Annotated in this window: 124 protein-coding genes and 2 pseudogenes (2 of these 126 only partly in view); 82 read left to right on the top strand and 44 right to left on the bottom strand. The window is 37.4% G+C overall.

Features of this window, described 5'->3' with window-relative positions; genetic code table 11:
* Positions 1-768: the 5' portion of a site-specific integrase gene (locus MHI60_RS18065; RefSeq protein WP_342502662.1), read on the bottom strand. It extends 387 nt beyond the left edge of the window; only the first 768 of its 1155 coding nucleotides appear in the window; the start codon lies at positions 766-768; the stop codon falls past the left edge of the window.
* 141 nt (positions 769-909) lie between these two features.
* Positions 910-1620 (bottom strand): helix-turn-helix transcriptional regulator, encoded by a 711-nt coding sequence (locus MHI60_RS18060; protein WP_342502661.1) that lies wholly within the window; start codon positions 1618-1620, stop codon positions 910-912.
* 493 nt (positions 1621-2113) lie between these two features.
* On the opposite strand from MHI60_RS18060, the gene MHI60_RS18055 reads away from it, so the two are divergent.
* From MHI60_RS18055 to MHI60_RS17990, 14 genes are all read left to right on the top strand, one after another.
* Positions 2114-3274: an AimR family lysis-lysogeny pheromone receptor gene (locus MHI60_RS18055; RefSeq protein ID WP_342502660.1), complete on the top strand. Its 1161-nt coding sequence runs from the start codon at positions 2114-2116 to the stop codon at positions 3272-3274.
* 30 nt (positions 3275-3304) lie between these two features.
* Positions 3305-3427, top strand: a complete 123-nt coding sequence (locus MHI60_RS18050) for a hypothetical protein (protein ID WP_268412795.1) — start codon at positions 3305-3307, stop codon at positions 3425-3427.
* Between the two features lie 356 nt (positions 3428-3783).
* Positions 3784-4287 (top strand): hypothetical protein, encoded by a 504-nt coding sequence (locus MHI60_RS18045; RefSeq protein ID WP_342502659.1) that lies wholly within the window; start codon positions 3784-3786, stop codon positions 4285-4287.
* The gene (locus MHI60_RS18040; RefSeq protein ID WP_342502658.1) at positions 4277-4591 is read left to right on the top strand and encodes a hypothetical protein; all 315 of its coding nucleotides are present in this window, start codon (positions 4277-4279) and stop codon (positions 4589-4591) included. Before MHI60_RS18045 ends, MHI60_RS18040 begins: the two co-directional genes overlap by 11 nt.
* Positions 4566-5627, top strand: a complete 1062-nt coding sequence (locus tag MHI60_RS18035; RefSeq protein WP_342502657.1) for a hypothetical protein — start codon at positions 4566-4568, stop codon at positions 5625-5627. Before MHI60_RS18040 ends, MHI60_RS18035 begins: the two co-directional genes overlap by 26 nt.
* A gap of 328 nt (positions 5628-5955) precedes the next feature.
* Positions 5956-9012: a hypothetical protein gene (locus MHI60_RS18030; RefSeq protein ID WP_342502656.1), complete on the top strand. Its 3057-nt coding sequence runs from the start codon at positions 5956-5958 to the stop codon at positions 9010-9012.
* Positions 9013-9195: 183 nt separating this feature from the next.
* Entirely contained in the window at positions 9196-9396 is a 201-nt protein-coding gene (locus tag MHI60_RS18025) for a helix-turn-helix transcriptional regulator (protein ID WP_008343997.1), read from the top strand.
* Positions 9397-9875: 479 nt separating this feature from the next.
* Complete coding sequence (locus MHI60_RS18020; protein WP_342502655.1) at positions 9876-10343, top strand: hypothetical protein; 468 nt, start codon at positions 9876-9878, stop codon at positions 10341-10343.
* Entirely contained in the window at positions 10340-11053 is a 714-nt protein-coding gene (locus MHI60_RS18015) for a hypothetical protein (RefSeq protein WP_342502654.1), read from the top strand. The genes MHI60_RS18020 and MHI60_RS18015 overlap by 4 nt, the downstream gene beginning before the upstream one ends.
* Positions 11054-11096: 43 nt before the next feature.
* Positions 11097-11897, top strand: coding sequence for a hypothetical protein (locus MHI60_RS18010; protein WP_342502653.1), 801 nt, complete (start codon positions 11097-11099; stop codon positions 11895-11897).
* A 69-nt stretch (positions 11898-11966) separates the two neighbouring features.
* A complete protein-coding gene (locus MHI60_RS18005; RefSeq protein WP_342502652.1) occupies positions 11967-12140 on the top strand; it encodes a hypothetical protein in 174 nt (57 codons plus the stop codon).
* Positions 12137-12601 carry a hypothetical protein gene (locus MHI60_RS18000; protein ID WP_342502651.1) on the top strand — a complete coding sequence of 155 codons (465 nt, stop codon included), beginning with the start codon at positions 12137-12139 and terminating at the stop codon, positions 12599-12601. The genes MHI60_RS18005 and MHI60_RS18000 overlap by 4 nt, the downstream gene beginning before the upstream one ends.
* Before the next feature lie 48 nt (positions 12602-12649).
* Entirely contained in the window at positions 12650-12949 is a 300-nt protein-coding gene (locus MHI60_RS17995) for a hypothetical protein (protein WP_342502650.1), read from the top strand.
* The gene (locus MHI60_RS17990; RefSeq protein WP_342502649.1) at positions 12942-13310 is read left to right on the top strand and encodes a hypothetical protein; all 369 of its coding nucleotides are present in this window, start codon (positions 12942-12944) and stop codon (positions 13308-13310) included. The genes MHI60_RS17995 and MHI60_RS17990 overlap by 8 nt, the downstream gene beginning before the upstream one ends.
* 63 nt (positions 13311-13373) lie before the next feature.
* On the opposite strand, the gene MHI60_RS17985 is transcribed toward MHI60_RS17990, so the two are convergent.
* Positions 13374-14015 carry a hypothetical protein gene (locus tag MHI60_RS17985; protein WP_342502648.1) on the bottom strand — a complete coding sequence of 214 codons (642 nt, stop codon included), beginning with the start codon at positions 14013-14015 and terminating at the stop codon, positions 13374-13376.
* 74 nt (positions 14016-14089) lie between these two features.
* Here MHI60_RS17985 and MHI60_RS17980 point away from each other — a divergent pair, with 74 nt between their 5' ends.
* Positions 14090-14497 carry a phBC6A51 family helix-turn-helix protein gene (locus MHI60_RS17980; protein ID WP_342502647.1) on the top strand — a complete coding sequence of 136 codons (408 nt, stop codon included), beginning with the start codon at positions 14090-14092 and terminating at the stop codon, positions 14495-14497.
* A gap of 15 nt (positions 14498-14512) precedes the next feature.
* On the opposite strand, the gene MHI60_RS17975 is transcribed toward MHI60_RS17980, so the two are convergent.
* Entirely contained in the window at positions 14513-15088 is a 576-nt protein-coding gene (locus tag MHI60_RS17975; protein WP_342502646.1) for a recombinase family protein, read from the bottom strand.
* A 434-nt stretch (positions 15089-15522) separates the two neighbouring features.
* On the opposite strand from MHI60_RS17975, the gene MHI60_RS17970 reads away from it, so the two are divergent.
* The 11 genes from MHI60_RS17970 to MHI60_RS17920 all read left to right on the top strand — a co-directional run bounded on the left by MHI60_RS17970 (position 15523) and on the right by MHI60_RS17920 (position 31592).
* On the top strand, positions 15523-17184 hold the full coding sequence (locus MHI60_RS17970; RefSeq protein ID WP_342502645.1) for a hypothetical protein: 1662 nt from the start codon (positions 15523-15525) through the stop codon (positions 17182-17184).
* Between the two features lie 8 nt (positions 17185-17192).
* Positions 17193-18518 (top strand): phage portal protein, encoded by a 1326-nt coding sequence (locus tag MHI60_RS17965; protein WP_342502644.1) that lies wholly within the window; start codon positions 17193-17195, stop codon positions 18516-18518.
* A gap of 123 nt (positions 18519-18641) precedes the next feature.
* Entirely contained in the window at positions 18642-19232 is a 591-nt protein-coding gene (locus tag MHI60_RS17960) for a DUF4355 domain-containing protein (RefSeq protein WP_342502643.1), read from the top strand.
* A 34-nt stretch (positions 19233-19266) separates the two neighbouring features.
* The gene (locus tag MHI60_RS17955; RefSeq protein ID WP_342502642.1) at positions 19267-20097 is read left to right on the top strand and encodes a P22 coat protein - protein 5 domain protein; all 831 of its coding nucleotides are present in this window, start codon (positions 19267-19269) and stop codon (positions 20095-20097) included.
* 62 nt (positions 20098-20159) lie between these two features.
* Positions 20160-20333 (top strand): hypothetical protein, encoded by a 174-nt coding sequence (locus MHI60_RS17950; RefSeq protein ID WP_189282566.1) that lies wholly within the window; start codon positions 20160-20162, stop codon positions 20331-20333.
* The gene (locus tag MHI60_RS17945) at positions 20320-20625 is read left to right on the top strand and encodes a head-tail connector protein (RefSeq protein WP_342502641.1); all 306 of its coding nucleotides are present in this window, start codon (positions 20320-20322) and stop codon (positions 20623-20625) included. Before MHI60_RS17950 ends, MHI60_RS17945 begins: the two co-directional genes overlap by 14 nt.
* Before the next feature lie 11 nt (positions 20626-20636).
* Positions 20637-20957 (top strand): hypothetical protein, encoded by a 321-nt coding sequence (locus MHI60_RS17940; protein WP_008359184.1) that lies wholly within the window; start codon positions 20637-20639, stop codon positions 20955-20957.
* Positions 20958-21038: 81 nt separating this feature from the next.
* Complete coding sequence (locus tag MHI60_RS17935) at positions 21039-27743, top strand: phage tail tape measure protein (protein ID WP_342502640.1); 6705 nt, start codon at positions 21039-21041, stop codon at positions 27741-27743.
* 57 nt (positions 27744-27800) lie between these two features.
* On the top strand, positions 27801-30419 hold the full coding sequence (locus MHI60_RS17930) for a hypothetical protein (RefSeq protein ID WP_342502639.1): 2619 nt from the start codon (positions 27801-27803) through the stop codon (positions 30417-30419).
* Between the two features lie 143 nt (positions 30420-30562).
* On the top strand, positions 30563-31075 hold the full coding sequence (locus MHI60_RS17925; protein ID WP_106065041.1) for a hypothetical protein: 513 nt from the start codon (positions 30563-30565) through the stop codon (positions 31073-31075).
* On the top strand, positions 31062-31592 hold the full coding sequence (locus MHI60_RS17920) for a hypothetical protein (protein WP_342502638.1): 531 nt from the start codon (positions 31062-31064) through the stop codon (positions 31590-31592). The genes MHI60_RS17925 and MHI60_RS17920 overlap by 14 nt, the downstream gene beginning before the upstream one ends.
* 213 nt (positions 31593-31805) lie before the next feature.
* On the opposite strand, the gene MHI60_RS17915 is transcribed toward MHI60_RS17920, so the two are convergent.
* A complete protein-coding gene (locus MHI60_RS17915; RefSeq protein ID WP_342502637.1) occupies positions 31806-32069 on the bottom strand; it encodes a hypothetical protein in 264 nt (87 codons plus the stop codon).
* A 150-nt stretch (positions 32070-32219) separates the two neighbouring features.
* Entirely contained in the window at positions 32220-32390 is a 171-nt protein-coding gene (locus tag MHI60_RS17910) for a hypothetical protein (RefSeq protein WP_342502636.1), read from the bottom strand.
* 94 nt (positions 32391-32484) lie between these two features.
* Here MHI60_RS17910 and MHI60_RS17905 point away from each other — a divergent pair, with 94 nt between their 5' ends.
* A complete protein-coding gene (locus MHI60_RS17905) occupies positions 32485-33093 on the top strand; it encodes a hypothetical protein (protein ID WP_008359176.1) in 609 nt (202 codons plus the stop codon).
* Positions 33094-33266: 173 nt separating this feature from the next.
* Here MHI60_RS17905 and MHI60_RS17900 read toward each other — a convergent pair whose 3' ends face one another.
* Both MHI60_RS17900 and MHI60_RS17895 read right to left on the bottom strand, forming a co-directional pair.
* Positions 33267-33407 (bottom strand): hypothetical protein, encoded by a 141-nt coding sequence (locus tag MHI60_RS17900; protein ID WP_342502635.1) that lies wholly within the window; start codon positions 33405-33407, stop codon positions 33267-33269.
* A gap of 83 nt (positions 33408-33490) precedes the next feature.
* A complete protein-coding gene (locus tag MHI60_RS17895) occupies positions 33491-33706 on the bottom strand; it encodes a helix-turn-helix transcriptional regulator (RefSeq protein WP_073979944.1) in 216 nt (71 codons plus the stop codon).
* Between the two features lie 174 nt (positions 33707-33880).
* On the opposite strand from MHI60_RS17895, the gene MHI60_RS17890 reads away from it, so the two are divergent.
* The 5 genes from MHI60_RS17890 (at position 33881) to MHI60_RS17870 (ending at position 37698) form a co-directional block, all read left to right on the top strand.
* The gene (locus tag MHI60_RS17890; RefSeq protein ID WP_342502634.1) at positions 33881-34237 is read left to right on the top strand and encodes a hypothetical protein; all 357 of its coding nucleotides are present in this window, start codon (positions 33881-33883) and stop codon (positions 34235-34237) included.
* Positions 34234-34419: a hypothetical protein gene (locus tag MHI60_RS17885; RefSeq protein ID WP_342502633.1), complete on the top strand. Its 186-nt coding sequence runs from the start codon at positions 34234-34236 to the stop codon at positions 34417-34419. The genes MHI60_RS17890 and MHI60_RS17885 overlap by 4 nt, the downstream gene beginning before the upstream one ends.
* A 1071-nt stretch (positions 34420-35490) precedes the next feature.
* Positions 35491-35991, top strand: coding sequence for a hypothetical protein (locus MHI60_RS17880; protein WP_342502632.1), 501 nt, complete (start codon positions 35491-35493; stop codon positions 35989-35991).
* A 158-nt stretch (positions 35992-36149) separates the two neighbouring features.
* Positions 36150-37238 carry an ATP-binding protein gene (locus MHI60_RS17875; RefSeq protein ID WP_342502631.1) on the top strand — a complete coding sequence of 363 codons (1089 nt, stop codon included), beginning with the start codon at positions 36150-36152 and terminating at the stop codon, positions 37236-37238.
* Positions 37239-37437: 199 nt separating this feature from the next.
* Positions 37438-37698 carry a hypothetical protein gene (locus MHI60_RS17870; protein ID WP_008343967.1) on the top strand — a complete coding sequence of 87 codons (261 nt, stop codon included), beginning with the start codon at positions 37438-37440 and terminating at the stop codon, positions 37696-37698.
* 329 nt (positions 37699-38027) lie between these two features.
* Here MHI60_RS17870 and MHI60_RS17865 read toward each other — a convergent pair.
* A pseudogene (locus tag MHI60_RS17865) lies at positions 38028-38285 on the bottom strand (tyrosine-type recombinase/integrase); the annotation flags it as partial.
* Between the two features lie 584 nt (positions 38286-38869).
* Positions 38870-39082, bottom strand: coding sequence for a hypothetical protein (locus MHI60_RS17860; protein ID WP_260856434.1), 213 nt, complete (start codon positions 39080-39082; stop codon positions 38870-38872).
* Positions 39083-39357: 275 nt separating this feature from the next.
* Here MHI60_RS17860 and MHI60_RS17855 point away from each other — a divergent pair, with 275 nt between their 5' ends.
* From MHI60_RS17855 to MHI60_RS17830, 6 genes are all read left to right on the top strand, one after another.
* The gene (locus tag MHI60_RS17855) at positions 39358-39975 is read left to right on the top strand and encodes a hypothetical protein (RefSeq protein ID WP_144470590.1); all 618 of its coding nucleotides are present in this window, start codon (positions 39358-39360) and stop codon (positions 39973-39975) included.
* A gap of 340 nt (positions 39976-40315) precedes the next feature.
* Positions 40316-41161: an SMI1/KNR4 family protein gene (locus tag MHI60_RS17850; protein WP_144470592.1), complete on the top strand. Its 846-nt coding sequence runs from the start codon at positions 40316-40318 to the stop codon at positions 41159-41161.
* Between the two features lie 549 nt (positions 41162-41710).
* A complete protein-coding gene (locus MHI60_RS17845) occupies positions 41711-42802 on the top strand; it encodes a Rap family tetratricopeptide repeat protein (RefSeq protein ID WP_144470594.1) in 1092 nt (363 codons plus the stop codon).
* Between the two features lie 2 nt (positions 42803-42804).
* Positions 42805-42939, top strand: a complete 135-nt coding sequence (locus MHI60_RS17840; RefSeq protein ID WP_257787571.1) for a hypothetical protein — start codon at positions 42805-42807, stop codon at positions 42937-42939.
* Positions 42940-43064: 125 nt separating this feature from the next.
* Positions 43065-44987, top strand: coding sequence for a T7SS effector LXG polymorphic toxin (locus MHI60_RS17835; protein WP_144485283.1), 1923 nt, complete (start codon positions 43065-43067; stop codon positions 44985-44987).
* On the top strand, positions 44987-45460 hold the full coding sequence (locus tag MHI60_RS17830; RefSeq protein ID WP_144485285.1) for an antitoxin YezG family protein: 474 nt from the start codon (positions 44987-44989) through the stop codon (positions 45458-45460). The genes MHI60_RS17835 and MHI60_RS17830 overlap by 1 nt, the downstream gene beginning before the upstream one ends.
* A 258-nt stretch (positions 45461-45718) precedes the next feature.
* On the opposite strand, the gene MHI60_RS17825 is transcribed toward MHI60_RS17830, so the two are convergent.
* Entirely contained in the window at positions 45719-46180 is a 462-nt protein-coding gene (locus tag MHI60_RS17825; RefSeq protein WP_144485287.1) for a macro domain-containing protein, read from the bottom strand.
* Between the two features lie 203 nt (positions 46181-46383).
* Here MHI60_RS17825 and MHI60_RS17820 point away from each other — a divergent pair, with 203 nt between their 5' ends.
* Together MHI60_RS17820 and MHI60_RS17815 are read left to right on the top strand one after the other, a co-directional pair.
* Complete coding sequence (locus tag MHI60_RS17820) at positions 46384-46926, top strand: GNAT family N-acetyltransferase (RefSeq protein ID WP_144485289.1); 543 nt, start codon at positions 46384-46386, stop codon at positions 46924-46926.
* Between the two features lie 142 nt (positions 46927-47068).
* Entirely contained in the window at positions 47069-47650 is a 582-nt protein-coding gene (locus MHI60_RS17815) for an undecaprenyl-diphosphatase (protein ID WP_144485291.1), read from the top strand.
* A gap of 52 nt (positions 47651-47702) precedes the next feature.
* Here the strand turns inward: MHI60_RS17815 and MHI60_RS17810 are convergent, their stop codons facing one another.
* Positions 47703-48074: an iron chaperone gene (locus MHI60_RS17810; RefSeq protein ID WP_144485293.1), complete on the bottom strand. Its 372-nt coding sequence runs from the start codon at positions 48072-48074 to the stop codon at positions 47703-47705.
* A gap of 572 nt (positions 48075-48646) precedes the next feature.
* Between MHI60_RS17810 and MHI60_RS17805 the strand changes: the two genes are divergently transcribed.
* Both MHI60_RS17805 and MHI60_RS17800 read left to right on the top strand, forming a co-directional pair.
* Complete coding sequence (locus MHI60_RS17805; RefSeq protein ID WP_144470606.1) at positions 48647-49759, top strand: tetratricopeptide repeat protein; 1113 nt, start codon at positions 48647-48649, stop codon at positions 49757-49759.
* Positions 49760-50215: 456 nt separating this feature from the next.
* Positions 50216-50437 (top strand): hypothetical protein, encoded by a 222-nt coding sequence (locus MHI60_RS17800; RefSeq protein ID WP_058015686.1) that lies wholly within the window; start codon positions 50216-50218, stop codon positions 50435-50437.
* 40 nt (positions 50438-50477) lie between these two features.
* On the opposite strand, the gene MHI60_RS17795 is transcribed toward MHI60_RS17800, so the two are convergent.
* Together MHI60_RS17795 and MHI60_RS17790 are read right to left on the bottom strand one after the other, a co-directional pair.
* Positions 50478-51173, bottom strand: a complete 696-nt coding sequence (locus MHI60_RS17795; protein ID WP_144485295.1) for a YoaK family protein — start codon at positions 51171-51173, stop codon at positions 50478-50480.
* Positions 51174-51240: 67 nt separating this feature from the next.
* Positions 51241-53073 carry a DNA ligase D gene (locus MHI60_RS17790; protein ID WP_144485297.1) on the bottom strand — a complete coding sequence of 611 codons (1833 nt, stop codon included), beginning with the start codon at positions 53071-53073 and terminating at the stop codon, positions 51241-51243.
* Positions 53074-53188: 115 nt separating this feature from the next.
* Between MHI60_RS17790 and MHI60_RS17785 the strand changes: the two genes are divergently transcribed.
* On the top strand, positions 53189-54037 hold the full coding sequence (locus MHI60_RS17785) for a Ku protein (RefSeq protein WP_048240214.1): 849 nt from the start codon (positions 53189-53191) through the stop codon (positions 54035-54037).
* Between the two features lie 22 nt (positions 54038-54059).
* Here the strand turns inward: MHI60_RS17785 and MHI60_RS17780 are convergent, their stop codons facing one another.
* Positions 54060-54503 carry a DUF2188 domain-containing protein gene (locus MHI60_RS17780; protein ID WP_144485299.1) on the bottom strand — a complete coding sequence of 148 codons (444 nt, stop codon included), beginning with the start codon at positions 54501-54503 and terminating at the stop codon, positions 54060-54062.
* Between the two features lie 160 nt (positions 54504-54663).
* Between MHI60_RS17780 and MHI60_RS17775 the strand changes: the two genes are divergently transcribed.
* The 7 genes from MHI60_RS17775 (at position 54664) to MHI60_RS17745 (ending at position 60878) form a co-directional block, all read left to right on the top strand.
* Positions 54664-55137 (top strand): VOC family protein, encoded by a 474-nt coding sequence (locus tag MHI60_RS17775; protein ID WP_144485301.1) that lies wholly within the window; start codon positions 54664-54666, stop codon positions 55135-55137.
* Positions 55138-55185: 48 nt separating this feature from the next.
* On the top strand, positions 55186-55599 hold the full coding sequence (locus MHI60_RS17770) for an Rrf2 family transcriptional regulator (RefSeq protein ID WP_144485303.1): 414 nt from the start codon (positions 55186-55188) through the stop codon (positions 55597-55599).
* A gap of 100 nt (positions 55600-55699) precedes the next feature.
* Positions 55700-56551: an SDR family oxidoreductase gene (locus MHI60_RS17765; RefSeq protein WP_144485305.1), complete on the top strand. Its 852-nt coding sequence runs from the start codon at positions 55700-55702 to the stop codon at positions 56549-56551.
* Between the two features lie 191 nt (positions 56552-56742).
* Positions 56743-57465, top strand: coding sequence for a (Fe-S)-binding protein (locus tag MHI60_RS17760; RefSeq protein WP_144485307.1), 723 nt, complete (start codon positions 56743-56745; stop codon positions 57463-57465).
* Positions 57466-57480: 15 nt separating this feature from the next.
* Positions 57481-58902, top strand: a complete 1422-nt coding sequence (locus MHI60_RS17755; RefSeq protein WP_144485309.1) for a LutB/LldF family L-lactate oxidation iron-sulfur protein — start codon at positions 57481-57483, stop codon at positions 58900-58902.
* Positions 58902-59624: a lactate utilization protein C gene (locus MHI60_RS17750; RefSeq protein ID WP_144485311.1), complete on the top strand. Its 723-nt coding sequence runs from the start codon at positions 58902-58904 to the stop codon at positions 59622-59624. Before MHI60_RS17755 ends, MHI60_RS17750 begins: the two co-directional genes overlap by 1 nt.
* 345 nt (positions 59625-59969) lie before the next feature.
* Positions 59970-60878 (top strand): DMT family transporter, encoded by a 909-nt coding sequence (locus MHI60_RS17745; protein WP_144485313.1) that lies wholly within the window; start codon positions 59970-59972, stop codon positions 60876-60878.
* Positions 60879-60890: 12 nt separating this feature from the next.
* On the opposite strand, the gene MHI60_RS17740 is transcribed toward MHI60_RS17745, so the two are convergent.
* A complete protein-coding gene (locus tag MHI60_RS17740) occupies positions 60891-61082 on the bottom strand; it encodes a hypothetical protein (RefSeq protein WP_095408601.1) in 192 nt (63 codons plus the stop codon).
* Positions 61083-61192: 110 nt separating this feature from the next.
* Between MHI60_RS17740 and MHI60_RS17735 the strand changes: the two genes are divergently transcribed.
* The 7 genes from MHI60_RS17735 to MHI60_RS17705 all read left to right on the top strand — a co-directional run bounded on the left by MHI60_RS17735 (position 61193) and on the right by MHI60_RS17705 (position 70869).
* Positions 61193-63409: an RNA ligase gene (locus MHI60_RS17735; RefSeq protein ID WP_144485315.1), complete on the top strand. Its 2217-nt coding sequence runs from the start codon at positions 61193-61195 to the stop codon at positions 63407-63409.
* A gap of 64 nt (positions 63410-63473) precedes the next feature.
* Positions 63474-64184, top strand: coding sequence for a DUF421 domain-containing protein (locus MHI60_RS17730; RefSeq protein ID WP_144485316.1), 711 nt, complete (start codon positions 63474-63476; stop codon positions 64182-64184).
* Between the two features lie 228 nt (positions 64185-64412).
* Positions 64413-64994: a TetR/AcrR family transcriptional regulator gene (locus MHI60_RS17725; protein WP_095408604.1), complete on the top strand. Its 582-nt coding sequence runs from the start codon at positions 64413-64415 to the stop codon at positions 64992-64994.
* 18 nt (positions 64995-65012) lie between these two features.
* Positions 65013-68156, top strand: coding sequence for a cytochrome P450 (locus MHI60_RS17720; RefSeq protein ID WP_144485318.1), 3144 nt, complete (start codon positions 65013-65015; stop codon positions 68154-68156).
* 194 nt (positions 68157-68350) lie between these two features.
* Positions 68351-69259, top strand: coding sequence for a trypsin-like serine protease (locus MHI60_RS17715; RefSeq protein WP_039178896.1), 909 nt, complete (start codon positions 68351-68353; stop codon positions 69257-69259).
* Positions 69260-69493: 234 nt separating this feature from the next.
* Complete coding sequence (locus tag MHI60_RS17710; RefSeq protein ID WP_223250982.1) at positions 69494-69874, top strand: NucA/NucB deoxyribonuclease domain-containing protein; 381 nt, start codon at positions 69494-69496, stop codon at positions 69872-69874.
* Between the two features lie 146 nt (positions 69875-70020).
* On the top strand, positions 70021-70869 hold the full coding sequence (locus tag MHI60_RS17705; RefSeq protein ID WP_111292992.1) for an STAS domain-containing protein: 849 nt from the start codon (positions 70021-70023) through the stop codon (positions 70867-70869).
* 31 nt (positions 70870-70900) lie between these two features.
* Here the strand turns inward: MHI60_RS17705 and MHI60_RS17700 are convergent, their stop codons facing one another.
* Complete coding sequence (locus tag MHI60_RS17700) at positions 70901-71443, bottom strand: IseA DL-endopeptidase inhibitor family protein (protein ID WP_095408609.1); 543 nt, start codon at positions 71441-71443, stop codon at positions 70901-70903.
* A 298-nt stretch (positions 71444-71741) separates the two neighbouring features.
* Here MHI60_RS17700 and MHI60_RS17695 point away from each other — a divergent pair, with 298 nt between their 5' ends.
* The gene (locus MHI60_RS17695) at positions 71742-72191 is read left to right on the top strand and encodes a hypothetical protein (protein WP_095408610.1); all 450 of its coding nucleotides are present in this window, start codon (positions 71742-71744) and stop codon (positions 72189-72191) included.
* A 47-nt stretch (positions 72192-72238) separates the two neighbouring features.
* Here the strand turns inward: MHI60_RS17695 and lexA are convergent, their stop codons facing one another.
* Positions 72239-72859, bottom strand: coding sequence for a transcriptional repressor LexA (gene lexA / locus MHI60_RS17690; protein ID WP_034283422.1), 621 nt, complete (start codon positions 72857-72859; stop codon positions 72239-72241).
* Positions 72860-73018: 159 nt separating this feature from the next.
* Between lexA and yneA the strand changes: the two genes are divergently transcribed.
* The 6 genes from yneA (at position 73019) to MHI60_RS17660 (ending at position 77434) form a co-directional block, all read left to right on the top strand.
* Positions 73019-73330, top strand: a complete 312-nt coding sequence (gene yneA, locus MHI60_RS17685; protein ID WP_024425130.1) for a cell division suppressor protein YneA — start codon at positions 73019-73021, stop codon at positions 73328-73330.
* A gap of 17 nt (positions 73331-73347) precedes the next feature.
* Positions 73348-73995, top strand: coding sequence for a recombinase family protein (locus MHI60_RS17680; protein ID WP_073979991.1), 648 nt, complete (start codon positions 73348-73350; stop codon positions 73993-73995).
* A gap of 69 nt (positions 73996-74064) precedes the next feature.
* Positions 74065-74295, top strand: coding sequence for a DUF896 domain-containing protein (locus MHI60_RS17675; RefSeq protein ID WP_048240230.1), 231 nt, complete (start codon positions 74065-74067; stop codon positions 74293-74295).
* Between the two features lie 187 nt (positions 74296-74482).
* Entirely contained in the window at positions 74483-76486 is a 2004-nt protein-coding gene (tkt, locus tag MHI60_RS17670) for a transketolase (RefSeq protein WP_095408611.1), read from the top strand.
* A gap of 198 nt (positions 76487-76684) precedes the next feature.
* Positions 76685-77131, top strand: a complete 447-nt coding sequence (sirA, locus tag MHI60_RS17665; protein WP_144485323.1) for a sporulation inhibitor of replication protein SirA — start codon at positions 76685-76687, stop codon at positions 77129-77131.
* Positions 77132-77215: 84 nt separating this feature from the next.
* The gene (locus MHI60_RS17660; RefSeq protein WP_003212379.1) at positions 77216-77434 is read left to right on the top strand and encodes a YneF family protein; all 219 of its coding nucleotides are present in this window, start codon (positions 77216-77218) and stop codon (positions 77432-77434) included.
* Positions 77435-77696: 262 nt separating this feature from the next.
* On the opposite strand, the gene MHI60_RS17655 is transcribed toward MHI60_RS17660, so the two are convergent.
* Complete coding sequence (locus MHI60_RS17655) at positions 77697-77864, bottom strand: aspartyl-phosphate phosphatase Spo0E family protein (protein WP_008343814.1); 168 nt, start codon at positions 77862-77864, stop codon at positions 77697-77699.
* A gap of 214 nt (positions 77865-78078) precedes the next feature.
* On the opposite strand from MHI60_RS17655, the gene MHI60_RS17650 reads away from it, so the two are divergent.
* Positions 78079-78786: a cytochrome c biogenesis protein CcdA gene (locus MHI60_RS17650; RefSeq protein WP_144485325.1), complete on the top strand. Its 708-nt coding sequence runs from the start codon at positions 78079-78081 to the stop codon at positions 78784-78786.
* A 94-nt stretch (positions 78787-78880) separates the two neighbouring features.
* Entirely contained in the window at positions 78881-79363 is a 483-nt protein-coding gene (locus MHI60_RS17645) for a CcdC protein domain-containing protein (RefSeq protein ID WP_047203110.1), read from the top strand.
* Between the two features lie 22 nt (positions 79364-79385).
* Here MHI60_RS17645 and MHI60_RS17640 read toward each other — a convergent pair whose 3' ends face one another.
* The 4 genes from MHI60_RS17640 to sspO all read right to left on the bottom strand — a co-directional run bounded on the left by MHI60_RS17640 (position 79386) and on the right by sspO (position 80889).
* Positions 79386-79814 (bottom strand): DUF2621 domain-containing protein, encoded by a 429-nt coding sequence (locus tag MHI60_RS17640; protein WP_024427086.1) that lies wholly within the window; start codon positions 79812-79814, stop codon positions 79386-79388.
* A 261-nt stretch (positions 79815-80075) separates the two neighbouring features.
* Positions 80076-80477 carry an Hsp20/alpha crystallin family protein gene (locus MHI60_RS17635; protein WP_144470636.1) on the bottom strand — a complete coding sequence of 134 codons (402 nt, stop codon included), beginning with the start codon at positions 80475-80477 and terminating at the stop codon, positions 80076-80078.
* A gap of 102 nt (positions 80478-80579) precedes the next feature.
* The gene (locus MHI60_RS17630; protein WP_003211331.1) at positions 80580-80726 is read right to left on the bottom strand and encodes a small acid-soluble spore protein P; all 147 of its coding nucleotides are present in this window, start codon (positions 80724-80726) and stop codon (positions 80580-80582) included.
* 16 nt (positions 80727-80742) lie between these two features.
* On the bottom strand, positions 80743-80889 hold the full coding sequence (gene sspO / locus MHI60_RS17625) for a small acid-soluble spore protein O (protein ID WP_034283440.1): 147 nt from the start codon (positions 80887-80889) through the stop codon (positions 80743-80745).
* 220 nt (positions 80890-81109) lie between these two features.
* Between sspO and acnA the strand changes: the two genes are divergently transcribed.
* The 7 genes from acnA to MHI60_RS17590 all read left to right on the top strand — a co-directional run bounded on the left by acnA (position 81110) and on the right by MHI60_RS17590 (position 85903).
* Positions 81110-83839, top strand: a complete 2730-nt coding sequence (gene acnA / locus MHI60_RS17620) for an aconitate hydratase AcnA (RefSeq protein ID WP_095408614.1) — start codon at positions 81110-81112, stop codon at positions 83837-83839.
* A 66-nt stretch (positions 83840-83905) separates the two neighbouring features.
* On the top strand, positions 83906-84409 hold the full coding sequence (locus MHI60_RS17615; RefSeq protein ID WP_111291030.1) for a TlpA disulfide reductase family protein: 504 nt from the start codon (positions 83906-83908) through the stop codon (positions 84407-84409).
* A 73-nt stretch (positions 84410-84482) separates the two neighbouring features.
* Positions 84483-84608, top strand: coding sequence for an FbpB family small basic protein (locus tag MHI60_RS17610; protein ID WP_003211002.1), 126 nt, complete (start codon positions 84483-84485; stop codon positions 84606-84608).
* A gap of 51 nt (positions 84609-84659) precedes the next feature.
* Complete coding sequence (locus tag MHI60_RS17605; RefSeq protein ID WP_008357830.1) at positions 84660-84803, top strand: acid-soluble spore protein N; 144 nt, start codon at positions 84660-84662, stop codon at positions 84801-84803.
* A 13-nt stretch (positions 84804-84816) separates the two neighbouring features.
* Positions 84817-85059 (top strand): small acid-soluble spore protein Tlp, encoded by a 243-nt coding sequence (tlp, locus tag MHI60_RS17600; protein ID WP_144470638.1) that lies wholly within the window; start codon positions 84817-84819, stop codon positions 85057-85059.
* Between the two features lie 106 nt (positions 85060-85165).
* Positions 85166-85588, top strand: coding sequence for a thioesterase family protein (locus MHI60_RS17595; RefSeq protein ID WP_144470640.1), 423 nt, complete (start codon positions 85166-85168; stop codon positions 85586-85588).
* A gap of 3 nt (positions 85589-85591) precedes the next feature.
* On the top strand, positions 85592-85903 hold the full coding sequence (locus MHI60_RS17590; protein WP_111291034.1) for a hypothetical protein: 312 nt from the start codon (positions 85592-85594) through the stop codon (positions 85901-85903).
* A gap of 39 nt (positions 85904-85942) precedes the next feature.
* Here the strand turns inward: MHI60_RS17590 and MHI60_RS17585 are convergent, their stop codons facing one another.
* Both MHI60_RS17585 and plsY read right to left on the bottom strand, forming a co-directional pair.
* Complete coding sequence (locus tag MHI60_RS17585; protein ID WP_024425145.1) at positions 85943-86230, bottom strand: HesB/YadR/YfhF family protein; 288 nt, start codon at positions 86228-86230, stop codon at positions 85943-85945.
* 98 nt (positions 86231-86328) lie between these two features.
* Positions 86329-86910, bottom strand: coding sequence for a glycerol-3-phosphate 1-O-acyltransferase PlsY (plsY, locus tag MHI60_RS17580; RefSeq protein ID WP_024425146.1), 582 nt, complete (start codon positions 86908-86910; stop codon positions 86329-86331).
* Positions 86911-86985: 75 nt separating this feature from the next.
* On the opposite strand from plsY, the gene MHI60_RS17575 reads away from it, so the two are divergent.
* The 4 genes from MHI60_RS17575 to parC all read left to right on the top strand — a co-directional run bounded on the left by MHI60_RS17575 (position 86986) and on the right by parC (position 92304).
* Positions 86986-87114, top strand: a complete 129-nt coding sequence (locus MHI60_RS17575) for a hypothetical protein (protein ID WP_257995200.1) — start codon at positions 86986-86988, stop codon at positions 87112-87114.
* Positions 87065-87478 carry a CoA-binding protein gene (locus MHI60_RS17570; protein ID WP_095408619.1) on the top strand — a complete coding sequence of 138 codons (414 nt, stop codon included), beginning with the start codon at positions 87065-87067 and terminating at the stop codon, positions 87476-87478. Before MHI60_RS17575 ends, MHI60_RS17570 begins: the two co-directional genes overlap by 50 nt.
* A 417-nt stretch (positions 87479-87895) precedes the next feature.
* Positions 87896-89863, top strand: coding sequence for a DNA topoisomerase IV subunit B (parE, locus tag MHI60_RS17565; protein ID WP_095408620.1), 1968 nt, complete (start codon positions 87896-87898; stop codon positions 89861-89863).
* A 2-nt stretch (positions 89864-89865) separates the two neighbouring features.
* The gene (gene parC, locus MHI60_RS17560; RefSeq protein ID WP_144485327.1) at positions 89866-92304 is read left to right on the top strand and encodes a DNA topoisomerase IV subunit A; all 2439 of its coding nucleotides are present in this window, start codon (positions 89866-89868) and stop codon (positions 92302-92304) included.
* Between the two features lie 53 nt (positions 92305-92357).
* Here parC and MHI60_RS17555 read toward each other — a convergent pair whose 3' ends face one another.
* From MHI60_RS17555 to MHI60_RS17525, 7 genes are all read right to left on the bottom strand, one after another.
* A complete protein-coding gene (locus tag MHI60_RS17555) occupies positions 92358-92483 on the bottom strand; it encodes a hypothetical protein (protein WP_254966705.1) in 126 nt (41 codons plus the stop codon).
* A 43-nt stretch (positions 92484-92526) separates the two neighbouring features.
* Positions 92527-92862 (bottom strand): hypothetical protein, encoded by a 336-nt coding sequence (locus MHI60_RS17550; protein WP_142944916.1) that lies wholly within the window; start codon positions 92860-92862, stop codon positions 92527-92529.
* A 194-nt stretch (positions 92863-93056) separates the two neighbouring features.
* Positions 93057-94229 carry an MFS transporter gene (locus MHI60_RS17545; RefSeq protein ID WP_144485329.1) on the bottom strand — a complete coding sequence of 391 codons (1173 nt, stop codon included), beginning with the start codon at positions 94227-94229 and terminating at the stop codon, positions 93057-93059.
* Positions 94230-94989: 760 nt separating this feature from the next.
* Positions 94990-96543, bottom strand: coding sequence for an MFS transporter (locus tag MHI60_RS17540; RefSeq protein WP_144485331.1), 1554 nt, complete (start codon positions 96541-96543; stop codon positions 94990-94992).
* A gap of 84 nt (positions 96544-96627) precedes the next feature.
* Positions 96628-97482: an SDR family oxidoreductase gene (locus tag MHI60_RS17535; protein ID WP_144485333.1), complete on the bottom strand. Its 855-nt coding sequence runs from the start codon at positions 97480-97482 to the stop codon at positions 96628-96630.
* The gene (uxuA, locus tag MHI60_RS17530) at positions 97476-98558 is read right to left on the bottom strand and encodes a mannonate dehydratase (RefSeq protein WP_144485335.1); all 1083 of its coding nucleotides are present in this window, start codon (positions 98556-98558) and stop codon (positions 97476-97478) included. The genes MHI60_RS17535 and uxuA overlap by 7 nt, the downstream gene beginning before the upstream one ends.
* A gap of 38 nt (positions 98559-98596) precedes the next feature.
* Positions 98597-99274 (bottom strand): GntR family transcriptional regulator, encoded by a 678-nt coding sequence (locus MHI60_RS17525; RefSeq protein WP_095408627.1) that lies wholly within the window; start codon positions 99272-99274, stop codon positions 98597-98599.
* 347 nt (positions 99275-99621) lie between these two features.
* Here MHI60_RS17525 and MHI60_RS17520 point away from each other — a divergent pair, with 347 nt between their 5' ends.
* The 3 genes from MHI60_RS17520 to uxaC all read left to right on the top strand — a co-directional run bounded on the left by MHI60_RS17520 (position 99622) and on the right by uxaC (position 103491).
* Positions 99622-100788: a Gfo/Idh/MocA family oxidoreductase gene (locus tag MHI60_RS17520; RefSeq protein WP_095408628.1), complete on the top strand. Its 1167-nt coding sequence runs from the start codon at positions 99622-99624 to the stop codon at positions 100786-100788.
* A 64-nt stretch (positions 100789-100852) separates the two neighbouring features.
* Positions 100853-101950, top strand: a complete 1098-nt coding sequence (locus MHI60_RS17515; RefSeq protein ID WP_144485337.1) for a Gfo/Idh/MocA family oxidoreductase — start codon at positions 100853-100855, stop codon at positions 101948-101950.
* A gap of 107 nt (positions 101951-102057) precedes the next feature.
* Positions 102058-103491 (top strand): glucuronate isomerase, encoded by a 1434-nt coding sequence (gene uxaC / locus MHI60_RS17510; protein WP_144485339.1) that lies wholly within the window; start codon positions 102058-102060, stop codon positions 103489-103491.
* Positions 103492-103726: 235 nt separating this feature from the next.
* Here uxaC and MHI60_RS17505 read toward each other — a convergent pair whose 3' ends face one another.
* Positions 103727-104308: an NAD(P)H-dependent oxidoreductase gene (locus MHI60_RS17505; RefSeq protein WP_144485341.1), complete on the bottom strand. Its 582-nt coding sequence runs from the start codon at positions 104306-104308 to the stop codon at positions 103727-103729.
* Between the two features lie 122 nt (positions 104309-104430).
* Between MHI60_RS17505 and MHI60_RS17500 the strand changes: the two genes are divergently transcribed.
* Positions 104431-104775, top strand: coding sequence for a helix-turn-helix domain-containing protein (locus MHI60_RS17500; protein ID WP_144485343.1), 345 nt, complete (start codon positions 104431-104433; stop codon positions 104773-104775).
* A 252-nt stretch (positions 104776-105027) separates the two neighbouring features.
* Here the strand turns inward: MHI60_RS17500 and MHI60_RS17495 are convergent.
* From MHI60_RS17495 to MHI60_RS17455, 9 genes and pseudogenes are all read right to left on the bottom strand, one after another.
* Positions 105028-105353: pseudogene (locus MHI60_RS17495) on the bottom strand (TIM barrel protein); the annotation flags it as partial.
* Between the two features lie 114 nt (positions 105354-105467).
* Positions 105468-106118, bottom strand: a complete 651-nt coding sequence (locus MHI60_RS17490; RefSeq protein ID WP_144485345.1) for a response regulator transcription factor — start codon at positions 106116-106118, stop codon at positions 105468-105470.
* 5 nt (positions 106119-106123) lie between these two features.
* Positions 106124-107308: a sensor histidine kinase gene (locus MHI60_RS17485; protein WP_144485347.1), complete on the bottom strand. Its 1185-nt coding sequence runs from the start codon at positions 107306-107308 to the stop codon at positions 106124-106126.
* 100 nt (positions 107309-107408) lie between these two features.
* Positions 107409-109571 (bottom strand): MMPL family transporter, encoded by a 2163-nt coding sequence (locus MHI60_RS17480; protein WP_144485349.1) that lies wholly within the window; start codon positions 109569-109571, stop codon positions 107409-107411.
* A gap of 216 nt (positions 109572-109787) precedes the next feature.
* Positions 109788-110891, bottom strand: coding sequence for a threonine synthase (locus tag MHI60_RS17475; RefSeq protein ID WP_144485351.1), 1104 nt, complete (start codon positions 110889-110891; stop codon positions 109788-109790).
* A gap of 72 nt (positions 110892-110963) precedes the next feature.
* Positions 110964-111338 (bottom strand): RidA family protein, encoded by a 375-nt coding sequence (locus tag MHI60_RS17470; protein WP_144485353.1) that lies wholly within the window; start codon positions 111336-111338, stop codon positions 110964-110966.
* Complete coding sequence (locus MHI60_RS17465; RefSeq protein WP_095408638.1) at positions 111335-112000, bottom strand: helix-turn-helix transcriptional regulator; 666 nt, start codon at positions 111998-112000, stop codon at positions 111335-111337. The genes MHI60_RS17470 and MHI60_RS17465 overlap by 4 nt, the downstream gene beginning before the upstream one ends.
* 132 nt (positions 112001-112132) lie before the next feature.
* Positions 112133-112813 (bottom strand): TetR/AcrR family transcriptional regulator, encoded by a 681-nt coding sequence (locus tag MHI60_RS17460; protein WP_186318642.1) that lies wholly within the window; start codon positions 112811-112813, stop codon positions 112133-112135.
* A 42-nt stretch (positions 112814-112855) separates the two neighbouring features.
* Entirely contained in the window at positions 112856-114025 is a 1170-nt protein-coding gene (locus tag MHI60_RS17455; protein ID WP_144485355.1) for an NAD(P)/FAD-dependent oxidoreductase, read from the bottom strand.
* Between the two features lie 251 nt (positions 114026-114276).
* On the opposite strand from MHI60_RS17455, the gene MHI60_RS17450 reads away from it, so the two are divergent.
* On the top strand, positions 114277-114465 hold the full coding sequence (locus MHI60_RS17450) for a hypothetical protein (protein WP_144485357.1): 189 nt from the start codon (positions 114277-114279) through the stop codon (positions 114463-114465).
* Between the two features lie 69 nt (positions 114466-114534).
* Here MHI60_RS17450 and MHI60_RS17445 read toward each other — a convergent pair whose 3' ends face one another.
* Both MHI60_RS17445 and MHI60_RS17440 read right to left on the bottom strand, forming a co-directional pair.
* Positions 114535-114927, bottom strand: a complete 393-nt coding sequence (locus MHI60_RS17445) for a DoxX family protein (RefSeq protein WP_144485359.1) — start codon at positions 114925-114927, stop codon at positions 114535-114537.
* A 111-nt stretch (positions 114928-115038) separates the two neighbouring features.
* A protein-coding gene (locus MHI60_RS17440; RefSeq protein WP_095408642.1) for a MarR family transcriptional regulator crosses the window boundary here: on the bottom strand, positions 115039-115343 show its 3' portion. The gene runs 121 nt beyond the window's last position; 305 of the gene's 426 nt are visible here — the last part of the coding sequence; its start codon lies off the right edge, out of view; the stop codon is at positions 115039-115041.

Raw genomic sequence — 115343 nt, 5'->3', positions numbered from 1 at the left:
GATTGTTCGTTCGGAGTGATATGTTTTTGTATTTCCGAATACTTCTTCACCAGGATCTCTTTGGAAATCCAGTGATTTGTTTATAGTTATTGTTCGATTCTTTAGATCGATATCTTTTCGTTGAAGCGCAGCAGCTTCACCTTTTCTCATTCCAGTTTCAATTAAAGTCTTAAAGAAAATGTAATAGATATAGTTGTCTTGACGGGCTACTTTTAGGAACTTTCCAATATCCTCAGAGTTGATATATTCCAAACTGTGTTTAGACTTGGATCGATCTTTTTTTGGCAAAACTACTCCATCACATGGATTTGAAGAAATCTTCTTAAGTGGTTTAACAGCCATTGATAATGCATGATACATAGTACCGTGAATGATTTCAATAGTTCTTGCGCTATATTTACCTGATTCTCCGAGCGTGTTAATGAATTTTTGGTATCTAATTGGTGTTATGTCTTTTAGTTTAATCTCTTTGAAGTAGGGGAGGATTTTATTCTCAATATTTCTTTTGTGAATGTTATACGTGTTTTTTGCAACCTTTCCTTTTTTATAAATTTCTAACCATTCAATAAGAAAATGTTTTAAAGATGTTTCTCCACCTCCAACCTCTATATCACTTCTAAGTAATTCCTCATGTTTTGAAGCAGCAATTTGTGCTTCTTTTTTTGTACTAAATCCACCTTTAGAAAGCTCTGTTACTTCTTGTGTTACAGGATCCTTATATTTAATTCTATACTGCCATGTCGTACCTCTTTTACGGAAACTTGCCAATAAAATGCCACCTTTCGATTTTAATTATGATAGAGAGCCCTGAGTGAACTCTCTTATGTAATTTACTATAATAAATTCGATTGTAATGAGATCAATTGGTTAGAATATGTCATCTATTCACCTCCTTTAAAAACATTAAATTTAGGTCCAAATATCATCTGATGTATCTAATGAACGAATTTTTTCTCTTAAGCGTGGTTTGCCAAAGGCAATCATTTCTTCATTAATTCGATTTTCCTCTTCGATTAAAGTGTTGAGGACTCTCAATAATGCTTTCTCATCTAAATTGTACGGACTGATGTCTTTAAAGAAATGAGCAAAGAATAAAAAGAACTCTTTTTTGCTTTTCATGGCCTCGGTACAATTGTATAAACCCTCAGCGATATTAAATCCGTAGTAGCCCAAATCTAAAGCCGATTTTAAGTTGTCGGATATACGATCTATTTTATCAATGACAATTTCTTCATGGTTTTTTTGTTCTTCTATATAGTCTAAAACTTTCTGAGGCACATAGTCAGGATTGTTTTGAGCCTCTTGATTTTCCTCTTCAATTTTTCTTTCTTGTTCTTCTTCCCAATGCATTTCAGATTTTTCTTTTCGAGAATTCGGTATCACGTTGAAGTAAGAAAGATAAGCATTCACATCTTTTTCATTTATTCCGATTTTAAGGAAAATTTTTTTTATGGTGTTGTAATCAGGCCTTTTAGTGCGATTATTTTCAATATGATTTACATAAGCTCTTGATTTACCGACTTCTTTTGAAAGTGTTAGCGAACTAATCTTTTTATTTCTTCTATGGAATCTTACAAATTCACCAAGAGTGCCTTCGAATTCAATTTTTGATTTATTCATATTTTCACCTCTGTACAATGTATATTACCATAAAAAACACAAAGTATACAATAAATAAAAATGTATAGTTTATATCTCTTGTGTATAGCGAAAATCGAAAAAGTATAGAGAATTCCTTGATATAATGTATATTATGTGTTATTATTTGTTTATCTGTTAAATATAGTATACAAAAATGTTCTTTGACAACTGAATAACCCACAATTAAAAATTTACATCTAATTGGAAGCGAGGTGATTTATAATGAGAGATATGCAAAACTTCTCATCTTGGCAACTAGCGCAAAACATAATGATGCATGAGTTCATAGCGCAGAATGAAGATCTATTAGACCGATTTCCATTATGGCTTCAGCACAACAGGCATATCAAAGAATTTGACTTGCTCCCAAAGAGTGAAATCAACAAGATGATCAAGCTATTTGATCCTGCATCTGATGTTGAGGTAGATAGAACATTGCAATTCATATAGAGATAACTAGGGGGATATTGGATTGAGCAAATTAAAAGCATTCATCAAAAGCAAGTGTGAAGACGATTCTTCAATGGCTATGAAATTGGCAAAGATAGCAGGATATACAGACAGAAGTGGTTTTTACCGATTTCTGAACGAACCTAGTAAGGAAACATCTGATATTCAAAGCATCATAGATATTGTTAAAGAAATTGATCCAGGCAGAGAAATGGAACTGATGAGTGAATACATACCAACGCTCGATCCAGGAAAGCAATGCTCAAGACAAGCGTTAGAATACTTTTCTGTTAACGCTGAAATTGAAAAGCTTGATACTCACATCGAAAATATCCTTAACAACACAGCTAACATTAAAAGTCTAGAGTGGGCTAAGACTTACAAAGCACAAAGGGATGCTGAAAAAGGTCTTGTAAATTCTGAAGATTTGGTCAGATTATTAGGTAGTTTCAAATTAAAAACTGACGAGATGAAGGTTTACAGTCGAATTATTCCAATGTACTTTGCTCTATGGAATAACCAATTCAACAGACTTGATTCATTATCAGAAGACGTTGTAATCGAAAGTTTAGAAGAGTCATACGTTAAGCAATCGTTCCACAGCCGATTGATGTTACTTTTAGCTAACTGTTCACTAAGGCAGAATAAGCTGGAAAGAGTGCGCTATTATTCAAGCTATGGGATACTCAACTCCAATGTAAGAAGAATTACAGCCTATTCGTATTTAGCGCAAGGTAACTCTCAAATGTTTACAGACTACGATTCAAGTAAGAAATGTTTTCTCTTTGCATTAGAACATTCAACTGAGAACAGAGAGAGATCAATCCAAGCTTTAAGAAGTTTGTGCTTCCTTGAAAATTTATGGGGAAAAGAAAACAAATGGTTACATCATGACTCAGAGGAAATTAGTGACCGACAAGAGGTTGCTCACAGCTACATTCGCAAAGGTGAAATGTCAATCGCTAAATCAATTCTAGAAGCCCTAGAAGCCGAGGAACACGATGACAACCAGTTAGGTATGCATATGTATCTAAAAGGGCTTGCGTATGGCTCAGACGGATATTTCTATAAGTCTATTAAGCACTTTAAATTAAGTGGGGATAAATTCTCTGCTAACTTGCCACTACTTGAACTTGAAAAGTTAGGCACAGATAAACTCATTCTTGAAGTATTGGCAGTTTAAGATGAATTACGCTTGAAGGGAGGTGAAAAAATGAAAAAAGTATTCGCACTTACTATTGTAGCAGCTGCAATTTTCTTTGGAGGTGTAGTTGCAGGTACACAAATTGATACGGCTTCTGATTTCAACACAGCAGGATTTGGGCATGGTGCTTAATTAAATGCTTTACATATTAGAAAGGTGGGGAGATTGAATCCCTGCCTTTTTGATATATCAAGAAATGATCTGAAAAGGAGAACTTGAAATGATTTTAAATCTAACTTGTACGTGTGGAAACGAAGTGGAGTTTAATCAAGAACAGATGTTTCATAGTGAAATTTCTGATAATGACTTTGGTCACCACGAGATACACCTGTCATTCGATTCTGAGATTTACGGTACTGATGAAATAGGTGGAGAGCATTTCGCAGTTAGTGATCTTTATGTGAATGAAGAAAGTTTGGTCTTAACTTGTAACCGATGCAATTCATCTTTAACTATCAAGAAATCTTAATACAGGAAGGAGGGAGCGATTGGGTAAATTCAGAAGCATGGCTATCGCAAGCATGGCAGAGGATCTTGGATTCACAACTGAATTAAAAAACAACGGTACATATTATAACCCTAAATTGAATGCACTGCTGATCACTAATGGGTATGTCGCTGATCTAGTGAAATTAGACCACATCGAGTCAGCGATCATTAAAATGCCTTATAGGATGAATAAAGGTGTGTGTAAAAAAATTCTCTATCGAGAGTCAACGACTAATCTAAGAAAAGACATAGGTGTAATGATCAGAAGTATGAACTCATTCACTTCTGATGGGTATCACAGAATGAACATAATCAAATGGAATGAAGAAGGCGATTCATTAATCGTTGCAAGTGAATACTGTCCTGAAGCGACAATACATATTGATTTAATTGAAAGCAGAAAGTTGAAATACATAAGGGAATTAGAGGTGGGAAAAACAACTCTTTTATGCAAATTAGATTGTGATGAAGAAAGGAGAGTTGTTGTTCTTCATGCTAAATAATTACCATTATTACACTGATCAAGTATTTGAGGACGAGAAGGACGCTGAAATACAGTTCCTTCAAAACAATCAATATGCCCTTGAAATTGGTTTGAGTAAATCTGACGAGGCGTTAAAACACTTTGAGAATCAAATTGCAATGCTCACGGATTTTATAGCGGAGTTAGGGTTAGATGAGAAATACATAAAGTACATGTACGAAATTGCAACAGATGAACATAGCGATAGCAGCTGCAGAGAGACAGCGAGATATTACATAGATATTATTACTGAAAAACATGGGAGCGATAATTATAAAAATTGAAATTTTAAAACCAGGAAAACAATTCAAAAATTATAAAGTTATGTGCCAAGAATTAGGCATCGAAGTGAAAAAATCATCGGATACGAAGAAAGCGCAGTTTAGAGAGTTGGAAAGGTACTGTACATATAACAAAGTTGGACATCTAATTACCATTGATCAAGTTTATGAAACTCCACTTGAAAAGAGCAAGCGGAAAGGGAATAACACTGTTTATGGCGACATCATGCAAATTTTAATTCTTGATCTGTTAGCTCAGAAAAGGAATAGTGGAAACCTGATAATCAGCAAAAGTAAATTTCTAAGGGAACTCAATCTGGTGAATCTAAACTACAGTCATTGTTTTAAAAGGAAAAAAGCTTTATCTATATTTTGCAAAGTAGATAGGCAGGTGGTAAGTGACTTTTACTATACTACAAATGACTCTTTTAAAAGAGCGATTGAGTTGGCTTTAAAAACCCTTCAAAATAAAAGGCTGATTATTTGTAATACTGTAACAAAGGTAAGTAAAAATGGGATGCATAGTTTAGCTTCGCCGGACGAAAAGCGTCTAATTTTATTTTCTGAGAGAAGCACGATGCTATCGCTCGGTTATACAAACCTCAAAAATCTTAGAATCTCAAAAGACTGGAAGGAGTTTTGTAAAAAGTCAAAAAAACTCTTAAAAGAACTTGGAGGTATTGATTTTTATTATTCTGCATATGAAATCACACCGAATGATAAATACTTGAAAGAAGAGTCTGATAAATTATTGGATTTTCTGTTGAACAAATTAGACAGGCAACGACATCAAAATGAGCTTAATAAAAAAGCATGTAAAAAATTAGCTGTCAATGGTTCTAAAAGACACGAAACTGAAAGTGAATTGCCACAACAAAAGGAATTTAGACTTGAACAGTCATATTCTGAGGATATTAAGAAATTAATAGATATTGTGATTAAAGATAATGCAAAGATTATCTCACAAGAGATTTTGGAACTTGAAGAAATTAATGAGCTGGATTTTGAGATTGAATACAGCTTGCCTGACGGACTATAAAATTGACGGTTTAGACTTCCTATAGAAATATAAGAGCAAAACGTTTCAATCCGTTATTTTTTTCAATGTACATATTAGAGAAAAACATTCTTTAAAAGGAAAAACAAAATCCCAATCACAGTCTGAAGGGGGTATGGGGGATGGTTGGCTGCACGATAGATAATTTGGAACGCAGTGGAAAATTGTCTGTCTAAAGCATCCCCCATGTATTACATAAACACTCACATGCAAAAGAGCAGTTGCACAAAGCAAGCTTTGTACACCTTCTCATCATGATTAACAAGTTAATCATTCTTCGTGATAGAAATAACAATTTGGAGGAGATTCATTGAAATCAAACTTATCAAAGCAAGTATACATTTACTCATTAGACACATCAGCATTTTTTACACCAGAGGAACAGGTCATAAATAATGAAAATCTTAGCTTGTCTTACTTCGTTGAATTTTTGAAAGAAGTCAAAAGTAGCAATGCTAGTCTAAGCGTAATGGATCCAATTGAACTAACAGAGAAGCAAGAAGGAGAAATGAAAAAACATCGGCCTGCCAAAAAAATAATTACTGATTATGTTGATTCCTTGAAGATAGTTGCCAAAAAGGATCTGGAAGGTTCAGAAAAAAAGCAGCTGAAGAATATAGAAGTGTTGCAGGATGAAGGTCTTACTAGAAGAAAGATTGTTAAATTGTGTGGGATTGCTAATCTTATTAAAAACCAGAATAAGAAGAAAATAAAAGAATTGATGTCGGACTTTAAAAAGACAAGGGAACTCAATCTCGATGCAATCAGATACAAGAATACTGGAGATATCAATATTAACAAGGTTATTGGTGTTTTTGAATCAACCTTAACTAGAACATTAGGGATTGCAACAGAAAACGAACAACCTTCAGATGAAATTATTATTGTTGAAAGTTTTTATGAAGAAGTTTTCGGCAGTCTGATCAAAAAAGGATTTAAGTTCAATAAAAAGCAATACGACTATTATGCTTCATCTGCTGGACAGATTCGTGATAAGAAAGGTGTTTTCATCAAGAAGTCATCGCTAAAAAAGCACAAAACAACCTTAATGTGCGGACTCGATGAAAAGTTGATCAACTCTAAAGGCGGCATGAATATCAATAAATGGAATGCTTATCTTGCTTTATCCAATAGTGCAAGTTCTGTGTGGGAAGGCTTCGATATTGATAAAGCTATAGTTATTCCAGACTTTGAGAATGAAATTGAAGGAAGCTTTGACTATATTGATCGTAATACATATGAAATAACTCGTAAGAAGATGACTATTCCAGTCGATCAGACTGATGGCTGCGGAATGATATTGCCAACTGTTGCAGATAAACCATTTCAATTCAGAGCACCATTTATGAAGGGAATGCTAGTACCTTTCGATTTCAAACAGTTTGCAAAAGAGCATGGTAAATCAATTATAAAAGACATTGATGGTCGTGAATGGGATGTGCTGGTAGACGATATTCACATGATCCTTACGAGGTCTCAATTTAAAATGTGGAGCTATTATGGCAACGAAAGTGAAAGTAAGTGGGATCACTACAAACGCTGTTTCAAGGAATATAATTGTGAAGCATCCAAACTAAATGAGGAAGAGGAAAGTTTAAAGACAAGTAAGCTTAACTATCAAATGCTTCAAACCTTAACGGACATCACAGACAGCGAAATGACAAGATTAACAAAACTTACGATTAATGAGATCAAAACACTTTATCAGAGCACTGATGCCATGTTAGATGTCATGGGAGCCGTTGAAGAAAATGAGAAAAGAAGCAATCTCCAGGAAGCTCTGTTTGTATATCCTGGCTTATTAAAAGATAATCATGTGAAAGAAACGATCAAAGAAATTAAAGCGAGGATGATCAAGGAAGCTAAAGCAGGAAAAATAAAGTTAAAAGGATCACATCATACTTTCTTAATACCCGACCTGTACGCAGCTTGTGAATTTTGGTTCAATGGTGAGAAAAATCCAAACGGATTAATTGAAGATGGAGAGGTTAGCTGTAAATTATATGAAGACAGCTTAGAAATTGACGTGCTTCGTTCTCCTCACCTTTATAGAGAGCATGGCATCAGATCCAATGTGATAAACGAAAAAACGAAGAAATGGTTCATCACAAAAGGAATCTATACATCAAACAAAGACTCTCTATTTAGGTTATTGCAGTTTGATTTTGATGGTGATAAGGCTCTTGTTGTAAGCGATAAGGAATTTGTCAGTATTGCTAAAAGAAATATGAAGGTTGGCCAACATGATGAAATTCTTCCTCTTTATTATGAAATGGAATCTGCTCAGAAAGATATCATTGAAAATGGCAAAATATATGACAATCTGAGAAGTTCTTTCAAGGTCAACATCGGAGAGTTTTCTAATAACATATCAAAAGTTTGGAATAGCAAAGATGTAAACCTTGACGTAATCAAATGGTTAACGATGGAGAACAACTTTGGAATAGACTACGCAAAAACGCTATACCAGCCAACGAGGGCTACACATGCTAGTAATGAGATTGAAAAGTTCTTGAAAGTTGAAGAAGGTGATAAAACAAGAAAGCGAAAGCTGCCATACTTCTTCAAATATGCGAAAGACAAGGACGAGAAAAACGTTGAAATGCCTAATGGTTCTATGACTGTTGATAAGATAGATATAATTATGCCGACTGCAAGAGAAACGAAAAGAAGTTTTGATAAGGCGATGAATACATTAGAGTTAAATTACAGACTGTTCTTGAGTCCGAAATTACATAAGAAAAAACCATTAACAAAAGAAAATATTGATAAATTAGACCAACTCCTTAAAGAGTATAAAGAATTATACAAAGCGAAATATTATGAGAGTTTAAGCGCACCTGATCGTAGCCCTAGATTGCTAGAAAGGATTAGAAGATTAAACGAATGTGTAATGCGTGAATTGAAGATAAATCATGGGGATTCAGATTTATTAAAGATGGTTGAAGTGATCAAAGTGTACAAAATGATGGATACGAATAAATACAGGTTAAGCAATCAAGAGAAAAAGGAAGAAAAGAGATCTGATAAAAAATGGTTTGTGTATAAGGTATTCACTAACGAACTATTGAATCTAAATGTGACAAAAACTGAAGTGCTTGATATCTTAGTTGAATATCTATTCTTCATTAAGAAGACAAAATTCAAGGATACATTATGGGGATGCTTTGGAAATGATCTCCTGTGGAATCTGAAGACAAATTTAAATGTGATTGCTGAATGTAAAAACCATCATTGTGAAAACAAGTTGAGTGATCTGAATGCCAGAAGACATTACTTATGTGAGGATTGTTATAAAGATCATCGGAAACAGTTGGATGCGGATAGAAAAGCGATTGCGAGAAAAAACAGAAAAATGTCCGCTTGAATTTGATAACTGATTAATGGATACACGAAGAACCCTTGATACAACAAGGGTTTTTTATGTTCATATGAATTTCTATAACCGTATACTAGGGAATAAATAATTTCCCATTTAAAACATAACATAAAAATGAATGATTACGCAATGATTAAATAAATCTTGCGAAAGGAGTCGGGACTAGAATAAATGAATATCGAACGATTTGAACTAAGACAAGCTATGCAAAAAAGAAGAATAACCCAAGTGGAAGCAGCCAAGCATTGTGGTTGTACTCAGTCTCATTTAAGTAAATACTTCACTTTCGAGTGCGAAATTTCAAAAGAAAAATTAAATCGACTTGTCGAATTTGTTTATTCTCGCCCTGAACTCGTATGGAAGAAAAAGTAGCAGTTTTTTGGTCGTCACTACAATACCGTTTGTTGCGGAAACAGCGAATAAGGGTTGTACCTAGCAATTTCAGCGACCTTACCAAAAACAAATGAATTTGCGTTCACGTTTTGTAGTTTTGTAATCATTTCATTTCGCCTCCAGAAAAACGAATGATTAGGTGTGGTTTGTAAGATACAGCCCACTGCCCCCGAAAGTTACAAACATTTTTATTTCTCCTTTTTGTATGAGTGTTGGGGCGCTATATGCGCTCCTGTATTCGTACAACTAAAAAAATTCAAACGATAATATTTCATATAAATGGATGGTGTAAGCCATGTTTAAACCAAAATGGGGAAACACAAATCCCAATACAGATTTTCAAAAAATCTATAGCAAAATTGATCCTGCCATACTGGAACGAGTTGAACAGAATATAAAAAAAGAGATTTATATGACAAGTTTAGTCCCTCATTGGATAAAGGAGGTGACACGTTTAAATGAGTAACATTGAGAAAAACTTTTTGGATATTTACAGACTGATTTCATCTAATGAAAAGAATAATAGGTTCTTATTCTATAAAGAATCCCCACTATCTTCAGATCATCCAGATGTAACAAATGATGATCAAATCCCCTTGTTAATCTACAGATCACCCAAAACAGATGATCTGGAACATGAAAAACCGATTGCTAGAATGTGTATGTATTTAGCTAACGGTACTCCCACAAATAACTTACAAATTCAATCCCAAGATATCATGATTGACATCTATACCAGTATTGATGAAGTGGAACAAATTGAATTAAGAAACTTAAAGATTCAAGACAACCTTGCGCAGCTGCTTTTTGAAAGCAGGGTAACTGGCTTCGGAAAAATTGTGAATTATAAGCGAATGCTAATTCCTAATTCCCCAAATGGATATATCGGTTATAAGCTTATTTTCACTTTTGGTACAAGTAAATGAAATCAAATGATTTTATGCAGCTTTTCGGCACTGGGCAGCCTGTAAAAACACCAATAGGGGATTGTCACTTCATCAAGATTAAAGAGTATGTTGATTTCTCAAGTGATCTTCAATTGATGGCAGATCACAAAGATAAAATAGCTGAATCTATGCGACAGGTCTTGAAAGATAAACTTGATGCCCAGGACATTGAAGAGATGGTTAGTGGTCGTAATTTATTTCAACTAATTTTGATGCATCCGCTGTATTTAGATGCTTATCAATCTATATTTATCAAGGTTTTCAATGATAAAGAGATCATGTTAAAGGTATCGAATGAAAACTTCATGGAGTTGAGAAGTCTTGTCTTGAAGATGCATCTAATTAACGAGGACAAGAAATCACCAAATTCAGAGATAGAAGAGCTTAATCAGATTTCTAAGGAATTAAAATCAAGTGATGACGGTGCTGATCTATCAGACATGATTAGTGCGGTTGTAGCAACGACAGGCATAGATTATTCCGCTATTAATGAGTGGTCACTTTACCAGCTTTACCTTACATATCATCGCATACAAAAAAAAGTAAATCATGATGCGTCTGTTATTTTTGCTACTGTCAGTTCAGAAGTGAAGATTGATAGATGGGACGATCATATTGATTTATACGCTGAGGAGAAACACCACTTGTCACACAAAGATTCAGAATCAATTAAAAATTTACTAGGCTGATAAATTCAGTCTTTTTATTATTTAAGGAGTTGTTTATTTAGAAATGGCAAAGCAGACAGTTATTCACGAAGTCGCTAAAGTGACAATGAAACAAATTAGTACAGGGAAAGTGATTGGATCGGCCGTAACACAATTAACATCCCTCGCACAGCAAGTTCAACAGGACTTTTTAAAAGGCGGCTGGGGAAACAAAGATTTATATGTAATTAACTCAAGCAAAGAGGTTTCGGGTAACATTAGAAACGCTTTCTTCGACCTTGATTTCATGGCAATGCAGCAAGGAGTTTCCATTGAGAACGAATCTATTTCAGTTTACGAAGATGAAGTTCTAACAGTTGATGATTCAAACGGTGTTACTTTGACGAAAACACCTTTGGAAGATTCAGAAGTTACATTCACAAATAAAGCCAATGGGGAGGTTTATCAGACTGCTGTTTCTGGAATGAGTTACAAACTTTCAAACACTTTTGCTAAAAAAGGTGAACAAATTACAGTTCATTACTTAATTGAAGTTGATGCTGAAACTGTTGAAATCAATGGGAATAAATTCTCGGAAAACTATTACCTAGAACTTCATACCCTAGAGTATGATCCAGTCACTAACAAAACTTACAGCGACCTTTATATCCAGTTGCCTAAAGTTAACTTCTCGGGAGAGTTTGATATGTCTTTGGAAGCTGGACAACCATTTACTCCAGAATTGGGGTATAGAGCTCTTGCAGATGACAATGGAAAGATCGGACGTTTTGCAAGAGTTAAGCGTAATGAAGATGGCTCAAAAGGAGCAGCGCCTTCTACACCTGGCAACTCAACGCCTGACGATGATGGAGATTTAGGAGATTAATTTATTTGGGTGTGTGATAAATAATTGCACACCCTTAATATATTCACACAAAAAGGAGAATGGAAAATGATGAAAAATGAAATTAAAAACAACGAGAATATGAGATTTATCAATATTAAATTTGAAATTAAGGCTTTGTTAGAGAATGAAGCGATGTTTGATATGGTGGTTGAGGATTTTAAACGTACATTGCGCCATGCTATAAATGAGGAAAAGGCTAAGTTAGCGGGTAAATCTAAATGAAAACAAAAGCAGTTAATTTAACGACATTAGGTGAACTTACCAAGAAATATGATGAGAAAAAGAAGGTTCAACTGAATGATGAGTTCCACCTTTATATTTATCCAGAGTTTGCGCCCAGTAAAATTGCGGAAGTGTTAAAAGAGTTAAATACCGATTACTTCAATGGAGATAAAAATGGTTTGAAGATTAATGAAATTGCTATGACAGATTGGTTGTATTTCTTGATTATCAAAAAATTTACAAACCTTAAAATCCCAAACAACCTGAAATCTAAAATGAGTGTGTATATCAACTTAATCGATAGTGGATTGATGGGACAGATTATGATGTCATTTCCTGAAGAAAGCATTCAGAAGGTGCTAGATCATATCAAGAGTGTCGAGGATGCTGTAGATCAGCTTGTTGACAGCGATTTGGATAATAAGACTGAACAAGTTATTAAAGCGTTAGAAGAGCTGTAAGGCACGTAAAACAGAATGGAATTAAAATTAGAGAGGATTGATTATAAAATGGAAAAGAAAAGTGACATTAATGTTCAAGAAATTGCTAATGGTATCGTAAGAAAGGTAAATAAAGTGAAGTGTGAAATCCGTCAACTAGATAGAGAGAGAAAGTGGAAATTCGATGAATTAACAACAGATTTAAATGCTTTAAAATCATTAGATGGATTCTATGACATTGAAATTTCTGTTTTTGCTGAAAAAAATCGTTTGTCAGTAGATGAATATATTGAAGATGTACACAAAGCACTTATTATTGACGTACCACCAGGGAGTATTATTCTACCGGGGGTGAGCAAAAATGTTTAAAAAGAATAAAAATAAAGAAACAATTCTTATGGATTGTGATAAATGTTTAGTGGAGCGATGTAGTACACCAGAAGGAATCTTGGAGACAGTATCTCATCTATGTCGTATTCTAGGTGGGAAATATACGTTCCAACGGTGTGATTCCTGTAAAAAAAACAACGAGAAATTAGTTGATATCGATGGATTCAAAAGGGTTACCAAAGAAATGTTAGATCATATTGCTAAGCTAGAGTTTGAGAATGATCAATTGGCCAACCATAGGTTAGACCCTTTTTATGAACCAAGTGAAGAAGTAAAAGAAACAGTTGATCACATTGTTGAGGAATATAAAGATGAGATTAAAGAAGTTTTGTCGATGTAGAGGGGGGTGAAATAGCCGTTAGCAATTAGTCGATAATGTTACTAACAGCTATTTCAGCAGAGTTTAATTAAGTTTATCTAGAAATGCATCAATTGTTTCAATGAATGTAGGAACAAAGTTTTTGTCTAAAGTAAAAGAAAAACCATTTGAGAATGTGTGCTCTGTATTCAAACCATTTAATCTTTTAATACTGTGGTCATCTAGTCTTGTAACTTTGGACTGATGATGTGCAATTACATTTCTTGTTCTATTATATAGCAAGATTTGATTCCAAGCTGCACTATTAAAAGGTTCATTCATTGAGAAATGTTTTGATAAGAATTGCTGAGCTTTAGTAATTCCTTGAGCTTTAAAGTTTATATTTAAATTATTTAGTTCTTTATAAAGCTCACATTTGATGTTCATAAAATTTTCAAATGAAAAGTAAATTTCTAAAAAAGTTGTCCTTCTCAAGAATTGAGAGTGGCTATTGTAATAATCTAATTTATTCTCATAGTAATTTTTTAAGGTAAGGCATGAATCTGCATCTAAATCATCATCGTTTTTTTGAATGATTTCTGAGATTTTCTCTTTATATTTCTCTTGATTAACTAGATTGTGAGATTCCATTTCTTTATAATAGTCGTTTATTTGGGATACTTGAAGCGTTTGGAAAATGATATTGTCGATAGCAGGACGTAATTGAAATGTTGTTATATTAATCACCCTATTCATTTTGTTAGAGAAAGTATAACAAGAAAATGAAATATTTGTAAATAAAAAGGAGTGTAAAGCAAAATATGTTAGATGAAAGAAAGATTAAATCGATCTCATTATTAGCTGAAGGAAGGAAGACAGTGCAAGCTATTGCTGATGAAATTGGAGTCAGTCGTAATGCATTATACTTGTGGAGAAAAGATAAAGAATACTCACAGGAGCTGGACAATGAGATACAAAACTTCAAACTTTTAGCACAGCAAGAAAGAAGCGCAAGAGCTAAAAATTGGTTTAAAAAATTGGAGAATATCGGCATGGATGATAGTCAAAAGACTAAGGATCAGCTAGACGCACTCAAAACGCTGCTGGCATATTCAGAAGGTACTCCAACATCTAAGGTTGAAATCACTGAAACAAAGTCTAATGAAGTAGATAAAGAAACAATCGAAGATGAGATTAAGAAGTGGAAGAAATCTAAGGAAAAGCAATAAAAACCCTCATCTATATTATACCATAGAGAGGGTTTGTTGTTTCTTTTTAGCTCTAATTAATGTGCTCTTGCTTATGCCTGTCAGCTGTTCAACTTGTTTATACGAATGATCATTTAATAACTCAAGAGCGTGCTGTATTTGCTTCTTTGAGAACTTATTCGGTCTTCCTTCCCTAAAGTCCTCGCTTTGCTTCGCACGTGCTTTTCCTTCTTGTGTACGTTCTACAATCATATCCCTTTCAAACTGAGCAAAAGAGCTCAAGATATTAAATATCAAGCGGCCTGTAGGCGTATCCTCAACGAGTCCCATATTCAAAACGTGAACTTTAATTCCTTTATCAAACAAATCTTCAATTACATCAATTGCATCTTTAGCTGATCTTGCAAACCGATCAAGTTTAGTTACTACTAAGGTGTCTCCTTTGTGTAATTGTGATAGTAAGGCATTAAATTGGGGGCGTTCAATTTCCTTTTGGCGTGTCCCTGTGAATTTCTCCTGATAAATCTTTTCGCAACCTTCCTCTTTCAATTGTTCGATTTGACCTGTTAAGTCTTGACCTTGTGTACTTACTCGAGCATAACCATATTTCATATTGAGCACCTCTTTTTAAGTATGTATTTATGACACTAAGTTATGACACCTTTTGATACCTTAATTATACTGGGTGTGTTAAGCGGTGTCAATACTTAAAAGTTATGACACCGATATTACTTGAATTCATTATGGAATCACATAATTGTAGGCAGATTATAAGAGTGTTTAAAGCTCGATATAGAAGCGATAAAACAGTTGATACAAATATATATCGAAGTAGATAACGTGGCTTAGGAAGGAAGCTAACAGGCTTTAACCCCCACCTTTCTGTTTTAGAAAATGCCCTTTTAAACGATAGCAGGGTATAAATTTTTTGCAGTATTTTTCAAAGTTTCGAGGTGATAAAAATAACCAAATCAATCAACATAAACACATCTGAAAATAGGATGTTTTTATATGAATATTTAGTCAAACAGGCAATCAGAGAGAGTATGACTGAAACAGAAGCAGAAGACTTCGCATCTCATATGATGGTGAAGCGTTCAGAAGATTTATTCACTTATCATGGATTGGCTTGGGAATTAGGTCAGAAAAATCTTGAATTCTTCTGTTTATTTTTCCTGCAAGATACATTTAGAGCACCTGATACGTCTGAAATAGCTCCTATTCATAGAGAGATATGGGAAGACATTGAAGGAATGCTTTTGCGTAATACACATGATAAGCAATCGTATATTCTTCCGAGGGGAACAGGTAAAAGCGCCTTCGCAAACTTGCCAGCTGTTTCTTTTTCTGTTGCAAATAAGCTTAGAATTTTCACATTAGTATGCTCATCGACCGGTGACCTTGCTGAAAAGTTTATTAAGCAAATCAAAGAAGTTTTTGTAGGCAACGTTTATATTGAGTCTTGCTATGGCAAGCTTTTAGATCCCACAAACAAAAAATATATCTGTAATTCATCTCAACTTGAGTTTACAAATGGAACGATGGTTGAAAGTATCAGTAGTAAAACAGATATGAGGGGTAGGAAGTATGGAAACACTCGAATTGAGTTAGCCATTTTAGATGATTACCAAAACAATGACGACTGTGCTACTGATGCAAACAGAGAGAAAAAATGGAGTCGTTTTTCTTCAGATGTTAACTTTGCGTTCCAAAAACCACAATTTGATGAAAATGGGGAAATGGTTAGACAAGGCGGCATTATGATTGGATGTGGAACAATTCAGCATCCAGAGTGTTTTTACAGTAGACTTCAAAAGTTACCTACCTGGAAGGTTCGTAAAGAAAAAGGGATTCTTGTAGATGATATTGATGAATTGTTTAATTCTGGTCTATGGGCTGAATTTAAAGACATTCTTTCAGATTCTAAAAACGAGAACAGGCTGCAACATGCAAAAGAGTTTTATTATCAAAATGAAAAGGAAATGAGATTTCCGATTCTGTGGGAAAGTTACTGGAACCCATTAGAAATGGCTCTTGCTTACTATGAAAACCCAGTTGCATATAACCAGGAAGTCCAAGGTGTTATCACCTCTACTGGACAAAAGAAATTCAAAACTATTATTACTGAATCTGCTGAGAAAATTGAAAGTCATGACTTTGTTAAAACCATGCTTTCTATTGATCCAGCAGGAACACGAAACAAACAAAAGAAGAAAAAAGACTATTACGCTTTTGTTGTAGGTAGTATATCAGATATGAATATCAAATACGTTCGTAAAGGTACTGTCTTTAAGGGTGAATATGAGGATTATATGGCTTGTACATTAAAGCTACTCAAACAATATCCTGACATTACTTTTGTCAACATTGAGAAAAACGTGTACAACGGAGCAGATGTAATTCAACTTCAAGAACTAGTTAAAAAAGATCCTGTATTATCTGGTAGAAATATTGAGTGGTTGAATAATGCTGTTACTAAAAACAAGGATGACAGAATCAACACTATTGTCGGTGATGTAAATATGGGAAGAATCATTTTTAATGAAGAGGATGAAGAGGCCATTCAACAACTCAAGGATTTCGCTGGAGCGGATTTCTCTGCTTATGACGACTTTCCTGATGCAGTTGCAGAATGGTCTAAAAGAATAAATGAAGTAGAAGACATAGGATATGTTCAATCAATACCTAAGAACTGGCTCTTCTTCTAAAGAGGTGTATGAGTATTTTTGATAAAGAAGAAATTATAAATAAGCTGCTCGATGAATTGAAATTGACTAAACCCAATTACGATAAAAAGTGGCGTTACTATAGTGGGGATCATGACATTCTTCATAAACGTATTGTAAATGACCCGATGAAAAATGATATGAGGGTTTACTTTAACTATTGCAGGAAAATGGTTCAAAACAGTGTAGGATACTTGCTAGGTAAACCAGTAAGTTACAATTCTAAAACAGACAACAAAGAGTTTTTAAGTTTGATTGATTACAACTTTAATACATGGGAACACAACCATAATATTAAATTGAAAATTATATCTTCGATCAATGGTCATGCATATGAGGTTAGCTTCATTAATAGCGAAGGGGATTTTCAGTGCGCTGTATATCATCCGTCTGAAATGATTGTGCTTCACGATAATTCTGTTGAAAATAGGATTACTTTAGCTGTTCGTAAATATAAAGTTAAATTTGATAAAAGTGAGTATATTGATGTTTGGGATGATACCCATTTCCGAAATTATAAAATTAATGGTGGAACTTTTGAACTTTTAGATGAGAAAAAGCATAGATTTTCTCGATGTCCAGTTAGAGAACTTAGAAACAATGATTCTAAGAAATCAACCTTTGAAGACATTATGAGGATTGTAGACATTTACAATTCTATTCATTCCGCAAATGCTCAAGAGATCATGGATCACCGCAATGCTTATCTTGTACTTCAAAACTGTAAAATTGATCTGGAAGAAGCTAAAAAGATGAGAGATAACGGTATCCTCATGTTACCTAATCCTCAGGCTAAGGCATACTGGCTGACAAAGGACATTAATGCTAATTTTGTTAAAGACGAGCTTCAAATGCTTCAGGATGAAATTTATGCTCAAAGTCATCAAGTTAACTTAAACGAGAATTTCCAAAGTAATACTTCAGGAGTAACAATTCGTTTAAAGCTCCAAGAACTTGAAAACCAATCAGCTATCAGTGAATCAGATTTTGATCAGTTGTTGAAATCGAGGCTTAAGCTTTTCTGTGAATATTTAAAAGTGTCCGAAAACAAAGAGTTTGATTATAAAGATATTGCTATCTCCTTCACACGAAATGTACCAGTTGATGATGTTGCCAACGCTCAAATGGTAGCTGCATTGAATGGTATAGTTCCACATGAAGATCTCCTCGGAAAGCTATCTTTTATCTCAAATCCTTCAGCAGCGTTAGAAAAGCTCCAAAAACAATTAGAAAATAGTAAAGATACGACATCTGGTAACTCAGATTTAATAGTAATTCCATCACATGAAGACCCTGTTGATCCGACAGGGTCTTAATTATGCTTTATATTCGGGAATCCTGTATACGGTTAGGGCAGGAATGTATGAATGTGGGTTAGACATACAACAAAACGGACTTTATGGCGAGTACATAAAGGCAAATTAGGTGGAGTGATATATATGAATTTAGAAGAAGTAAAGCAGTTTCTAGAACAACAAAAAGAAACGCCAGAAGTGAAATCATATTTAAATGAGCTTTCTGCTTTATCAGAGGATAAAGTCAGACAGTTTTTAGACACTGATGGTGGAAAAAAGGTTCTTCAACCACGTTTAGATCAGCATTTCACAAAAAGTTTAGAAACGTGGAAAACTAACCATTTGGATGGGTTAGTTGACAAAAAGGTTAAGGAACTTAATCCAACCAAAAATCCACTTGAAGTCCAAGTTGAAAGATTGGAAAAAACTCTCAAGATGAAGGAGATCAAAGAAAAGGCTTTAGAGAAAGCTCACCAAGATGGTCTGCCTATTCAATTGATTGACTTTTTTCTAGATGAAGATTCTGAGAAAACAGTAACAAATCTAGACACTTTTAAATCTGTTTTCGATCAGCATTTACAGAGTAAGACAAAAGAAAGACTTAAAGAAGGTGGGATTGACCCTAAAGGCAGTCTACAACCACCAAAAACATTTACTATGGAGCAAATTAGAAACATGTCTCCAGAAGAGTATAAAGCAAATCAAGAAGCTGTTGATCAGTTTCTATCATTGTAAGAAAAAACTATAAAAGGTTAAGGTGAATTAAATAATGGCATATGAAAAGTTTATTCCTGTTGTATGGTCAACTAAATTAAACGAAGCTTATAGAAAATCTCTTGTTTTCGGAAATCTTGTCAATACAGATTATCAAGGTGATGTTAAATACGGAAACACAGTTAAAATTAATAGTTTTGGCGAAGTAACTATTGGTGACTACGGTAAAAATGGGGTAGGCGATCCAGAACAAATTGATGGAAGCCAAACAGAACTCAAAATTGACCAAGCAAAATACTTTAATTTTAAAGTTGAAGATATTGATGCAGCTCAAGCTAATGTCAACCTTCTAAGTGGACAATTAAAAGAGGCTGCTTACCAACTCGCTGATGTAACTGACCAATTTATCGCAAATCTATACACTGGTGTGGATTCTAAAAACACTATGGGAACAGATGAAGATCCTATGAGAATTGATTCTCAAAATCTATACAATAGACTGGTTAGTCTTAATGTGAAACTTTCTGAAGCTGACGTTCCTAAGCAAGGGAGATGGGTTGTTCTTCCTGAAGCAGGTCATGGTCTATTACAAAAAGATCCTCGCTTTAGTAAATTCCCTGAAGTTTTATACGACGGTTATATTGGTAACGTAGGTTCATTGAAAGTTTTCACTTCAAACAACTGTCCTATGGTAGATGGGAAATATAAAATTATCGCTGGCCATAGTTCAGCAATCTCATTTGCTTCTCAAATTGATTCTCTTGAAGCTTATCGCCCTGAAAGATTTTTTGCAGATGCAATTAAAGGTCTGCAAGTTTATGGAGCTAAACTTGTTAAACCTAAGGGTATTGCTGTTCTAACAGCTTCATTCATGAGCGAAGTATAAAAAACACAAGAGGGGGATTCCCCCCCCTTTTTTTAATAAATAATAAAAGGAGCATGAATTATTTGTGGATTAAAAATAAAGTTACAGGATTAGTTTGGAATGTAACGGAAGAACATTATACATATTTGATTAAGCAGTCTGATTATGAAAAATACACTGAAAAGAAGAGCAAGAAAACCAAAGCCAAAGTCGAAGACAATGAAACGGAAGGTGTCGAAGGCAATGAATCGCCTTAAAGATTTTAAGACTTTAATTGATGAAGAAGTTGATGATACAGTTTTGCAGCTTTATATTAATGATGCAGAAAACTTTATCCTAAATCATTGTAATTTAGATGAAATCCCTAATCGATTATATTCAGCCCTTCTAAATATCGCAGTTTTCAAATTTAGACTGAGAGGATACGAAGGAGTCAAAAGAGAATCAATGGGAGCTGTCAACGAAACGTTTCATGAAACGATCCCTGCCTATATTATTAATGAGTTGGATGACTATAATAATAACAATCAAACAGTTAAGTTGCTGTAAAAGGCCATATCATGAATTTTAAAAAAATCTTCTACAAAATAGATATTGAAACTGTCCCAAGTGGAAAGATTAACGAGATCACTGGGAAACCAATCATGGAAAAGGTAGAGAAATATACTCCATACAAATGTGAATTCCAGCCTTTAGACGAAAAGATGTATCAGTCTGCTTTAGGTAGATTTCCAGATGTCACAGACTTGCTAATTTGTCGGCCTTTGAAGTTTCTGCAAACAGGAGCAGAGATAGTGTACAAAGATATTAAATATGAAGTTCTTTACCGTCCCAGGGATTGGGGAAAGCATATTGAGGTATTTGTAAAACCGAAAAAATAATGAAAAGAAACGCTTCGACTACATTTTCGAGGTGTTTCTTTTTTTTATTTTTTCGGTTTTATTACAAAAGGAGATGTAAAAATGAGTGAGCAATTAAAAATTATTGTTACACCAATGGCTGACACCTCGAAAAAATCAGTCGATCAAATAAACAGTCAAATTAAACAGTTACAAGGCAAAGTAAATGGTCTTAAATTAGACATCAATCTTGGTAAAGATGTCTTGAAGAGTCTTGAAAATATTTCAAAGCGTTTTTCAGAGAATCAACGTAACTTAAGAGATTTCAATTCAACAATTAAAGAGTTCGAGACTGTTTTTAAAAATGCAGATGGATCAATTAAAACAGTCAATCAGAAAATAAAGCAAAATGGAGAAATCCACGAAAAAACCCGAAAAGTCATTGATAATACAACAAAGAGCTTAAAAGAAGAAGCAAAAGAAGTAGCGAAGCTTACTCAACTTACGGAGCGACTTGGACAAAAACAAAAAGAAGTAAACAAAACTGATGGCTCTGGCAGAAGGACTGGAAAAGTCGAAAAGTATAAAAACGGCTTTGATGATGTTACATACGCTTCTGATAAAAATGGCTTAAAATCTGTAAAAACAGTAACTAATTACGACCAGCAACGAAAAGCTATTGATGCGTTACACGATGCATTGGAGAAATTGCGCCAAAAAGGAATAGTATCAGATGTTACTTTGACATCTTTAGGTAAGAAACTGAATCTGGCTCAAAGTGCAAATGAGATTGAAGCGCTTCGTGGGAAAATAAAGCTTTTAGATGATAAGTCAGCAGCAGTAGCCAAGACGCAAGAAATACAGCGTCAAATTCAGTTATATCAACGGCTTGCTGCAGTTAAAGCTAGTAAATTAACATCCCAATATGGCTCATCTATAAGTGATACAAACTCACAAGCAATTCAGCAATATCTCTCATCAGTAAATGCTTTAACTAGTCGCACACCTAAGCTTCAAAGTCAGATGCAGAGTTTAAATGTTCAGTTCAGAGAGCTTTCGGCAAATGTAACTAACTCAGCTCAGAACATTAACACATTTGGCGGTAGGTTAGGCGAAGCATTTGCAAGGATGCCAGCCTATTTAATTACTGGATCGATATTCTTTGGTGCAGTTAGCGGTCTAAAAGCTATGGTCGATAATGCTATCATGCTTGACTCAAAAATGACTGAAATTCGAAGAGTAATGGATGCTCCTGATTATAAGTTTAATGAGTTATTACAACGTTCAATCGATCTAAGTAATGAACTGTCTAACAAAGTCGCTGATGTCCTTACAATGACATCTGAATTCGCCAGACAAGGTTATAAAGGTGACGAACTCCTCTACCTAACTAAAACCTCTCAAGTCCTTCAAAATATCTCACAACTTCAACCTGAAGATACCGTTAAGGCTCTCACATCAGCAATGGTCAACTTCGGTATAGCTTCAAAAGATTCCCTCAAAATTTCTGATGCTCTAAATGAAGTCGATAACAACTTCCAGACATCTTCATTAGATTTAGCTCAGTCAATGCGTAAATCCGCAGCTGCAGCAAAAGTTTATGGTGTAAGTATGGAACAGTTACTTGGTTATACAGCAAGTATTCAATCAAGTACAAAAGAGTCGGGTAACGTTACAGGGAACGCACTAAAAACCATTTTTGCTAGAATTCAAACGAACAAACAAGCAGTTTCAGCTTTAGAAGGAATAGGAATAGCTGTTAAAGATGCAGGTGGAGAAGCTATACCTGTTGCAGATATCTTAGAGAAATTAGCAGGAAGATGGAAAACGCTGTCTCAAGCTCAGAAGCAACAATTGGGTATCACAATCGCTTCTCAATTCCAAAATACAAGATTCTTAGCGTTAATGGAGAACTGGGAAACAGCTACTAAAGCAACTTCAATGGCCATAAACAGTCAAGGAAGCTCGATGAGGGAGCAAGAGAAATACTCTCAGTCATTAGAAGCTAGGCTAAACAATCTATCTAATAAGTTTGTAGAGCTTTCTGAAGCTGCAAGCAGGGCTTTTATTAGTGATGGGTTAATTGCTGCTACTGATGTATTAGGCGACTTGTTAGCTGTAATATCAGGAGTAGTCAATTCCATTGGTTTTCTTCCTACGGCTTTCCTAACAGCTAATGCAGCGGTATTTGCGTTTAGTAAGACGGCTAGAGCAATGCAGACGGCCTTAGTGTTTGGCGTAGGTGCTTTGAATGCAAGTCAAACAGCTTTATTAGGCGTTGAAGCAGGGATGTCTAGAGCGGCACTAGCTACAAAGGCTATGACTGTAGCATGGAGAGGGTTAATGTCTGCAACAGTAGTTGGAGCAGGTTTAATTTTGATTGGGGTAGCCCTAGAAAAGATTGTAGGAGCTTACTCAGACGCTAAAAAAGCTAGAGAAGAATTTGAACAAACTCAAAATACAAATATTGAAGCACTTACAGTCAATAAAGATCAAACAGAAGAATTAATTAAGAGATATAAGGAATTAGATAAATCTAGGCGTGATGGCGGTCTCACAACAACAAATGAGCAAGAATATCTTAAGATAACCCAAGAGTTAGCTAATCTGTTTCCTGCTCTGGTGGAAGGTGTAGATTCAACAGGGAAAGCACACTTAGTTTCTGCTGAACGAATTGATAAAGAGACTGAAGCGGTTAGAAATTTAATCAAAGCAAAAAAAGAAGAAACTAAAGTTCAAGCTTCTGACACTGCTCAAGATTCGATTAACAAAATCAAAGATTTAAATAAAGAATTAGAGAAGAAGCAAAAAGACTTAGACAATCCGTTTGTATCTGATAATGCCTTCATTAATGCAAAAGCACCTATATCTAAGACAGATGTTGATAAAGCTAAAATCAAAACGGAAATGGAGTCCATTCGTCAGCAAGTAGTAAGCGCTTCTTATGAAATGAAAGATAAGATCATTGAAACTGCTGAAGCGTTTAGTAAATTAACAATTAGCACGAGTTTAAAAGACCAAATTAAGCAGGTTGTTGATGCACTTAATCTTGATGAATTGACTGATCCTAAAGATGTTGAGGAATTTGAAAAGAATTTAGGTAGAATACAGGATGCGTTACAAAGAGCATTAGACGATAGTGACTCAGGTGGGTTTGAAAAAGCCAAAGAAGATTTAGAGGCATACCTGTCTAAATACCAGGTATCAGGTTCAAGCATTGATATCATGAGTATCAGCATGGACAAGTTAAAAGGTGTAGTTAATGACACTGCTGTTACCTATGACGAATTTGGGGATGCTGTTGACGAAACAGGCAATAAAGTAGCTGATTTAAGCAGTCGCCTTAAAGAAGTTAAAGGCGATATTGAAGCTACGGCTGATGTGCTGAATCAATTAATTAAATCTGGTCAAACAACAGCAGCAATGGAAGCTTTGCAAGGTGAAGTATATGATGACTTAGCAGACCAGATGTCTCCTCTCAATGATCTGTTAGAGAAAATGGCTGAAGGTAAAGCTATTTCAGCTTCAGAAGCAATGAAGCTCATCCAGAAAGAAAAAGGTTTATCAGAAGCTATCTCCGTTGAAAATGGTGTAGTGAAAATAAATCGTGATGCAGTTGTAAAGTTAAGAAACGTTAAGCTTAAAGCATACAACGACATGCAACAATCGGTTAAACAAGACCTGCTTAATCAAGCTAATGCAACTGCTAAAAAGATTAAAAACTATGGTTTAGAAGTAAAAACAATTCAAACTGTAGCAGATGCCCAATCTAATTTAGCTGCATTAAAGAAAAAGATTGATGATGGCGGAGCTAGAAATCCTACTGAACTGTTAGAGATGGATAAGGAATATGGTGAAATGTCAGATATCACAAGTCAGCTCGAAGACTTGGATAAGATGTCTGAGTTGGTAAACTCCTCATTAACCGAAGTGGGTACATCTTATGAAACAATGTCGGATTCAGCTGACAAGGCTTCAAAATCAAAGAAAGATTCAATCTATGTTGCAGACAAATATAAAGAAGCATTAGAACGAGTCAATAAGCAGATTGAAGAGCAAAACAGAAAAACAAATGATTATCCTAAATGGTCACAGAAATATCGTGATTCAATTAAGAAGGAAATCAAAGCTTTAGAACGAAAAGAAAAACTTCTCAAGAGTCAGATTAAGCTTCTTAAAGAACAGATTAAATCTGGCTACATCGCTCAAACGGGAATTGTCGACTCTTCTTCATCCTACTCCCCTTCTAGCTCTTCATATTCTGCTTCAGGCGGTTCTTACTCAGGGAAATACTCAAACATTATCAATCAAGCTGCATCGAAATACAATGTTCCAGCTGCGTTAATTGCTGCGGTTATTAAGCAAGAATCTAACTTCAACCCTAATGCTCGTTCATCGGTTGGAGCGACTGGTTTAATGCAACTTATGCCTGCTACTGCAAGGGGACTTGGAGTTAAAAACTCAAAAGATCCTTATCAAAACGTAATGGGCGGCACTAAGTATCTTAAGCAAATGCTTGATAAGTTTGGATCGATTGAAAAAGCATTAGCTGCATACAATGCGGGGCCTGGTAATGTAACCAAGTATGGTGGCATTCCTTCATTTAAGGAAACGCAAAATTACGTTAAGAAAGTAAACAACTACTTTAAACAAATGGGCGGTTCACTATCCTCTAGTGGTGGATCGGCTGCTGGTTACTATGACTCAATGAGAAGAACATCTCATTTCGGTCAGCAAGAAAAAGGTTTGCGCTCTGCTCCTCATAAAGGTTTAGATTTAGCTGCTAAATCTGGTACTCCTATCAAGTCTCTAAAATCAGGTAAAGTCCTTACTGCAGCATACTCTAAATCTGCTGGGTATTGGGTTGTTGTCCAACAAGATGACGGCACCGTAGCGAAGTATATGCATATGCAAAAAGGTCTCAATGTTAAGGCTGGCCAAAAGGTTCAAGCTGGTCAAACTCTCGGCAAGATGGGAAGCACTGGTCGTTCTACTGGTACTCATCTTCATATGCAGATTGAGAAAAACGGTAAAGCGATTGATCCAGAAGCATATATGCAACAAATCGGCTCAGATTTATCTAGCTCTGAAGCTGAACGTCAACAAGCTATTTCACAAGCTAAATCAGATTTATTGGGACTTGAAGGTGATCTATCTTCTGTCAAAGACCAAATTCAAGACCTGCAATATGAAATCGTTCAGTCAAAACTTGATGAATTCGAGAAGCGTAAATCTGACTTAGAATTGAAAGTTGCTCAAAATCAATCTAAGGCAAGTCGTTATCTTAATGACAGTGCTCAGTTTAGAAAATATACAAATGAGCAACGTAAAGCAGTTGAAGCGCAACAAAAGATACAAACTCAAAAGGTTAGTTGGATAAACAAAGAGCTAAAGCAAAATAAGCAATTGAATGCTGCTCAGCGTGATCAATTACGTGAAGAATTAAAGCAGGCTAAACTCGACCTCATCAGCATCAAAGATCAGGTTTATGAGTTACAGGCTACTATTGTTCAATCTAAAACCGATCAAATTCTTAATAACATTGATAAGTCTGTCAAAAAGACTGAATCTAAGCTTAAGAACGTCGATATCAAGATCCAGACAACCGAAGAAGACAAAGATAAAGTTAAGTACTATAGTCAGCAAATCAAGCTGATTCAGCAACAACAAAAAGAAGCTGCTAAATACATATCCCAGCTTGAAAAACAGAAAAAAGCAGCTAAGGGTTTCCCTGAAATCCAAAAGCAAATATCGGATGAAATCTCATCTTGGAAAGATAAACAAAAGGATTTCAACTTAGAGCTATATCAAACCAAGAAAAGTATTAAAGATATTTACAAATCGCTTGCTGATGAAGTCGTCTCTATCTATAAAGAGATGTACGAAAAAATGCGTGATATTGAGCTTGAAGCTCATCGTAAAGCTACCCAAGACATCATTGATGGCATCGATAAGGAAGACGATGAAGCTAAGTTCCAAAAAGATTTAAAAGATCGTCAGGAAAGCATTCAAAAGCTTTTAGATCAGATAAATCAATATGCGTTAGACGATTCTGAGTTTGGTAAGTCGAAGGTAAAAGAACTTACTGAGCAGATGCAAAAAGAACAGCTTGATTTAGATCAATTCCTCAAAGATCGGGAAAACTCAAAGCGTAAAGAAGCGCTACAAGATCAACTTGAAAAAGATGAGAAATCAATCAACACAAAATATGATGATCTTGTAAACGATGAGCGTGGGTTCAAAGATTTAGAAGGAAAACTGATGAACGGTAAGATTAGTGATATCAATAAACAGCTTTCTGAGTTCACTAAATTCATCAATTCAAATATGGAGTCAATTGGCAAGTCTATCTCTAACAATTTGATTGATAAGCTTAAAGAGGCTTCAAATGCTCTCGGTGTAGTAGTAAAGGGAAATACAACTGGACAAAAAATCGCTCGCTTTAAGACTGGTGGATCAGTTGGTAAAGTACCAGCCCAAGGAGCTTTAGCTGTAGTAGATGATGGAGAAATTGTCCTCAATAAACAAGACTCAGTTAACATGCTTAAAGCTGTAGAGCTGCTTAGAGAAACAAAGATAGAAGAACGAAGTATGGGTGCAATAGCGAAGAGCTACGAGTCAATCCGTAGTATGTTTAACAACGTTGCTTCTTCAGTAGCTATCCCGAAACTTCCAGTTCCAGAATTTGAAGTGTCTGAGTCCAAGAGTGTTACCAACAATTATTCAGTGAATATGCACATCGATAAAATGGTCGCTGATGAAAAAGGGGCTAATAATGCACTGCAAGCAATTCGCCAGGGATTAAAGCAAATGAAAGGTAAAGTATAAGAGTCTGTTAATCAGGCTCTTTTTTTTACAATCTAAAGGAGTTGTAATAGATAAAAGATGAATCTAGGTGAATTCACTTTCAAGCCAGGTACGCTTAAATTAGAGCTATGTAGAACAAATAAAAAGAAGATCGCAAATATTGTTGATTTCTCGAATGCTTCAGCCAACCTAAATCATGCTGCCATTAATGATCTAACATTTAATATCCCTCTAAAAACTAGATATGGTGATGAAATTAAACCAAACCATGTTGCTCAACTTATCAGGGAATGGTACTTGATTAAGGCCACTTTCTTGAACCGTACAGAATTCTATGTAATTGACAGTATTACAGATTCCAGTAGCCAAGAGAAATCTGAGATTCAGGTAAGTTGTCAACTCTCTCCTTATATGCTAAACAAACCAAAAATCAGGCAATATGAAGGTATATCAAAGAACTTGAAAGAAATCGGTGAAGTTTGCCTTAAGGGAACTGGTTGGGCTATTGGAGAAATTGAAAGTACGCTTAATGAAAAAAGAAGGTCTTTCACCATTGGATCAATTACATCAAGATTCGATTTTCTCAGGAATATTTGTGAAACATTTGACGCTGTACCTGTATATGACACTATTAATGATAGAGTATCCTTCTTTGAAAAGAACAACATATCTAAATTCAAAGGTGTTAAGATTTCATCTCACAACTTCATGATTGATATGACGGATACTAGAAGCATGGACGAAGTAGTGACAAGATTACATGTCACAGGAAAAGACGGTATTGTTATCAACTCTATAAATCCAACAGGGCAAGGGTATCTTGATGATTTCAGCTTCTTTTTGAGACCATTCCAACGTGACGATAAAAGAAATGTATTGAAGAAAAGTGCTTATATGAGCAATGAACTTTGTCATGCTTTATTAGATTACAATGAACTTGTCGACAAAGAATCCAAAAAGTTCAAAACAATGTTGGATGACAAAAAGAAAATCGAAGCCAAAAAGACTGCTCAAGAGAATGAGCTATTCGTTCTTAAAAACCTTGAGTTGCAGCAAATTTTAGATCGAATTGAAGTGGTTAAAGAGACTGATGGAGACACTAAAGATTTAATAAAGCAACGAGATGCAAAGCAAAAAGAAGTTGATACAAAAAAGAATGAAATCGATAAAACCGTTTCTGAGATTTCCACGTTAAACAGTCAAATTGAGCAGCTTAGAAAACGACTAGATATGAGCAACTTTCTTGGCGAAGATATGTCCAATGAGCTGTCCAAATTTATACTTGAAGATGAGTGGACTAACGACAACATTTTTGATGAAACGGAGCTATATGAAAAAAGTTATGAAGAGTTAGAGAAGCGTAAATCACCACCTATCGATATTAAGACAAACATAGTCAACCTCTACAATGCTGTTAGTGAAAAAGATTATTGGGATAGAATTTCATTAGGTGACATAGTAAGAATTCAAAATAAAAAGTTCGGAACTGAATATAGAGCAACTTTGGCAGGTATGAGCTTGAATTTTGATGATTCATCTATATCAATTACTATCACAAATGGAAAAAAGGCTAAAGAAGAGGATGACTTCATTCAATTGTTTTATAAGGCTGATAAAGCATCTACTGAATTCAACACAAGGAAAATTGATTATGATAAGTTGGCCACGAATTACAACGCACGCAATGACCGCATTTCAATTCCTCCTTCTCCTCCTACAATCGGAGTGAAATCCGTATCACACAAAGTAAATGAAAATGGCTCCGTAGATATTTCAGTCTCTTGGAATTATCCAACCTCTGATGAGGATAAATACAATATAGACGGTTTCATCGTGCATTGTTATCCTGATACATCTTCAGACACCTACTTGTTTGGTGCTTCGTTAGCCAAGGAGCAACGAATTTCTGTTAGATATGATAAGCGAATAGCTACCTTTACTTCACAAGTTCCAACAAAATATTTCACTTTTGGGGTACAGGCTTACAGAAACGTTGAAACATCTATTAGTTCAAGTGGTGTTTTGTTATCAGATATTGTTCAACCGCAAACACCAAGTGAGAATCCGTATAGGCCTTCCAGTACCGTTGAGGTTAAAGGAAAAGTAAATGGATTGTATCAGATTTCTACGAATGAAAAGCCTTCTAATCCTGACGTTGGTACTCTTTGGATTGATCCTGCAACTAATAAATCTGAACTATATGATGGTGAACAATGGATTGTCCAAACTGCAGGTAGTGCAGACTCATTGAATGGAATAACCACTGCTGCACATGAAGCACCTAATACCATCCCTGTTAGAGATGACAACGGTGTGATTTCTGCATCTATTTCAGGTAATGCAATGAAGCTTGGTGGCTTAGAAGCAGTTGAATATGCGTTAAAAAGCGATGTCTTAAACATAGTTAATTACATGAGTGGAGAATACATAGGAGATGGAACAGTAGGGAGACAGATTAATTTAAGTTTTACTCCTAAAACGGTTAAAATCTATTCCACTTCAATTGAGGATAGCAGCTTACATGTAACCTTAAATTCTTTCGGCTATATAAATCAATTAACAAATGGCAGCTTGATTCTGGCGGGCGGTACAGATGCATATGGAAGCATAGGTATAAACCTGTTTAAAACGGGATCTGATAGTCTTTTACGAGGCAATAAATTAAACGTGAAGTATTTATGGGAAGCATGGGGATAGGGATGAATCAAGTAAACAGATAGTCCTTGTCTTACGATTGCCACCAATTGGGAGAAGGGAGATAGTTTAGAAAAAATTTATTTTATTGACATTACGTGGAAACATTCCTAGACTTAAGACATAAACTATTAGGAGTGTAAGACATGGCATATGAAAATGGTTATGATATATTGGAATATTTCGGGCGAAGTGTTGAAAAATACAAAGAAGATCCTATGATTTTTTCTAAAGCATTATCAATAATTAACACATTTCAAAATAGAAGTGAATGGCCACACTGTATAGATGATCTAGATGGAGTTTTAGAACCTATATTGGGCGATTCTTTTGTTTCGCTAGGATTTCAAGGGTTTTATTTAGAAGACGAGCGTATGGAATGGGCAGAAGATATTCCTAAAAATTATAAAAAAGATGCTATATCTTTTTGTAAGACAATCCAGGTAATAGTAATGCAATTTTATTTTAATAGGACAGAGCCAATAAAACTGTTTAGCGTGGTTTCTTCTGAGGATTCACATAGTGAAAAAAAAGTTGTGAAATTTTCAAGAAACGATGGGGAATCAATGGAAATTGAGATGGATGATTATAGTATCAAAGAAGTGATAAGTGTATTAAGTAATTTATTGGGGAATACAGATAATGATGAGTGTGATTGATAGAGATGGAGTTCGTAACAATATAGTTCGTAACAATATAGTTAGTTTAAGTTCTTATATAAATAAGAAACACCCTCAATCAAAAGTGAAAATAGTCCATCAAGACAGATCTAATGTCGAAAAAAGTCAAAATAAATTTGTGAAAGTTTATGACTTTGAAAGTAAGATGAGCGATTTTATAGTACAATTAAATACAATAGCACACGAACTAACACAAACTTCATTACAATTTGCCCCCGGTAAGGAGAGTGGTGACGATATGGAAAAGTTAACTGAAAAAGTGAACAATATCGAAAGAGATGTAGCTATTCTTATCGAAAGAACAAAAAACATTGATAATTTACCTTCTAGAGAAGAAGTTAAGAACATAGCAACTACAGCAATTGAGAATAAGAGCAAAGACTTGGCAAGTAAATCAGATGTAGATCTTGCAGTTACGAAAGCACGTAATGTTCAAATCATTTGGACTTTAGGAGCTTTTGTTGGTATTGCTGGATTAATCATTAGATTAGTTTGAATGATAAACAAGTGTGAAAGTGAACTTAAATTGAATATTAAATAAACCAGTCCTTTCGAGTAATCCAAAATAGGACTGGTTTATTTATTTTAGACTAGATTATATTTAAACATAATGCTTTCGAAAACTTTGTAGAATTCCTCCGACTTCACTATTTCATCAACGTGTTCTTTAATTTCCTCTTCAGTTAAATCTGTAACAATCTTATAGTTCTCAATCGATTCTTTTTTCTTCTTTGACTTGTTTGTCTCCTGTTCGTTCATATTCATCACCCTCTTTTAACTCATATTCCATACGGGCTTCTTTTATGATTATATTTGCTAATTCTTGATAGAATTGATCTTCTGTCAGTGTTCCATAAACTTGGGGAAATATTGCTATGGAGTAGGGCTTTCCTGGAAAAGTTAATGTCTCTGTAGTATTCTTCTTGGCATCCTCAAAGATTTCCTTCCAATTCCCTCTATTAGTTTTGACCAAAATAAAACTCCTCTAATTGAATTTCTTAAATTAATAATAAGAAGAATAGAGGAGGAGGTCTATATGTAAATGATGGTAATAAAAAACCACCTACACATGAATGTAAGTGGTCATTTGTACAACTACCTAATAGTATTCACTTCAATCCCATTAAGTAGAGTCATTGTTTGCTCGTTTTCTAGAAACGATGTTTAAAACAAGCAACAATATAAATAATATGCCTCCAATTATACCTGTGATTACTTCATCTTTTGTAGTGAAGTTTACAATAGTGATGATTAAAATGGCTAATACGCCGAGTAAGGATAAATTATTTTTCATAAAAAAATCCCCTTTCTAAAACATATTGTACTATAGAAATATTTTTACATAAATGGTAAAATTATATCAATCTTGATTTATTAGGAGGAATAGAATGAGAAAACTAAGAAATTACATCTACATAATGGTGTCCGTCTTTTTATTTTCAATGGTTGCTCCAAGTTTTGCAAGTGCCATTGATACTAGTGATGCAGCTCCCACTAAAAATGAGCGTTTAGCTGACAGTGAGATGTTTGATCAAACTGAGAGTGTCCTTAAATCAATTGAGAATATCCCCAATGCAGTTTTAGATAAGGGAATAGAAGCTACTGCAGAATGGTTTGAGAAAGAAACAGGTTTGTTCGTGTCTATTTATTACAGAGATGGGGAAGGATTTTTGAAGTTTGGAGAACAAGACCCTAATGTTATTAGAACTTCTAATGTTTTAGGATGTATTACTGCTGTAGGTGTTGCACTTGTAAGTAATGCATTTTCTTTCTCTAAGATTACAAAAATAAAATCTGCGTTAAAAGCTTTGGGCGGTACATCAAAAGCAGTGAAAGATATCAAAAAGTGGTATGACAAATATCGCTATGGTGGCTTTTCTCGATATAAAGCTATGGATAAAGCTTTGGATAAAGTTTCAAAAAATTTAAACAAGGATGTTAAAAATGCTCTTCTAGACTTTTTCAGTTTAACAGGAGTTGCTGCAAACTGTTTTTAACTTTTAAAAATAAAAACAAGCGAGATATTTATCGCTTGTTTTTTTATTTTGCTTTATCTTCAATTCGTGTAAAAGAATTTTCAATCTTGTCTATGTGTGTATAGACATTTTCAAAGCCTTCATGCAACTCATTGATCATCTCATTAAGTATATTAAGAATTTGTTCGGTCATTTCAATTCACCTCTGAGCAATTATAATACTGCTCATTTTCTTCCAACTTGGTGACTGTGGATTTAATTTCTTTCACATCTTGTTTAATGGTTGATACGTCCGCAGCCAATTGTTCAATCAACTTGAATAATTTTTCTTCCATTTTGCTTACCTCTAATTTATTTGTATCACCATTGCAATTGTTTTGTTTAACAAAATTCAAAAAATAAAAAGCAATACTTTTGCTTAAGAGTCTTCCTTTACAAATTCAACAACTTCTTGAATGGGACAATCCAGGTACTCGCAAATTTTATGGATTACAGATAATGCAACGTATTCATTTTTATTAAGTTTAGCTACTGTAGCTGGTGCTATGCCTAAATCATTTTTCAGATCAGCAGTTGTTTTGTCTCTAACTACAAGTGATATTTTCAAAGGCTTATAACTAACTTTTGTATTCATTTTATTACACCTCGTATTCGCTTTCGTGAATTAATTATATCACATGTCATATGAAAGATGAAAAAACATTAAAAATAATTCAAGAAAATGCATTGACTTATAATTCGAGATGATTTATTCTTAATTCAAGAAAGCGAACCATGATTCACAAAAACGAATGATGAGGTTGATTAAATGAATCATATTACAATCGTGCAAACCGAATTCAACACACAAGAAATCAACAATCTTTACTCAGCAATCATCGTTAAAGAAGGTTATGCAGTAGGGGAGTGTGATGGCCATATTTTTTTAGCTGAAATCACTCAACGAACTGACGGTAACTACGATGAGGGAACGATCTGGTATATAGGAAGAAACGTTCCATATGCAGACTTAGAAACGCTTGCTGAGGTCGTTACACATCTATTGAAGCAAATCACGCTTTGGGGAGTCTTAACCGATTTGAAGATATTAGAACCGAAGAATCAAGAAACAGAATTTGATTGTATAATCCTTGATCCGAATAAACCAATTACAAAGGGGAAATGAACATGTTAAACAATGTGAATCCAAACTGGAAGCTATCTGTAGGTCAAAGAGTACAAACGTTATACGGACTAGGAACGATTGAAGAAGTACATAGCAATGATCAATATGGAGTCGCTGATGATGAGTACAACATGCTTGATACTTATAGTCGTGATGAGTTAGCTGTAGTGGGGTTAAATTAATGGGGAAGCTGTTTAGAAGGTTCATAGATGAGTTACTGTTTGTAACAATCATGAGCATAACAGGACTATTCCTACTGCTCATGATCGTCATTTCTAGCTGATTAGAAAAGTGTTGGCGCACTATCTAATCTGATGGGTTGGTACAAATCCCATGATACCAGCCCATTCTAACTTATTTTTAATCTGTATTCAATAGTTCACATTACGGCCTCATTTAAACATAGGTCGTGCATTTCTTGAGGTAAGTAAAGTTTACCTCATCTAACTGAATAGAATCAGTCTATACTCCTGGATCAAGGTGTTGTCTTTAGTGATGCCATTTTTAAGGATAAGACTGTCGTGGAATGCGCTAACACACGTTAAACTTGAAAGGGTAGTGACTCAGCCGATGCGATAAATGAGGATAGGATACCACTGTGCTCCCCTATTTGCACATGTATCTGAAAGGAGAAAGCTGCCATTAAGTGCTGTACGAAGGATGGGTGTATCGTTTCTGACGATGCAGGACAAGCCACAGGTAGGAGAGTCCATATATGGGCTTTCTGAAACTGTTAGGGACACTTGATACAGTAGGCTTGTTTGGGGAATAACCAACGGCAAATAGGGTGACACATACGGATACCATAAGCTTGATACACTATCAAGAAGATCAGTCGCCTGTCTGAGTTTGTTTATTTTTTTACAAGCAAATTCAGGCAGACAACTTGTCCAACCGTTGTCCATTGCTTTCAACCTATCAAGCCAAAAAGCAAACGACAAGTCAAGACTAATAGTGCAGGAAAATCATGTGACTTCACGTAATTTTGGATTAAAGGGAGTAGCCCTAACCGACACCCTATCTGTATAACACTATGACGGTATCAGACTCTTATTTAGGGATAAACAAAGGAAAATAAAAGAAAAAATTGGTGAGTAAAAACCAACTGTATGATAAAATAGTCCTTATTATAAGCGGTGTAGTTTTATTTGAACGCCAAAGCCAAAAGGGGATGCGTAGTTGATTTTTACATATTGGGCTGTGCTTATCAATTTAAATATTTTAAGAATAGGGTATACAGGAGATGACTATGAATGAGTTGGGACTATACTACGTCTAAAGAAGGACCATGTGAATGTGGGCGGGGATTTAAGTATTGTACCTTTGGTACAAATGATTGGTTACAGACAAGTATAAGCTACCATGATGATTGTGATTATTGTAATCCTAAAATTGTTCTTAGCGAAAAAATACGAGAGCAAATAGATTCGTATAAACATAGGGCTTCGGCTTCGTGGAATCAGGGTGTGGACATAGGCAGAGAAATGGATAAAGAATACGAACAAGCAAGGATTGTATCGGGTGAACGGAAATTTAAAACTCGGGAAGCAAGTATGAAGCAGAGAGGTAGGTTATTAACCAATCCTCTAGTCAACAAAAAACTAGTTGCTTTACATGAAAAACTGATAGAACTGAAAAAAGAGTCATCCATGTACAGCAATAAAGCTAATAAATTGGAACAAGAGTATACGAACAAAGCAATAGAGAAAGCAAGGGATGAAATAGTGAAACGGGAAGCTCAAAATAAAGAATAGACAGAAAGATCCCACCAAAGATATCTATTACACTTTAATTGAAATTTATGACATGCCACTAAGAAATGAAATTATAGCTTCATTGGAAAAAAAGAAATAGATGTTATTAAAATTTTTGAATAAAATTATTCTTTTATATGAAAGAGAGAGTTGAGACTATGCCACGAGTTTTAGAAGAAGAAATTAAGAGTTTGATTAAACTTGGCTATGAAGGAGAGTATTGGGATTATAAAGAAAAATGGCATAAAGACAATGGAAAACTAGTACATGATGTTCTTTGTTTTGCTAATACTTCTCATGACAAAGATTGCTTTATTATTGTTGGAGTTTCAGACTCTGGTGAGATAAAAGGTTTGGAAAAAGATGAAATGAAAAAGCAGGCGGATTTAATTGATTTATTTAGTTCACTAAAATTTGCTGGTGAAACCCCAAAACTTAACCTGTTTTCTTTTATTGTCGATGGGAAGTATATTGATGTATTGGTTATTAAAAATTCATTGGCTGTCCCTTATTTTTTAAATAGTCGTTATAAAGGGATTAATCAAGGGTTGATTTATAGCAGAGAGGGAGATAGAAATACACCGATAGTTGAAAATTCATCCTTAGAGATAATTGAATCATTGTGGAAGAAAAGATTTAGTATAGATAAAACAGGCATAGAAAGATTTAATATTCTCTTAGATAGCCCATCAGAATGGGAAGAAACTGACACGGGTTTCTATAACCTTTTTAATCCTGAATACACACTTGAATATGGAGAATTGCGAGACGGTAAACCAGCTTTTTATTCATACACCATGGATAATGAAAGCACGGTTTATCAAGATATTAATTTAAAATTTAACGGAACAGTATTAAAAACCTTTGATACTGCGATATTAGATGGAGGACGTTATACAGCAGTACCACCTGAAAGAGATGTGATAAATTTTAATTATAAAGAAAGATATTTTTTTAGATATTATACGAAAGATAGTTTAGTGTATAAACTAAATAAATTTCTTTATGATGAAAATAATGATGAAGAGAGAATAGCCAAGAGTAATTTATTTGAAGTTGTATTACTATTTGAATCAAGAGAAGAAAAGGATGCTTTTGTGGTGTACATTAAAGAAAATCAAGAAATTTTTGATGCGAAATTTTCTAAAACGCCTACATCCTATTTCAATCCAAATGATGAAGGTATGCGGAACCTTCTAATTACTGGTAAGGTGCTAAAAGAGTTGCAAAGAAGCTTTATTAAATAAGATAAAAAAATTAAATAAAAGAAGTACTTGAAGGTGATCAAGTTTAATTGGCAGACAGGGAGATGTTATCCTGTCTGCTTGTTTTAATTAAACACTAATGAAGTTTGTTAAAAACAAAGGGTGGGGCATGATGCCAACACCTTATTCGTCGTTCTTTAATTTATAAATTTTTAAAATGAAAAATGAAAGTAGGAATTAAATGTTAAACATCAAAATTGATGAAGAAGAAGTTAGAAAACTTTACATAGATGAATTGGAGAAACACTTAAATAAGCTCGACAATGAAAAACTGTTTTGGAATACTAAGGAGCTAGAATATCAGACAAGTATGTGTATGAACACTATGCAAAAAGAGTTTTTCTTTGATAAAGATTTCCCCAAAAGAAAGATAGGCAACAAGTGGTATTATCCTGTAGCCCAAACTAAAGAATTCTTATTAAAATGGATTAATAATCAGTAAATCAATGGGGCTAATTTCAATGTGATTTTGACCACCAAATTGACCACCATTTGACCACCGATGGATAATTTAAGATAAGTTAAGATGAGGGTTCTATCTGTCAAAACGTTGATTTAATAGGGTTAAGAAGCCGCAAATTACATATATTAAGCAATAAATTATGTTTAGAACCCAAGTACACCCATGGGAACGCGATCAGTATATGTCTCAGTATTAATAATAAAAACCCCTTGGAACCAATGGTTTCAAGGGGGTTTTTATTTTGGTCAAAAAATGAACGGAACAATATTTTTGGTCCTTGACCAAAATATGACCAAAAAAATTTGAAGTTATGAATTTAACTCCACAATTGATGAGACGTAATTCTCGTAATCCTTAATTCGATTTTGGTCAAGTTTCTTACTAATGTGTGAATAAACATCTGCTGTCACCATCATGCTTTTGTGACCTAATCGTTCTTGGATGTATTTCATGTCAGCTCCTGACTCTAAAAGGAGAACAGCATGTGTATGGCGTAAAGCATGAATTGGCATTTTATCAATATTAGATCTTTTTAAGATACGATTAAAAGCATTAAAAAGAGTAGCGATCTTGTATGGTAGATTAGTAAACTGAGGATGATCTGTTTCGGGAATTTCTCCTATTTCTTCGATTTTTTGAAATGGTATCATGTCTCCATTTTTTTAAGTAAACGGCTACCTGAATGTGTTCCTACGGGCTCGACTGTTACTAAAGTTTATAAGAAGTCCCTTATAGATTTCAGATGTAAAATAGTGGATATATGAAAATGAACACCAAGAAGAGCCATTCTATTTAGTAGAATGGCTTGTCTTTATTGGTTAAGTGTTTAAGTAGGTTTCTCTGCTGTTTTTGTAATAAGGTTATTTCAACGAAGCGTTTTTAGCTGAAGTACCAATTTATAGGAAAATAGAAATCGTTACACATGACGGCCAATTCACTAACTTAAATTACTAGAGTTCACATAGAATAAAATACCAGGAGCTTCCTCCTGCGGGGAGGCAGTCAAAAATATAATGATACTGAAATCACAAAACAGTCATAGTGATGGCAGCTATATATTTTACAGTTAGCTAATTAAAAGTGAGATAGGGAAGTCACCCTCCTATCTCATTTTTAATACCAACCTTGATATTTGGCTGTCCAAGTACCATCACCCTCTTTTGCATCTTTTAGTAAAGAGACACATGAGAGATTCTTTTTGTGTATTAGTTTTTAGATGAATAGTTTTTAGCTTAGCTTGAGGAGTTATTACCTTTTGACTCATGTTGTTGTCTGCATTAGAAGTTGAAGCGAATGCAGAAGATGCAGAAACAAGTAAAGCAAAGGATAATGCGGAACAAGTTAAAACTTTTTTTAGTCTCATTTAAAACACTCCCTAGTTTATTTTGACATTCCTAATTATTCTATATTTTATAAAAAATCAAGGTTATTTTTGTAAAAATATGAACGGTTTTCAGAGTTAGATAAATCTGTAAATAGATAACAAATATTTGGGCAAGTAAAATAGTACTTCATTATAAGTACAAATACTGGTAGAATTGAGCAAGCAAACCATAAAATGCAACTGAGTTAGAGCAGTATAGCCAGTATCCAAAAATAATTACAATATGAGGGAGAAATTTAATGGAGTATGTATTAATGGAACCACCAATTATAATGGAATCCTTTGAAACTTTATCAAAAAAAGAGGCTAAAATTCTGTTTGATTGGTTTGTTAATCAGATACCACTACGGATTGAAGTTTTGAAAAATGTTACTAATGGAGAGGTGGACTTTAATTTCACTCCCGAATCACTTATAGATATCTATAGTTGGTTTTTATCTCAGGTAGAGATTTATGAACTATCAGAAGAAGAGATTGGTAAAGAATTAGAAGAATTAAGGCAATATCCTGATTTTATTTATGAAGATGAAAAAAAGAGCTTGTTGGCTAATCCAATTGAAATTGGAAAAGTGGACTATGCAATAGCAATGGATATTGGTATATATTATGGGGAAACCATTAGGAGAAACTATCCGCAAGTGAAGTGGACATACTTTACTAAGCCTAAATCACATTCCTTTTTAAACAAGCCAGTATTATATTTTAATGATGCAGATGATGACATGATATCTTATGAAAGAGAACCAATCGATATGATGTTTGTTCTTAATCAAAGAATAAAAAGAGGCGAGATTACAAATCACAGTCTGTATGAACTTTATCAGTACGATGTGAATGAAATTCTCGGTATCTTTGAGGCCCCTGAAGACTAGGATAAAGGGCAACTTCTGGCTTGTAGATTGTCTTGTAGTAATTTGATAAAAAACGAACGGCTAACTTAAAGTTAAAAATGCCATTCTCTTTTCTCTTTTTTCCTTTTCAATTCTTCTTTTGCCAGGAGGTTTTTGACTGCTTGCCTAACAGTCATCTCATCTTGACCAGTTTTTCTTTTCAGATCATCGATTGGTTAATTCTTACGGAAGCGACTCATATTATCAATAATTCGATAAATCTTTCTCTTAAGATCACACATACAATCACTATCAAAAACAGTTTGATAGAATATAATTTCGCAATGGAGTTTAGTTAAATGGAACTAGGAGGAAATAAACTTTGAAATCTTTTTGGGAAATAGACGAGGAAAGTTACTATACGTTAAAAAAGATCAGCGAAGCAGAAATATCTAAGGCTGAAAAGAAACTAGGAGTCACGTTGCCAGATACATATAAAAAGCTCATATTAGAACAGAATGGTGGTTATACCATTCATAATGCTTTTCCAACCACTCATTCTAATTCATGGGCTGAGGATCACATTCAATTTAATCACCTGCTGGGAATTGCTGAAGATGAAGGGATTATGGATAGTGCCTACTTAATTAAAGAGTGGGAGCTGCCAGAAGGGCTTGTTTTGATTAACGGGGATGGCCATACTTGGGTAGCGATGGATTATCGAAAAACGAAAAAGAATCCTGCAATTCATTATTTTGATGTTGAGATGGAAGAAGACTTTAAATTAGCTGATTCCTTTGATGAATTCGTTGAGAGGCTTTATACAGTTGAGTACACTGTTGATGAAGAAGCAACAGAGGTTGAATATGAGCTTCCTGAAGTTTATTTGAGTAAAGAGGAATTCGAAGCCATTTTAAAAATGGATGAGCCTCATACGTATGACATTTATAAACTTGAATGTTATCCAATGTTAGAAATAAAAGATATTGAGTGGTTTTTCAAAAAGCTAAGGGACTATATTCCAAGTGTTAAAGATGAACTTATTCTATATGAAATAGCTTCTAGTATTGATTCTCTTCTTTTGCAAAACCAAAAACGAATGCCAAAAAGTGAAGAGCTAATAGAAATTTTACAACAAATTATTAAATTTTTAGGAAACCATGAAATGCCCGAAGTTGTGAATGTTTCGGAGCATCTGGCTATGAAAGTAGAGGATCTGAGTTCCTGAATTCAAATGTAAGTGTGGAATTAGTGAATATCTAGGGTATATAAAGACAGGCCATACTTGTGGAAGATTTAGAAGGGCATCAAAAAATATTGAACGGAAAATACCTGTGGGAACGCGATCAGTATATGTCTCAGTAATAACAAAGAAACCCCCTTGGGGCCATTGGTTTCAGGGGGGGATTTTGGTCAAATTATATTCACAAAAGAAGAAAATGAGATGTAAATCTATGTTCAAAAAGAGAATTAGTGTTTCTAAAGAAAATGTTTTAAATTTGTTTCTACGCTACTAACTTCAATAACATTTCTTCTTTGTATTATATCCTTTAGTATACTCTGTTACTTCTTGTGTTACAGGATACCTATGTTTAATTCTCTACTGCCATGTCGTTCCTCCTAATGCACTCTACATATAAAACATACCTTTTATAGATAAGTATTTTTGCATTTTGCGGGATACCGAAAATTTTTAAAATGAACGCCTTGACTTTACATATATTGTAAATATCATGTTAAAATTATACAAAGGAAATGATGGCAAGGGGGTAATAGGATGTCGAATTTGATTTCTTCAGTAGATGTAGCAAACACTCTCAACAAATGGTATCTACATATTAAAAAGAGGGAAGTCTCACAAGCAGTAGAGTTGAGGGATGAGATTCAAGAAATGTTAGGCGAAATGGAAGAAAATCAAGATGTTTTACTCTATTTCAATATTCTTGATTACAGATTTAAGGTACTTATGGAGGATTTAGTGGGGCAACCAACAATAACAGAAAGTGAAAGAGTCAAAACAGATGACATGCTAAGGTTTTACTTTTATCTTTTCAAAGGTATGTATGAGAGTGCAAAGAATAACTATTCAGAAGCTCTAGTCCTATTCAGAGTAGCTGAGAGACAATTAGACAAGGTACATGATGAAATTGAGAAGGCGGAGTTCCATTATAAAATTGGTACACTCTACTATTTTAATAAGGTCACACTCCTTTCTCACCATCATCTACAAACAGCAAAGGATATCTACAAAGGTCATGAAGGCTACAGCATACAGACCATAAACTGTAATATGTTGTTGGCACTGAATTTGATTGATGACGGTAGACTAGACAAAGCTGAACGAATGCTTTTGGATTGTGTCGATAGACTGATTGAAAAAAATGATAAGAGATTGTTAGCGTTGGCTTATTATGATTTGGGATTTCTCAAAATTCAGGATGACCACCATATAGAAGCAATTGAATATTTCAATAAAGCAATTTCCGCAGATGATCTAAAACAGTCAGCTCCTGTTTCATACTTACAATGTGCGTATGAATTTGCAAGATCAAGCTACAAATCAAATCAGTTGGATCAGGCAATAAGTTGGGTTGCTGAGGGGAAAAGCTTCTCTAAAGAACAGCAAAACACAAACTTTATTTTGAAATTCAATATCCTTGAGAAATGTTATTCAACACCACGGGAAAGTTATGAGGACATCAAGAAAGGGCTATGTCTTTTGGAAGAAAGAAAAGCATATGTTGATATAGAGGCTCTAGCTCCTGATGTTGCCTCCATATATAAAAAGTTAAATCTTTATGAAGAAAGTAACTACTTCTTGGAATTGGCTTTGAAATCTTGTACGCTTATAGGAAAGGAGGTCATATGATCATGAAAAAGATAATGATGATGATTACTACCGCTTTGCTATTAGGTGCAATTCTTGGAATGCCTACTGGACAACAAACTCAGGCAGATGCTAAAAATGAGGTAGTGCTGCTTTTCTCTAGAGGTGCAGGGTCATAAAAAGGATAAGATTTAATCCACCACTACGGAGGATAATTGGTTAAAAAACGATAAAGTGGATTAAAGTGTAAGACTCCTTATGGTATTCTAGTTAAAGAATACGCTATAAAAGGAGTCTTTTTTATATGAAGATATTAGATGCTCCCTCCCTTATATCAGATGTTGAGAAAAGGTCAAAGGCATATGAACAGCTTCGGGAAGAAATAACAGATTTGAAAAAGGCATTAGAAAGTGTGTCGGGATTAGGTGATGAGTTCACAGGTAAAGGTGCAGATAACATCAAAGCCTTTTATGCTGATCTTGCACTTTATGCCGATACTTATCTTGATTTTATTGATATGCAAAAAGCTTTTTTAGATGGGGTAAAAGGAAAGCTTGATGACGAATCATTAGGCGGAACTACATTTATTGATGAGCACTTTTTAGACGCTCAACTGAAACAAGGCATTCAGAATAATAAAGATATGGTCAAGGAACAAAAAGAAGCCCTATCCACTATTTTTGATGACATCAGTGATCTCATAGAACTGAATGTATTTTCAAGTAAAGAGGTCAATGAACATTTAGACGATGCGAACAAAAAAAGAAAAGAGGCAATTGATGCTGTACATAAATTAGATCATGCCCTAAAAACAGAGTACGAAAAATCAGAAGCGATTGAGAAACATCTTGCAACCTTTTATGCAAAAATGATGGCTGCTACAGGAAAAGGGAAAAATGCGCAGCCCATGTATTACGATGCAAAAGCATTTCATGAGACAGATGTGTACAAGAATCATGATAAAATCGATGCACAGGTGAAAGCATATTTAAAGGTGAAAAAAGAAGAAAAAGAGAAACGCAGAATCAAAGAATTGAAAGAAAAACTCAACGATCCTTCGTGTATATCAGAAGAGAAATACTTTGAGATTGTAGACGAAATTGGATATGAAAATCTTTCTTACGATCAAAAAATGTATTACAGCCAGCTTCTCCAGATCAAAGCCCAGGAAGAAGCATCAGAGGGGTTCGTTGATGTTGTAAAAGGTGCAGCAGTTGGTCTATATGATGTGGCCAAAGATACAGTAGTTGGCATCTATGATCTTGTGACAGATCCTGGAGGTGCCGTTGAATCGGTCGTAACGGCTGTTTCACATCCAATTGAAACGTCGAAAGCGATTGGAAAGTCGATTTCAGACTCATTCCAAAAAGAAGTCATCGATGGTGATGCATATTCTCGATCACACTGGTTTGCCTATGCGACCGGATCTCTAGCAGAAATCGTCTTTGGTTCTAAAGGGGCAGGAGCCATTACAAAAACGGGGACAACTGCAGCTAAAACGACGGTGAAGAAAGGGCTTGAACAAGGAGCAAGATCATTAGACAGAGTCTCTATTCCGAATCTATTGCCATACTCACCAAAGTTTCAAATGGCTGGTGGCCCTAAGCTGCCGTATAACGTGTTTGACGGAGAAAATCTCAAAAATAAACTTCTCTCTATGGCAAAGCGTCTAGACAACAATTCAGAATACGGCATCTCTAAGACAGGCAGACGATTACCAGCACCTAAATCACCACCGACTGTTGTCAGTTACGGAGATCACTATGTGAGGTGGAAACGTAAAAAAGTGTTAAAACCAAATGTTGTTTATTCAACAAAGCAAGGCTACACCTACACAACCGATCACTACGGACGTATTGTCAAAGTCGAAGCAAGTGATTTAAAATACGGAGAGGTCAAAAGAAACCAATACGCTCAGTCCAATTCAGGGAAGCCGGATCGATTACTAGATGATGACGGAGGTCACTTGATTGCAACTATTTTTAAAGGTTCAGGGGATATTGATAATCTTGTGCCAATGAATGGAAATTTAAATAAAGGTGAATGGAAAAAACTTGAGAATGCATGGGCTGATGCTCTTCAAAATGGTGATCAGGTTAAAGTAAAGATAACACCTAACTATAAAGCTGATTCTCTACGTCCAGAAACTTTTGATATTAAGTATAAAATTGGTGATGATGAATGGGAAATCAGACGATTCGATAATGTGTATGGAGGGAAAAAATAATGAATGAAGAAGAACTAGAATATGTATACAAACAGATAGTTGATATTGTAGTTAAGACAATACCTGTCAATTGGATAAAGGTGTATTTATATGGTGAAGTAGTTGAAGGTTCACAGACTGCTTACTTTTATTTTTTACCTAAGGAAAATGGTGATCAGCCGATCTATAGTCATGAGATCACTGAATTGTTTGAAGTGAGTGAACATGAATACAGAGAAAGATGGCATCAATTAGTTGACTGTATCCAAGAACTTAGGAGAGCGTTTGAACAAAGTGGTCAAGAGCCCTGGACAAATTTCACAATGATATTTAATGAAACGGGACATTTTAATATAGAATTTAATTATGATGATCTTTCGAATACAAACCCTCATGAAAGAAAAACCATTTGGAAATATAATCATCTAGGTATTATACCTAAAAGTAATTCTGGTAAAAAACATTTAGAAAAATATCTTTCTACATTGGAGTAACTTTTGAATTTTTTAAGACGTTATAAATTTCATTTTGATAGATTATAGAAATAAAAAATAGAGAACTATTGAGAGCACCATTCCATGCAGAAATGGTGCTCTTATTCAATAACAGAACAGACACATGTAACGACAAAATAAAAATATTGATTGTGATTTGAATCAATTGTTATTGATTAGCATGTCAAAGAAACCGATCAACGAAAGCAAAAAGATCGAAAAACAAATTTCCCTTCTAATTACATTTTTCATTACCCTCTATTTAAACCGATAAACCGTCACTTCACAATCACCCAGCACCTCTTCAATCATCTCTTCAACAATCGCCCAATCGCCGCCAGCCAATCCGCAGCCGATCCCGTATGGAATGGCGATGGACGTTTGGTTTTTCTCTTCAGGTGATTGTGTCACTGTATCCTTTAGGTGTTGAAAGCAGCTGCGTAAGGCATCGTAGTCTGTTTGCTGTCTTGTTCTTCCGTATCCAGCTTGGGCAAATAAGTTGGCAATTGTTTTTCCGTCTTTTGTTGTGATGAGTTGAACGGAGCTTAGCAAGTCATCTCCTTGTTCTGTACATAACTGTTTATAATCTTTGTACACATTCGGATATTTGCTTTTGATCTGTTTCGCTAATCCAGCGCCCATGACTCCTTTACAGTTCACCTGATGACAGATAATGTCTTCGCTTGCTTCTAAAATGTTGCCATCCACCGTTTTGATCATATGATGTAACCCCTTTTTGATAAAATACAAACTTATGTTCTATTATAACAGTTGTCATCATGTTATTTAATAGCCAAAATGCTTTTGATGGGTTTATTTGAAGACAATTCAATATGAATCTGATTGTCAAAGTTGATACATGTCATCTAGAATACGGAGAGACTACAAACACGAAATCAAGCAGAAACAGTGAGGGGTAACATATGAATCTATTAGAAACGAACCGGTTAATGATTAGACCGTTTTGCGATGAAGATGCGGCAGGAATGCTTGAGTACTTGGCTCATCCAAGAGTCAATTGTTTTCTCGATGATCGAATCTCTACTTTGGAGGAAGCGGCCGCTAAGGTGCAAGAGAGAAAAGAAAATCACTCATATGTAGGGGTTTGTTTAAAAGAAAGTGGGCAGGTTATTGGTGAATTGTTTCATTTAAAAGAGGAGACTGATACGTATTCAATTGGCTGGAATTTTAATGCAGCCTATGAAGGGAAGGGATATGCGCGTGAGAGTGCTGAAGCATTCTTATCCTATTTATTTTTAGAAAAGAGAGCAAGGCGTCTTTATGCCTATGTAGAGGATGATAATGTCCGTTCACAGGTATTATGTGAGCGATTAGGCATGCGGAAAGAAGGCCTTTTTCTTGAGTTTATTTCATTTACGAACCATGAAGACGGCACACCTAAATATGAAAACACATATCAATATGCTTTGCTAAAAAAAGAATGGGCGCAACATCACTCTCGTTAAACAAGTTGGTACATGATGTTCTAGTGACAGTAAAGTGACAAACATGTCATATGATTCCATGGTTTGTTCGTTCGATCGGTGGAGGCAGATATCTCATTTCAATTATCCTTATCATAAATCAAGTAAAAAGGGATGAAATGAGATGCGGGAATTTAATGAAGATTTATTTAGGTGGGTGAATCAGCTTAGTATCGATTATGGTTACTTGAATCCGATATTTATTGGACTAGCTGAATATACAGTGCTGTTAGCAGCGCTCATGTGTCTGTTCATATGGTTTCAAAATCGCAGCAGGTACAATAGGGCGATGGTCGTTTCTGCCGGACTGACCTTCATATTGGCAGAGTTACTTGGGAAAATCGCAGGGATCTTTTATTTTAATCAGCAGCCCTTTGCAGAAATGAGCCACGTCAATCTTTTGATTCAAAAGGAAGTGAATAACTCGTTTCCAAGTGATCATACCATCTTTATTTTTTCGATTTGCCTGATCTTTTGGCTGTTTCACAAACGCCATATGTATTGGCTGATCATTGCGTGTGCTGTTGGTTTTTCAAGGATTTGGGTAGGTGTTCATTATCCATTTGATGTATTAGCAGGAGCTGCTATAGCGTGTTTAACAGCCGTCGCCGTTGTATATTTGCCGATATGCCAAAAGAGCGTTGATGCCCTCTTGTCATGTTATGAATGGCTTGAACAGAAATTGTTAGGGAAGAGAACAAAATAATATTGTTGCAGCAAAATACCCCGATCTGTTAACGCTGAGATCGGGGTACTGTTTATTTTCGCCAAAACGTTGAATAATCCGCTTTGTCTTCGATATTAAATTCGATGATTTTTTTCAGGAGAGGATAATCAACTGGCAAGCTTTCTTTCATGCGAAACATATTTTTTCCATGATCGTACCCAGCTTGTACAATGTCAGCTGAAAATTGATCAATGCCTTTTGCTTCTGGTGCGACAGAAATGTGATGTTTTGCCACGCTAAACCCAATAATAAATGTGCCGTGATCTGTGAACATGGGCTGATTCCAAGCAATTCTTGGCTCTAATTGAGGGAATGTGTCTTCTATCCATTGTAGGATGTCTTGAGTGCGCTGCTTCAGCTCGGGGTTACCGATTTTGCTGACATATTCTTCAAAAACGTGCATGATATTTTATCCTCCCAATCCATCTACCTCATAAGCCTCAGACGGGATTCGAACCCGCACTCCTTTCGTAAGCATAGGCTAGGGGCAACACGCTTCCCTACGGAATTTCACCGACAGGAATTTCACCTGTCTCAGCTCGTGTGCTTTTCGGTGCTTCTGAAACCCTTGCCTTGCGACCCGCCAGCTACAATTTGTTTTACGGCGCTCTTCCCTTCTAGAGCTACTGAGGCGCGAAGTTATTGATTATATTATATAAAGAAATATAGGAAATGAAAAGCTGTGCTGATGATCTTTAGACAAATCGCACGGTATGAACCATCATAAGATTAGAAAGCCCTAACATTAGGCTTTTTTCATTTCATCTCGAGATGTTTATTTTTTTAAAAAAAGCGGAATTTTTTCGCAAATATCATTGACTAGGAGAAAGAAACGCACTTTCAATGGAAACGGTTATTGAAGATTCAAGTGATTCATATTAAAATGATGTCAAATGGACTAATTAGCAATTGCTAATAGAAGTTCCATATTTAGTGAAATCATGTGTTGCAGCTGAAGGTGATTGGGGGTGTAGAATGAGCAAAGTTCCTGTTGCGGAATTGGCATCACTATTAAATGACTGGAACATGGAAATCAAAAAAGATCATGCAGATGAGGCGGAACGGTTATTTGCCAAAGCGAAACAAGCGGTAGAGGAAATTGACGATGCGGATATCCTCATATACTATTCTCTTCTTGAGAAGAGGCATCACATTCTTATGTACAATTTAAGAGGGCAAAAAGGCAATGTTTCAACGAAAAGTATAGAGAGTCATTATGGAAAAAAAGAAGATGACCTGTCTAACCGTCTTGCCTATTATTTCGATTTTTATGAGGGTGTGTATGAGCAGCATCAAGGTAATTATGAGGTTGCATTGCAAATGTATCAAAGTGCTGAAAAGCTCTTAGATAAAATTCCAAGTGAGATAGAACGTGCTGATTTCGATTTTAAAGTGGCATGGCTTTATTACCGGCTCAGTCATATCATGCTCTCATTAAGCTATATCCGCAGAGCGCTGCACGTTTATAAGCGGCATAAGCAGTATGAAAGAAGAACGGCCCTTTCATACTCTCTCATCGCAGCGAATCTAACAGAGATCGGCAGGTATGAAGAGGCGCTTGAGAATTATCGTCTGGCAGAAGAGGTTTTGACAAGCGAGCAGGATGATTTTATGCTGGCTCAGCACCACCACAATGTGGCCATTTTATATTCATTTTGGAACAAGCCGAAGGAATCGATACGCCATCTTGAAAAAGCACTGTCCCATCAAGAGTATTATGATTCAGATTTCTTTTTCCATTCTACGTATCTGATCAGCCGGGAACTCTGTGTGATTGGTGAAAAGCAGCGTGCAAGCCAATATATAGAGGCTGCATATGCCAGAATAAAAGATGCTTCTCATGAAGTGTTTCAGCTAAAAATAGGCATCGTACATGATCTTTACTTAACGCATGCACCACAAAGATTTCAGCAAATTGATGAGAAATTAAGAAAGTTAGAAGAGAAGAATGAATATCATGAAGTAAAAGAGCTATCACAATTTGCAGCAAAATATTGTGAAAAGCAAGCACTTTATGAGCAGTCTGTTTTTTACTTGAACAAAAGTTTAGAAGCGGATTTACATATGAAAAGAATGGGGTTGATTTAAGATGAAAACAGGATTAAAAGTATTATTCGTTGTTGGTTTAGCGGTTGCTGCGACTGTTTTGACGCAAAACGTTGCGGGTTCATTCGAAGTTGCAGAAAAAATCATTGGTGGTTAATACCATTTATCTCTCGCCCTTGTTGATGATCGTCAGCAAGGGTTTTTTGTGTTTTAATAGGCTCTTCTTATTAAACGCTGCAAGAACGTTTAATAAGAAGAATTCGCAACAAAGGGGGTGTGCAAATTTATTACCTGCTCCATTATTCTAAATAAACATAGGGCAGAGCAACAAGTTAAAAAGGTCACTTTTCTTTGCTTAATTTAATTTTTTGCAGGACTTTTCATTCAAATTTTATCAAATTGGTCTAATGTACATAGAAGGAAGAGAAAAAGCAGGAGCACCGCCCCATTTGTCATGCATATGATGAGTTAAGGTCTGATTCGAAGGCAGGTGATTGTATGTATCCACGTGTTTATGGAGGTTTTCATGGAGGCGGTTTTAGCGGAGGAGCAGTGGGCCCTCATATTGGCTTTGGCGGGTATTATGTGAGCCCTGGAGTGTTCTCTGGTTTAGGCGGTTACCCCGGATATGGGGGATTTGGGACGTTTTCAGGATATTCTCCATATGGCTCCACGTTCATCATGGGGCGTCCTCCTGGTTTTTATGTAAGAAGTTATTAGTGTTTCACCACAGTGATTGAAATAGCCATTTAGAGATTGGCTATTTCAATTGGTGAAAGTGCTTAAATGTAGCCGTGATCACAATGACCCCTAGAATGCAGATAGGCAGCCAAATGATGATAAACGGATCGTAACGATCTGTATATGCTGCTAAAGCCGCTCCTAGGCAGTAGAAGACAATAGAGCCTATTCGCATCAAGCTGACAAGCTGGATAGGGGCCTTTCTTTTTTCCTGGTATGATATACGCTGGGCTGCATCTTCAAATAGGTTCGCAAGTGTACTCGTAAGAACGGTTGTGGAAATGCCAGCAACATTCAATTTACGAGCGGCCGCCGTTTGCATGCCCATAGCCATACTTAAAAGGATGATCAGCATAAAATAAGCACCTTGTGTATAAGGGAAAATGGTCATGAGAGCAAATAGAAGCAAAATCATTACCTCTATGATAAAAATGCGTGTAACGGCTTTTGGCCAAAACGTTTTTTCATGCTTTCCACCTATTACAACTGCAAGTAAAACCCCTAAAACGAATCCACTTAGCGCAGTGATGGAATGAAGGGCTGTTAGCTGCAAGGAGCTTCCTGCTGCAATGCCAAGCAGCACAATATTACCTGTCATATTGGCTGTAAACACATGTCCTAGGCTTAAATAGCCAATCACATCCACAATTCCTGCGGAAAGACATAAGAAAATCAAAGCTGTATTTCGAAATGAATGTGCGGTCAAGATAGTCATCCCTTTCTTCCTCTCTAATGAATAAGTGTAACGCTTCATGACCGCGGATGTCCATCTAATGAGATGGTCACCTGTCTGCAAGCCGATGTAAAACTTGTCTAAAAGCATCATCATTCACAAGATGTCTCATGCGGCGGAACGGATCGCCTTTTTCCTTTAAACGCTCTATGACAGCTGGCATCGTAAATAGAGAAGGATGAAGCTCCCCATGTTGGAGTTCGTCCCATTCAAGCGGTGTCGCAACAAGTCCAAGCTTATTTCCTCTTGGAGAATATGGAGCGATAATTGTTTTTCCAGCATCGTGCTGAATGTAGTCTAGATACAAGCGATTGCCGCGTTTTTTCTTAAGACGTTCCAGAGTAAAAAGATCCGGTGCTTGTTCACATAAAAATTGGCATATAAACGCGGTGAATCGTCTTGTTTCTTCATATGTGAAGGCGTTTTTCTTTAATGGGATATAGACTTGAAGCCCTTTTCCTCCGCTTGTTTTAATAAAGGCTGTGAGAAAAAGCCCGTCTAAAATCGCTTTGATTCGTTTAGCAGCTTCTATGGCTAGATGAAATTCATTTACAGATGGCGGGTCCAGATCAAAGACGATTTCTGTCGGCCGATTCGTATCTCTTGTTTCAAAAGGGATATGAAATTCCATTGCCAGCTGGTTGCCAAGCCAAAGAAGCGTACGAGGATCATTACAGACCGTATAAGAAATATCATCAACTTCATCTGTTAAAACAAAATCCGGCGCATAATCAGGTGTCGATTTTTGATAAAAGAATTCGTCTCCAGTTCCATGAGGATACCGAATTAAAGTAAGACGCCTTTCGTGTAAAAAGGGCAAAAGATAGGGAGCCACTTGTCTCAAATAAAGTAAATAATCTGCCTTGTTTAGTTGAAGAGCCGGGACAATCGGTTTCTCAGGGTGAGTGACGTCTATAACAGCAGGGAGTGGATACAGCTGTTTGAGCATTTGCTGAAATGTACATGCTGCTGGATCAGCATCTAGTAAAAAGGAAGAAAAACGCGGCTCTCTTAACGCCGATCCATCAAAGGATATACAAGCAATGCTGGCAACGATAGAAGGAGGGATTTCGTATAATGATCCTCCTGTTAACTGGCCTTTTGTCTGAAATAGCGTACGCAGCGTTTGTTCTTCTTCTTTAGAAAATCCATGCTTGAATTGGACAACCTCGATGAGAGCCGAATCTTGATAAATGGAACCTTGGAAATAGCCATTATCTTTGTCAAAACGGGTCACAATGACAGAGACATACAGCCAGTTTTTCATTTTCAGCCATTCTTTTGAACGAATATTATCATGCCATTTACTCGTCTTTTTTTTCGCTACTAGTCCTTCTGCTAAATACGTCGTCATCACGTTTTTCATGTATTCAGAGTCTGGGTCTGTATGAATGACCTGCAAAAGGGAAGGATGCTCCAGCTGAACTGATGAGGAGAGCTTTGCTTCTTGGAATACTTGCTGCAGCTGATTTTTTCTTTCCATCAACTGTGAATCAACAAGAGGTTTCCCTTTACAGCTTAATAGATCAAACGCAATGAAATGACATGGAAATCGTTCAGCCTGTCTTTTGATGGCTTCTTTGTTTTTCAGCCTGCCTCTTTGCTGAACCTTTGCAAACTCGCTTTGCTGTTCACTCAGTAAAAAGACCAATTCTCCGTCAAGCGTCAGCGGTAAAAAGGGAGCAAATTCGTCTCTTAATTGTTCGCACTGCTCTATCACTTCAGGAAATTGCTCATTTAGCCGTTTTCCGGTCCTGCTTTCTAAACGAATCTCGTCTTCTTCCCATACAAGAATAGCCCGAAAGCCATCATATTTTAATTCATACACCCAGTCTACACCAGCAGGAATATCATGTGCAGGTGTTAATCGCATAGGTTTCATTGTGCATGTCACTTCCTTATATCATGTGTTCTTAGAGTGGGATGAAATTTTCAATCACATACATAAGTCTGATGAAAACATTACATAGTAAGGAGAAAAGAACGGAGGAAGCACAATGCATACAGTATGGAAAGGCGGCATTAGTTTCGGATTGGTCAATATTCCAGTCAAGCTGTTTACCGCTACAGAGAACAAAGACATTAAATTAAGGCAGCTGCATAAAGAGTGTCACACGCCCATTAACTACAAGAAAGTATGTGCCAATTGCGGTGAAGAGGTAGCGCCAGAACAAATTGTGAAGGCGTATGAATATGCGAAAAATAAATTTATTGAATTGGACGATGAAGAGCTAGAAAAACTGCGAAAAGAAAATGAAGAAAAAGCCGTTGAAATCATTGATTTTGTGAAGATTGAAGAAATTGATCCCATCTATTACGAAAGAAGTTACTTTTTATCACCGGATACCGGCGGAGCAAAGGCTTATTCATTATTAAGAAAAGCTCTAGAGGAATCGGGGAAAATTGGTGTGGCAAAAATTATGATCCGCTCAAAGGAACAATTAGCGATCGTTAGGTGCTATGAACATATTTTGCTGATGGAAACCATTCATTTCCCTGACGAAATTAGACAAGTATCAGATGTACCGAATATTCCCCAAGAGGAGAACATTGTCAAAAAAGAGTTAGATACAGCCCTCCTTTTAATCGAGCAGCTGACCACGACATTCGATCCAGCAGCATATCAGGATGAATACAGAGAACAGCTGATGAATTTAATCGGCGATAAAATATCCGGAGAGCATACTGTTCAACCAGAAACGACAGGCAAAAAAGATCCTGCATCCAATGTGACTGATTTAATGGCCGCACTACAGGCTTCGATCGACCGATCAAAACCAGCCAAAGCGAAAAAAGCAGCGCCTAAGAAAAGAAAAACACCAGCCAAAAAAGAAAAGAATGCATAAAAAAGACCGCTGACGAGCGGTCTTATTGCGGCTTTAACACATCCTGAATCGTCCCATCTTTTCGGTGAATGACAACGGATGTTCCTTTATTAGCTGAAATCTCCTTTGCCCGCTTAATTGCTTCTTGTTTTGTTTCTTTGACCTCACTTGCTCGTTTCGCTTTCTCAGTTTGAACCGCCCAGCCTTCCTCGTGCTTTATTACATGCTGCGCATGATCCATGAGTTCTGGTCTTGCGGAGCTGCTGCCCTCAGAAGGTTTGACAGAACCATGAGATGAGAAATTCTCTACCTCTTTCTCCGCTGCGTTCTTTTTCCACTCTTTCGCTTGACTGATTGCAATGGGAATGGCTCTATTTTCCTCATAGCCTTCCTGAATCATTTTATTGGCAATCTCAAGCGCTTTTTTTCGAATGACGTTGTCTAATGATTGAAATGAAGCTGGATAATCGTTCATCGTCCAAGGCATAAGAAACGCTCCTTTCTTTTATTTGAACACCTTCCCCCATCTGTAATGGATCAAACATACAAGTTCTCTCAAACCAATGTTGGAGATAAAATACATCGTTTTGCTGAGGCAGAATATCATCAACTCCTGCAGAATAGAAGGTAGAAAAGGAGTGATTTTGATGATGATAAAAGGACTGTATGAAGCACATTTACCTGTGAGTGACTTAAAGACATCTATTGCGTTTTATGAAAAATTGGGATTGACACTTGCTCATGAGAATGAAAGAGTAGCCTTTTTATGGATTCAGAAAGGAAAGAGCTGGCTTGGCATATGGAAGGCAGATATGTCCACTATTCCATATCACGTAGCAACTCGACATGTCGCCTTCCAAATTAAAACATCCAGTATCGAACAGATCAAGAGTTGGCTGATTGAAAGAGACATCAGCATTCACCCAATGTTTGGTTTTTCAGAAGAGGAACAGCCTTTAGTTCTCGATAATCCGCCGCAATTTCATGCAGCGATCTATTTTCTTGACCCAGATGAGAATCTGCTTGAATGCATGGCCCCGCTTGAACTTGATACAGCAGAAAACTACGATATCATGGCATATGAGGACTGGGACCGAAAGAAAAATCCGTTTATTGATTGACAAAACCACTCATTGTAACTATATTGATTACAACGGTGGTGAAAGATTGTGAAACAAATTAGTAGCAGGTATCCGATTGCTGTTCATATTGTGTCATTTATTGCAGGTGTTCCAAAAGAGTGTACAGGTGATTTTATTGCAGAGAGCGTGAATTCAAATCCAGCCATTGTTCGAAAAATGATGGCAATGCTCAAACGGTCGGGTCTCATTGAAATTCGCCGCGGAGTAGGCGGTGCTTATTTAAAAAGACCGGCTGAAGACATCACGCTGTTAGATGTGTACCGTGCTGTCGATGTAAGCGAGGATGAAGAATTATTTAACTTTCATCAGCCCGTCATCGCATGCCCGATTGGTCAAGTGATGGATACGAGACTGCGGCATGAACTAAAAGAAGCACAAGCTGCACTTGAGAATCACCTCAAGCAAGTGACAATTCAGCAATTATTAACAGAGGCGGAATAAAAAAGCTCGTACATTAGAGCTTTTTTTACACCTTTGTTGTAACCATTTCGATTATAACGAATGCACATCACCGTTGAACGAAAAATGAGGAGGTCAACAAATGAAATTATTAGTAACAGGCGCAACAGGACAACTTGGATCGCTCGTCGTTAAGCATTTGCTTACAAAAGTACCGGCTGAACAAATTGCAGTCAGTGTTCGAAATCCGCAAAAAGCAGCACATTTGAAGGATGATGGGGTGGATGTACGCCATGGAGACTTTACTCAGCCAGACACCTTGACATCAGCATTTGAGGGCATTGACCGTCTGTTGATCATTTCAACAGCGGATGGAGACCGCGTGCAGCAGCATAAAGCAGCAATCGAAGCGGCAAAAGCAGCAAATGTGTCGTTTATTGCTTATACAAGTGTTGTCAATGCAAGAGAGAGTCAGCTTGTCCTTGCAAATGACCATGCCAAAACAGAAGAAGCCATTTTGGCCTCTGGCATTCCTCATGTATTTTTAAGAAACAACTGGTATGTTGAAAATGAAAAAGATACGATTCTGGCGTCAGTCAGCGGCGCACCATTTTTAAGCCCTATCGGCGAAGGAAAGGTTGGCTGGGCGACAAGAAATGACTACGCAGAAGCGGCAGCAAATGCGTTAACACTTCCGGTTCTTGATCAGGAGATATATGAACTGTCAGGACCGCTTCGGACGCACACTGAACTTGCACAAATTGTTAGTAAGGTGAGCGGAAAAGAAATCAAAGTAGAAAAAATAGATGTGGACACATTTGGAGAATTTTTAGCTTCAAATGGTGTACCGAAAGAAGCAGTGCCATTTGTCAAAGCCATTCAAAGCGGCATTCGCGATGGTGCTTTAGCCGTCGAAAGCCAAGATTTCGAAACATTACTAGGCCGTCCGTTAGCACCTATTGAAGAAAAAATTCGTGAATTGATTTCAAAATAAACATCAAAAACGCCCTATGAAAAGGGCGTTTTTTTTCATTTAGTCACACGGGCCATAAGTACAAATTTTAGACAAATCACTTCGTTGAAATTTCAGAAATTTGGGATTAAAATGAAATTAAGGCCTGTTATTTAGTCATCAGATGACCAGAATGATGAATCAAAATGCAGCAATAGAAGGGAAGTTCGCCGATGAAAGTCCATTTATTCGTTACTTGTTTAATTGACACGATGCAGCCAAATGTAGGAAAGGCGACAGTGGAAGTATTGGAAAGACTCGGTGTTGAAGTGGAATTTCCAGAAACACAAGTGTGCTGCGGGCAGCCAGCCTTTAACAGCGGCTATACAAAAGAGACAATCAAAGCAGCGAAAAACATGATCAAAGCCTTTGAATCAGCTGAATATGTTGTGACACCATCAGGTTCGTGTAAGGCGATGTTTTTAGAATATCCTCATCTTTTAAAAGAAGAACGAGTGTGGTCGACCAAGGCTGAGGCACTTGCCGCAAAAACATATGAATTAACAGAGTTTATTGTTGATATATTACACGTGACAGATGTAGGGGCGAGCCTGAAAGGAAACGCAACCTATCACACCTCTTGTCATATGACGAGACTGCTGCGCATTAAGGACGCGCCTTTTATACTGTTGTCAAATGTCAAAGATTTGACGATGAAACCATTGCCTCGCGCAGAAAATTGCTGCGGGTTTGGAGGAACCTTTTCAGTGAAAATGACCCCTATTTCTGAGCAGATGGTCGATGAAAAAGTACAAAGCATAGAGGAGACAGGCGCTGAATATATCATCGGTGCTGACTGCGGATGTCTGCTGAACATTGGCGGGAGACTGAACCGTCTTGATAAACCCATCCAGGTCATGCACATCGCAGAAGTATTAAACAGCCGCGGACTTTAAGAGGAGGAACGGCACATGAGTATGAAAATTGGAGAAAAGGCCTTTAAAGAACGGATCGGGGAAGGTTTAGAAGACGCTGTCATGAGAGGTGCTGTCTCCTCAGCACAGGAACGTCTGTATAAAAGGCGGCTGACTGCAAGCGAGGAGCTTGGCAATTGGGAAAAGTGGCGTGAGCTTGGCGAGGAAATCCGGCAGCATACGCTGACGCATCTTGATGACTACTTATATCAATTAAGTGAAAGTGTAAGTGCACGCGGAGGCCATGTCTTTTTTGCGAAAACAAAGGAAGAGGCATCAGCATATATTCAAGGCGTGGCACAGAAAAAAGCAGCCAAAAAAGTCGTCAAATCAAAATCAATGGTCACAGAAGAAATTGAAATGAATCAAGCGCTTGAAGAGATCGGCTGTGAGCTGGTCGAAAGCGATCTTGGCGAATATATTCTGCAAGTGGATGACCATGAACCGCCTTCACATATTGTGGCACCTGCCCTTCATATGACGAAAGAACAAATACGGGAAGTATTTCATGAGAAGCTAGGGTATGAGATGTCAGAAACACCTGAAGAAATGACGAATTTTGTGAGAGCCATCTTGCGTGAAAAATTCCTCGAAGCTGATATTGGTGTGACCGGCTGTAATTTTGCAGTGGCCAACACAGGGTCGATCTGCCTTGTGACAAATGAAGGGAATGCGGATCTTGTCACGGCTATACCGAAGACGCATATTGCCGTTATGGGAATGGAACGGCTTGTTCCAACGATGGAGGAACTGGATGTCCTTGTGGGTCTTTTGTGCAGAAGCGCAGTCGGTCAAAAATTAACTAGTTATATTTCTGTTGTGGGACCAAAAGGAAAAGGAGAAGTGGATGGACCAGAAGAATTTCACTTGGTCATTGTGGACAATGGGCGGTCAAATATATTAGGAACGGACTTTCAGCCTGTTCTCCAATGTATCCGGTGCGCAGCCTGCATCAATGTATGCCCGGTTTACCGGCATGTTGGCGGACATTCGTACGGTTCGATTTATCCGGGGCCAATCGGTGCTGTTCTTTCACCGCTTCTTGGCGGCTATGATGACTACAAGGAGCTCCCCTTTGCATCAAGTCTGTGCGCAGCCTGCACGGATGCTTGTCCAGTGAAAATTCCACTTCATGAGTTATTGATTAAACATAGACAGGTGATCGTAGAAAAAGAGGGCAGAGCGCCTAAAGCTGAAATGATGGCGATGAAAATGTTTGGCATGGGGGCATCGTCTCCCGGGATGTATCAATTTGGAACAAAAGCAGCCCCTGCGCTCTTGAATCGTATGGCTTCAAACGGACAAATTTCAAAAGGAATAGGCCCTTTAAAGAATTGGACAGATATTCGTGACCTGCCAGTTCCAAGTAAAGAAAGATTCAGGGATTGGTTTAAAAAGAGACAAAAGGAGGAGAAGTGATGAAGGGGACCATTTTTCACCGAGAGTCGTTTTTATCTCATATCCAGCATCAATTAGGTAAAAGCTCCTCCCCATCTGCATCAATTCAGCGTCCGAAATGGAGGAATCAAGTCCAGTGGGAAACAAACGGATGTTTGTCTAAAGATGAATTGGTCGAGCAATTGAAAAAGCAATGTCAGCAAATTCACACAAGAGTGGTCGAAACAACACCAGAGGAAGCGCCCACTGTATTACGATTATTGATGACAGAATATGGTGAGGGTTCTGTAGTAACATCGCATGATCATCGTTTTGAACAATATGGATTCCGCCCTATGTTTGACAGCTTGCAACAAGACGGAATGTCCGTCACCTGCTGGAATACAGACGCATCAAGAGAAGAAAACTTAAGGCAGGCAGAACAAGCGAAATATGCTGTTGTGTTCAGTGATTATACCCTTGCAGAATCAGGTACAGTTGTTCTTTCATCCCACCAAGGTCAAGGAAGAGCGCTGCATTTTTTACCGACGATGTATATCGTGTGTATAGAGAAAAGCTCGATTGTTCCGCGAATGATTCAGGCTGTTTCGGCTCTCAATCGCTCAGTAGAAGAGGGGGAGCAGGCGAAAAGTGCCATCCATTTCATATCAGGTCCAAGTAATTCTGCCGATATTGAAATGAATTTAGTAGTAGGGGTTCATGGTCCAGTTCAGGCCGTTTATCTGTTAATAGATGATGAATGAAGGCTTTCGTGATGAAAGCCTTTCAGCGTGTAGACAAACCCTCGCATTCTTTGTCAGCCCTGCGCGCCTGTGCTCACGAATGTTCAATTCGCTCCGCGCCAATGCTCGTCCTTCCTAGACTTCAAAGGTTTTCTATCACGCTGAAAAGAAGACAAAGGGCTAAAATAAAAATCATTTTAGCCCTTTGTCAACAATCTGGAAGGCTTTCGTGATGAAAGCTTTTTTTCATCCAAAAAGCTCACGCCAGTTTTAAAAAATCATCTTGCCACTAGGTGAATGGACATAGTAAGATGACGACATACAAGATGAACTGCTCATCTACTGCTGATGTAAAGGAAGCTGCTAATGGAAATGAAGACAACTGCTCAAACGAAATCAATTGCACTGCCGCTTGTGATTTCAATTATTGCCATTTCGTTTTCTGCAATCATTGTGAAATGGTCAAATGCACCTGCTGCTATTTTAAGTATGTATCGAATGATCTTTGCGGCGGTTTTCATGCTGCCGTTTATCCTGCCTAGAAAAAAAGAATTTCTCTCGATAAAACGCAGAGACTGGTTTTTCTTATGTATGTCAGGCTTCTTTTTAGGACTCCATTTTGTGTTGTGGTTTGGCTCACTGAAGCTGACGACAGTGGCAAGCTCTACCATTATTATCGCCCTTCAGCCAATGGTCTCCTTATTAGGCGGATTCCTCATTTTCCGTGAACGAACGACGATGTCTGCTCTATTGACGATGTGTGCAGCAATTGTTGGTGCCCTCATGATAGGCTGGGGAGATATTGGTCATAGCAAGGAAGCCATCTTAGGAGATATTTTATCCTTTTTAAGTGTGATCGCTGTTGTTTGTTATTTGTTAATAGGTCAACAAGCTGTAAGAAAAATATCTCATTGGATTTATAGTTTTTGTGTATTTGGTTTTGCCGGTCTTTTTTTAATGTTATTCAATCTGCTTCAACAAACTCCTTTTATAGGCTATCCGGGTAAAGAATGGGGAATTTTTTTATTGCTCGCCATCATTCCTACGATGTCTCATGTCATTAATAATTGGCTATTAACCTATGTTAATGCGACAACCATTTCAATGAGTATTCTTGGCGAACCTGTTGGGGCAACGATACTTGCTGTATGGCTGCTTGGAGAGAAAGTCACACTGCTTCAAATGCTTGGCGGTCTGCTTGTTCTTTTAGGCGTCTTCTTCTTTTTGATGCAGCAGCGTCAAGGAATCGTGATGAAAACAAAAAAATCCGGTTAACTCCCGGATTTTTTACTCTTTTAAATCGTTTTTTTCAATCACTTTGTTTAATCTTGCTTCGATTTTTTTCAATTCCATTCGTTTTCTTCTGATCATGCGAAACGCGATGACAATGATGGTCACAATAAAGGCAATGAATAGAAGAGAGAACACTTGAAATAGAAGATCTCCCATGTTGAATGCCATATTCTCCCCATTAGACATACGTAAAACCTCCTTTTCTATCTATATATTACCATATTCAATAAAAGATTGAGATTTATCCATAATTTATCTATAATAGGTAAAATATCACTCATTAAAGGAGAACCAATATGAGAACTTTAGTCCTTTTAAGAGGTCTCCCAGGCGTAGGTAAATCAACATGGATTAAAGAACAAGGCTTAGAGCCTTACACTTTATCAGCGGATCAAATCCGGCTGTTGACGCAGCCGCCGCAGCTATCAGTCAATGGGAAACTAGAAATTTCAAGCAAGCATGACCACAAAGTTTGGTCTTTATTATTCGATCTACTCACAGCCCGTATGGAGCGCGGAGACTTTACTGTGATTGATGCGACACATATTTCAAGTAAATCGATTTCTCAATATAAGTCTTTAGCGACATCTTATCGTTACAGGGTGTATGTCGTCGATTTCACGCAGGTACCCCTTGAAACAGCTCTTTTGCAAAATCGCTCACGTGAATCTCACAAAGTGGTGCGTGAATCTGTTTTGTATCAAATGAACGAGCGGTTAAAAACAGAAAAGGTCCCATCATGGGTGACTGTTTTGCAGCCGGAGGAATATCCGCAAGTGATGACCTATCAGCCTCGATCCTTTGATCAATATGAGGCCATTCATGTTTTCGGAGATGTTCACGGGTGTTACACCGCACTTACCACCTATTTGCAAGGAGACATCAAAGAAAACGAACTTTATATTTTTGCAGGTGACTTGCTTGATAGAGGCATAGAAAACAAAGAAGTATTAGAATGGATGCTTGCCCATAGAGAATGCCGGAATGTCATCGTCATTGAAGGCAATCATGATCAGCATTTATACCGGTTTGCACATGGTGAAAAAGTTAGAAGCAATATGTTTAACAGGTATACTGCGCTTGAAATCGAAGCAGCAAACTTTGATTTGAAGGAAGTACGACAGTTTGTCAGAACCTTTCATCAGCTGACTTATTTTACGTACCATGATCAGACATTTCTTGTTACCCATGGCGGACTTGCTCATTTGCCGAAAGAGCTTCTTCATGTCTCAACACAGCAGCTCATTCACGGCGTAGGAGAATATTCAGATGACATTGATCACTTATTTGTTCAAAATACAGCTGGGCTGGATATCATCCAAATTCACGGGCATCGCAATTTATACAGACTGCCTATTCACGCAGCGGAAAGATCTTTTAACCTAGAAGGTCAGGTTGAATTTGGGGGGCAGCTGCGGGTGTTGAAAATCACAGTTGACGGGATTGAGACTCATGAAATTGACAATCCAGTCTACAGAGCCTCTGAGAAAAAACAATCGGCTGCTGTTCTGCCAGATATTTCACTGGATGATTTTTTAGCTCATTTAGATCAGCATGAATACGTACAGGAATTAAAGCTTCCACACCATATTTCGTCTTTTAATTTTACGAAAAAGGCTTTTAGTGAACGTCAGTGGGATGATGTGAATGTGAAGGCAAGAGGTTTGTTTGTCAATATGGTTTCAAAGCAGATTGTGTCTAGAAGCTACAATAAATTTTTTAACATTGATGAGCGTCCGGAGACAAGAATGCAGCATTTAGTGAACCATCTACAATTCCCTGTCACCGTATATGATAAAGCAAATGGATACTTAGGAACTGTTGGGTATAATGAAATGGAAGATGAATTGGTGTTTACGTCCAAATCGTATACATCACATGTGAAACAAAATCAGCATGCTACCTGGGTCGAAGAGCTATTTTATAAGACCTTCAGTGACGTGCAGGCTGATTACATCAAATCATACGTTCGTGACCACCATGTATCTCTTGTGTTTGAAGTCATTTTGCCAGAAAAAGATCCGCATATTATCACCTATGAACAAGATCAACTCATTCTACTTGATATTGTGAAGCGGCAATTAAGCTATGAAAAAGCACCATTCGCTGAAGTGAAAAGATTAAGTGAACAGCTTGGAATATCCTGCAAGCAGGAAGTGGCTGTTTTCCATGATTGGACGTCTTTTTATAAATGGTATCAAGCAGTCTCTCATGATGACACAATTAAAGAAGAGGGGTATGTTATTGAGGATGATCGCGGCTTTATGACCAAACTCAAGCTCCCTTATTATCAATTTTGGAAGCAGATGCGCGGGATAAAGCAGCGCGTTGCAGAGAAGCGTTCCTCGCAAAAATATATGAATGCTTTACAGACAGCGGAGCAAGCTAGATTTTATACATGGCTTCTTGAGCAAGAAGCAGATCATGTGAGGAATAGCACAATTATTGAACTGCGATCACAATTTGAACAAAGCGGTACTGCCCAAATGAATAATGATGAAATAAATGCATAGTCTAACAAAGAGTCTTTTCTAAGGAAAAGGCTTTTTTTGATGCAATTGAAAGGTGGACACTTATATGCCTGACCATATTGAAGTCATTCTTCGGACGATGTTTGCTTTTGCGATTTTATTTGGAGGAGCACGTCTTTTAGGGAAACAAACCATTGCGCAAATGAATATTTTTGATTTTATAGCAGCCATTAGCTTAGGTTCAATTGCAGCGAACCTGGCGTTTAATACAACGCTCCCGCTTCAGCACACAACGATTTCCTTTGTGTCACTTGTCTTGATTATTTATGTGATTTCCTTGCTTGCATTAAGAAGCCGGAAGATGAGAGGGTTCATGGCTGGTAAACCAACACTTGTCATACAAAATGGAAAAATTCTTGAAGAAAATATGAAAGGGATGAGATATACCCTTGATTATTTAAATCAGCAGCTGAGAGAAAAAGACATCTTCAATATTAGCGAAGTTGAATTTGCGATGATTGAAACAGATGGGCATATGTCAGTGAAAAAATATCCTTCGTTTGAAAATGTCACGCGGAAGGATCTTGATTTGTTCATGAATGAAGAGCGTTACATGCCGATTGAAGTCATCATGGACGGGAAACTCATCCAAAAGAACATACATGAAAATCAATTAACAGAGCAATGGATAGAAGAAGAGCTTAAAAAAAGGCAGCTTTCCTTAAAGGACATTGTTTATGCTGTTCGTTCAAGTAATGGAAACTTATATATTGATACATATGACGATCATATTCAGTCTCCAATCGATCAAGAATGAATGTGTAGTGCCGATGACACCCACATGACACAAATTTGCCAATCTTTATAAGTCCTTTGGATGTCATGTGACTAGGTATCATTTCTTAATTATTATTATTTTCAGAAAATGTGATGACGTAATAAAATAAGTATGTTTAAGTATAAATAGATGAAATTAAAATATTAATATAATATACCGCAAACGGAATGAACGTTCATTCCTACATTTTTATAAGGAGGGGATGAAGTGCCAGCAGTGACTGATAAACAAGAACAGATTATGAAGGCTTCACTAGACTTATTTATTGAACGGGGCTTTGATGGCACAACGATGCCGATGATTTCAAAAAGAGCAAACGTCGGAGCAGGAACCATTTATCGTTATTTCGACAGCAAAGAGGCACTCGTCAATATTTTGTATCAACGTAGTCTATCTACTTTTATCGAAAAAATGAACACAAACAGTCCAGATCCAAAAGCAAGTATCAGGGATTACTTTAAGCATGTATTTTATTGTTTGGTTTTGTTTACAAAGGAGAATCCAACCGGGCTATATTTTTTAGAAATTGATAATCGGTCCCATTACTTAGACGAGACAAGCAAAGAGAAAATGCAGCATTTGTTAAATGAGCTATTCCTTATCTTTGAAGAAGGGAAAAAGGATGGGATTCACCCGAATCTTTCAGGTAGAACCATTTTATCGATTGTATTTGGTGCCTTTGTGCAACTGCATAAACAGATCCTTGCAGAGGAAATAGAGCCAACAATTGAATTTATAGAGGAAATTGAGCAATGCTTATGGCGCGCCATTAGCGTTGCATCTAAATGAAATAAAGGGAGTGGGAATATGCAACAAACATCAATCATTCCAAAACCAAAAACATACGGACCGCTAAAAAACATCCCTCTGTTGAAAAAGGGAGAGCTATCTCAAACTTTTTGGCGGCTGGCAGATGAATTAGGAGCGATTTATCAATTTGAATTTTCAGATATAACCGGTGTTTTTGTTTCCAGTCATGAGCTTGTCCAAGAAGTATGTGATGAGAGCCGATTCGATAAATTCATCGGGATTAGTCTTGATAAAGCAAGAGCATTTGCAGGAGATGGCCTATTTACAAGCTGGACAGAAGAACCAAACTGGAGAAAAGCTCATCAAATTTTGATGCCGGCGTTTAGTCAGCAGGCGATGAAGGGCTATCACGAGATGATGCTCGATATTGCAACGCAGCTTGTGCAAAAATGGCAAAGAACAGGCCGCGATGAAGAAATTGAAGTAGCAGAGGATATGACAAAACTCACTTTAGATACAATTGGTCTTTGCGGTTTTGATTTTCGGTTTAACAGCTTTTATAAAGAGAATCAGCATCCATTTATCGAAAGCATGCTGAAAGGCTTAAATGAAGCGATGGACCAATCGAAAAGATGGCCGATTGCAGATAAACTCATGATCAAAAGAAGAAAAGAATTTGAGCAAAATGTCGATTTTATGAAGCAATTAGTAGATGATATTATTCAGGAACGGAAAAAACAAGATAAAACGGGCGATGATTTGCTGTCCCTTATGCTGCATGCGACGGACCCTGAAACAGGTGAGCGTTTGTCAGATGAAAATATCCGTTATCAGATCATTACCTTCTTAATCGCGGGGCATGAAACGACAAGTGGTCTGCTATCATTTGCGATTTATTTCTTATTAAAGAATCCAGAGAAACTAAAGAAAGCCGTCCAAGAAGCAGATGAGGTGCTACAGGACGGTCTGCCTACATTTAAGCAGGTGCAACAGCTAAGCTACACCCGTATGGTGTTACATGAGGCACTTCGACTTTGGCCGACTGCGCCTTCTTTCTCAGTTTACGCTAAAGAGGACACAGTAATCGGGGGGAAATATCCGATTCAAAAGAATCAAAGTGTCTCTGTTCTGCTCCCTAAATTACACCGTGATCCAGCGGTATGGGGAGAGGATGCTGAAGAATTTAAACCAGAGCGGTTTACGCATCCTGAGAACATCCCGCAGCACGCCTACAAACCCTTTGGGAATGGACAGCGTGCATGTATCGGTATGCAGTTCGCCCTGCATGAAGCTACGATGGTTCTCGCGATGGTTCTGCACAATTTAGAGTTAATTGATCACACATCATATGAGCTTGATTTAAAAGAATCTCTCACAATTAAACCTAACGATTTTAAAATCAAAGTGCGGCCAAGGAAGCAGCAATTCTTTATGGCACCGCCGAAAGAAGAACCGAAGAAAAGCACCAAATCTCATGAGTCAAAAGTGGCGAGTCACGGTACACCGCTGCTAGTTTTATACGGATCAAATCTTGGTACGGCGAAGCAAATAGCGAACGAATTGGCTGAAGACGGGAAAGCAAAAGGGTTCGATGTGACCACTGCGCCGCTTGATGACTTTACACGCCAATTGCCAGATACAGGCGCTGTCTTCATCGTGACCGCTTCATACAACGGACATCCACCTGACAATGCGAAGCAATTCGTGGATTGGTTGACGCGGGATGAGGCGCAGGATTTATCAAACGTGACATTTGCGGTCTTTGGATGCGGGGATCGAAATTGGGCGAGTACGTACCAGCGGATCCCCCGTCTGATTGATGAAGCTCTGGAAAGAAAAGGAGCCAAGAGAGTAGTTGATTTAGGAGAAGGTGATGCAGGCGGTGATATGGATGAGGATAAAGAAATCTTCCAGAAAACAGTCTTCGAACAGCTTGCAGAAGAATTTAAGCTCACCTTCCAAGAAAAAGGTAAGGAAAAACCAAACCTATCAGTTGCTTATACTAATGAGCTAGTGGAGCGTCCTGTAGCTAAAATATATGAAGCCTTTTCAGCTGTTGTATTGAAAAATGAAGAATTACAATCAGAAAAAAGCACGAGGCAGACAAGACATATTGAACTGAAATTGCCTGCTGGAAAAGCATACAAAGAAGGGGATCATATTGGGATTGTACCGAAAAATAGTGATGCACTCGTTCAGCGTGTGACCCGCCGCTTTAAACTAGATCCAGAGCAGCACATAAAGCTTTCATCTGAGAAAGAGGCAAGTCATTTACCATTAGATCATCCGATTCCAATCAAAGAATTACTTGCCTCGCATGTTGAGCTTCAAGAGCCTGCGACACGTACACAGCTAAGAGAGCTTGCAGCACATACTGTATGTCCGCCTCACCGCGTGGAACTTGAACAAATGGCTGGTGAAGCATATCAAGAAGCCATTTTAAAGAAACGAGTAACCATGCTGGATTTATTAGATCAATATGAAGCTTGTGAGCTGCCGTTTGTGCACTTTTTGGCACTTTTACCAGGTTTGAAGCCGCGTTATTATTCGATCTCTAGCTCGCCAAAGGTAGATGAAGAAAAAGTCAGTATCACAGTGGCTGTTGTAAAAGGTAAAGCATGGAGCGGCAGCGGAGAATATGCCGGAGTCGCATCAACCTACTTATGTGGTCTGAAAGAAGGAGAAGAAGTAGCCTGCTTCCTGCATGAAGCGCAAGACGGATTCCAGCTGCCTCCTTCATCAGACATACCGATGATCATGATCGGACCAGGTACAGGAATCGCTCCATTTAGAGGATTTGTTCAGGCAAGAGAAGTGTGGCAGAAGGAAGGGAAGCAGCTAGGCGAAGCACACCTATATTTTGGCTGCCGTCATCCTCAGGAAGATGATCTGTATTTTGATGAAATGCAGCTTGCAGCGCAAAAAGGAGTTGTCCATATCCATCGTGCTTATTCTCGTTACGATGAGCAAAAAATATATGTCCAGCATTTGTTGAAAGAAGACGGCGGCATGCTGATCGAATTGCTTGATCAAGGTGCTTATCTGTATGTGTGCGGAGACGGAAAAGTAATGGCCCCAGATGTAGAGGCTACACTGATCAATCTCTATCAAAACGAGAAACAATGCTCGAAGGAAACAGCTGAAAATTGGCTGACAGCCCTCACAAATGACAATAGATATGTAAAAGATGTGTGGAGTTGACAAAGAGGAAAGACCGCCTAATAGGCGGTTTTTTTCTGTTCTCATAGAAAAAGATCGATAGAATGAAGGTTGGGAAGATACAAAACACCTAATTTGAAAATGAAATATTTTGTAAAAAATAAGAATATTCTCTCATTTACTCCAATATGAAACAATCGTATGATTTTTGATATAGGACATAAAGGAGGAATATGATGAAAAAGGTGAAAATGTTACTCCCATCTCTTCTCGTTTTTGGTGCTTTAAGTGTGCCTAGTTTTGCCCATGCCGCATCGGATTCAGTACTAACGTCTGATTATGACATGGTGACTTCTGATGGAAAAGTGATCTCTTCAAGTGATTTCCACAATGATACGAAAGCCCCCTCATCCTTTGACAAAGTGGATGATCTTTCTTCTACTGTTGGCGAAAAAGTAAAACCACTATCAAAATATTTAAAAGATTTTCAAACGAAAGTCGTCATTGGAGACGATGGTAGAACCAAAGTAGCAAATACAAGAGTGGCACCATACAATTCGATTGCTTATATTACATTTGGCGGCTCCAGCTGTACGGGGACACTCATTGCTCCTAACAAAATTTTGACAAACGGACACTGCGTATACAATACAGCATCGAGAAGCTATAGTGAAAAAGGAACTGTATATCCTGGTATGAATGATAGTACTGCGGTGAACGGTTCAGCAAAAATGACTGAGTTCTATGTGCCAAGCGGGTATATTAATACTGGTGCAAGCCAATATGACTTTGCCGTGATCAAAACCGATACGAACATTGGCAATACGGTTGGCTACCGATCCATCCGCCAGGTGACAAACTTGACTGGGACAACCATTAAAATCTCTGGATATCCTGGTGATAAAATGAGATCGACTGGTAAGGTGTCACAATGGGAGATGTCAGGTCCTGTGACGAGAGAAGATACGAATCTAGCATATTATACGATTGATACATTCAGCGGAAATTCAGGTTCTGCCATGCTAGATCAGAACCAGCAAATCGTTGGAGTTCATAACGCTGGGTATTCAAACGGAACGATGAATGGCGGTCCGAAAGCGACAGCTGCCTTTGTCGAGTTTATAAACTATGCGAAAGCGCAATAAAAAATAAAGCTTGTTTCCTTTATAGGGGACAAGCTTTTTTGTATGGATCGATTTAATAGGAGTCTTATTTCTAACCATCATTTTTTTTTCATGTCTTCCGCGAACCACTCATACATTAAAATGACACATTTCCTTTCAGTCAAAGATGATGCTTAAGATGGATGAGGAGGTCACGCGCTTTTGAAGATGAAAAGAGGCTGGATTGCTGCTGTCGCCTTATGTTTTGTGATATGGATGGGCACGTTGTTAGGTGGATTTGGAGAGAAGCAGGCAGCAAAAGGTGCTGATCGATATGATCATGTCGTTCAATTTCCAAAGGAACGATACCCTGAAACAGGCAGTCATATTCAAGATGCCATTCGAAAAGGGCATTCAGATGTTTGTACCATTGACCGAAATGGAGCAGATGCCCGCAGGCAAGAATCATTAAAAGGAATTCCGACAAAACCTGGCTTTGACCGGGATGAATGGCCGATGGCGGTTTGTCTTGAGGGAGGAAAAGGCGCAAGCGTTCAATATGTCAGTCCATCTGATAATAGGGGAGCAGGCTCATGGGTCGGCCATCAAATCAGCGGGTTTCCTGATGGAAAAAGAATATTATTCATTGTGAAATAAATCTGGAAAGAGTCTCCTTAGAGTGGGAGGCTCTTTTGTTTATCATCAGAGCCTATTCGAGATAGCAGGGACAAAAGATTCAGTGGTACAATCAATCTATAAGGTACGAAGACTGACAAGAAGAAAATGTGAAGGGACATATGCTTATGGATAAGAACCGTGCATTATACGATTTTTTTATGCAGCATGCAGAGAAGCTGACTGAAACATGGTATGAATCAATTGAGGACGATGATGCAGAATCCATATATCGTTCAACAGATTCCAGCATCATAGCAGAGCTAAAACGGCAGAATCAAGATTATTACCAGCATTTTATACGAGCTATTATTGAAGACAAGACGTATTTACATACTGAATTTAAAAAATGGTCTGAGGACTTAGCCAGTGATCCGAAGCACTTAAATACACCATTAGATTACGTCGTGAGAGAATACATGTCCAATCAAAGAGTGGTTCTGTATTACTTAAAAGAATTTATAAAACAGCGTCAAGATGAAATTGATATTGACCGCATCTTTTATTGGTATGATTTAATTTCCGAAGCGTTTAACATTTCAATCCATGTGTTTATCCAGCAATATGTGAAAAATACCACGAAGAAGCTTGTGGCTCAAAGAGATATGATTTACGAATTGAGCTCACCGGTGATTGTCTTAAAAAGCCAGATTGCGTTATTGCCTTTAGTAGGTGACATTGACACAGCTAGAGCAAAGATTATTTTAGAAAATACGCTAAAACAGTGCTCGCAAAAAGGTGTTCAGCATTTATGTATAGATTTATCGGGTGTTGTCATTATTGATACAATGGTGGCTCATCAAATCTTTGATCTTGTCACGTCACTTCGATTAATTGGAGTAGAGACGACCATTTCAGGGATTAGACCAGAAATTGCCCAAACAGCAGTGCAGCTCGGGCTTCCTTTTAATGAATTTCGCACGGCATCATCACTTGCTCACGCGCTGGACCGCATGACCGAATTTTCTCCAATATAAAAACCAGGCCGATGAAAGGCCTGGTTTTTATTTAGATGACAGCGTCAATTTTAGTTACTTTCCAATCTTTTTGTACTTTTTCGTACGTTACAGTTCGTTTTACTTTGCGTCCATCAAGTGTTGGGACTGTGAATTCATATGTGCGGATCGTTTGTTTTTTTGAAACAAGTTTAGGTGTGGCTTTTTCCCAATTAAGCATGTTGTCTCCGTCACCGACTGGAACAGCCATTTTGCCTTTATGAACAATGAACTGATAATCTTTTAAACCATGTTTGATGGCATCTTTAGTGAAAACTTGAGATAGATAGCTGTTTAATTTTTTCTTTGTATCAAATGTTTTAGAAAGATAGTTGTACGTCATATCTTTATAGCTAAATGATTTTAATTTGTAATCAGAATGTTCTTTAATTTTGTAGCCTGACATTGCACTCCAAAAATGTTCTCTTGCATCAAGGGCAATATGTAACGCTTCTTTATTTGTCAAAGCGGCTGATTTCTTGGAAGCGGCCAATGTTGTCGTTTGTAATGAGATCATAAGCATAATAGCAGTTAATAAAACAAATAATTTTTTCAAGGCAATTGCCTCCTTTTCTCAATGAAAACTTCTTATGTTACAAATGTTACAATAATTACAGTGATATTACAAGTATTAAATCTAAATGTTCTTTTATTTCTTTTGTTTCTAATTATATAACGTTTGAGGGAGACAAAAAGTTTTCATTTTTTTTATTTTTCTTCTTAATGATTATTTAACCGTTCTAAAGAAGAATGAAACGTCTTTTGGAAAAATTTCTATTTAGACGTTTAACACACTCTTTTTTATTTATGACATATACTGTCGTGATGAATGTCTAAAGAAAGTGGTGTTTCGTATGTATCAACCGTATGAAGGTGTGTATAATGGGTATTCATATGATAGGCAGATGCAAGGATTTCCATCTGTTGGTATTCCTCAAGGTGGAGGGTTTCCTGGGTTTCCGATAGGAGGAGGAGGTACTTGGCCAGGGCAAGGTTCAGGCGGACACTCAGCACCGCCGGCACCGCCGCAGCATATCATTTCCCAGTATCAGCAAGCACTCTCTCAGCCACAAAGTATGCAGTCGCTTATATCTGGGCAAGGTGTAGGCGGAGGCCATCAAACTGTACAATTTGCAGCGGGATGTAATAGAAGATGGACGATTGTGTTATTGAGAAACGGTCAAGTATTTTTAATGTATATCCTTTCGTCACAGCCATTTGGCCGAACTACTGGCTTTATATGGCCGAACTTTACATTTGGTTCCTTCCCAAGTTCAAGTATTCTTGCCTATTCTTGTGCATAAAAGAAAAAGCCGGTTCTCATCAGCAGCTGATGAAATACCGGCTTTTTTTAATGAATATTTCGAAATACGCCAATCACTTTACCTAGTATACTCACATTCTGTAAAATAATCGGTTCCATTGATGGATTCTCTGGCTGTAATCTAAAGTGTGTATTTTCTTTATAGAAACGTTTCACTGTCGCTTCATCTTCCTCTGTCATGGCGACCACAATATCTCCATTGTTAGCGGTGCTTTGCTGACGCACAATGACATAGTCCTTGTCCAAAATGCCTGCATCAATCATACTTTCTCCCATAATTTCAAGCATAAACACTTGTTCATCTGGTGCTGCAAAAGTCTCTGGAAGAGGGAAGTATTCTTCTACATTCTCAACAGCCGTGATAGGCAGGCCGGCTGTTACTTTTCCGATGACTGGGACGTTCATTACAGCACTCTTTGGAATATTCATTTCCTCTTCATCTAGTACTTCGATCGCTCTAGGTTTTGTCGGGTCTCTTCTAATTAAGCCCTTTGTTTCTAGTCTAGCTAAATGTCCATGGACCGTTGAACTGGATGCTAGACCGACAGCTTCTCCAATTTCACGGACGGATGGGGGATAACCCTTGCTTTTTACTTCATCTTTGATGAATTTTAGGATATCGAGTTGTCTTTTTGATAGCTTCGTCATCTTTTGCACCTCAAAACGTCAATTTTAAAGAAATTATAGCATGTTTTTCCTAACAGTACAAACATAGGTTCGAAAAAAACGTTTGACAGAAACGTTTGTTCGTATTTATAATGAGTGACAGAAAGAGCGAACACATATTCTATTAGGAGAGATGACATTATGAGGTTAAAAGAATCTATTATTTTTATTGGGGTATTCTCATTCATCGTTGGCATATTTCTCTCACTTATTGCAGTCACAAGCCATAATGATTCAAATCAGTATGTTAAAATAGAGGTTCAATCAGGTGATACTCTTTGGGGGTTAGCTGATCAAGTAAATGATAGCAAATCAATCGACAAAAATGCATTTATTGACTGGGTCACCGAACACAATGATCTTGCTTCAACAGAAATCCAGCCAGGAGACATTCTTGTCATACCCGTCAAAAAAGAGCATCCAGTCGTATATCAACTTGCAACAGTACAGTAGAAAGGTCGATTTTAGACATGAACGCAATCATTTATGCGAGAGTAAGCACTGTCAAAGAAGAGCAGGAAACCTCGCTGAAAAGACAAGAAGAAGAACTGCTGGCGTTAGCTGCTATGCACAAGATGAATGTGGTCAAAGTCATCAAAGAAAAAGCAAGTGGATACGATCTAGATCGTGATGGTGTGTTTGAAATGCTTGCTGCACTGAAGGAAGAGTCAATTGACGCCGTTCTTATCCAAGATGAAACACGTCTTGGAAGAGGACAAGCAAAAATTGCGCTTCTTCATTGTCTATTTAAAGAGAACGTAAAGGTATACAGTGTGTTTCATAGAGGAGAGCTTGAGCTTTCAGAAGCAGATGAAATGGTCATTGAGATTGTAGGAGTCGTCGAAGAGTACCAACGGAAAATTCATAACCTGAAAATCAAGCGGGGGATGAAAAGGGCTGTTGAGCGCGGATATCAGCCTGAACTGAATTTAAGGCAGCAGGACCATGCACCTGGCCGTGAACGTATTGAAGTACCGATTTCAGAAATTGTTCGATTAAGAAAAAACAACATGACGTTCGCCGAAATTGCCGCAACTCTTCAGGCATTAGGTTTTGACATTTCAAAAGCAACGGTGCATAGAAGGTATCAGGAATACGAAAAAGGCCTTACCACCTAAAGCGTGATTTGTTGTCAAAATGATTGATATTTAGTAGTATGTAGAGAAAATGCTTTAAAGGAGTTTGTCATGATTTCTAAAGAACAGCTTGCAAGAATAAATGAGCTTTCAAAAAAGTCGAAAGAGACCGGTTTATCAGACGCTGAAAAAACAGAACAAAAGAAGTTGAGAGAAGAGTATTTGAAAGCTTTTCGTTCTTCTATGAAAAATACACTTAAAACCGTTAAAATCGTTGACCCTGAAGGAAACGATGTCACACCAGAAAAATTAAAAAGAGAAAAAGATCAGAACCTTCATTAAGGCTGTGATTTCTTGAATTTTGAAAAGATGGGAAGAATATTCTCGTCTTTTTTCATATTTGCATAACTTTTTAGGTGATCGATAAACTAAATGTGACAAAATCCTTCTTTTTCAGCGTGAAATAGTTGTGAAAAAAGGACAGTAGATTTATGATAATGGTGTACACAAGATACGGAAGGGGATTTATATGGAAACGATTGAATTGAAATCTATTGCAACAATACGTACTCTCTCCATAGACGCAATTGAAAAAGCGAATTCCGGTCACCCAGGAATGCCGATGGGTGCTGCACCAATGGCATACGCTTTATGGACGAATCACTTAAACGTAAGTCCGCAAAATCCAAATTGGTTCAACAGAGACCGCTTTGTTTTATCTGCAGGACATGGTTCTATGCTTTTATACAGCATGCTTCATTTAAGCGGATACAACCTGAGCATCGAAGATTTAAAACAATTCCGCCAATGGGGAAGCAAAACACCTGGACATCCTGAATTTGGACATACAGAAGGCGTAGATGCGACAACAGGTCCTTTAGGCCAGGGAATTGCTATGGCCGTAGGAATGGCACTTGCAGAAAGACATCTTGCGGAAACGTATAACAAAGACAACTTTCATGTTGTAGATCACTATACATACAGCATTTGCGGAGATGGAGACTTAATGGAGGGGATTTCCTCTGAAGCTGCTTCACTTGCTGGTCATTTAGGCTTAGGCCGTTTAATCGTTCTTTACGATTCAAATGACATTTCTTTAGATGGCGACCTAGATCGTTCATTCTCTGAAAATGTGAAGAATCGTTTTGAAGCGATGAACTGGGAAGTTCTTTACGTGAAAGACGGCAACAACATCGAAGAAGTAACAGCTGCTATTGAAAAGGCGAAACAAAGCACAGACAGACCTACATTAATTGAAGTGAAAACAACGATCGGTTTCGGGTCGCCAAACCGTGCGGGAACGTCTGGTGTGCATGGTGCACCGCTTGGCAGTGAGGAAGCAAAGCTGACGAAGGATGCTTACTCTTGGACGTTTGAAGAAGATTTCCATGTACCTTCTGAAGTGTACGATCATTTCAAAGAAGCTGTAAAAGACGCAGGACAGAAAAAAGAAGCAGCGTGGAATGAGCTGTTTGCGCAATACGAAAAAGAATATCCAGAGCTAGCAGCACAGCTGAAGCTTGCGATTGAAGGAAAACTTCCTGAGAATTGGGATCAAGAGGTTCCTGTTTATGAAGCAGGTTCAAGCCTTGCCTCCCGCGCATCTTCAGGCGAAGTGTTAAATGGCATTGCGAAGCAAGTACCTTTCTTTATTGGTGGTTCGGCTGATCTTGCTGGATCAAATAAAACAACGATTAAAAACACGGACGATTTCGGAAAAAATAATTATGCCGGCAAAAACATTTGGTTCGGTGTCAGAGAATTTGCAATGGGTGCTGCGCTCAATGGTATGGCACTTCACGGCGGTCTTCGTGTATTCGGCGGAACGTTCTTTGTTTTCTCAGATTACTTAAGACCAGCGATTCGTCTTGCTGCCTTAATGGGACTTCCAGTCACATACGTCTTTACTCATGATAGTATCGCTGTTGGTGAAGATGGTCCGACGCATGAGCCGGTTGAACAGCTTGCTTCATTGCGTGCGATGCCTAACCTTTCAGTTATCCGCCCAGCAGATGGAAATGAAACAGCTGCAGCGTGGAAACTAGCTGTATCTTCAACGGATAAACCGACTGCACTAGTTCTTACTCGTCAAAACCTTCCAACGATTGACCAGGCACCAGAGAAGGCATATGAGGGAGTAGAAAAAGGTGGATACGTTGTGGTTGAAGCAGCTGATGCACAGCCAGAAGCACTTCTACTCGCTTCAGGATCTGAGGTTGGTTTAGCGATTGAAGCGCAAAAGGCACTTGAAAAAGAGGGTATCCGCGCGTCTGTTGTCAGCCTTCCTGCATGGGATCGCTTCGATCAGCAGTCAGACGAATACAAAGAATCCGTTCTTCCTAAAGCAGTGCGTGCACGTGTTGCGATTGAAATGGGCGCTTCACTTGGCTGGGAGCGTTATACTGGCCTTGATGGTGACGTGATTGCAATTGATAAATTTGGTGCTTCTGCTCCAGGTGAAACCATTATCGAGAAATACGGATTTACTGTCAGCAATGTAGTCAGCCGCGTGAAAGCGAAGCTGAATAAATAAACGATCTTCAAGCATCATGCTTTTTTGCTATCTGTTTGCAGAGCATTTTCATCCGCTCTGCAAACTTTTTTCTTTTTTCTTGTTTTTTTGACAAAACTAGTTTCTTCTTGCTTCATATATAGACAATTCTTTCTTTCACATTTTTGTATAATACAAGCAATAAATGAGATTGACGAAATGTGAAAGGAAGGGATAGACATGGAACGCCATTATTATATTTATTGGATTGAGGATGAATTTGCGCATCACTATTTTGGCAGAGAATCAATTTTGTTTCATTTGTTTGAGTCGTTACACTGGACGAACCGCACTGACGATGAGTTGGTTATGCTTGTGAAGCAAGTGGATTATGTGACGAAACGAATCCCTGCTTTTCATATGCACCAGCGTCTAATGAATAACTTAACGAACATTCACTATACACAAATAGGCTCGATTTACAGCGCCTCCTTACCAGATGGAAAAGGAACTGCAGCATTTATTATAAAAGACAGGTATATCCAAATGTCTGCCACTGGCAGTTATGAGGCAGAAACGGTGTTTTTTGAAGTGCTGAGAAAAATCAGCCCTTGTTTTCTTGCGATGGACTTTAGTTCAAAGAAGCACGGGTGGCTTAATCCAGTAAAAGTGAGGAATTTTGTTTAAAAAAATAAAATTGAACGTGAAATGTTGTATAATAGCCTTTTGTTTAGTACACTTTATACGAGACAACATGAAGGAGGAAGAATTATGGATTTATGGGTTGTCATCCTTGTAGGCGTTGTTGCACTGCTTGCAGGAGTTGCACTCGGATTCTTTATTGCTCGTAAGTATATGATGAGCTATTTGAAAAAGAATCCACCGATTAATGAACAAATGCTTCGAATGATGATGATGCAAATGGGCATGAAACCGTCCCAGAAGAAAATCAATCAAATGATGAAAGCCATGAACAACCAAGCGAAATAATACGTACGATATTATGATCATAGATGGAACATGGTTATAAAGAATGGACAAGCGTTGTCCTTTCTTTATTCAATTCACCTTCATCAGACGCTTAAAACCACTGTACTTGCATGAATGAAGCAGGGAAGGTGGTTTTTATTATGGCGTCAAGCAGCATGTAAAAAAACAAAAAACCCCTATGTCAGAGGTTTTTGTTTCGTTTATGGTCACCATATCAACTGTTTTAATAATTGTGCGGCATGTTTGATATCATGAAGTATGATTAGTTGGCTGAGTTTGAGTGTAAGTGTCGTTGATATTGTAAGAGGAGATGATCTAGCTGCTGGCTATGTTCGATGGTCACTGTTGATGTCATCCCATTGTGCAAGACAACTTTCATCAGCTCTTCTCTTTTCTCTTCGATTTGAGTTAATAATGATGTTTTTACCAAAGTCATGTTCCTTTCATGCAAATCTTGATAAAAAGAATCGATTCTATTATATCCATTTTAAGGTTTATTTTCAAATTTAAAGGATTCATTATCTTGATGTCAAATTAAATTATATAAGGTTTTAAGAGAATAGACCATCTTTATTGAGGTGATGTAAAAAAAATGAAATGATTTTGTCATCTCTTATTGTATATTGTAAGAAGGGGGTGTTCTTTTGACAGATTTGAATTACTTTTTAGCATTTGGAGCAGGATTTCTTTCTTTTATTTCACCGTGCTGTCTGCCGCTTTATCCAGCGTTTTTATCGTATATTACGGGCGTTAGTATAGATGAAGTGAAATCTGAGAAGGTGATGCTGAGAAGAAGAAGTCTGCTTCATACATTATTCTTTTTAGTTGGGTTCTCTATTATATTTATTGCGATTGGCTTTGGGACATCGTTTGTCGGGAAGTTTTTTAATGATTATCATCAAGCGATTCGTCAAATTGGAGCCATCCTCATTATTTTCTTTGGTTTTATGACTCTTGGCGTATTTAAGCCCTCTTTCCTCATGGGCGAAAAGAGAATACAGTTCAAAAATCGTCCTGCTGGTTTTTTTGGATCCATTCTCATCGGAATGGGCTTTGCCGCTGGATGGACACCTTGTACTGGACCTATTTTATCCGCTGTCATCACACTGGCAAGTAACAATCCTGAGTCGGCGGTCATGTATATGATTACGTATATATTTGGATTTGCCGTCCCGTTTTTTATTCTCTCCTTTTTCATTACGAAAATGGGGTGGATCAGAAAGCGTCAGCAGCTCATCATGCGAATTGGCGGGATCATTATGATTGTGGTAGGGATTTTGCTGTTCTTTGATCTTCTCACATGGATTATCATCATGTTCTCATCATTGTTTGGTGGCTTTACAGGCTTTTGAAATCGTTTTCTACAGTCGCGGCGAATGGTTTTTTTTCGTCAATTGGAGTATATTATACATAGGCTGACCTTAAAGAATAAAGGAATGATTTGATATGATGATTTTGATCTCTTCTATAATAGCGATATGTATGGCGGTGGCCGTCATGTTTATTCGCATTAAGTCATCTGCAAAACCTGCAACTGCGAAAAAAATTATTTTACCTCCTATTTTCATGAGCACTGGTGCACTGATGTTTTTTGTTCCTATGTTTCGGGTAACTGGAGCTGAATTTCTAGAAGCGATCACAGTGGGGATGTTTTTCTCTATATTTTTAATCAAAACATCAAAGTTTGAAATTAGAGGCAATGACATCTACTTAAAGCGTTCAAAAGCATTTGTGTTCATTCTCATTGGACTTCTTGTCCTTCGTATCGGAATGAAGACCATCCTGAGTTCTTCTATTGATTATGGTTCATTAAGCGGTATGTTTTGGATTCTTGCCTTTGGCATGATCGTGCCTTGGCGCGTTGCCATGTATTTGTCGTTTAGAAAGCTGTCCAAACAATTAGATCCGCAGCAGATTCAAATGAATTAAACCTCCTTTTTAAAAAAGGAGGTTATTTTAATAACGATTCATATGGCGAGTGATCAATGTTTTTTTCTTGAAGGCGCTTCAGTAAAAACTTATGATCCCGCTTCGGTGTAGCCATAATGTAGCCGCGAATGATTAAGTCTAAATTAATGCTGGCAGCCTGTTCTTTTAATGCCAGCTCGCCAATTTTACCCGCAATTTTTTCTTTGGCAACATCTCTAAACAGCTCTGGAACAGGCAATACGAGTTCATTTAACAGCTGTTTGTCCTCATCCCGCCATAGGTGAAGGCTCTTTTGAATATATTCATCCTGCCAATCAAGTTCTGATTTCCCATCTTCCTTTGGTAATCGTTTTAAAAATTTACGAAACATAAAAAAGCCACCGATTGCGAGTAATCCGATCATCACTGTACCCCAAAATAAAATGAACCACAAAAACCAGCCGCTTAACATGTTCTCACTCCTTATACCCCTTATCTCTCTATTTTATATTACATGAAGAGAGGATAGAAGAAAATAACAAAAATGTATGTCTATTATCTCTATAAACGCCCTTTTTCATTGATAGCCGCCCATTTACTAGAATGACCCAAACCAATCAATAGAAAAAGAATACATTATCATATAGCGACTCTACTATTTGGCCATGGTGGTTCGCAAAAGGTATTGACTTGAAACGAACGGAAGAGAGCCCACCTAAATAAAGGTGGGCTCTTAATGTTTGAAGTGCGGGATTTGAAAGGAAAATGCACCGTTTGGATGGTCGGAACATTTTTTAATTTTTATCGATATGATTCGGTTTTCATAATCTGTTTCAATGTCTTTGTCGTTTAAATAAAAAGGGAGCATCACGCTTTTTTCAATTGACTGTTCGCCTTCACCATTTGGTTTTTGTACTGTGTAAGTCATCGTCAGCTCATGTCCAGCGAAGGTCAGTTTTACATCAGTGATCGATAGGGTGGAGACATCGATTTCGATAATATAGTCACGGCTTGTTTCATAAAGATCAATTGGGAGGTGTTCATCATACCAGGCAAATGGATCATCCATTAAAACATTGAGCCAATCATCTATTTCAAGAAAATCAGAGGAATTCGATTGCTTTTCATTCTCCATAAACACTCCTCCATCACATCTCATAATAAATCATATGATGAAAATGGAAATGTGTGAAAGACCTAAAACATCCCGTTTGGTCACGGGATGAGAGGGGAATGTTTACATATCATGATGTGAATTGTGCTTTTGTCTTGTATGGTTGCGGTTTTTCACTTTTTTACTGCCTGATAATGGCTCAGGCTGTCCGCCTTGATGCTCCTTAGGAGAGTTTTGACGGATGTCTTTCCCTGTGTTTTTATTCGTCATGATTTTTGGCTCCTTCTTATTGATTCTTTTTGCGTTTTTTATTGTTTTGTCTTTGTTCTTCTGTTAAAACGAGTTGATCATCTTCCGTATAGCCTGCGCCATTACCCTGGCTTTTGGCTGCGTTCATGCCATTAATGACATGATTAGCTTTGCGTTTTGTCATGTTATATCACCTCATTTGTAGTATGAGCCCGCCCCGCTTCGTTTATGAAGAGTAATCATTTCCTGATGATAAGTTAAACTTATTGAATTTAATAAAAGCATTGTTATTTACTTATGTATGAATTTGTTTTAAGATGAAATTGTGAGAAAATTGTGGTGAAATACGACGATTTTTCTGAGAATTGAAATTGATCTTGATCATCAAAAGGGGGATTTTGGACATGTCGAAACAGCAGCAAGTCGCTAAACAAGACGCTTTTCAATCTAGAAAAACGTTTTCGACAAATGGGAAAACGTATCACTATTATTCGTTAGAAGCACTAGAGAAACAAGGAATCGGAAATGTTTCTAAGCTGCCTTATTCCATTAAGGTACTTTTAGAATCAGTGCTTCGCCAAGTAGACGGTAGAGTGATCAAGAAGGAACACGTTGAAAACTTGGCAAAATGGGGAACTGCCGAGGTAAAAGAAATTGATGTTCCATTTAAACCTTCTCGTGTTATTTTACAAGACTTCACGGGTGTACCAGCCGTCGTTGACCTTGCTTCTTTAAGAAAAGCAATGGCAGATGTAGGCGGGGATCCGGATAAAATCAACCCTGAAATTCCAGTTGACCTTGTTATTGACCACTCAGTACAAGTTGATAAAGCTGGAACTGAAGATGCATTAAACATTAACATGGATTTAGAATTCGAACGTAACGCAGAGCGTTATAACTTCCTTAGCTGGGCAAAGAAAGCGTTTAATAACTATCAAGCTGTGCCGCCTGCAACAGGAATTGTTCACCAAGTGAACTTAGAGTATCTTGCAAGTGTTGTTCATGCGATTGAAGAAGATGGCGAGATCATCACTTACCCAGATACATTAGTTGGTACTGACTCTCATACAACGATGATTAACGGTATCGGTGTACTTGGATGGGGCGTTGGCGGTATCGAAGCGGAAGCTGGTATGCTCGGTCAGCCTTCATACTTCCCAGTACCAGAAGTTATTGGTGCTAAATTAGTTGGAGAGCTTCCAAACGGAACAACTGCAACTGACCTTGCACTAAAAGTTACACAAGTTCTTCGTGAAAAAGGCGTAGTTAACAAATTCGTTGAGTTCTTCGGACCTGGTGTTGCACAATTGCCGTTAGCAGATCGCGCAACAATTGCGAACATGGCGCCAGAATACGGTGCTACTTGTGGATTCTTCCCAGTAGATGAAGAAGCGCTTGCTTACCTTCGCCTTACTGGACGTGATGAAGAGCAAATTAATATCGTTGAAGAATATTCTCGCGCAAATGGCTTATTCTATACGCCAGATGCAGAAGAGCCAATTTTTACAGATGTTGTGGAAATTGATCTTTCTCAAATTGAATCAAACTTATCTGGTCCAAAACGTCCACAAGATTTGATTCCACTTTCTCAAATGAAAGAGACGTTCCATAAACACATCGAAAGCCCAGCTGGTAACCAAGGGTTTGGCTTAGATAAATCAGAGCTTGATAAACAAATCGAATTTGATCTTTCAAACGGTGAAAAAGCTGTGATGAAGACAGGTGCGATTGCGATTGCGGCGATTACGAGCTGTACGAATACATCGAACCCATACGTTTTAATCGGAGCAGGTCTTGTTGCGAAGAAAGCAAGTGAGCTCGGTATGAAGGTGCCAAACTACGTGAAAACGTCACTAGCGCCAGGTTCTAAAGTTGTAACAGGATACCTTGTGAATTCAGGACTTCTTCCATATTTAAGAGACCTCGGATTTAACATTGTTGGCTATGGCTGTACAACATGTATCGGAAACTCAGGACCGCTTGCACAAGAAATTGAGGATGCTGTCTCTGAAAACGATCTGCTGATCACTTCTGTTTTATCAGGTAACCGTAACTTTGAAGGTCGTATCCATCCGCTTGTGAAAGGGAACTACCTTGCATCTCCACCATTAGTTGTGGCTTATGCACTTGCTGGTACGGTGAATATTGATTTAACAAAAGACCCTATCGGTGTCGATAAAAATGGCGAGAACGTTTATTTCAATGACATTTGGCCATCAATGGATGAAATCAACAGCGTCGTTAAAAGCACTGTTACACCTGAGCTATTCCGTTCAGAGTATGAAACTGTGTTTGACAACAATGACCGCTGGAATGAAATTAAAACGACGGATGATGCATTGTACAAATGGGATGAAAATTCCACATACATTGATAACCCGCCATTCTTTGAAAACCTATCAGTTGAACCTGGTAAAGTTGAACCGCTTAAAGGCTTGCGCGTCGTTGCGAAGTTCGGTGACTCTGTCACAACTGACCATATTTCTCCTGCTGGAGCGATTGGTAAGGACACACCGGCGGGCAAATACTTGCAAGAAAGAGGCGTGTCGCCTAGAGACTTTAACTCATATGGGTCTCGCCGTGGTAACCACCATGTTATGATGAGAGGTACTTTTGCAAACATCCGTATTAAGAACCAAATTGCACCAGGAACAGAAGGCGGATATACAACCTACTGGCCAACTGGTGAAGTGACATCGATTTATGATGCATGTATGCGTTATAAAGAGGATGGAACAGGTCTTGCGATTTTAGCAGGTAAAGACTACGGAATGGGTTCTTCACGTGACTGGGCCGCAAAAGGAACAAACCTTCTTGGAATTAAATTTGTTCTAGCTGAAAGCTTTGAGCGTATCCACAGAAGTAACCTTGTCTTCATGGGCGTACTTCCTCTGCAGTTTAAAGACGGAGAAAGTGCAGAAACTCATGGCCTAACAGGAACAGAAACATTTGAAGTTCATGTTGACGAAACAGTTCGTCCGCGTGATCTCGTCACTGTGAAAGCAATTGACACAGATGGAAACGAGAAAACGTTTGAAGTAGTGGTTCGCTTTGACAGTGAAGTCGAAATTGACTACTATCGTCATGGCGGTATCCTTCAAATGGTACTTCGCGAAAAATTGGCAAGCAACTAATTCAGCAAAGAAGAGAAGGCGATCTAACAGCTTTCTCTTCTTTTTTAAAATAGTGGAGGATCAATCATGTGGAAAAAAGGAATGGCAAGCGCTGTTTTACTTGTGTTGATTGGTTTACTTGCATGGAATTTATTTGGGCCAAAAGAGCCTGCAATCGGTCTTGAAAAAGGGGATCAAGCCCCTGATTTTGAACTGAAAACCCTTGACGGCAAAACCGCCTCGTTATCTGATTACCGAGGGAAAAAGGTGCTCGTCAATTTCTGGGCGACATGGTGTAAGCCGTGCAGGACGGAAATGCCGGATTTAGACGCGATTAGGAGCGAAAATGACGGGGTCGAAGTACTAGCGGTGAATTTGACGACCACTGAAAAGAGTGTGGATCATGTGGCAGCATTCACAAAAGAATTAAAGCTGAGCTTTCCTGTTTTATTGGACCAAAAAGGCATTCAAGCAAGATATCAGGTGCTTTCATACCCAACGACATACATATTAGATGAAAAAGGACGCATCATGTCTGTGAAGCATCAAATGCTGACAAAAAAAGAAATTGAAAAAGAGCTGGATCTATAATGATTCAGCTCTTTTGCTTATTTTCTAAATGTTTTGGCGAAAATGTAATCATACATATATGGAGGTGAGTGGAATGAGAAGAAGAAAACGACGCACATTTGAAGAGCTTGTGCTTGAAAATAAAAAAGAATTATTAAGCAATGAGGAATTTTTAAACCAGCTTGAAGAAAAGTTGGAAGAGCGATTTAGACAGAAATAAGTTATGAATTATCCGTTTTCGTTCATCCTAAAGAAGAGGGAGGGATGAATGATGGGTAGAGAGCATGATAAACAAGCGCAGTTTACACCAGACCATTTAGGGACAAAACCTGTAGCATACAAACGGAATAAAGGTAAAAAGATGCATAATAAATCAAATGAACAGCCTGATGTGATACAGACGAAGGGCGAATAAGGAGGGAATCGTGATGAATGACAAGTCATATCAATCCAATCCAGATGATCGTTCTGATAATGTTGAAAAGCTGCAAGATATGATCGAGAACACACTTGACAATATCGATGAATCTGAAGCAGCGATGTCCCTTTCGACAGATGCAGAAAAGCAAATGATCAAACAAAAAAATGAAAACCGCAAAATGAGTATTGATGCGATGCGCTCTGAAATCAAGGACGAAGAATCGGCAAGAAAGAATGGCTATACCGAATAAACCAGGGATTCCTGGTTTATTTTGTTTCCTCTTTTAGAAGAACCATTTGGAATGTGGTAAAATGGCAGAGACAGACCTTAGGTTTTGATAGGAGAGCGATGAAAACGTGTATATATCAAAAAAAGAAATAGAAGTCCGTTATGCAGAAACAGATCAAATGGGCATCGTGTATCATGCCAATTATTTAGTCTGGATGGAAGTTGGCAGAACAGCATTGATTAAAGAATTAGGTTTTTCCTATGCGCAGCTAGAAGCAGACGGTGCTCTTGCACCTGTGATAGACTTGCAGGTTCAATATAAAAAACCATTGCTGTATGGTGAAACAGCAACCGTTCATACATGGATTGAAGAATATAATGGTGTCAAAACGGTGTATGGGTATGAAATTCAAAAACCTGATGGACAAACAGCGATTACAGGGACAACCTCGCATATTTGTGTAGATAAAAACACCTTTAGACCTATTCAATTTAGAAAAGCCTTTCCTGCCTGGCATAAAGTATATGAACAGTCGAAGAAACAGGTATAATCCATGGCTTTTGGTATTAAACGAAACGATTTAAACGCTTGGAAAACAGCTGTCCAGCAAGGGAAAGTTGCTTTTTTAACACACTATTGGCTTGATGACCGTTTTCCAAATGCCAATACCGTCACAAAAGCAGCCTGTCAGGATATGAAGCAATTAGTTGAGTGGGGAGAAAGACACGGATTAAAAAAAGAATGGATCCATGACCGCGCAGGGTTTCCTCACTTTGACTTGATCGGAGAACCGCAAAAAAGAATTCTGCAAAAGGAACGGTCTTTAGGAAACATTCAGGAGTATGGACTGTATATTGAAGTGTAAAACAAAAAAGATACCCGAGGGATGAGGTATCTTTTTTGTTTATTCATAATGAAATTCTGGTTCTTTCACGGACTCGTTATAATCAATATGCAGATCATGGTTGTCAAAGTACCAAATATCACTTTCCTCAATAAAGAAAGTAATACCTTCTATTTCAGCGGTTGCGCCGGCATTTTGAGGTTCATCTTTTGCGACGCCGAGAGAAAAGCCTTTTTGTACATTACTGCACCCGCCATATCTCACAAAAAAGCGAACTTGATCACCTTTTTCTAAATCTAATTCATCTTTGTACCAATTGAGTGCATCTTCTTTTATCGTTAATTTCATTGTGATCGCCCCTTTTTGAAGTCATGCTGTTTTTTAAAATGCAGGATGCAAAAACAGCTTTTCTTTACTTTTACCACATATTTAAATGGATGAAACGGCTAGAGCCATTTGATTTTCGGTTCAGTTTTGTTGAGAATTCGTTTGAGGTTGGCGATGTGTCTGTAGATCACAAAGCCAGCAAGAACGGCAACAACAATGATTAAGAATAGGTCTTTGGTGAATATGCTGTAAATGAATGTATAGATCCCGGTCAGCATAGATGATAGTGAAACATATTTACTAATGTATAAAAATAAGAAAAAAGCAGCGATCATCGTGATAAATAGGAATGGGGCATAAAATAGCAGCACACCGCCTGATGTAGCGACTGCTTTTCCCCCTTTAAATTTTGCAAAGACAGGAAAGCTGTGACCGATAACAGCAGCAACTCCTGCTAATAAGGGATGGATGTCCAGCTGCATGAAAAACGGTAAAGCTGAAGCAAGCGTCCCTTTTAGGATATCAGCAGTAATCACAATAGACCCTGCTTTTACACCAAGTGTACGAAATGCATTCGTCGCACCTAGGTTTCCGCTGCCATGTTCACGGATATCGATTCCCTTTGCAGCTTTCCCGACAATGAGACCGGATGGAATACTGCCGAGAAGATAAGCCAAAATAAACATCAAAGCAATTAACATCTGCATAACTCCTTTATATTCTCCCTCTTGTCTTACATTTTAACATGATCTTGTGAAAAACATGGGGAACTTTTTTTGAAAAAATCGAAAGCAGATGGATTCAGCTTTGTTTTTAAGCAGAAATTCGCTAAAATAGAGGAAAAGGAGTGTCTTGATGAACAATCCTACGAAAGAAGAAATTGGCCGTATATTAAAGAGCAGTAAACGAATTGCTGTTGTTGGATTATCAAATCAGCCGCACCGGACATCTTATATGGTGTCTAAAGCGATGCAGGATGCCGGGTATGAGATCATTCCAGTGAACCCTACGATCGATGAAGCTCTCGGTGTGAAAGCAGTCTCTTCTTTAAAAGACATAAAAGAGCCTGTCGATATCGTCAATGTTTTTAGACGTTCAGAGTTTTTGCCAGAGGTGGCAGAAGAGTTTCTCGAAATAGACGCACCTGTTTTTTGGGCGCAGCAAGGCATATATCACGAAGAAGCGAAAAGGCTGATTGAGGAAAATGGCAAGGTCGCCATCATGGATTTATGTATCAAGGTGGCTCATGCGATGACAAAAACTCATTAAATCGTCAAAAATCCTTGGTTTTTCAAGGATTTTTGCTTTTTTGTTGCAGAAACATATTTGCGATTCTAGAAGAAAGCGATAAAATAAGGCGACAGGGACATATCGGCAGCCTTGCATATCGAGAAAAAGAGCGATAAGATAAATATAGAACGTTTGTTCTGTTTCGCTAAAACCATCATATGATTGCAGTTGGCTTATGAAACAGTCTTGTTTATAATGGACTTCTAGTTCTGATTGCAGAATATAGAATGATTCTCATAGCTGTGCAAAAGAGCATGTATTGGTGAATTACACATGCATGGTGATGATGCAGCTTATTAAAGTGGAAAGTAATGAGCAGCATGATCATCATTAAAATCTAGAGAGATCATTTGATGATTAGCCGGTTATGTTTGTTAGTGAAAGGGGATTAAGCATTTGGTTAAAAAGCAGCAAGTAGATTATAACGATGATTCTATTCAGGTGCTAGAGGGACTTGAAGCGGTCCGTAAGCGTCCAGGGATGTATATTGGATCTACGGATTCACGCGGTCTTCATCACCTTGTCTATGAGATTGTAGACAACTCTGTCGATGAAGTGCTCGCTGGCCATGGAGATCATATCATTGTCAAAATACATAAAGATAACAGCATTTCTGTCCAAGATAAAGGACGAGGAATGCCTACTGGTATGCATAAGCTTGGAAAACCGACACCTGAGATCATTTTAACGGTCCTTCATGCAGGCGGAAAATTTGGTCAAGGCGGATATAAAACAAGTGGTGGACTTCACGGAGTTGGGGCATCTGTTGTGAACGCGCTGTCAGAATGGCTCACTGTCACAATTGAACGTGACGGGTATATTTATCAACAGCGCTTTGAAAACGGCGGTAAACCTGTCACATCACTTGAAAAAGTCGGGAAAACGAAAAAAACGGGAACATTGATTCATTTTAAGCCGGACCCTACCATGTTCAGTGTCACGACCTATAATTTCGATACATTATCAGAGCGTTTAAGAGAATCTGCCTTTTTATTAAAAGGGTTAAAAATAGAGCTGATCGATGAACGGCATGATGTACAAGAAACGTTTTATTATGAGACAGGTATTGAGGCCTTTGTTGCTTATTTAAATGAAGAAAAAGATGTTCTAAGTGAAGTCGTCTCATTTGAAGGAGAGCATCAGTCCATCGAAGTAGATTTTGCTTTTCAATTTAATGATGGCTATTCGGAAAATATCCTTTCCTTCGTTAATAACGTCAGAACAAAAGATGGCGGAACACATGAGTCTGGTGCCAAAACGGCCATGACGAGAGCCTTTAACGAATATGCACGTAAAGTGGTTCTTTTAAAAGAAAAAGACAAAAATTTAGAAGGCACTGACATTCGTGAGGGACTGTCTGCTATTATTTCTGTCAGAATTCCTGAAGAGCTGCTTCAATTTGAAGGACAGACAAAAGGAAAGCTTGGGACAAGTGAGGCTCGTTCAGCTGTTGATGCTGTTATTTCTGAAAAGCTTGCGTATTTCCTTGAAGAAAACCGGGAAACAGCCACTCTTCTTGTGAAAAAAGCGATTAAAGCGCAGCAGGCAAGAGAAGCTGCTAGAAAAGCCCGTGAAGAAGCGAGGAGCGGCAAGAAACGTAAAAAGTCTGAAGCAACACTGAGCGGCAAATTAACACCTGCTCAATCTAGAAACCCAGCAAGAAACGAACTATACCTAGTTGAGGGTGACTCTGCGGGCGGGTCAGCAAAACAGGGGCGTGACCGTAAATTCCAAGCGGTGCTGCCGCTGCGCGGAAAGGTCATCAATACAGAAAAAGCAAAGCTTGCTGATATTTTCAAAAACGAAGAAATCAACACCATCATTCATGCAATCGGTGGAGGCGTCGGTGTCGATTTTAATGTAGAAGACATCAATTATGACAAAATCGTGATCATGACAGATGCGGATACGGATGGAGCGCATATTCAAGTGCTTCTCTTGACATTCTTCTACCGCTATATGAAGCCGCTGATTGAGCATGGCAAAGTGTTTATTGCACTCCCGCCTTTATATAAAGTCAGCAAAGGCTCAGGGAAAAAAGAAATCATTGAGTACGCATGGTCTGATGAAGAAATGGATGACGTATTGAAGAAAGTTGGAAAAGGATACACGATTCAGCGCTACAAAGGGTTAGGTGAAATGAATGCCGACCAGCTATGGGAAACGACAATGAATCCAGAATCGAGAACACTAGTCAGGGTCAAAATTGATGATGCTGCACGTGTGGAACGCCGCGTCACAACTCTTATGGGGGACAAAGTAGAACCACGCCGTAAATGGATTGAAAAGAATGTCGCCTTTGGACTTGATGAGGAAAGCAACATTCTTGAAAATGAAAACTTGTCGCTAGCTGAGGAGGTTTAAACATGGCACAACAAGAACGATTTCATGATTTACCATTAGAAGAAGTAATCGGCGACCGGTTTGGCCGCTATAGTAAATATATTATCCAAGACCGTGCACTTCCAGATGCACGTGATGGACTAAAACCTGTACAACGAAGAATTTTATATGCGATGTACGCAGAAGGAAATACGCAGGATAAAAACTTCCGTAAAGCCGCTAAAACCGTCGGTAATGTGATTGGTAACTATCATCCGCATGGAGACTCATCTGTTTATGAAGCGATGGTGAGAATGAGTCAGGAATGGAAAGTACGAAATGTGCTGATTGAGATGCACGGTAATAACGGAAGTATCGATGGAGATCCGCCTGCTGCCATGCGTTATACGGAAGCAAGGCTGTCTGCCATTGCTTCAGAGCTTTTAAAGGACTTAGACAAGGAAACAGTTGAATTCGTTGCAAACTTTGATGATACAAGCAAAGAACCAGTTGTATTACCAGCGATGTTCCCAAACCTTCTCGTGAATGGATCAACAGGGATTTCAGCAGGTTATGCCACTGATATCCCGCCGCATCATCTTGGAGAGGTCATTGATGGTGTCATTAAACGAATTGAACATCCGCATTGTACGGTTGAGGATTTAATGACGGTCATTAAGGGGCCGGATTTCCCAACAGGCGGTATCATCCAAGGTGTCGACGGTATTAAGAAGGCGTATGAAACAGGAAAAGGAAAGATTATGATTCGCGGAAAAGCGGAGATTGAAACCATCCGCGGCGGACGCCAGCAAATCGTGATCACAGAAATTCCTTACGAAGTGAATAAAGCCAATCTTGTCAAAAAGATGGACGAGTTCCGAATTGAAAGAAAAGTAGAAGGCATTTCAGAGGTCCGAGATGAGACAGACCGTACTGGGCTTCGAATCGTAGTAGAGCTGAAAAAAGAAGCAGATGCAAATGGTGTGTTGAATTTCTTATATAAAAACTCGGATCTGCAAATCCCATATAACTTTAATATGGTAGCGATACATAATCGAAGACCGACCTTAATGACACTCACAACTATACTAGATGCATATATTGCCCATCAAAAAGAAGTGGTGACGAACCGTTCAGCGTACGAGCTTCGAAAAGCGAAGGAACGCCACCATATTGTCGACGGCTTAATTAAGGCACTTTCCATCTTAGATGAAGTCATTGCCACGATCCGCTCCTCTAATGATAAGCGAGATGCAAAGAACAACTTGATGGCGAAATATGACTTTACAGAAGCACAATCAGAAGCGATTGTTTCACTCCAGTTATATCGTTTAACGAATACAGATATTACGCAATTAAGAGATGAAGCAAGAGAGCTAGATGTGCGCATAGCAGAGCTTGAAGACATTTTAGCGAATGAGAAAAAGCTGCTGAAGGTCATAACAAACAGCCTGAAAAAGCTCAAAAAGACATATGCTGATGAGAGAAGATCCGTCATTGAGGAAAAAATCGAAGAAATTAAGATTAACCTTGAAGTAATGATCGCATCAGAGGATGTTTACGTCACAGTCACGAAGGATGGTTACATCAAACGGACAAGCCAGCGGTCCTATGCTGCCTCTAACGGCAAGGACTTTGGCATGAAGGATACTGACCGTTTGATTCATCAGTTTGAAATGAATACAACAGATGTTCTTCTGCTGTTTACGAATAAAGGAAGCTACATTTATTGTCCTGTTCATCAGCTGCCAGATATACGCTGGAAAGACATGGGGCAGCATATTACGAATATCATTTCGATTGATCGTGAGGAATCAATCCAAAAAGCCATTCCAATAAAAGAATTTGATGAAACGTCATATCTTTTATTCTTTACGAAAGGTGGAATGGTGAAGAAAACAGAGCTTCTTCAATATAAAGCGCAGCGTTATTCGAAACCGCTTGTCGCGTTAAACCTAAAAGGTGACGATGAACTCGTAGATGTTCATGTCACAACAGGACAGCAGGAATTGTTTATTGCAACGAAAAATGGTTACGGTTTGTGGTTTGATGAAGAAGAAGTAAGTGTTGTTGGTCCGAGAGCGGCCGGCGTCAAAGGAATCAACTTGAAGGAAGGGGACGAGGTAGTCTCTGGCCAGATCATTGATCCAAAGAACGATGTCCTTGTGCTCACAACACAAAGAGGGGCTGTAAAGCGAATGAACCTCTCTGAATTTGATAAAACATCAAGAGCAAAACGCGGAGTTCTTATGCTAAGAGAATTAAAGAAAAACCCGCACCGTATTGTGGCTGTAATTGCTGCAGCACTGCACGATACACTTGAGATAGATACAGAAAAGGGGACAACGATTCCACTTGATATCTCTACTCTCAGAGCAAATGACCGCTATAGCAATGGATCATTTATTGTAGATGAGGAAGAGCAAGGAGAAGTCACTCATGTCCTTCTGACACCTGAATCCGCCTCAGATGACAATAAATAAGCAAACGAAAACCCCCTGCGACTGGCAGGGGGTTTCTTTTATATATGGGTCATTTAGCTCTCGTGGTTGCCAAACATGCTTGTAATGGCGTGCACTACTTCAATTCCTTGGTAGACGAAAAGAGAAAGTGAAGTGACAGAGAATAGACCTAGAATGAAAATTCTTAAGAAAAATAACATCGTGTAAAACCTCCCAATTTTTGTTTTGATTTAGATGGTTGGGTTAAACACGAGCTTGTCGGAAATAAGAAGATTGATAGAACACTGCAAGTAAATGCTTCTTTTTCCGGTCAAATCGATCAGTATGAGTGATGCGTGCAAATCCAGCTGTCATGCTGCCAATAATCAGCAGTGCTGTAAATGCGGCAAATACTGCGCTCACATGTTTTTGTTTCTTTTCATCGCCCATTGTCTGAACGATTTTCATTTCATGTGATTCTTGATCGGCAACCACCTTTGCATGATGGTATACCTGAACGGAATGAGGCATTGAGAACAAATGAAAACTTGCAAGTGCTATGAATAAAACACCTAATTTTAATAGCATATTTTTTTTCATTTTTCTCACCCCTTCCTGGTTATTTTCATGATCTTACCACGTTTTCAGTTATTTGAAAAGTCTTATTTTTTTACTTTCCCTCTTTAAAAAAGCGATAAACATCAGGACATCTATAGGACTGTTTCACTTCATGAAAGGTTTCAATTTTATTTATTAAATTTAAAAAAAGTGCCATGATCAAGGATCAGACACGTTTAGTGAGTTTGTAATGAATGTGGTTTTGCTACAGATTTTGTAAAGATTCCTGCAATACATATGGCAAATAGAACAAAGATAAAGGCATGAAGCAGTCCTACTTGATTGGCAAGCAGCCCTAAAATAGGAGGGCCGGAAAGGGAGGCGGTGTAACCAGATAAGGTCACAATACTGACGCGTTTGACAGCGTACCGGCTATCATCGCCAGCTGCAGAAATGGTCAGCGGGAAGCCTAAAGATGCGCCAAGTCCCCATAAAAAGATCGATATCATACATACAACAAGTGAAATCTTCAAAATAACTAAGAATAGGCCGGCAGCTGCTGATAAAATCGCAACTCTTAGCAACAATACTCTGCCAAAGCGATCGATCAAACGTCCACTGATCAATCTGCCGCTAATCATGCCGCACAAAAACAAAGCATAGATGACCGTACTCATGGAATGTGAAACTTGGTAGCCATCCACCATTGCAAGTGGAATCCAATCATTGGCCGAGCCTTCGACAAACGCAAGACATAAGGCGATCATCGCAAGAGATATCGTTCGTTTGTTCAGCCATGCCGTTTGAGTAGACTCAACTGTATCGGTCTGCTTCTCATGCTGATCCTTTCCTGTCCCATGCGGGATAAACCGTGTACAAATCAATATACTGAGGAAGAATAGAAGGGCGATAGCGAGAAGGTGTATCAATACAGAAACCCCTAAATGAATAAAAAGAATACCAGCACCTGCTCCAATTAAAGTCCCAATGCTAAAGGAAGCGTGCAATATAGGCAGAATGGTTTTCTTGATGCTGTACTCAATCTCTGTTCCTTCTAAGTTCATCGCCACATTGCACATGCCAGAGCCTGCTCCAAAAAGAAAAAGACCAGAAGTGACGATAAAGATAGAAGAGAGCGTTGAACCAATGGCAAGAGTAGTGAATCCAAAGAACATCAAAAAAGCACTGATCACAATCGCCACTCGGCCGCCTTTTTTTCGGACGAATACATTTGAAAGAACAAGCCCAACAATTGAGCCAACAGATAAACCGAGTAAAATAAGTCCCATTGTTCCTGTGTTTGCTTGTAATAAATCTCTAACTTCCGGTGTCCGTGAAAACCATGTAGAAATGGAGATTCCAGACATCGTAAAGATCACAATAATTGCTTTATACCACTTTAATTCCATCTAATCCCTCACATTTAAAGATGTATATGTTATTGAACAAATCTACTCGATTATAAATGAGACTTGCTGATTCGTAAATAACAGGAGGGAGGAACGTAATGAAAAATGTTAGCCAAATGAAATTTCTTTTGTTGAGAGGTGAAATTGCGGGGTACAAATTGAGATTGATGAGCATTTTTGCAAATGTACTGTTAGATGAACGTTTTGACATTAGAACGTGATTGAATTTGGCAAACAGTCGCAATCGAACAATCAACTGGCGCAATGTAATAATGAACGATTGACTGCAATGCTCATGGGCTGTTGTGTAAAAAACGTTGCAGCGAAATATTTATGGCGGTGAAATCGTGCGAATATCATAAAAACATTTAGATGAATCAATTTAATTAATTTTTTCTTTTCTGTCTCAATAAGATAAGTATACTTAGTTTTGAGACAAGAGAAATTCGTTTGTTGCTTAACTTCCTAGAATATATATTATGTAAACTAAGAAATGAGAATACATACTTTCGGACATGTATCAGATTCCCCTTCCTTATTAAATTAAATTGGTCGTAAAGGTTCTCAGGAGGATCTTTACGACCAATTTAATTTGTCTCATTCATTCCATTATTCATCCAGCCATTAAAATCCTCAATAATAACACTTTCTTTTGAAAATAATTTTGTGGAGTCTCTCAAATCTACAAATATTGCTCCGGCCCATGCTTTATATCCATTTGTATAGATGAAATCATCACAAAATCATTTAACAACAAAAGTTAGTTAATATCCTGCTGTTTAAAATCTTGTTGTTCAACATTTTGGCGCTTATTCTGATATCCTACGTTATTATTACCCCAAAGGTTCTCGTAATCCCATCCTGTTAGCGCTTTCAAAATACTTCTTGTTTCATCATCAGCCTGTTCCATTGAACCATTATCCTTTAACCTATTAATTTCATTAATCATAATGGAATGAGTTTTCTTAGATAATTTAAATCTAAATGATATAACTAAACTAATACCGACTAGCCCTACAGTTCCGAAAAACAGAATACCTACAATCCCATTTATTGCTGTAGTAGACTGTGTCGTCGCACTTGCAACGAATCCACTTTCCTGTAAAATAACTCCTACCAAGAATGTGGCTAACGCTGTAGTACTCTTGCGTGTAAAAGTCATAATACCTGCAAATATTCCTTCTCTTCTTTTACGAGTGACCATTTCATCTACATCAGGAATGAAAGTGTAAATATTCCATGGTATATAATATAATCCACTCTTTCCGATTCCTAAGATAACAGAGAAAGCATACAGCGCTATAATCATATAAGTTGGTTGTGTGAAGTATAAAAATATAAATCCACTTATACATGTAATAATAGCAATATAAGATATTCTCAAAGATGGCGCAGGACCTATTTTAATCACGAGCCAACCAAACAATATTGTACATAACATTTGAAGTAATGAACCAATAGATAATAAATCGGCTGCGAGCACTGCATCTTTATTTAAAGAAAACACAACAAAGTAGACAAAGACAGCGTTTAAAATATCCATGGCCGTAAACGAACAAATATACATCGTGAGGTGCTGACGGAAACTTCTAATCCTAAGAGTAGATGTTAAGTCAATGATGAATTTTTTTATGGATTCTATAGCAGGTACTTTTTCTACACCATCAGGTTCTATCATGTCTTCTTCTATTTTACGTTCCCATGTTGTTCTATGTGTAATTAATAATGAAGCCATAAAAATAAAGGTGAAGATAATCCCATTGTAAAGAAAAACTTGCGGTGAATCTTTTCCGAATATTTCGAATAATCTGCCTGGAATAAAGGTAGCTAAAAATGTTCCTAGTCCTGAATAGATTAATCTTATTGTTGAGAGCTTGGTCCGTGCATTAAAATCATTCGTCATTTCAGCTCCAAGTGTTTCAAATGGAATTAATACCATTGCTGCAAGGAATTCTAACAAAATATAAACCGTTAAATAGTACCAGTAATTCATATCTGAAATCCAAAGAAGAGAATAAATAACCATCAAAGGGCTTCCAACTAGCAAAAAGAATCTGCGTCTTCCAAATTTTTTCCCAAGTTTTGTACGACCAAAATTGTCAGTGATATGGCCCATAAGTGGGCTTGCTAAAGCATCAATAATACGAGCAATTGCAATAATAGATCCTGCTTCAACAGGGGTAAGACCACAGTATGTAATGAAAAAATATAACATCCATGCGCCTATTATAGCGAATGCTCCCCCTCCAAATAAATCCATTGTTCCATAACCAAGATAATTTTTGAGTGTTAGTTTCCTGCTCTCAGTCCGCATTCTTATTTCTCCTTTCCAAGCCTACTTATAAATTTTTAAAAAAACATATAAAGTAATGATGTATGACAAGGAAATATAAAAATATTAAACACCTGAATACGCCATAAAACCTCCATCAACAGGAATTGTCACTCCGGTCACAAATGCTGACATATTATCATCAACAAGCCATAATAAGGTACCAAGAAGATCTTCTGGCGTACCAAACCTTCTCATTGGTGTGTTCGAAATAATCTTATGAGACCTTTCTGTATAATCTCCTTCTTCATTTAGGAGAAGGTTTTTATTTTGTGAGGTTAAAAAGAAGCCCGGTGCAATAGCATTTACTCTAATTCCTGCCTCAGCCATATGAACAGCTAACCATTTTGTGAAATTTTCAATTGCTGCTTTTGCCGCGCTATAAGCAGGTACTTTGGTCATTGGAGAAGGAGCACTCATTGATGACATGTTGATGACAACTGCTCCCTTTTGATGAACCATATGTTTAGTGAAAATTTGTGTAGGAATGAAAGTCCCCATAAAATTTAAATCAAATACATTTTGCACACTATCTGTACTTAAATGAAAAAAAGTATTTAACTCAGGATTAGTAAGGTCTTCTGTTTGAAATATTTCGTTGGTTGTATTTGCACTTGAGTGGTTACCACCAGCTCCATTTATCAATATTGTACACATGCCTAATTCCTCTGTTACAATCTTCTCGGCTTGTTCAACACTATCTTTATTCATCACATCACATTTAATCGCAATCGCTTTCCCGCCCATAAGGTTAATTTCTTCGGCTACCTTTTCACCCTTTTCGACTGTTCTATTTAAAATAGCCACAGACACGCCATGTCTAGCAAGTTCCTTGGCCATGGCGCTGCAAAGTACTCCACTCCCTCCTGTTATGACAGCTACTTTACCTTCTAAATTTTTATTTTCTTGTCTGTTTACCATGTAGCTTCCCCCTTTGCTTCTTTTAGTTTTAAAGCATCCCAAGCTCCCCACAAATACATAATTCCAAGTGCTCTATCATAAAGACCATATCCAGGCCTACATTGTTCATCCCAAATGTGTCTTCCATGATCGGGTCTACAATAACCTTTGAATCCGCTTTCATAATAAGCATGTATAATGGCTGAAACATCTACTGATCCATCTTTTGATCGATGCGATGTTTCAACAAAGTCCCCGTTATCATATACACGTACATTTCTTATATGAGTAAATGGTATTCTATCAATAAATTCGTGAATCATAGAAACTAAATCATTTTCTAAGTTTGCTCCTAAAGATCCTGTACAGAGCGTTATACAATGATATGGGCTACTATTTAGTTGTAAAATTTTTCTGATGTTTTTTTGGTTCGTTACGATTCGCGGTAGACCAAAGACAGGCCAAGGTGGATCGTCAGGATGAATAGCCATTTTAATATCATGAAGTTCTGCAATTGGAATAACCTGATCTAAAAAATATTTCAAGTTGGCCCATAAATCATCTTCTGTTATATTTCTGTAGGCTTCAAAAAGTTGGTGAAGGTGATTTAACCTCTCTGGTTCCCAGCCCGGCATGGTTAAACTGGAATTCTCACTAATTTTATTTACTAACTCTTTCGGATCAATATCTTTAATTCGACTATGTTCATAAAATAGAGCTGTAGATCCATCAGAAAGTGTTTTATTTAAGTCTGTACGGATCCAATCAAATACAGGCATAAAGTTATAACATATGACTTTAACACCCACCTTTGCTAGCTTCTGAATTGTTTTTTTATAATTTTCTATGTATCGATCTCTAGTTGGAAGTCCGAGCTTAATGTCTTCATGAACATTCACGCTTTCAACCACTTCAATATGAAGGTTATGTTTATCAGCTAACTTTTTCATTTCTAAAATTCTTTCTATTGGCCACTCTTCTCCTACGGGCACATCATGCAGTGCCCAAACAATTCCTTCCACTCCTGGAATCTGCTTTATTTGTTCCAGTGTGATCGTGTCGTTTCCTTCTCCAAACCATCTAAATGTCATCCTCATCTACCATCACCCCTAAAAATATAAGTAAAAACCTATTTTTATTTAAAATAATTTGGATATTCTTTCTTCAATAATTCTTTATCAACAAGTGCAATTTTCAAATGCTCTTCCATGATTTTTTCAGCTTTATTAGCATCTTGATCTTGTATAGCTTTTAAGATATTTACATGTTGAGAAAAAATATTATCCCAATTATAATCTGTTACTAGCCTTAACATGCGACTCCTATTAAAGTGTACATTCATCTGTTGAATAACTAACCATGTTTTTTCTTTTTTACACCGTTTGAAAATAGTTCTATGAAACTCCTCATCTAATTCAAACATTTTTTTATAGTCTTTTTTCTTAACGCAAATTTTTTGCATACTTAAATTCATATCTAAATCAATCATCAACTCTTCAGAAAATTCCTGACAGGCTAGTCTAATAACTGCTTTCTCGAGATGTTCTCTCATAAACCGTGCTTCCTCCACAAGGTTCAAATCAATTAAAGAAACAAATGTACCTCGTTGAGGATAGATACTTAATAATCCTTCTTGAGATAATTTTAAAAAGCTTTCTCTTACAGGAGTTCGACTAACATTAAATTGAACTGATATTTCTTTTTCAGAAATATTTGTCCCAGGTGGAAGCTTCAGGCTTAATATTTGATCTTTTAGCATATTGTAAACTTGTTCCCTCGTAGAGAGGTTTGGGTTTTTTAAATCAATATTCATTATTCTAATCCCCTTTCTCTAACATACTACCATACAAGTTCATTAGAATGGTAGACATTCATTTCATTTTTCTGAATATTTGTACTGTGAGCATTTGATGATTCCAACTATGTAAGCCATGATCAATAATAAAAGTGCGAGAGATTAAAAAGAAAATTCAAAAAACTATACAAAATTCAAAAAGATTGAGTTATAATGTTTTTGAGCTACCATACTAGTATAACTAGAATATTAATAAGACTAACGGTACTCTGTTCTATCAGTTAGGTGAATCATTCAGTTTTTTGAAAGCGCTATCTCGTTATTAGAATTGAAAATTTATCTTCTTGCAGAAGGGAAAGATTTATATGTCCAACATCGCAATTATAGGAACTGGATCTATTGCAACTGCCCATATCGAAGCTTATCTTGCAATGCCTGAAATGAGTAAAATTGTAGCTTTAGCTGATATTTATCCTGAAAAAGCAATGTCTGCAGCAACAAAATATAATCTAGAAGCACGAGTTGTCGCTAACTACCAAGAGTTATTGAATGATCCTACTATTGATGCCGTTTCCATTTGTACACCCCCTTATATGCACGCAGCCATTGCCATCGATTTTCTTAAAGCAGGCAAACATGTCTTAGTAGAAAAACCTATGGCTTCCTCTCTAAAAGAATGTGACGAAATGATAAAAGCATCTATTGAAAGCCAGAAGCTTTTATCCGTTGTTGCTCAAAACAGGTTTATGACCCCCATTATGAGATTAAAACATGTCCTTGATCAAAACCTAATTGGAAAAATCGCTCATACTCAAGTCGATTCTTTTTGGTGGCGTGGTCATAGTTATTATGATTTATGGTGGCGCGGTACATGGGAAAAAGAAGGTGGAGGTTGTACACTTAATCATGCTGTCCATCATATTGATATGTTGCAATGGATGTTAGGATTGCCGACTGACATTTTTGCAGCAACTAGTAATACCTTGCATGATAATGCAGAGGTTGAAGACCTTTCTATTGCTGTACTTCGCTATGGAAATGGCAGCTTAGCACAAGTAACCAGTTCTGTTGTTCATCATGGAGAAGAACAACAACTGATTTTTCAAGGTGAAAAAGCTAGAGTATCTGTCCCATGGAAAGTAAATGCTCAAATAGCTAAAGAAAATGGCTTTCCTCAAGAGAAAAATGATGAGGATTTAGAAAATCGTATTCAGGAAGCTTTTCATCAATATCCGGAATTACTATTTGAAGGACATAAAGGACAAATAAATAATTTTTTAATGGCTATCAAGGGTAGCCAGAAGCTGCTGATTGATGGAACAGAAGGAAGAAAAACATTAGAACTTATTACAGCCATCTATAAATCTGCAAACCTAGGTGTTCATGTGAAGCTCCCCCTTTTAGCAGACGATCCTTTTTATACACGTGAAGGAATGCTCGCGAACGTTAAGCATTTTTATGAAAAACAAAGCAGTGTAGAAAATTTTTCAGACGATACAATAACCGTTGGAGGAAATTACGAGAACATATGAGTTTAACGTTATTACGTTATAAGTATTAAAAATAAACTAGAAACTAGCTTGAGGAGGAACAATCATGCAGAAAAGTGATGGAATGAATTATGCTCCTAAGGGAAAAAGTGCCCCTGTCGTTACAGAAGGACAATTCGTAATGGCAGCTATAGGTCTTGATCATGGACACATCTATGCAATGTGCAATGGATTAACTGAAGCTGGGGCTACATTAAAATGGGTTTATGATCATGATCAGAAAAAAGTACAAGAATTTTGTAAAGCATATCCGGAGGTACAGATAGCCAAAAGTGAGAAAGAAATTCTCGAAGATCCAGCTGTAAGGCTCGTGGCAGGCGCAGCCATTACATCTAAACGCTGTGATTTAGGGCTGCGTGTTTTAGATCATGGTAAGCATTACTTTACGGATAAATCCCCTTTTACAACGTTAGAACAATTGGAGCTTGCTCGTAAAAAAACAGCTGAAACGGGACTTAAATGGGCTGTTTATTATAGTGAACGTTTGCACGTGGAGAGTGCCGTATTTGCTGGTCAATTGATTGAACAAGGAGCAATTGGCAAAGTGGTACAAGTTCTTGGAACTGGCCCACATCGTAGTAATGTAGAAAGCAGACCAAGCTGGTTTTTTGAAAAAGAATATTATGGAGGTATTCTATGTGATATTGGTAGTCACCAAATTGAACAATTCCTCTTCTATTCTGGCGCAAAAGATGCAAAAGTTGTACATAGTAAAGTGGGCAATTATAAACATCATCAATATCCAGAATTAGAAGACTTTGGCGATGCTACTTTGATTGCTGATAATGGGGCTACAAACTACTTTAGAGTAGACTGGCTGACACCTGATGGCCTTAGCACTTGGGGGGATGGGCGCACATTCATTCTCGGAACAGATGGGTATATTGAAATTCGCAAATACGTAGACATAGCAAGGGAGAAAACAGGAGACCATTTATACTTAGTAAATCAACATACAGAGCAGCATTTTTCTCTAAATGGTGAAGTAGGATTCCCTTACTTTGGTGAACTTATTTTAGATTGTTTAAACGATACTGAAAATGCTATGACTCAAGAACATACTTTTAAAGCTGCAGAACTATGCTTAATTGCACAACGAGACGCAATCTACGTAAATACGGAGTTTGAATTAAGTAAGATCTAAAAAAGTGAGGTGTTATTTTTGTTAATAACACCTTATTTCATTTCATTGAGATTTTCTAAACTTAAGTTTGAAGGATAAAGAAAATAAAATGTATAGAGGTGACTATATTGTCTACATTTCTAAGCGAAGATATGATGCTTAATCACGAAAGTTCAAAAGTTCTTTATCATGATTACGCGAAAAATATGCCAATCTATGATTTTCATACGCATTTAATGGCTGATGAAATTGCTACTAACAAAAAATATGAAAATATGACTGATATTTGGCTTAATGGAGATCACTATAAATGGAGGGCTATGCGATGGTTAGGCGTAGAAGAAAAATTTATCACGGGGAATGCAAGTGACAAGGAAAAATTCTTAGCTTGGGCCCAAACTGTTCCATATACAATAGGAAACCCTCTTTATCATTGGTCACATTTAGAATTAAGTCGTTATTTCAATATAAATGAGTTGTTCTCAGAAAAAAATGCACATAAAGTTTGGGATATCTGTAATGAGAGATTAAATGAAAGTAACATGTCCACAAATGGAATTTTAGAAAAATTCAATGTGAAAGTTGTATGTACTACTGATGATCCAATCGATACTTTAGAATTTCATCAAATCATACGTAAAGATGTAGGAATTACAACGAGGGTCCTCCCTACATTTAGACCGGATCATGCTTTAAATATTGAACAATCAAATTTTGTGAATTATATAGAAAAATTAGGTGATTCAATCAACGGCGTTGTTTTAACATATGAAAACTTTATAGCTTCATTACATTCGCGAATTGATTATTTTCACGCGAATGGATGCAGAATTTCTGATCATGGTTTTGAAAGTTTTCCATTTTCACCAGCTACTGAACAAGAAGTGTCTTCTATATTTGTACGTGCTCTGCAAGGAAAAACACTATCCCTAGAGGATATCAATAAATTTAAAACAAACACTCTTATTCACCTGAGTAAAAAATATCATTCTCTTCATTGGACCATGCAATTACACATAGGTGCTTTAAGGAATAATAACACACGAATGTTCAAGTTAACGGGGAAAGATAGTGGGTACGACTCTATGTCTGACTTCCACCTAGCAAGACATTTAAATGGTTTTTTGAATGAATTAGACAAAGATAATCTTTTACCTAAAACAATTATCTATAATTTAAATCCCGCTCATAATGCGATTGTGGCCTCTACTATAGGGAATTTTCAGTCTTCTGATGCCAGAGCAAAAATTCAATTTGGGTCTGGGTGGTGGTTTAATGATCAAAAAGACGGCATGCTAGATCAAATGAAAACATTATCTAATATAGGTTTGCTTAGCACTTTCGTAGGTATGCTTACAGACTCAAGAAGCTTTTTATCGTTCCCTCGCCATGAATATTTCAGAAGAATTTTATGTCATTTATTTGGGACTTGGATAGAAAATGGTGAGCTTCCAAGGGATTACGAATTTATAGGAAAAATAGTCAAAGATATTTGTTATAACAATGCCGTGAATTATTTTAACATTGAAATAAATGAGACAGTACCAATAAAAACGAATTAATCATACCGTAAGATATAAATTTTCTTTCCTAATCAATATCGGAACTAATACGTTGTCTGAAAAGTCACCGAAATTATTTTCATCAAACTGCTGAGTGTATTTACTTCATTTGTACATTGATTTTTATCTAATTTCATCTGCATTTAATTTCACAACCTCTCCTACCCTCTCAATAAATGAGATCGGTCGTAGAGGTTGTGCCTTTTTAAGCTTCCTTATTGGCTGCTACAGTAAATTAAATACTTTGGGATATTTCTTTTAAAAATATCTTTCTCTTTTCATCTGTTGTTAAGTTAACTCTCGAAAAATGAATCCATTTGGTGTCTTCATTTTTAATTCCCAAGTCAGCAAGAGTTCTGTTAATAAAAACGCTTTGAATCGCATTCCCAGCTTCAGATTCTATATAATCCTTATCTGTTGTAGATGTCGAGATCACGGTTGTTTTTTTTATATTTGTCAATAAGCCCTTCAAAGCACCAGTATTTTTATCTTCCAAGAATGCGAAACCTCTTAACATCACTTTATCAATAAATCCTTTTAAAATAGCAGGTAAATCCCACCACCAGACAGGAAATATAAAAATTAATTCAGTTGACTGATTTAATTTCTCTTGATAATCCTTAACTAATTGATCAGGTGTTTCTCCTTTATGAAAATATTGCAATTCTTCAGCTGAAAAAACAGGATTAAATCCATCTTTATATAAATCGATCACTTGAAATGGTTCTCTCTTTGTTTCTAGATTTTCTGTAATGGAAGTCAAAATGGCATGATTATAGCTTCCATCCCAAGGATGTGCATAGACAATCGTTTTCATTATTCATTCACCCTTTTTTGTTATTTTCATCATATTTTGATGTACATTCATTTTATTGTATGCTATAACGTACTACAAGTACGGTAATTAAAGTGAGATACTAACCTAAAGGAGAGTGTGAAATGACTAAAGAATCCTTTACTGCTAATGTTGACCTAAAAGAAACTGGATTTGGATACACTTTATCATTAATTGGTGGGAAATATAAGATGACGGTACTGTATGCTTTATATGCAAACAATGGTCCTATTCGCTATAATCAGTTGAAACGAATGCTTGGGGTTATCTCTTTTAAAACATTAACCAATACACTTAAAGAACTGGAAGCGGATCAATTAATTAATCGTAAAGAATATCCTCAAGTGCCTCCAAAAGTAGAATATAGTTTATCGGAAAAGGGATTATCATTGATACCTGTATTAGATGCGATTTGTTATTGGGGAGAAGAACAAATGAAAAATAGTTAGACTGGGAAGAAATTACAATTGTTTGTTTAAAAATGCTTTCTCAGGAGCTTTTCCCTCGAATGCATGATTCGTGTAAATCCTCATTCAATAGATTAAGTAGATCTTTAGCTAAAGTCTTCAAACCTGATATGCCTTAAATATTAATGTTCCCTTGAATAGATCAGCAACATTTAATAAAATAGAGAGCCTCAAATAGACTCTCAGCAAAACTTTAAATATGCAAACCTTTTTAAAATGATCTCATTCGACCATTATGGTTACATTTGCATCAGGTGGATTTATGATATAGCGCAATCCAAAAGCTGCTTTATGATTGAGGGTATCTGCAATTAATACGTGAGAAGAAAATCTCCAGCTTCCTCTAAATGTTTTGCGACATCACCGATCCCATCATCATAGAAAAAAGCATGGGGAACAGAATAGACTAACTTAATCCAGTCTTTATCTAATGCTCTAATCATACGAATGGCTTCAGTGTTTAGTTCGATAAAATCATTAAGATGAGATTGGATGTTTAACTTGATGCCCTCTTGTTCAAATATAGGCATCAGCTCATCCATCGATTTCAAAAAAGCTGCCGAGTTTATCGACAGCTTCACTTTAATGATCCTTCTTCTTGTCTTGGTACAGCCTCTGTGTTACTTATTCAACTTCCGCCTTTTTAGTATTCTCTTGATCATTTCAGAATGATTCTAAAAATGAATGATTCCTAATTCTATTGATGTTTTAATTGCTTCAGCTCTTGATGTCACATTTAGTTTTTGATAAATGTTTGTTAAATGTGCTTTTACAGTTCTCTCGGAAATTCCCATATCAAATGCAATTTCCTTACTCCGAAACCCTCTAGCTACTGCTTGCAAAACGAGCATCTCTTTTTCGGTAAGCAGGTGGTTGTCTGTTTTCAATTTTTCTTGAGGTTCTTTGTGTGCGGTTGATTCAAACACCTTTGAGGCCACATTTGATTGAAGTAAAATGTCTCCTCTGATGGCTGCTTCAATTGTATTGAATAAATTTTCTCTGCTGGCATCCTTTAAAAGGTAGCCTTTTGCACCAAGCTGTAACCCTTGGATCATTAATTTTTCTTCATTATAAGTAGTCAGAATGAGTACGGGAACTTTTATTTGAAGAGATTTCATTTCTCTAAGCATATCAAGCCCGCTCATCATAGGCATGTTGAGGTCAAGTAATACAAGGTCTGGGGATTTTTCTGTTATGACATCTATCCCCTTTCCCCCATCTTCTGCTTCTCCAACAACTTCAAATCTTTCGTCTGTTTCAAGAATTAATTTTAATCCTTCTCTCACAACATAATGATCATCAACAATCACAATTCGATAAGACACTGTATTTACTCCTTTTTCAAAGGTATGTTCACTATTACTTGTGTACCTTCATTTTTTTTACTTTTCAAATGAATCTGTCCACCAAGCAGCCGGACACGTTCTGACATACCAATGATGCCATAATGTCCAAAAGTGGATTCTAATTTTTTCTCATCAAACCCCACTCCATTGTCTGCTATGTCCAAATGGATGTGATCACCTTTTTGTATCATCACAAACTCGACATGGCTTGCTTTGGCATGTTTTGAAATATTCGTTAAGCATTCTTTTATAATATAAACGGTATGTTCAATCAAAAAAGGCGACATATTCTGAGGTACAGAGATCCTTGTACGAATTGTGATGTTCGTTGCTGTCATAAATCGATTTACTTCATTTTTCACTGTTTCGGTTAAATCGTATTGATCATGACGATCCGTCCGAAGATCATCGATCACCATTCGTGCCTCACCTAATGTTTTTCGTGCTTGGCTCATTGATCCCTTGATAATGCTTTGAGCACGCTGGGTATTTTGATTCTCTAAATGTGCTTGAACAGCTTCCAATTGCATAATAATGCCTGCAAGCCCTTGTGCAAGGGTATCATGTAAATCTCTAGCCATTCTTTGACGTTCATTAGCAAGGGTTAACTCCTCCACCTGCTGATGTGCGAGTTCGAGTTCCTTTAGAAACGTTTGAGTTCGTATTCTAGCCTTTACTTGTCTAAAAAATAAGATAGAGTATGCAACGACCACAATAAGGATAAGAAATAAAATCGGAATGTAGACAGTCAGTTCATCTGTATCATTAACCAAAATAAGAGCTAGAAAAAAAAGCACATAAAAACAAAGTCCTGTCAAAATAATTTTTAATGTATGATAGTATACACCGATGCTTTGAGCAATTAATAACGGTAAAAGACCAATTAAAATAACAGGAGAGGCAGCTTGCATAGCTAAAACACAAAGTAGAATAACGATTCCTTGTATGAAGAAATAAATCCAGGGCTTCTTCTTGAACCAATAAAATGACCACCAGTGCAAAATGAGATGGATCGCGATAAGGCCAGAAAAAAACAAACTTGAAAGCGATAAAGATGCTGTTAAAAACTGAAAAATCATCGCTGCAACATACACAAGAACGCCCCATAATAACGTGGGAATTCGGGAATAGATCATTTCATTAAATGGGTCTATCCGTTTCTTAACCATAACTCTCACCTTCCAAACCCCATCATAACACGAAAAATACCGCCCGCCTTTTAAAGAGGCAATGGCGGTATTAGGATTTTAACATTTTAAAAAGAATACATTATATAATCTTCTTTTCTTTTTGAGCAATTGACTCTCCTTCAATATCAATATGCGGAAGCAATCGTGCCAGCCATTTTGGTAAGTACCAATTTGCCCGCCCTAATAGCATCATACAAGCAGGGATAAAGGTCATTCTAATGACAAATGCATCGAATAAAACCCCAAATGCCAATGTTAATCCCATTGTTTTAATAATCAAGTCTTGAGCAAAAATAAAGCTTGCGAAAACGAAAATCATAATTAAGCCTGCTGCAGTTACAACCCTGCCACTATGCTGTAATCCAGAAATAACCGATTTCTTCGCATCATGAGATAGAAGGAATTCTTCCCTCATTCTACTAACTAAAAATACTTCATAATCCATTGCAAGACCAAATAATATTCCTGTTACTAGTACAGGCATAAAGTTTAACAACGGTCCTGCTGCAGGTATTCCAAACAATGAGGCAAGGTGTCCATCCTGTAAAACAAAGACTGCAAAACCTAATGTAGCAGTTAATGTCATTAAAAAGCCTAGTACAGCTTTTAATGGAACAAGGAATGATCTAAATACAAGGATCATTAACACAAAAGCAAATCCAATAATGACTCCTGCAAATTTCGGTAATGCTTCACTGAGTCTATTTGAAATATCTATATTCACGGCAGTAGAACCAGTCACAAGAAACTCTGTATCAGTCACACTCGATTCATTTCGAATGTCTTTCACTAATTGCTTCGTTTCTTTTTCCTCAGGACCACTTCTAGGTAAGATTGTTAACATTGCGTACTCACCCGATAGATCAGGGATCGCCGGCGTTATTTGTTTGACACCATCCATTTTTTCTAACAATTTTGATGATTCCTCGATGGACTTGGACTTCATCGTTTTATCTGCTTGAGAGGCATCTATGATGACAACAAGTGGCCCATTAAACCCCTTGCCAAATCCTTCTGCTAAAAGATCGTATCCTTTACGTTCAGTTGTTTCTTTACCTTTCATACCGTTGTCTGGAAGACCAAGCTCCATATGAAGTGCTGGCCAGCTTACCAATCCTGTCAATAAAATGACACCTATCAATATTTTACCCGGATGCTTTTGAATAAATCTTGCCCAGCCCATTGTTTTTTTCTCTTTTTTTGGCTGTAATTTAGAAAATAACTTATTTTGCCTAGAAGGACTCACCTTATCTCCAAGAAGCCCTAGTATAGCTGGAACAATCGTGAGAGAAACAAGCATAACAGATAGTACCATAAAGGCTCCCACAAGGCCCATTATGCCTAAAAATGGTATGTCAACTAATACAAGTCCACATAATGCAACAATGACAGTGACGCCCGCAAATAATACAGCACTTCCCGCGGTACCCACAGCTCTAGCCGCAGCCTCATTTAAATTGTAGCCCTCTGCTAACAGCTGTCGATATCTTGAAATGATAAACAGTGCATAATCAATTCCTACTGCAAGACCAATCATTACCGCTAATGTGAGACTAAATGCAGACATTTCTACAAAGTTTGAGGTGATTAAAATGACCATAACACCTATTACTAACCCAATCACAGCCGTCAATATTGGTAATCCTGCGACCAAAAGTGAAGCAAATGTAAAGGCTAAAATCAAGAAGGCGAAGACAATCCCTATGATTTCAGAAATTCCGCCTACTTCAATTTCAGAGAATGTGACGGAGCCGCCTAATTCCGTTTGGATGCCCGCATCTTTTGAAATCTTTATGCTATTTAATACTTTCTCTTTTGAGGATTCCTTTACCTTATCCGCTTTCACTCGATACGTAATATCCGCATATCCTATTTTCTTATCTTTACTGATCGTAAAGGTCTCATATAAATCGGTCACTTGCTTAACTGCTTTATCCTTTTTAATTTCTTTTATCGTCTCATTAATTTTATGTTTCACTTTCTTTGCTTCTAAAGTTTTATCTTTAGGTGCTTTAAATATCAGACGAATCGTTCCCCCATCATCACCTGCTGGGAACTTCTTTTCCAAGAGATCCATCGCTTTTTCAGATTTTGTTCCTGGAATCGACATATCTCCATTAAATGAAACGCCTGTCCCTATTGTTGCTGCAACTACAGCTACTAAAATAAGTAACCAACCGATTAACATTCGTTTAGGCTTAGTAAAAGCAAAGTTTCCTAAGTTATATAAAAATTTAGCCATTCACTTACTCCTTTTTCATCGAATTCATGATATTCACCTCTTTATTCTACGTAATGAAATAGTTGATTGAAATTGTACTTTTGGGCAAAAGGGATTGTACATTTAGGCAAGAAAAAGAGCATCTCTTTTGAGATACCCTTCTATTTATAGAGAGCGTTCATTTTATCTATATCATCATCTAGCCAATTCCGGATCAGTTGTATTAGTCATATCTGGTTATTTTGATTTAATTCCTGCACCACAAAGAGGTATGACGATTTTTTCTTTTGATTCCTTTTTATATTTCATGTAGCCAGCAAAATTGACCGCAGATGTCACTTCCACATAAAATCCTTTCTCACTTAATTTAGAGCGAGCATTCAATATCTCATCTTCTTCAATATCTATAAATGTACCATTGGTATGTTGTACAGCTTCTAGAATTTGTTTGGAGCGTGCCGGGGCAGCAATGGCTATCCCTTCTGCTAAGGTCCCTGTATTCGTAACAGGCGATGCTGATTCCTCTTTATTTTGATAAGCTTTCACAAGAGGTGCACAGTTTTTCGCTTGTATGGCAATGATTTTCGGTATTTTATGAATCAGACCATTTTCAAATAACTCTTTAAAACCATAATAAGCACCTAGGAGGAGAGTACCATTTCCAACCGGAATGATTAAAGCATCAGGTGCTCCTTTTACTTGTTCATAAATTTCATAGGCGTATGTTTTTGTTCCTTCAAAAAAATAAGGATTATACACATGGCTTGCATAAAAAACGTTTTCGTCGTCTACTGCTTTTTGCGCCGCGGCTGCAATATCCTCTCGTGTACCGTGAATTTCTTTAATCGTTGCTCCATGGGCTTTTATTTGAGCGACCTTTTTAGGTGAAGTTTCATCGCTTAGATAGATGTCACATGCAATCTCGCAACGAGCTGCATAAGCGGCAATTGCTGTTCCTGCATTCCCGCTGCTATCCGCAATGACTTTTGATACCCCTAATTCCTTTGCCTTTGTCATTAAAACAGCAGCTCCTCGATCTTTAAAGGAGAGCGTAGGCATCATATAATCAACTTTTACATAAGTGTTTGGCTCATTAGGATCTAAAACGATTAACGGAGTTTGACCTTCACCCATTGTCACAGATTCCCAAGTCTTAGAACCTTTTGAAAATGGCATCGTTTCAGCATAACGCCATAATGAGTTTGGATAGTGATCCCAAGCCGCAATATCTATTTTAGGGGTATCTTTCACCAGGTTTAATACTCCGTTACAATCACATTTCCATAGAGTGGGTGTCATCTCATACTTTGTCCCACAATCGTTACAAATCAATTGATTCATCAATCATCAGTCCCTTTGAATAATTTTTTATATGAAATATACTTTTTTATATATCATGGGCAAAAAAATATTCTAAATATAAGAAATAGCATCAATTTCAATCTTGAAACCAAAATGTAATTCATTCGTTGGTACAACAGTACGTGCTGGTCTATGTTCACCGAAAAATTCAGTATAAACCGCATCTACTTTGTCCCATAAATGAATATCCGAAATGTATAATGTCATACGCAAAATCTTTTCTTTTTTACTTCCAGCTGCTTCTACAATCATTTCCACATTCTTAAGTGCTTGTAATGTCTCTTCTTCAATGGTGCCGAATTCTTTTTCTCTTGTTTCGGGATTGATGGCAAATTGTCCTGAAACATAGACCGTGTTTTGATGAATGGTTGCGAATGCATAGTGTCCGTTGGATGTTAGATTCCCTACCTCAAGGATGCTTTTCATTTCGTTTCCCCTTCATTCGATTTATGTTTGATCTCATCCAAATAGCTATAGACGGTGACTTTAGAAATACCTAACATAGATGCGACCTTCTCAACGGAACCTTTCATTAAAAAGATTCCCTTTTCATCCATGAACCTTATTAATTCAATTTTTTCATGGCGTTTCATGACTGGGTGAACACTGTTTTGAATGATCTGTTGAATCAATTGATCTACGATTCCTTCCACATTTTCAAGATCATCATTTGATGTTGTTTCATTCTCTTGAACTTCAACTTTTGTAGAAAGAAAAGTATCCATAAATTGCTGCATTTGATTCAATGCTTCAACATCAAAATTGATACAGAATGCACCGATCACCTTTTGCTTCGAATCACGAATTAATGAAGTCGAAGAACGAATGGTACGGTTGTCTTCGGTTTTAAATGTATACCCAGCAAGATAATCTTCTTTAAAATCTTCTGATTGTAAAACTGTCTTTACCAAATGATCAAATGATTGACCGATTTTTCTTCCCGTCACATGATGATTGACTGTAAACATGACAGATGCTTGAGGGTTCGTTAAATCATGAATAACTACTTCACAATTTGGTCCAAACATTTTTGCCGTAGATTTTGCTAAAGGAATATAACTCTCTAATAAATTCTTCGTATTTTCCATGCCTAAGCACCTCATTTGTTTATTCCACTAGATTATATAATTTTTTATATATAAAAACAATATGTAGATTTTTTTATATGTATTGAGAAAATATAAAAAAGCAGCCATTGACTGCTTTTTCTTTGCTCCTTTCTAATTGACTTCTTGCTGGATTCCATACAAAATGACTTCAATTCCCCACCTGAACCGTTCCATTGATACGGTATCACCTGCAAACATTTCTTCTTTCAGGCTATGGATGAAAGGAAACCGAGTTTTGTCTGCATCATGAAATGCTTTTTTTGTATCTGAAATCTGCGAAGAGCCGTGTTTCTTCCAAGAGACCTTTTCGTATGCTACGGAAGATACGTATAACAGTAACATGTCTACTCCCCATGCAGCGGATGTAGATTTGATCCCGCCTTCATGCAATGCAGCGAGAATATGTTCGGTCAACTGTAAAAAGTTCGTTCCTTGCGGGATGGTGGAAAGAGAAATTTCAGCAAGACCAGGTTTTTCGAATAACAGTAGGAAATAAGTATGCAATATGTCAAATAACTGTTCTTTCCATGTGCCATTCACTGAATCTGGATAAACCATTTGGCCGAGACCATAATCCAATACGTAAGCACTTAGTTCTTGAAAATTGTTCACGTAGACATACAAGGATGCAGGACCCGTATCGAGTGCTTTAGCCACTTTACGCATACTCATGCCCTCTAACCCTTGCTCCTTTAGAAGCTCATAGGCGGTTTTCACGATGAGTTCACGGCTTAAGGGCTCTTTTGCCGGCCGAGACCGACGACTTATAATACGACGATTTGAATTGTTCATAATCTCTTTATAACATGTCAAAGTCAAATAGTAAATTGAGCATCAATCACCGTTCTCTTGAAAAGAATTCATCATTTCAGCAAGCTTGACTGCAGCATCTTTTGAAAAACACAGTTTTAAACTTTTTTCTGATTCATGAGCTTTCTCCGATGAATATTCGTACATCATGTCTTCGTATTCTTCAATAGCCTTTTCAATATGATAAGGATTTCGGACAATTGCAATTGCAAGCTCCATTGCATCAAACATCGCCATGTTTACACCCTCCCCTGCAAATGGCGACATGACATGAGCGGCATCACCGATAAGCGTTACTCCTTTATGGCGGTTCCATTTAAAACCGACAGGAAGCGTATAAATCCGTCTTGGAATGATGGCATCTTCTGCATAACGAATATAATTTTTCAGCTGATCGTCCCAATCACTAAATAACTGTAATAATTGTTCTTTTGCTTCTTTCGCTTGATGAAACGGAATACCACAAGTCTCAATCCAGTTACGTTCTACCATAAGGCTTGCATACACTTTGATTCGTCCATCTCCGTTTAACTGACCAATCAGTCCTTTATGGTCTGCTAAAGCAAACATCTTACCACGTTTATTAAATGCAGCTAAATCAGGGTGGTTCACCTCTACGTTGAGGATATTCAATTCCAGCATCGTGAGTCCGGCGTATTCAATATCAATATCTGTTAACAGAGGACGCACACGAGAAAAAGCACCATCTGCCCCAATTACAAGATCAACTGTCTCGACAACTCCGTTTTCAAAATGAAGCTCCGTCATGCCGCTTTCTAATGAAACGCAACTTTCTAGTTTATATCCATATTTGATGTTTTCAGCATCAATTTGATCTAACAGCAGTTCGCACAAAACACCACGATCAATTTCTGGGCGGGTACCTTTTTGATCTGATTCCGTTTCTTCATCTAAATAAATTCTTCCTGATTTATCAAGTAAGCGGAAATCTTCTCCTTCATAGCGGGCGTTCCTTTGAAATTCCTCATAAACTCCTGCTTCTTTTAAAGCTTTTTGACCTGTTTCTTCATGAATATCCAGTGAGCCCCCTCTTTCAAGACTCTTGTCATGCATCTCTCGTTCATAGATGGTCGTTTGTATACCGTAATTTTGCAGAATTAAGGCGAGTGTTAACCCCCCAGGTCCCCCTCCAATAATAGCGATCTTCTTTTGGTCCTTAGATAATGCCGTCATCGTATGCATCTCCTCTTCTTTATGGAAATCGTTTTAAAACCCCATCACATTTATATTATAACGAACACTGTTCGCGAAGAACAGTGTTCGTTTAAAAAGTTTATTTCACGATTGTGTACTTTAATGAAAAGAAACCAATCGCCCGCCGCCATATGATACACTCCAACTAGGAATGTGAAAGGATGTCGAATCATCACAATGCTTCTTGAAGCAGTCGCATTGTTCTAATTCTGAGTGTAAGAGGTGTTTCTATGAATAAATTATTTGCAATGTTAATATTAGGATTGAGTTTTAGTGGTGCCGCTCTCATTCTTTCTGTCCCTATGTTATTCAAGTCCAAACCAGAACAATTTGAGCTGGTGTTTGCTGCGGGATCAGCGAGCGCTTTCGCAGTATTCGCTGTCTCATGTCTAGTTCTTCGAAAACAATTCAACCGCTAAAAAACCTAAACAGCCGCCATTAGAACAATGGAGATTTATTTAGGTTTTGTGACTTACCTTGATATGAACTTAAAGAATGTGGTACAAGCTGACCCCGATACTGAGAGCGAATAACACAAGTGCAGGGATTGCTTTTTTGAAGGGGTCTTTGGCTAATACGATTAGAGTAAAGGCAGCTGCCAGCATCGTGCCTCCTAACAATAAGCCTGATAATATTGCTATTGTTGGCATCCATATACCGATCAGCATTCCAGCTGCGCCGATGAGCTCAAAGGCTCCAGTTAACACATTAAAAAAAGCAGGTAAACCAAATCGTTTGAACTCTTCTGCCATTTTTCCTGATATAATTTTCGACCCTGTTACAAAAAAGAAAGCGGCCAATACAATTTGTAGAATAAGAATGAAAATCTTGATCACATCTTTCTCAGTTATTTGACCAAAAAGGTGTTGTTCAATGGACATAGCTTTCTGGAGTCATCTTTATAAAATCTCACTTCCACATTAAATGGTGAAATTTATATGTCATAGCATATATCGTACATAAATAGAGGTGGTTCTTACTTTACAGATTTATCAAGATGGATAGTCTGAATGAAATAATTTGTTCAAAAGTAATTTTAATTGTTGAATCTCTTCATCGCTTAATTGCTTTGTCACCGTTTGATGTGCATCCATGACAACAGGAAGAATGGCTTTTTTGACCTCGTCCCCTTTTTCTGTTAAAAGCAGGTGATGCGAGCGCCGGTCTTGTTCATTATAGATTTTTTTGACAAGTCCTTTTCGTTCCATTGACTGGATCATTCTGACGACAGTCGTTTGATTTTTATCAATTCCTTCTGCCAATTCTTTTTGAGTAGTCCCCTTTTCACTGCTCAGAA

The sequence above is a fragment of the Bacillus sp. FSL K6-3200 genome, assembly GCF_038630485.1.
GTDB lineage: Bacteria > Bacillota > Bacilli > Bacillales > Bacillaceae > Bacillus > Bacillus safensis.
Note: the sequence above shows the minus strand (reverse complement) of the source record. Positions and strands in the feature narration are given on the sequence as shown.

Bases quoted from the DNA above. Each gene is read 5' to 3' on its own strand.
- MHI60_RS18060 (WP_342502661.1), bottom strand. From the start codon at position 1,620: ATGAATAAATCAAAAATTGAATTCGAAGGCACTCTTGGTGAATTTGTA.
- MHI60_RS18050 (WP_268412795.1), top strand. From the start codon at position 3,305: ATGAAAAAAGTATTCGCACTTACTATTGTAGCAGCTGCAATTTTCTTT.
- MHI60_RS18040 (WP_342502658.1), top strand. From the start codon at position 4,277: ATGCTAAATAATTACCATTATTACACTGATCAAGTATTTGAGGACGAG.
- MHI60_RS18035 (WP_342502657.1), top strand. From the start codon at position 4,566: ATGGGAGCGATAATTATAAAAATTGAAATTTTAAAACCAGGAAAACAA.
- MHI60_RS18025 (WP_008343997.1), top strand. From the start codon at position 9,196: ATGAATATCGAACGATTTGAACTAAGACAAGCTATGCAAAAAAGAAGA.
- MHI60_RS18020 (WP_342502655.1), top strand. From the start codon at position 9,876: ATGAGTAACATTGAGAAAAACTTTTTGGATATTTACAGACTGATTTCA.
- MHI60_RS18015 (WP_342502654.1), top strand. From the start codon at position 10,340: ATGAAATCAAATGATTTTATGCAGCTTTTCGGCACTGGGCAGCCTGTA.
- MHI60_RS18010 (WP_342502653.1), top strand. From the start codon at position 11,097: ATGGCAAAGCAGACAGTTATTCACGAAGTCGCTAAAGTGACAATGAAA.
- MHI60_RS18005 (WP_342502652.1), top strand. From the start codon at position 11,967: ATGAAAAATGAAATTAAAAACAACGAGAATATGAGATTTATCAATATT.
- MHI60_RS18000 (WP_342502651.1), top strand. From the start codon at position 12,137: ATGAAAACAAAAGCAGTTAATTTAACGACATTAGGTGAACTTACCAAG.
- MHI60_RS17995 (WP_342502650.1), top strand. From the start codon at position 12,650: ATGGAAAAGAAAAGTGACATTAATGTTCAAGAAATTGCTAATGGTATC.
- MHI60_RS17990 (WP_342502649.1), top strand. From the start codon at position 12,942: ATGTTTAAAAAGAATAAAAATAAAGAAACAATTCTTATGGATTGTGAT.
- MHI60_RS17980 (WP_342502647.1), top strand. From the start codon at position 14,090: ATGTTAGATGAAAGAAAGATTAAATCGATCTCATTATTAGCTGAAGGA.
- MHI60_RS17975 (WP_342502646.1), bottom strand. From the start codon at position 15,088: ATGAAATATGGTTATGCTCGAGTAAGTACACAAGGTCAAGACTTAACA.
- MHI60_RS17970 (WP_342502645.1), top strand. From the start codon at position 15,523: ATGACTGAAACAGAAGCAGAAGACTTCGCATCTCATATGATGGTGAAG.
- MHI60_RS17965 (WP_342502644.1), top strand. From the start codon at position 17,193: ATGAGTATTTTTGATAAAGAAGAAATTATAAATAAGCTGCTCGATGAA.
- MHI60_RS17960 (WP_342502643.1), top strand. From the start codon at position 18,642: ATGAATTTAGAAGAAGTAAAGCAGTTTCTAGAACAACAAAAAGAAACG.
- MHI60_RS17955 (WP_342502642.1), top strand. From the start codon at position 19,267: ATGGCATATGAAAAGTTTATTCCTGTTGTATGGTCAACTAAATTAAAC.
- MHI60_RS17945 (WP_342502641.1), top strand. From the start codon at position 20,320: ATGAATCGCCTTAAAGATTTTAAGACTTTAATTGATGAAGAAGTTGAT.
- MHI60_RS17940 (WP_008359184.1), top strand. From the start codon at position 20,637: ATGAATTTTAAAAAAATCTTCTACAAAATAGATATTGAAACTGTCCCA.
- MHI60_RS17935 (WP_342502640.1), top strand. From the start codon at position 21,039: ATGAGTGAGCAATTAAAAATTATTGTTACACCAATGGCTGACACCTCG.
- MHI60_RS17930 (WP_342502639.1), top strand. From the start codon at position 27,801: ATGAATCTAGGTGAATTCACTTTCAAGCCAGGTACGCTTAAATTAGAG.
- MHI60_RS17925 (WP_106065041.1), top strand. From the start codon at position 30,563: ATGGCATATGAAAATGGTTATGATATATTGGAATATTTCGGGCGAAGT.
- MHI60_RS17920 (WP_342502638.1), top strand. From the start codon at position 31,062: ATGAGTGTGATTGATAGAGATGGAGTTCGTAACAATATAGTTCGTAAC.
- MHI60_RS17910 (WP_342502636.1), bottom strand. From the start codon at position 32,390: ATGAAAAATAATTTATCCTTACTCGGCGTATTAGCCATTTTAATCATC.
- MHI60_RS17905 (WP_008359176.1), top strand. From the start codon at position 32,485: ATGAGAAAACTAAGAAATTACATCTACATAATGGTGTCCGTCTTTTTA.
- MHI60_RS17900 (WP_342502635.1), bottom strand. From the start codon at position 33,407: ATGGAAGAAAAATTATTCAAGTTGATTGAACAATTGGCTGCGGACGTA.
- MHI60_RS17895 (WP_073979944.1), bottom strand. From the start codon at position 33,706: ATGAATACAAAAGTTAGTTATAAGCCTTTGAAAATATCACTTGTAGTT.
- MHI60_RS17890 (WP_342502634.1), top strand. From the start codon at position 33,881: ATGAATCATATTACAATCGTGCAAACCGAATTCAACACACAAGAAATC.
- MHI60_RS17885 (WP_342502633.1), top strand. From the start codon at position 34,234: ATGAACATGTTAAACAATGTGAATCCAAACTGGAAGCTATCTGTAGGT.
- MHI60_RS17880 (WP_342502632.1), top strand. From the start codon at position 35,491: ATGAGTTGGGACTATACTACGTCTAAAGAAGGACCATGTGAATGTGGG.
- MHI60_RS17875 (WP_342502631.1), top strand. From the start codon at position 36,150: ATGCCACGAGTTTTAGAAGAAGAAATTAAGAGTTTGATTAAACTTGGC.
- MHI60_RS17870 (WP_008343967.1), top strand. From the start codon at position 37,438: ATGTTAAACATCAAAATTGATGAAGAAGAAGTTAGAAAACTTTACATA.
- MHI60_RS17860 (WP_260856434.1), bottom strand. From the start codon at position 39,082: ATGAGACTAAAAAAAGTTTTAACTTGTTCCGCATTATCCTTTGCTTTA.
- MHI60_RS17855 (WP_144470590.1), top strand. From the start codon at position 39,358: ATGGAACCACCAATTATAATGGAATCCTTTGAAACTTTATCAAAAAAA.
- MHI60_RS17845 (WP_144470594.1), top strand. From the start codon at position 41,711: ATGTCGAATTTGATTTCTTCAGTAGATGTAGCAAACACTCTCAACAAA.
- MHI60_RS17840 (WP_257787571.1), top strand. From the start codon at position 42,805: ATGAAAAAGATAATGATGATGATTACTACCGCTTTGCTATTAGGTGCA.
- MHI60_RS17835 (WP_144485283.1), top strand. From the start codon at position 43,065: ATGAAGATATTAGATGCTCCCTCCCTTATATCAGATGTTGAGAAAAGG.
- MHI60_RS17830 (WP_144485285.1), top strand. From the start codon at position 44,987: ATGAATGAAGAAGAACTAGAATATGTATACAAACAGATAGTTGATATT.
- MHI60_RS17825 (WP_144485287.1), bottom strand. From the start codon at position 46,180: ATGATCAAAACGGTGGATGGCAACATTTTAGAAGCAAGCGAAGACATT.
- MHI60_RS17820 (WP_144485289.1), top strand. From the start codon at position 46,384: ATGAATCTATTAGAAACGAACCGGTTAATGATTAGACCGTTTTGCGAT.
- MHI60_RS17815 (WP_144485291.1), top strand. From the start codon at position 47,069: ATGCGGGAATTTAATGAAGATTTATTTAGGTGGGTGAATCAGCTTAGT.
- MHI60_RS17810 (WP_144485293.1), bottom strand. From the start codon at position 48,074: ATGCACGTTTTTGAAGAATATGTCAGCAAAATCGGTAACCCCGAGCTG.
- MHI60_RS17805 (WP_144470606.1), top strand. From the start codon at position 48,647: ATGAGCAAAGTTCCTGTTGCGGAATTGGCATCACTATTAAATGACTGG.
- MHI60_RS17800 (WP_058015686.1), top strand. From the start codon at position 50,216: ATGTATCCACGTGTTTATGGAGGTTTTCATGGAGGCGGTTTTAGCGGA.
- MHI60_RS17795 (WP_144485295.1), bottom strand. From the start codon at position 51,173: ATGACTATCTTGACCGCACATTCATTTCGAAATACAGCTTTGATTTTC.
- MHI60_RS17790 (WP_144485297.1), bottom strand. From the start codon at position 53,073: ATGAAACCTATGCGATTAACACCTGCACATGATATTCCTGCTGGTGTA.
- MHI60_RS17785 (WP_048240214.1), top strand. From the start codon at position 53,189: ATGCATACAGTATGGAAAGGCGGCATTAGTTTCGGATTGGTCAATATT.
- MHI60_RS17780 (WP_144485299.1), bottom strand. From the start codon at position 54,503: ATGCCTTGGACGATGAACGATTATCCAGCTTCATTTCAATCATTAGAC.
- MHI60_RS17775 (WP_144485301.1), top strand. From the start codon at position 54,664: ATGATGATAAAAGGACTGTATGAAGCACATTTACCTGTGAGTGACTTA.
- MHI60_RS17765 (WP_144485305.1), top strand. From the start codon at position 55,700: ATGAAATTATTAGTAACAGGCGCAACAGGACAACTTGGATCGCTCGTC.
- MHI60_RS17760 (WP_144485307.1), top strand. From the start codon at position 56,743: ATGAAAGTCCATTTATTCGTTACTTGTTTAATTGACACGATGCAGCCA.
- MHI60_RS17755 (WP_144485309.1), top strand. From the start codon at position 57,481: ATGAGTATGAAAATTGGAGAAAAGGCCTTTAAAGAACGGATCGGGGAA.
- MHI60_RS17750 (WP_144485311.1), top strand. From the start codon at position 58,902: ATGAAGGGGACCATTTTTCACCGAGAGTCGTTTTTATCTCATATCCAG.
- MHI60_RS17745 (WP_144485313.1), top strand. From the start codon at position 59,970: ATGGAAATGAAGACAACTGCTCAAACGAAATCAATTGCACTGCCGCTT.
- MHI60_RS17740 (WP_095408601.1), bottom strand. From the start codon at position 61,082: ATGTCTAATGGGGAGAATATGGCATTCAACATGGGAGATCTTCTATTT.
- MHI60_RS17735 (WP_144485315.1), top strand. From the start codon at position 61,193: ATGAGAACTTTAGTCCTTTTAAGAGGTCTCCCAGGCGTAGGTAAATCA.
- MHI60_RS17730 (WP_144485316.1), top strand. From the start codon at position 63,474: ATGCCTGACCATATTGAAGTCATTCTTCGGACGATGTTTGCTTTTGCG.
- MHI60_RS17720 (WP_144485318.1), top strand. From the start codon at position 65,013: ATGCAACAAACATCAATCATTCCAAAACCAAAAACATACGGACCGCTA.
- MHI60_RS17715 (WP_039178896.1), top strand. From the start codon at position 68,351: ATGAAAAAGGTGAAAATGTTACTCCCATCTCTTCTCGTTTTTGGTGCT.
- MHI60_RS17710 (WP_223250982.1), top strand. From the start codon at position 69,494: ATGGGCACGTTGTTAGGTGGATTTGGAGAGAAGCAGGCAGCAAAAGGT.
- MHI60_RS17705 (WP_111292992.1), top strand. From the start codon at position 70,021: ATGGATAAGAACCGTGCATTATACGATTTTTTTATGCAGCATGCAGAG.
- MHI60_RS17695 (WP_095408610.1), top strand. From the start codon at position 71,742: ATGTATCAACCGTATGAAGGTGTGTATAATGGGTATTCATATGATAGG.
- lexA (WP_034283422.1), bottom strand. From the start codon at position 72,859: ATGACGAAGCTATCAAAAAGACAACTCGATATCCTAAAATTCATCAAA.
- yneA (WP_024425130.1), top strand. From the start codon at position 73,019: ATGAGGTTAAAAGAATCTATTATTTTTATTGGGGTATTCTCATTCATC.
- MHI60_RS17680 (WP_073979991.1), top strand. From the start codon at position 73,348: ATGAACGCAATCATTTATGCGAGAGTAAGCACTGTCAAAGAAGAGCAG.
- MHI60_RS17675 (WP_048240230.1), top strand. From the start codon at position 74,065: ATGATTTCTAAAGAACAGCTTGCAAGAATAAATGAGCTTTCAAAAAAG.
- tkt (WP_095408611.1), top strand. From the start codon at position 74,483: ATGGAAACGATTGAATTGAAATCTATTGCAACAATACGTACTCTCTCC.
- sirA (WP_144485323.1), top strand. From the start codon at position 76,685: ATGGAACGCCATTATTATATTTATTGGATTGAGGATGAATTTGCGCAT.
- MHI60_RS17660 (WP_003212379.1), top strand. From the start codon at position 77,216: ATGGATTTATGGGTTGTCATCCTTGTAGGCGTTGTTGCACTGCTTGCA.
- MHI60_RS17645 (WP_047203110.1), top strand. From the start codon at position 78,881: ATGATGATTTTGATCTCTTCTATAATAGCGATATGTATGGCGGTGGCC.
- MHI60_RS17640 (WP_024427086.1), bottom strand. From the start codon at position 79,814: ATGTTAAGCGGCTGGTTTTTGTGGTTCATTTTATTTTGGGGTACAGTG.
- MHI60_RS17635 (WP_144470636.1), bottom strand. From the start codon at position 80,477: ATGGAGAATGAAAAGCAATCGAATTCCTCTGATTTTCTTGAAATAGAT.
- MHI60_RS17630 (WP_003211331.1), bottom strand. From the start codon at position 80,726: ATGACGAATAAAAACACAGGGAAAGACATCCGTCAAAACTCTCCTAAG.
- sspO (WP_034283440.1), bottom strand. From the start codon at position 80,889: ATGACAAAACGCAAAGCTAATCATGTCATTAATGGCATGAACGCAGCC.
- acnA (WP_095408614.1), top strand. From the start codon at position 81,110: ATGTCGAAACAGCAGCAAGTCGCTAAACAAGACGCTTTTCAATCTAGA.
- MHI60_RS17615 (WP_111291030.1), top strand. From the start codon at position 83,906: ATGTGGAAAAAAGGAATGGCAAGCGCTGTTTTACTTGTGTTGATTGGT.
- MHI60_RS17610 (WP_003211002.1), top strand. From the start codon at position 84,483: ATGAGAAGAAGAAAACGACGCACATTTGAAGAGCTTGTGCTTGAAAAT.
- MHI60_RS17605 (WP_008357830.1), top strand. From the start codon at position 84,660: ATGGGTAGAGAGCATGATAAACAAGCGCAGTTTACACCAGACCATTTA.
- tlp (WP_144470638.1), top strand. From the start codon at position 84,817: ATGAATGACAAGTCATATCAATCCAATCCAGATGATCGTTCTGATAAT.
- MHI60_RS17590 (WP_111291034.1), top strand. From the start codon at position 85,592: ATGGCTTTTGGTATTAAACGAAACGATTTAAACGCTTGGAAAACAGCT.
- MHI60_RS17585 (WP_024425145.1), bottom strand. From the start codon at position 86,230: ATGAAATTAACGATAAAAGAAGATGCACTCAATTGGTACAAAGATGAA.
- plsY (WP_024425146.1), bottom strand. From the start codon at position 86,910: ATGTTAATTGCTTTGATGTTTATTTTGGCTTATCTTCTCGGCAGTATT.
- MHI60_RS17570 (WP_095408619.1), top strand. From the start codon at position 87,065: ATGAACAATCCTACGAAAGAAGAAATTGGCCGTATATTAAAGAGCAGT.
- parC (WP_144485327.1), top strand. From the start codon at position 89,866: ATGGCACAACAAGAACGATTTCATGATTTACCATTAGAAGAAGTAATC.
- MHI60_RS17555 (WP_254966705.1), bottom strand. From the start codon at position 92,483: ATGTTATTTTTCTTAAGAATTTTCATTCTAGGTCTATTCTCTGTCACT.
- MHI60_RS17550 (WP_142944916.1), bottom strand. From the start codon at position 92,862: ATGAAAAAAAATATGCTATTAAAATTAGGTGTTTTATTCATAGCACTT.
- MHI60_RS17545 (WP_144485329.1), bottom strand. From the start codon at position 94,229: ATGGAATTAAAGTGGTATAAAGCAATTATTGTGATCTTTACGATGTCT.
- MHI60_RS17540 (WP_144485331.1), bottom strand. From the start codon at position 96,543: ATGCGGACTGAGAGCAGGAAACTAACACTCAAAAATTATCTTGGTTAT.
- MHI60_RS17535 (WP_144485333.1), bottom strand. From the start codon at position 97,482: ATGGTAAACAGACAAGAAAATAAAAATTTAGAAGGTAAAGTAGCTGTC.
- uxuA (WP_144485335.1), bottom strand. From the start codon at position 98,558: ATGAGGATGACATTTAGATGGTTTGGAGAAGGAAACGACACGATCACA.
- MHI60_RS17525 (WP_095408627.1), bottom strand. From the start codon at position 99,274: ATGAATATTGATTTAAAAAACCCAAACCTCTCTACGAGGGAACAAGTT.
- MHI60_RS17520 (WP_095408628.1), top strand. From the start codon at position 99,622: ATGTCCAACATCGCAATTATAGGAACTGGATCTATTGCAACTGCCCAT.
- MHI60_RS17515 (WP_144485337.1), top strand. From the start codon at position 100,853: ATGCAGAAAAGTGATGGAATGAATTATGCTCCTAAGGGAAAAAGTGCC.
- MHI60_RS17505 (WP_144485341.1), bottom strand. From the start codon at position 104,308: ATGAAAACGATTGTCTATGCACATCCTTGGGATGGAAGCTATAATCAT.
- MHI60_RS17500 (WP_144485343.1), top strand. From the start codon at position 104,431: ATGACTAAAGAATCCTTTACTGCTAATGTTGACCTAAAAGAAACTGGA.
- MHI60_RS17485 (WP_144485347.1), bottom strand. From the start codon at position 107,308: ATGGTTAAGAAACGGATAGACCCATTTAATGAAATGATCTATTCCCGA.
- MHI60_RS17480 (WP_144485349.1), bottom strand. From the start codon at position 109,571: ATGGCTAAATTTTTATATAACTTAGGAAACTTTGCTTTTACTAAGCCT.
- MHI60_RS17475 (WP_144485351.1), bottom strand. From the start codon at position 110,891: ATGAATCAATTGATTTGTAACGATTGTGGGACAAAGTATGAGATGACA.
- MHI60_RS17470 (WP_144485353.1), bottom strand. From the start codon at position 111,338: ATGAAAAGCATCCTTGAGGTAGGGAATCTAACATCCAACGGACACTAT.
- MHI60_RS17465 (WP_095408638.1), bottom strand. From the start codon at position 112,000: ATGGAAAATACGAAGAATTTATTAGAGAGTTATATTCCTTTAGCAAAA.
- MHI60_RS17460 (WP_186318642.1), bottom strand. From the start codon at position 112,813: ATGAACAATTCAAATCGTCGTATTATAAGTCGTCGGTCTCGGCCGGCA.
- MHI60_RS17455 (WP_144485355.1), bottom strand. From the start codon at position 114,025: ATGACGGCATTATCTAAGGACCAAAAGAAGATCGCTATTATTGGAGGG.
- MHI60_RS17450 (WP_144485357.1), top strand. From the start codon at position 114,277: ATGAATAAATTATTTGCAATGTTAATATTAGGATTGAGTTTTAGTGGT.
- MHI60_RS17445 (WP_144485359.1), bottom strand. From the start codon at position 114,927: ATGTCCATTGAACAACACCTTTTTGGTCAAATAACTGAGAAAGATGTG.